Raw genomic sequence first — 115,343 nt, 5'->3', positions numbered from 1 at the left:
CTGGCAATTAAAGATGGCCGCATTATTGAACAGGGTACCCATGATGCCTTGCTTACGAAAGAAGGCTTTTATGCCCAGCTCTATTACAGTCAGTTTCGTTCAGGGATAGCCCTTTAAAAAAATAGGCAGGCCACCGGCCTGCCTATTTTTCTCGAAAAGGAATAAGACTGTTGATCAAAAATTCCACCAGGGCACAGGCCATCACCAGCGTCCATTCCCTTAGACCCAAGCCGACTGTTTTAAATACCTTAGATAAAAAAGGATGGTATATAACCACAAAGGTTAATAAAAAGGAAGAAAGGGTTGCTCCTAATAAATAAGGGTTTTTTAAGAAGCCTACCTTAAAGACATGGGTATGTTCTGACCTGCATTCAAAGGAATAGAGGATTTCTGCCACAATCAACGTTGCAAAGGCTGTGGTTCTGGCCATTGCCAAATCTCCGTTGGTTTGGTAGAGTACCAACGAAAAGGACAGCAGGGAACTGGCACCAATTAAAGCTCCTGAAATAAAAATGTTCGTCCCCAGCCCCCCAGAAAAAATACTCTCATTTTGCCTTCGAGGAGGCCGCTTCATGATGTTTGCTTCGGGGGGATCAACCCCTAAAGCCAATGCCGGCAATCCATCGGTAACCAAGTTTAACCATAGGATTTGAATCGGCACCAGGGGCAATGGCATTCCTAAAAAGGCCGCTACACCCATCATTAATATTTCCCCTAAATTACAGGCCAACAGATACCGAATGAACTTTCTAATGTTATCGAAAATCATTCTGCCTTCCTCTATGGCGGCTACAATGGTGGCAAAATTGTCATCCAGTAATACCATAGAAGCTGCCTCCTTGGCCACATCTGTTCCACCTTTGCCCATGGCCACTCCAATATCAGCCTCCTTCAGGGCCGGGGCATCATTAACCCCATCTCCTGTCATGGCAACGATATTTCCTTTTCTTTTAAAGGCCTGTACAATTCGTAGCTTATGGGCAGGGGTTACTCTGGCAAAAACTGCAGTTTTTTCTATCCTCTCATCAAGGGCTGCATTACTAAGGCCTTCTATTTCATCCCCTGTCAAAACCCCAGCCGATGTGGTGTTCATACCTAATTCCCTTGCAATGGCCAAGGCTGTAGCCCTGTGGTCACCGGTAATCATGACAGGGCGAATACCCGCTTCAATACAGCTTTTCACTGCTTTTACCGCCTCAGGCCTGGGGGGATCGATCATGCCCTCCAATCCAACAAATATCATGTTTTGCTCTAGCTCATGATCATTGCTTCTTGGTAGCTGCTCCAGCCTTCGATAGGCAAAGGCCAGCACCCGAAGGGCCCTTGAAGCCATTTGATCATTAATATTCAACAACCTTTCCCTGCTTGCAGCTGTCATCAGATTCAAGCCTTTTTGGGTCATCTCTTGGTTTGAGCGACTTATAATTTTATCTGGCGCTCCCTTGGTAAATAAATAATATTCTCCCTTTTCATTTTGACAGATCACGCTCATTAGCTTTCTTTCGGAGTCAAAGGGCAGCTCCATCAAACGCCGGTAACCTGCTGGTCCACCTTGTTTAATGCCTCCCTTCAAAGAAGCAATTAAAATGGCCACCTCTGTGGGATCTCCCTGGAGATCCTTTCCGGTATACACCGCATTATTACACAGACTTCCTATGGTCAGCAGTTGCTTAAGGGGGTGATTCGACATTGGATCAACTGAACTGCCCGCTGATGTGAATTTGCCTTCAAGCCCCCGACCATGTCCTGATACTTCAATTTGTTTGTTATCTAGATAAATTTCCTTTACCGTCATTCGATTCTCTGTCAGTGTACCGGTTTTGTCTGAACAAATAATATTAACGCTTCCCAGGGTCTCTACAGCCGGTAATCTTCTGATCAGAGCCTGTCTTTTCAACATTCGCTGTACGCCAATGGCTAGGGAAACCGTCACAATGGCAGGCAATCCTTCAGGAATGGCCGCCACTGCCAGGCTAATTCCAGATAATAACATATTATATACTGACTCACCATGATAAAGCCCGGCTCCGATAATTAGCAAGCAGATTACCAGACTGATCAGCACCAGCTCTTTGCCAATTTTATTCAGCCTTTTTTTCAAGGGGGTTTCATCAGACTCAACGGTCTGAATCATATGGGCAATTTTTCCCATTTCTGTTGCCATACCGGTTTGAGTCACGATGGCCTTCCCCCGCCCCATGGTGAGGGTTGTCCCCATAAAAAGCATTTCTTTACTATTTAATTTCGTGCCCCCCTGATAGGTCATGGCAGCGGATTTGTCTACAGGGCTTGATTCTCCCGTTAAAATTGATTCATCGGCCTGTAAATTAATGCTTTCAATTAGTCTGCAATCTGCCGCCACCCGATCTCCTGCCTCCAATAACAAGACATCCCCAGGAACCACCTCTCTGGCGGCAATATCTTTTTCCATCCCATCCCGTAAAACCCGGGCATGGGGAGCAGAAAGCTCCTTCAGGGCCTCAAGGGACCGCTCTGTACGGTACTCCTGAATAAAGCCTAAAAGGGCGTTCATCCCTATAATAATCAGGATTGTAAGGGCATCGGCCGTTTCCCCCAGAAACCAGGAGGCTCCGATGGCGGCTATCAATACCCAGGTTATAAAGTCTTTAAATTGACCAAAGAACAATTCAAAAATTGATATTTTTACACTGGTGTCCAGCTCATTGCTGCCATATTCCTTAATTCTGGCCTCAGCCTCAGCCTGTGTTAATCCCCCTTGCACTCTACTGTATTCATATTCCTCCTTCTTTTGTGCCACTGACATACAGAACCCTCCTTATCAACTTGGTGCTAATCTTATATATATTAGAGCCTGTCTTAAAATATGACTCCTTTAATAGGTTCCTTACATAAGCTCCCCATTGATTGCGAAGGTTTTAGATATATGTTAAAATATCAGAAGAATTATCTGTTTCGTTTTTTAGCTTTCTGTATATTAGGCTTTTGGAATTTGACTGAAGTAATATTTTCTACTCAGAATTTGAAGGAGAATAAAAATGGAAAAACTAACTTACGCCATGGAAAATTACCTGGAAGCCATCTATGAGCTTTCTGGGGCAGAAAAAGGGGCAAGAGTAACGGATATTGCCAATAAAATGGGTGTTACCAAGGCCAGTACCAGCAGTGCCATGTCTGTTCTTTCAGAAAAGGGGTTAATAATCAGTAAAAAGTATCAAGAGGTATTTCTTACTCCCAAGGGGCTTAAAATTGCCCAGCAAACCTCTAAAAAGCATCAGCTTATTCTTCATTTTTTTACTGAGGTTTTAAATATCGATTTTGACATTGCTGATGCTGATGCCTGTGCCATAGAGCACGTTATTAGTAAGGAGTCTATTCAGGCCATGGAACAGTTTTTGATCAATTATAATGAAAAAGCTGGTCATAAAAAATAGAGGAGGCTTAAAACTTAAGGCCTCCTCTATTTTTATTATTTTTTCCTGCTCAATATTAAAGTTAAGTAATCATCATTTTCCATAAGTCCTTTAATTCCATCCCTATGAACAATTGCCTCAGGAAAGCCGCACCGTTGAACCAGGAGTGCGTCCTTTTCCATCTGATGCTGCTTTAAATGATTAATTAGACGTTCTTCCCGTTTATACAGCTTCATAAACGCAAAGGCATCTCCAGCTGCCAGGGCTTGATCAATTTTATCATCCTCGGCGTTCATGGGGATAATTGACAATATTTCATTTTTTTCTACCAGGGGTCTGTTGGCCATGGCAGCAGCAGCACAAAAAGAGGTGATTCCTGGAATTGTCTCTACCTCAACGGCCTGATCCAGGGCCTTGAGTATATAGCCATAGGTACTGTAAACAGAGGGATCGCCTAAGGTAACAAAGGCTACATTTTTACCCTGAGCAACCTGGTCTTCTATTATCTGAGCAGCCTTTTTTCCGGCGACTTCAAAGCTCTTCTCCTCAGAAACCATTGGAAAATCTGAATAAACCAATTCTATTTCATCCTTTAAAAAGGATTCAATAATTCGATGGGCAACACCCTTTTTCTCCCGTTTAGTCTGGGGAATCAGTAAGACATCAATACTTTTTAAAATTCTAACGGCCTTGAGGGTCAATAGCTCTGGATCCCCGGGACCTACACCAATACCATAAAATTTAGCCATGTGCTCTTTCCTTTCTAAATTAAATTTATCTAGTTCAATGCATCATTTACGTGCTCTACATAAAGTCTTTGAAATGCAGGATTTTCTCCTATTCCCTTTTCATATGCTTCAACGGAAAAGCCCTGGGATTCCAGTTGATTTTTCCATGCCTCGGGATCATCTCCCAGGAGGTCATTTATGACATGATCCCCCGCTACCACCATAAAGGGCATCAAGATAACACTTTTATAATTGCCTTGCTTCAGTCCATTAATTGAAGCAGTTAATCCCTCTTCAATGGTACCGACAATAATGGGTAAATTTCGTGCCTGTAGATGTTTTTGAAGTATTTGATAGGATTCATTGGCCCCATGATCACTACCGTGACCTACCAATAGTACGCCTTGATCTTCTTGAAGGGCAGGCAATTGAGTTTGGAGTGCATCCACAACCCTTTGGTAGTCAATGTCATCATATAAAAGGGGTTTTCCGAGTCGAAGCTCTACTCCAGGTCTATGTTTAGCTGCCAAGGCCCTTTGAATTTTTTCATATTCAAAGCCTGCCAATAGGTGTAAAGGCTGAACGATAATTCTTTGAAAGCCTTTGTTGATAAGCTTTTCTATGGCTTCCTCCGGGGTATCAATGTGAATTCCCTGGGTTTCCCTCAGCTTTCTGATAATAATATTGGATGTGAAGGCTCTGGCTACATGGTAGTTTTTAAACGTTTCCTCAATGAGCGTCTCTATCGGCTCGATGGCTCTTTTTCTGGCCTTTTCATAACTGCTTCCAAAGCTGACCACTAATATTGCTTCCTTTTTCTCCATGTTTAACCTCTTTTCTTTAGGTATTTCCTCTGGTTAATAACTCAAATTTAAAGCTTGCACTAATTTGTATTATAGCTTAGTTTCATATAAAATTCCAGGCTTAAATTCCCTAAATGGAAGCATTGATACTTCTCAGAGTTAAAAATAAAATCTTCATCCTAACTTAACTGGTTAACAATTGGCATCAATTTTTCATAATATAAACGAAGGAAATTCTAAAGCTTGATATAGGGAGTGATTAACTTTGTGCAAGGTTTCAATTATCATGACAAGCTATAATAAGCCCGCCTTTGTGGGTAAGGCAATTGAAGGAGTCTTAAATCAGACCTTTCCCGATTTTGAGCTCTTAATCATGGATGATAATTCAAATAAAGAAACCCAAAAAGTAATAAAAGGTTATCTTAAAGATCCCCGTATTCAATATTTTCGCAGTAATGTCTCGTCTCTTAAGGAACGAGCTGAAAAAATCAGATATGCCGTCTTAATTAATTATGCCTTAACTAAAATTAAAGGTGAATATGTTTCCTATGCAACCGATGACAATATCTACTGCCCCGATCGTCTGGCCAAGATGGTTCAATTTCTTGATAAAAACCCGGGCATCATGATTGTCTATTCAGGCTCAAAGGTTCAATACATTGACGAGGAAAATGTACTTATTGATACCATTGAGCGTCCAGCCAAGTCAAAAACATGGGTTGCTCCCTGTCAGGTGGATCACTGTTCTATTATGCACAGAAAAAGTATATTACCGATTATATATGAAAAATGGGGTAGCTATTGGGACGAGGACCCAGGATTTTATTTAAGAGGTGATGCAAGATTTTTTTGGCGGCTTAATCATTTTTGGCCCTTTTATCATATCAATGAAGTTTTGGATGAAAATTATATTACTGCTACGTCTCTCCACACTCAAATGTTTTCTGAAGAAAAAAGCGAATTTGCAAAAATGCTGCCTGAACAAAGAACCTGCAATGAATTGAGAGATAGTCTTAGAAAAATAAGGAGTGGTAAATAAAATGAAAAGAAATGAATACCTAGCCAATTATTGGCTGTTATTTTTAGATTTCCTTAAGGTATTTGGAGGGATACGATACAAGCAAATTCCACTGGCCCTTTTAACCAACTTCTATCAACTATTAGATGATTCAGCCAGAAGAGAAATGTCTAAAAAAAGCTTTAAGGATAATTTTTCTATTAAACTGGAAAACAGTCAAATTCAACCCAGCTTTGAGCAATGGATCAGCCCCCTTAAGCAGCCGCCGAAAAAGAAAGCCCTTAAAGGAAAGGTGCTTCTAAATTTCGATTATTTACGCTTTACGGAGGACAATTACCATCGAAATTTTAATAAAGATCAAACCATGATTTTTGCCCGCTGGGAGCAAAAGGAATTTTTAGGCATACCAGTACACTCTATTAAGCATTATCAGGTTGATGTCAACAATGCCGTCAACAAGCTGCTGAAGAAGGCTGATAAAATTTTTAAAACCCTTAAGACCCATCCCATATATGGCAATCAATTTTTTTATGATTACTTTATGAAGCTAATTCCCCAGATGGTGGATATCATAGCTGCTGTTTCAAATTTTTATGAAAGAACCCAGGTCTCTTGCCTGATTGTGGGTACAACAGAGGATTTAATCAGCCGTGTTCTAACCATTATGGCGGGTAGGAGGGGGATTCCCAGTATTTGCATGCAGCATGGTCTGTTAGGAGGAGATGAGGCCTACTTGCCTGTCTTTACCACCAAGGTGGCCATCTATGGGGAATATGAAAAAAAATGGTACCTTGACCGGGGATTAGAGAAAAATCGAATGCTTACCATTGGTCATCCTCAATTTGATGACATATTTACTCAAAAACATATGACCAGGGCAGCTTTTCAAGAAAAATATAAGCTCAACCCCAATAAGACCATTCTTTTATTTGCTACTCAGCCCAATTATGTTAACATGTGGAATGAGTTAATGGATCAGTTGGCCCCCCTGCCTCAGTTTGAAATTATCATTAAACCTCACCCCTGGGAGCTTTCACAAAAAGAAAGGGCCAGAAAGCTTGTGGAAAACTACCAGAACTATGAACGTAAATATAAATCTGTAAAATTTATTACCGATAAAAGGATGAAGCTTTTTGATATTTTGCCCAATGTTGATTTTGTAGTCATTAATTTATCCACTGTAGGAATTGAAGCCATGTTATTTGATAAGCCCTTGTGTATATTAAGTGATAAACCCTTTGCCTACTATGAAAAAATGAGTGATTATCTATACAATTCACCTCAAGAGCTGGCAAAGTTTATCCTGGAATTTTTACAGAATCCTGGGATTCAGGAGCAAGCAAGAAAAAAGAGAAAGGAATTTTTAAACTATGCTTACCCTGCACGAATTTCAGGAATGCTTTTAAAGGATGAAATCTCCAGGCTAATTAAGGAAGTCAATTCGGGCCTGATTGCACCTTGAAAAAACTAAAATCAATGGATATGGAAGGAAGTATTAAAAATGAGTGCTGAAAAATTAGCCATAAATGGTGGCAAGCCCATAAGGAAGGATTTTTTACCCTATGGCAGACAATGGCTGGATGACGAGGATATTTATGCAGTGGTAAATATATTGAAGGGGGATTATTTAACCACCGGGCCAACCATTGAAGCATTTGAAAAGGCCGTTGCCGATTATGTGGGGGCCAGCTATGCTGTGGCCTTTAGCAATGGAACTGCCGCCCTTCATGGGGCTTGCTTTGCTGCCGGCATCAATAAAGGTGATGAAGTGATTACTACCCCCCTGACCTTCGCAGCCAGTGCCAATTGTATTCTTTATCAAGGGGGAGTACCTGTTTTTTCAGATGTAGACCCAATTTCCTATAATATTGACCCGAAGTGTATTGAAGCGAATATCACTGAAAAAACCAAGGCCATTATTCCCGTTGACTACACCGGATTACCTGCGGCCCTTGACCAGATTCAGGATTTGGCCAAAAAACATAATCTGATTGTGATAGAGGACGCCGCCCACGGCCTGGGGGCTCAATTTAAAGGGAAGCCCGTTGGAGCCCTAAGTGATATGACCATGTTCAGCTTTCACCCTGTCAAGCATATTACCACCGGGGAAGGCGGTATCATCACGACAAATAATGAAGGGTATTTTCATCTGCTGAAACAATTTAGAAGTCACGGGATCTGCAAGGAAACCCACCGGCTTAGCCAGAATCCCGGCCCCTGGTATCACGAAATGCAAATATTGGGCTACAACTATAGAATGACAGATATTCAAGCCGCCCTGGGAATGAGTCAATTGAAAAAGCTGGATCGTTTTTTACAAATCAGACGCAAATATGCTCACCTTTATAACGAAGCCTTTTCTGGAATAGAGGGTCTTAAGCTTCCAGTCCACACTGACGAGGCTTTGTCTAGCTGGCATTTATATATTTTACGCCTGGATTTAAAACAGTTTAAGGCTTCCCGCAGGGAAATTTATGAAGCACTGCTGAAGGAGAATATCGGTGTAAATGTTCATTATATTCCTGTATATTATCATCCCTATTACCAGCAGCTAGGTTATTGTAAAGGCCTGTGTCCAAGGGCTGAGGCTTTATACGAAGAAATGATTACCCTTCCCCTCTTCCCTGCCATGACCCTTCGGGATGTAAGGGACGTAATTCAAGGCGTGGAAAAGGTAATTTCCTATTATCATGAAAAGTAAGGTGATTTTCTTTGATTCCAGAAGCCCGACAGCATTTTTTGTTTCGTACAGATGCCTCTAGCGAAATTGGAATAGGCCATTTTATGCGCTCCCTGGCCATGGCCCAGGCCTTTATGGATCTGGGCCATGAAATTACTTTTCTTTGCCTTTCGTTACCCCTTCATCTAAGAAGCCTGCTGAAGGCCGAGGACATCTCCTTTATTTCCCCAGAGCATATAGCCGTGGGCAGCCACCTTGATGCCCAGCTGACCGCCCAGTACGCTGACTGGCTGGAAGCCGACTGGATTATTGCTGATGGGTATCAATTTGACGCATCCTACCAAAATATTATAAAAACCCAGGGTCACCGATTAATGCTATTGGATGATTATGGTCACTCAGCCTATTACTTTGCCGATATCCTTCTAAATACTGGCCTGGGAGCCAGCCAAAGTCTGTACAAAAATCGAGAACCCTCCACATTACTTCTTTTAGGCCCAGAATATATGCCTATACGTCGTGAATTTTTAATTGGTCGTCATACAAAAAAAATACGCCCGCTAGGCAAAAACCTATTGGTTACCATGGGCGGCTCTGACCCTACAAATATGACAGCTAAAATTTTAAAGAGCTTAGCCCAATTCAATATACCCTATCACATTAGGGTAATCATTGGTCCGGCCTATTCAAATATAAAGGAGCTCTTAGAGTTTATTCAAGGCACCCAAGGAATCACACTTTTTTATAATGTGAAAAATATGCTGACCCACATGCTATGGGCTGATTTAGCCATTTCAGCAGGAGGAGGTACCCTGGCGGAAATGGCCTATATAGGACTGCCCAGCCTTATTATCAAAACTGCAGCCAATCAAAGGTTCTGTCATCTATACGATGAAAGATATGGTGCTTCCCTTTTTCTTGGAAATGCTGATGAAATAACTGAAAATACCATTGGTCTAAAGGTTACACAATTAATGAACGATTTTGGCCTGCGTCGTCAAATGAGTCTGAATGGCCAAAAATTAATAGATGGTTTGGGAGCCAAAAGGGTTCTTAATAGACTGATATCTTTTCAGTAGGCCGTATAAAGGAAATTAAACCCAGAGTCCTATTCAGCACCCTGGGTTTTCAATTTAAAAAGATGTGTGGTATCAGCTTTTCTCTAATAAAAACCAGGTAATATCATCTAAAGGGAAATTGGGATCGTATCGATAAACAAAGCCGTATTTGATTAATCTTAAATCTTTATATTTTTTCAGCATTTCCCCTGCAAAGTCCCGTTTAAACAATTTGTTTTCATGTCCTCGATAGGCTACAGAAACCGGTGTGGGGTTATAATATTCTGCAATACAAATATACTTTTTACTGCTTTGATACAGCAATTCATAGACTTGATCCAAATACTGGGGATTGATATGGATTAATACACCCTTTGTCAATACAAAATCTCTTTGATAATCGGGCTTAAAATCTAAAATGGATTGATGGTATACCTTAATATTGCCCAGCTCCTTTAATTGATTGGCTGCCTGCTCATTTATTTCTATAGCTGACAAAGACATTTTGGGCTTAATTAATCTGATTGCCTGAAGATTAAGACCTATATTGGCCCCAAATTCTAAAACAGAATTAACCCCTCTGGTATAGGATAGGATTTCTGCTATAAGAGAGATGTTATTGGTAAAATCATTGTTCCGTTCAATATATTGATTTCCAAATTCACCAGCCCCAAAAGGCTTCCTGTTCCAATGTAAATCGACTCATTGACAAAGCACTCCTTTATATATATGTGATCCGAAGATTATGGCCTTCTTCATTATATGAAGAGCGCCAATAAAAGGGTGCCGAGATGCAGTGGCATATTTTGTATCAAATCATAAAATACAGTATGATCACATTACATTAATATGGAGGATTGAAGAATGGAAAGAACTAAAATCATTGCCGAAATTGCCAACGCCCACCAGGGAGATGCCAATATACTGATGGGTTTGATTAAGGCGGCGGCTGCCGCCAGGGCCGATGCAGTAAAATTTCAGTGGTTTAAATATAATTACCTGGCAACAAAGGATTATTCCTTTTATGAGGCCTATCAACAGCTCTTTTTCCCCCAGGCCATATGGAAAAAAGCTTTAAAATATGCCAAAGAGCTGGGAATGGAGATATGGGTAGATGTATTTGATCAATGGGGATTAAACCTGGTTTATGAATTTCATTCCCTGATTGACGGCTTTAAAATTCCACCTACCATTATACAGTCCGACGATATGATCAGAGAGCTACTCACCTTTAACAAGTCGGTTCTTTTGGGGGTTGGTGGCTGGTATGACAGTGAAATTGACAGCTTTATCGATTTGGTTCGCCAACATAAAGGCACCCAAAAACTAACTTTAATCCATGGCTTTCAGGGCTACCCCACCAAAACAACCGATGCCAATCTAAGGCGAATTCAGTACCTAAGGAATCGCTACCAGCTTCCAGTTGGCTTTGCTGACCATGAGGATGCCTCAAAGCCCCTTGCCCAAGCCCTACCTGTATATGCCATCTTTGCAGGGGCGGTCTTAATTGAAAAGCACATAACCCTTAATCGTAATAAAAAGGGGTACGATTATTTTTCCGCCCTGGAACCCCATGAATTTGAAGCTATGGTCAATCAGCTTCGAATAGCAGAGCCGGCCCTGGGCAGCATCCAGGTAAATGAAGCTGAGCGAGGCTATTTAAAGGATTCCCTTCGGGTAGTGGCTAAAACCCCCCTGGAGCCTGGGGAAATTGTAACCCTTGACAAGGTAGCTTTCAAGCGCTGTGCCGCTGAAAATGCTTTGATGCCTAAAGCCTTGAAGGAAAAGCTGCCCCTGGTGGTTCAATCAGAGAAAAAAATTCTTCAAGACCAGCCAATTTTAATGGAGCAGCTGGAAAAGCCTAAAATCACCATTGGAGTAATTTGCAGACTTAAATCCACCCGATTGGCTCAAAAGGCCTTACTTCCCATTTATGGGATTCCTTCGGTGGAGCGCTGTTTAATCAATTGCCTGGCAGTGCCTGAGGTAGACCAAGTGGTACTGGCGACCTCTCATTTGTCGGAGGATGATCCCCTTGAGGAATTTACCCTGGGGGGTAAGGTTAAGGTTTTACGTGGCGATCCAGATAATGTGGCCGGGCGTTTATTACAGGCTGCCCAGGAAACAAACGCCAATATTATTCTCCGGGTTACAGGAGATTGCCCTGCCGTTTCACCGGAAATATTGAGCCTGCTAATTGAAGCCCACTTAAGGACAGGAAGTGATTTAACCCTGCCCAGGGCCGAGCATGCACCTGGAACAGCAGGAGACGTCTATACCGTAGAGGCCTTAAAACGTCTACTGAATCAATCTAAGCCCCTGACCCATACCGAATATCTTTCCTTTTATTATCTCAACAATCCTGATATTTTCTCTGTTCATCGCCTTGAGCTGCCGGCGGAGCTGCAATATCCCCAATGGCGCCTAACTTTGGATGAACAGAAGGACCTGGAGGTCTTTGAGCATATTTATCGAGATTTGGATATTCAGCACAGGCCCCTGTTTTTTCATCAAATAAGAAATTACCTGCTTACCCACCCCCATGTGACTAAAATTAATGCCGATGTACGATTAAAGTGGAAGGTGGATAAAAAGCTAATTAAGGAATTGCTGGAGGCAACAAAGCTAAATCATCATAGTCATTAGGAGGGTTGTTTATGATCGAAATAAGTCATTGTGATTTAGTTGATTTGCAGGAAAACCACAGAGATTTACTCTTCAAGTGGCGTAACCAGAAGCATATACGGATCAATATGTATCACGACCAGATCATCAGCCCTCAGGCCCACAATCTTTGGTTTGACAGAGCCCTGGCCTCCAACGGTATCATTGGCAAGATCATGGTGTGGAAGGACACTCCCTTGGGTTTTGTCAACTTTACCAATTTTGATCCCGTTAATAACCGGTGTGAATGGGGCTTTTACATTGGCGAGCCCAAGGCACCAAAGGGAGCTGGAAAGATCATGGGAATACTGGCCTTAGATTATATATTTCACGTTCAGCATATTAGAAAGTTATGTGCAGAAGTATTGTCTGTTAATCATAAAAGTCTTCAATATCACCAACGACTGGGCTTTGTAGAGGAAGGCAGGCTCAAGGAACATCTGCTAAGGAATAACGGCTATATCGACGTGATCGTTTATGCACTCTTCCCTAAAAAATGGAACGAAACCCGAGGGCAGCTTTTAAAAGAATGGAGGAAACAATTATGATTACCCCCGTGTATCTGGGTAAAAGAGCCATTGGCCCTGGTTATCCACCCTTTATTATTGCTGAAATGTCAGGCAACCATAACCAATCTCTGGAACGGGCCTTAAAAATCGTAGAAGCCGCAGCCAAGGCAGGTGTTCACGCTCTAAAGCTTCAAACCTATACAGCCGATACCATGACCCTGGATATAAACGATGATCACTTCACGATCAACGAAGAAAAAAGCCTATGGAAGGGCTATTCCCTCTACCAGCTTTACCAGGAGGCCTATACCCCCTGGGAATGGCATAAACCCATTTTTGATCGGTGCAGGGAGCTGGGAATCATTGCCTTTAGCAGCCCCTTTGATGAGAGTGCCGTTGATTTTCTTGAGGAGCTGAATGTCCCCTGTTATAAGGTGGCTTCCTTTGAGAATACTGATTTACCCTTAATTAAAAAAATTGCTGCCACTGGAAAGCCCATGATTATATCTACCGGGATGGCCACCATTGCCGAGTTGGATGAAACCGTCAGAACCGCCAGGGAGACTGGGTGCCAAGATTTAATACTGTTAAAATGCACCAGTACCTACCCTGCCTCCCCCGAAAACACCAATTTGGTTACTATCCCCCATATGCAAGAGCTATTTCAGTGCCATACAGGTTTATCTGACCATACCATGGGGGTGGGGGCCGCTGTGGCTAGTATCGCCCTGGGGGCAACAGTAATTGAAAAGCATTTTACCCTTTCCCGGGCCGAAGGAGGGGTTGATGCCGCCTTTTCCTTAGAGCCTGAAGAGATGGCACAGCTGGTTATAGAAGCCCAACGGGCCTGGCAGGCTCTGGGCCGTATTTCCTATGGTGCCACCAAGGCAGAAAAATCCTCTGTGGGCCTGAGAAGATCATTATATATTACAAAGGACATGAAAGCCGGCGAAGCTTTAAGCAGAGAGAATCTGAGGGCCATCAGACCCGGTTTGGGGCTGCCCCCCAGGTATTATGAGCTGCTCCTTGGCAGAGTCGTAAAACAGGATATAAAAAGGGGTACACCCTTATCCTGGGATTTAATATAAAACGAAAGGTCAGCAATCCTTGAAAAGGGATTTTGAGCTGACCTTTACACAGTTATAATCCGTATTATTTTTTTAACTTTTTGATTTGATTCTGAATATAGTCTAAATTCTCTAATTCATCGGGATCAAAATCCTTTTTCCCGTTAATGATTATGGCTTTATCGTCCAATCGCTGTTTAATCATAAAATATTTCTTTTCTTCAACTTCGTTGACAGTCTCCTGATTTGGTTCCCAGGGCTCATAGGCTTCATATTTCCATTGCCTCCCCTGCTGATATATAATAAAGCTTTTTTCACCTTCCTTCAGGGGCTGCTGAAGCTGTTCGGCCAGTTCCTTTAGTCGCAAAGTCTGTTCCTCCTTTAAATGGCTTGTTTATACAATTATAAAGAATTCTGGCTATTGAAACAAGGTATTTTTTTCTCGATTTATCTGCTGCAAACAAGATTGCATTGACGATTGATATTACAGGAGGTGTTACGATGAATAAGATAAAAACCCTCACTACAGTAGATGAAATAAAGGCCTTCACTAACCCCTATTGTTTAGAAATATTTTCAACCCTTCAACAGCTAAAAAAGCCTGCCACTGTGAAACAAATTGCAGTTAAAATGGGGGAGCTACCTACCAAGGTGTATTATTATCTCAAAAACATGGAAAAGACAGGTCTGATTAATGTTGCCTTTATTGAAGAAATTGATGGAATTATTGAAAAATACTACGAACCCACCGCTGAATGCTTTAAAATTGAAAAGAAAAAATTACGTCCTGAGCTTATAAATGAAATTGTTAAGGAGGAAAGATTGGCCTTTGCTGCCATATATGAAAGAAATAAAGAGCTTTTCCTAAAGCATGTCGAGAACAAAACCGGTCAAGGTACCCTTTCCAGTGGCATAGTCTACTTAACTGACCAGGAGGCCGAAGTGATTTCAAAAAAACTTAAAACCCTTCAGGAGGAATATGGGGAAAGAAAGCGCTCTGATCAGAGGGCCTATAGCCTCTTTAGCAGCTTTATTAAAACTGAAGCCGATTAACAAAGGAAATCCCTTAAGGTCATTTATTTATTGACCTTAAGGGGCTTTTTATTAATGCTATTCTGCTGCTTTAAAATTATAGATGGGCCGCAGGGTATGAACAATATCTACGGTGTCTTTGATATGGCTTATGATTTCCTCCATGGGCTTATAGGCCATGGGGGCTTCGTCAAGGGTTTCTTTCCTAACAGAGGTGGTATAAATTCCCTTCATGGTCTTTTTGAACTCCGAAAGGGTTAGGCTGTTTTTTGCCTGAATCCGGCTCATAAGCCGCCCTGCTCCATGGGGGGCAGAATAGTTCCAATCAGGATTACCTTTACCTACACAAATCAGGCTGCCATCCCTCATGTTGATGGGAATCAACAGCTTTTCCCCAGCCTGGGCCGATACGGCCCCCTTTCGTAGAATCATGCGGTCGGTATCGATATAATTGTGAATAGTGGTAAATTGCTCAACAACATCCAGCTTCATGGCCTTAACAATTTCCCTCAGAATTGCCTTGCGATTGATGGCAGCAAACTGCTGTACAATTTTCATATCATGAATATACTGATGAAACAAATCTCCTGATGCATAGGCCAGGGCCTTGGGTATTGCTGTTTTATTTAATCTTTTAAAGGCCTCCTGCTGGTAAAGCTCTGCCACCTGTCTGCCTAAATGCCGGCTGCCGGAATGAACCACCAGGTATAACTGTCCCTTTTCATCTCGGTTGGCCTCGATGAAATGATTTCCGCCTCCAAGGGTGCCAATGCTCCTTTGAGCCCTGTTTAAATTAACATCCCCCTTACAATGAAGCGCTTCTAAATCGATTTCTTCGTTATAGGGATGGGCCTTATCTCGTATCCCAAAGCCACTGGGAATTTTTTCATAGATTATCTTGTCCAGCCTTTGAAGCTCTATATTTTTATTGCCCAATCGAATTACTTCCATGCCGCAGCCGATATCGACTCCTACTAAATTGGGAACAACTTTATCATAAATCGTCATGGTGGTTCCAATGGTACAGCCTGCTCCTGCATGGACATCGGGCATAATTCGAATGGTACTATTTTGGGTAAATTCCTGACAGCAGAGGGTTTCAATCTGCTTTACTGCCGTATCGTCAATCCGATCGGTATAGACAATGGCCTGGTTATGTGTTCCTATTATGGTTTTCATTTATTAATCCCCCTGTTAAAGCGATTTTTTGAAGGCATCTGCCGTTTATTCTACTATATTTTAACATCAATAACAATAGCAATAGCATTTATCTCTTTAAAGGCTGTCTCTAAAGGTCAGCTGCTGATTTTTCCCGAAGATTGGTGATAAAGGTTTCTATATCGTTAAATTTATCTATTTTTAAAATTGTCTTATTGTTTAAATCCTTTATTTCCTTTTCTATGATTTGCTTAAAATCAATTCTGGCCTTTTCATTATCTATTCCTTGCTGTAAAGGTGCAAGATTCTGGGCTTCCCTAATAAAGGCCGCCACTGCCCTTTTAGACAGCCTGGCATATCTCCGTTTTAATACAATGCCATCATTGGCAATATAAAAAACCTTATAGCCTTCCTTCAGCCTTTCCCCCAATATGAGCTCCCCAGGCTCCTGACCGCTGTTCACCCCTGTTAAGGGATTGCTCTTCAAATATTTTAAATAATCCATCATATTTTTATAGTATAGGGCCTGTTCATAGTGTAACTTTACAGCTGCCTTTTTCATTTTTGCTTCAATAACCTTTAAAAATATCTCCATGGCCTGTTCTGCTGAAAATATTTCAAGCAGGCAGCTGCGATTTTTTTCAAAGCCTGCCGTATCCATCATTTGGGGTAAGAAATGATATGTAAAGTCATAGCCCTGCGGCCCCCTTGTTATGGGATAAATATTTCGAAAAAAATCTGCTACATCTCCCAAAATATGCTTGCTTCGGAAGGGCCCTATACAATGGTCATCCTCTCTTTCAGTCACAATGGCAAGGGGGTGGTTTCCCGGATTCCTTTCAATTTTTAGATACTGGTACCCCCTATCATTTTTAAATTGACTGTTATAGGGGGGCTTAAGCTCCTTAATTAAGCTACATTCCAATAGTTGTGCCTCGAGGTGGGTATCCGTCACGATATATTCTATCTCATAAATATGAAAGACCATTCGTTTAATCTTGTTCCATTGATGTTCTGTATAAAAATAAGATCGAACCCTCGACTTTAACGACTTGCTTTTTCCTATATAGATAATGTTTCCCTGGCGATCCTTCATAAAATAAACCCCAGGTGCTGGTGGAATCGAGCTTAATTGCTCCTTTAAGGTCTGAGATATTTCCATGGTCTTATCCCCCCTTTAATCCATTTTCTAGTGACAGTATACAACAGTTTTATCTGGCTGCCTATCCCTTTATACAATACAATGAAAAACAGAAGATTTTTACTTTACTTTTAGCTTCACATCTGGTTCAGCATCTCAATCAATTTTCTATTGGCTATTCCCTTCTTTTAGGTCTTTTTTTGCTATTTTGCTTTTATGTGTTCTATAGCTTTTTTCATCAACGGCATCAATAAACAGCCAGGTCAACCAACGGCTATATACGAAATATCGTCTACAAGAGTCGATTGACCTGACTTTACCTTTTTTACAAAATTATTTATGATTCATTATGATGAATAAACTCAGCAATATCATCCATTACTTGATTATCTACCTTTGATTTCACCGCATATTCAGAAAGATCCCGTTTATTTTGGGTTGGCATCATCAGATGATTTAGCCCCGGATAAAGGTGCAGTGTTGCATTGTTCCTGTTTGACAGCTTTTCCTGCCAAAGCACATAGTCAACCTCCGGATAAACCTGAAAGTCGGCATCTCCTTGTAATACAAGAATTGGCAGACTCACCCGGTCAATATATCGCTCCCCTGAATATTGTATAATAGAACGCCAATATTTGACAGGCAAATCCAGCAACTTGGTGTTATCAGAAAGATCTTCCGGCAGATTTCTAAGGGTCTTTATATCTGCTTCAACCTGCTTTAGCTGCTGTTCCAACAATTCCTTATCTTGATCCGAAAGGGTCGGTCTTATTGCTTCCGCCGCCTCTAAAACCTGGTCATAGGAAACCTCATAGAGGGGCCTGAGGGTACCTGCCATGGAAATGATGCCAGCCAGTTCAGGATATCGGTCGGCTATGGCAGGTGCCAGGGAGCCTCCCAGACTATGGCCCAAAACATATATTTCCTTGGAATTAATTCTTTCATCTGCCTTGGCCAGTTCTATGGCAGTATAGACATCCTCCAGCACTTCATCCTCCAGGGTAATGGCATTTCCTAGCTTTTCTGCCGCCTCCGGATACTGGTAATATCGCTTATTGTAGCGAATTGTGGCTATCCCCCTGTCTGCTAGGCCCTGGGCAATGTCCTTGAAGGGGGTGTTGCCTGAAATTGCTTCATCCATATCAGAGGCCCCTGACCCATGAACTAAAATAACCACCGGAGGATTATCAACCCCGTCGGGTAGGGTCAGCTTTCCTTTCAAAGGAAGACCTGGGTCACCGGCAATAGTTACATCCGATTCCAGGAGGCTATTGGCACCTTCAGCCTCTTTAATTTCTTCGTAGGTGGTTCTAAGGCCGGTTACCTGGCCCTTGGTATTAAATACTGTGGTCACCAAAACACCATTGCCTTCATACTCCAAAAGAACCTTCACAGTGAGCTGCTGGTTATTCGTGGTACTGGTGGTGGAAACCCGCCGGATATAACTGCCAAGGGGTTCAATGGTGGTATCCCACCCCTCCTTTAATACCTCTTCCGTTAATATGTCCGCTACTTCCCGACTGAAGTCAGCTCTGGCCTCCTTAAAATCTCCCCTGATCATGTTTTCTACAAGGGCCTCTGCCCGGGACTCTAATTCAGCCGTATCAAACTCCTTTTGCTGGCTGCACCCAACCATTCCTCCTACGATCAATACAACTAAGATAAGAACAACTACTTTCTTCATATCTGCACCTTCCTTTCGGCTTAGAAGCCTTCCTTGACCATTTCCATTTTTCTTATTGAAGGATATAAGTTTATTTTAATTTTATTCCTTTTCTGCCCGAAGTCAAGGCTGCATAAGAATTTATTAAATATCTTTGCTAATTTTATGGGTAATATTAAATCTATAATAGTATATTTTCCCACGAAAAAGGCCCTCAAGATTTCAACAACCTCTGGGCCTTTTTTCTTCCCTTATAATTCACTGCTGAAGGCGTTTATCCGCACAATACCTCCAGCAGCTCCTCCTTATTTATTCCTCCAAAATATTGTTTAATGGGAACCTTCCCCAGGGCTTCTCTTAAAAGCTCCTTCTGATAGGGCTTCCCCTGTAAATAAGCCTCCAAAGGCTCTACGTCTGCCACACCTAAATAATCACCTAAAAAGCGGCAGTTTTTAATTTTTCCTTCCATTACATCCAGCAACACCTGGATTTTTCCCCCTGGAAACCTTCTTTCATTCATTACGTTACACGCTGGCGATTCTCCATAGTTCCAGTCCCAGGTGGCATATTGGTTCATGGCCAAGGCTTGAATTTTTTCCATATCATCCCTGGTAAGTTTCATTTCTTCTGATTGATAATTGTTTGAAAGGGCCCTCTCTATTCGATGATAAAATTCAATGACGTTCATTTCCTCTTGCAGATAATCCTTAATGTTGGCCACTCGACTTCGGACCGATTCAATACCCTTTGATTGTATTTTATCGACACTGACCCTGAGGGAGCCGGCCAGATCCTCTAAATTTACATCAAACATCAGGGTACCATGGTGCATTAAACGATCCTGGTGGATTCGCTGGGCATTGCCTGAAACCTTCTTCCCCTCCACTGTAATATCATTTCGTCCCGACAGCTCCGCCGGAATTCCCATTTCCTGAAGCACCTTAATAATGGGGGCCACATATTTTTTAAAATCCACCTGATCGATATCCTGAACCTTTGATATAAAGGTGAAATTTAGATTTCCCAGATCATGATAAACTGCTCCGCCACCGGAAATTCTTCTTACCACGTAGGTTTTTCTCTGATCTACAAAGGTTGAATTAATTTCCTGCAGAGTGTTTTGATTTTTTCCAATGATGATGGAGGGTTTATTTTGCCACAGTATAAAATAATCCTCATCCAGCAACACATTTTTCAAGCAGTATTCCTCTAAAGCCAGATTAATATAGGGATTTTTTGAATGGTTCACAATATAACGCATGGTTTTCCTCCTGTCAATTACTTAGGCAGATGCAGGGCCGTACCATGGACGGCATGGGCCGCTTCATGGAGTGCTTCTCCCACAGTGGGATGACCATGGATGGTGGATATAATTTCATCAATGGTGGCCTCTAGTCTAAGGGCCAGGGCCCCCTCCACAATTAAATCTGTTGCCCTGGGCCCTGCCATATGGAGTCCCAGGATTTCGTCGGTGGCAGCGTCCACTACAAATTTCACTAGACCATTGCCCTCACCCATAATGAGGGATTTCCCATTGGCATAGAGAGGAAAAATTCCTGTTCTAACCTGGTAGCCTTGTTTTTGGGCCTCTGCTTCAGTTAAACCTACACTGGCCAGCTCAGGCTTTGTATAGACCCCCGAAGGAATGGCCTTAAAGGTAATGGTGGGCCTGATTCCCATTATGCTTTCCGCTGCCAGTACCCCCTCTGCTGAGGCCACGTGGGCTAAAAGGGTTCCTCCATTACAATCGCCAATGGCATAGATGTTTTCTAGGCTGGTCTGCATTGTCCTGGGGTCTACCTTAATGGCTCCCCTATCAATTAATATGTCCACTTCCTCTAGCCCCAAATTCTTTATCACCGGGCTTCTGCCAATGGCCATTAATACCTTTTCGGCTTCTATCGTAATATTTCCCCTGGGGGTTTCAACCTGTACCGCAAGCTTGTTATCTGCCCTTTGAATCGCCTGCACCTTACTATCAACATGGATTTTGGCACCTGATTCCAGTATTTGATTTTGAAAAACCTCCACAATATCCTGATCCAGGGCGGCCATTAATCGTGGCATCGCCTCTACAATGGTGACCTGGGCACCAAAGGCATTGTAGATTCCTGCAAATTCGCAGCCAATGACACCGCCCCCAATAATACAAATGCTCTCTGGCACTTTATTTAAGGAAAGGGCTTCAGTACTGGTAATAACCCCCTCTTGATTTACTCCTGGAATCGGGACGATTTTAGGCTCTGAGCCGGTGGCAATGACCGCTTTGTCGAAATAGACCCTTTCAAGCTCCCCATGGGTCAGTTCCACTTGAATATGGTTTTGATCAATTAGCCTGCCGGTTCCCTTTAGGTGCCGAATTCCATTGGACTGAATTAACCCTTCTACTCCACCTACCAGCTGGTTGACAATTTGCTCCTTCCTGCCCTGGAGGGCTGCCCAATCTAATGCCAGCTTTGGAATATGAATTCCCAGCTCCTGCCCTTCCCGGTGAAGGGTTTCATAGATTTCTGCCGTATGGAGCAGTACCTTGGTGGGAATACAACCTACATTTAAACAGGTGCCTCCCAGTCTTTCCTTCTCTATCAGGGTGACCTCAGCCCCTAGCTGGGCTAAACGTATGGCACAAACATAGCCTCCGGGACCGCCACCTAATACAGCTACCTTCATTGTTCCACCTCCTATAACAGCAATAAGCCGGGTTTTTCTATATATTGCTTCACACGATGAAGGAACTGGGCCGCCACAGCTCCATCGGCCACTCGATGGTCGGCAGTTAAAGAAAGCTTCATCATGGGTCTGCTGACAAGATTACCCTTATCCAAAACAGGAACCTCATTAATGGCATTGACCCCTAGTATAGCTACCTCCGGCTGATTGATAATTGGTGAAAAGGAATCAATTCCGTACATGCCCAGATTGGTTATGGTAAAGGTACCTCCTGTAAGCTGGTCGCCAGTAAGCTGGTTGGTCTTAGCCCTGTGGGCCAAGTCCCTCACCTGGCTTGAAATTTCCTTCAGACCCTTTTGGTCGGCATATTGTATGACCGGTACAATCAGGCCATTTTCAATGGCAACAGCTACACCCATATTAACATAATTTCTGGTAATGATCTCATCTCCCTCGATTGAAGAATTTAACAGCGGGAACTCCAGTAATGCCTGGGCCACAAGCTTTACAAGGAAATCTGTATAGGTTAGCCGCTGATATTCCTTCAGCTCCTCCTTAAGGCCCTTAAGCTGGGTCATATCAACGGTAATATCATAGGTTACAGCTGGTGAGACATGCCAGCTTTCCGTCATTCTTTCGGCAATAACCCTTCTCATCTGGCTCATTGGGGTTCTTATCTCTGTGGGGTTAACTACCCTGGCATATTGCTGATTGTGATGGTGTCGCAATACATCCTCCTTCATGATTCGCCCCTGGGAAAAGACCTCTGACAAATCGACTCCCAAAGCACCGGCGGTTTTGACGGCCATGGGTGACGCCTTTCTATCCAAGGGGCTGCCATTTTCAACATCTGCCAAAACAATTCTTCCCTTGGGGCCACTCCCCTGAATATGGGTTAAATCCACTCCCTTTTCCCGGGCCAGCCTTCTGGCAGCCGGCGAAGCAATGATCCTGCCGGTGCTTCTAGTTTCTTTTTCTTCAGGGACTGCCTCAGAGGCCCTGCCTTTAGGCGCCTCTGTCGGCGACTGGGGTTGGGCTTCACCTGCCTGGGGAATCAGACCGTCGATGTCTTCATCGGCCTCTGCTATAACGGCAATAGGCTTTAGGCAAGGAACGGAATCTCCCTCCTGGGCTAACAGCTTTCTCACAATGCCACTGCTGCTGGCTTCTATTTCATTGGTCAGCTTGTCGGTGGCCACCTCAAATAGCTTCTCTCCTGCTTGAATTGGCTCTCCCTCCTGCTTAAACCATTTTGTAATTTTTCCCTGCTTCATGGTCAGCCCCAGCTTGGGCATGACAACTAAATTCGCCATAATGATACCTCCTGTTCTTTTCTGCTATCCATGGAAAAAACCCTGTTCCTGGGCTGCCTCAAGGGCTTCCTTCACCTTTACCCGCAAGGGCCCCCTTCTGGTGATCTTGAAGGTAATGCGTTCCCCTGCCGCTATTTCAACCTCCCGCTCACCATCCAGAGCAATCATACCGGGATTGGGGGCTACACAGTTATATTCTCGGTTCAACTGCCAGATTTGGGGCTCCTGCATTTGAATTTTTTCCATCAATCCTGCTCCAATAGGGGCAATGAATGACTGACCTGTTTTCCCCAGGTCGACAGATATTCCAAAATCATCGCTTTCCCTCACCACCTGTCGGCAGCCTAATAGGGCAGAAAATCCAATACTGGCAGGATGACAGCGGGTAGCGATAACCTTTAAAATTTCTTCAGTGTGCCAGATGGCCCTGGCTCCTTGATATAGATTGGATGAAATAACGGCATCGACCAGGGCAATATCTACTAATTCTCCTGATTTATATACCTCTATCCGCTTATCGGGAGTTTTTTTGGTTGGAGCATAGCCCCGGGCAACAGCCGCCGCTGCCATACCCGCCACAGTACCCTCCAGCATTTCGGGGTAAACGTTGTTGGTTCCTGTAGAAAGGGGTAAAATAGGTACCCCTTTAACGGTCTTTGCAACGGCTCGGCTGGTGCCGTCGCCTCCCAAAATCACCAGACATTTGACTCCCAGCTCCTCCATTAGTGCTGCGGCATGGCTGCTGTCGCTTTGATTACCCTTGACATTCATTGGAAGGATTTTAGCTTCGATATGAATTTGGCCCGCCAGCTTCAAGTCCTCTATGGCCCGCAGACCAATTTGATAGGTATCCGGCATGATCAGAATTTCCTTAACCCCACAGGCCTGGGCAGCCAAAATAATTCGCTTTACAATATTAACCTTCTCTTGATTATCCACAACAGTGGCATAGGTAACCAGTCTTCTTATATCCTTACCCGAGGCAGGATTGGCAATAATGCCGATCAAAGCTTCTCCTCCTTTGGTCAGCCCCATTGGGGCCTGTTTATTTATAGCAGTTCCTTCACTGCCTTCAAGATATCAGCTTGATTGGGAATGACATAATCCTCAAGGACCGGTGAAAAGGGTATTGGTGAATTGAGGGCCCCTACCCTGACCACGGGAGCGTCTAGCTCATCAAAAATCTCCTCTGATATAATGGCCGATAGCGTACCGCCGAAGCCTCCCTTTTTATGCTCCTCGGTGGCAATGACTACCCGATGGGTTTTTTTAATAGATTCAAAAATAGTCTTTCTATCTAAGGGAAACAGGGTTCTGGGGTCAATGACTTCAATACTGATTCCTTCAGCTTCTGAGGCTTCAGCCGCTGCCAGGGCTTCGTGAACCATTTTTCCAGTGGCCACTATGGTCAGATCCTTACCTTCCCTTTTGATGTCGGCCACCCCCAAAGGAATCGGCTTTATTGTATCAGCCACTTCGCCTGCCATGGCATACAGCGCCTTATGCTCTACATACATCACCGGATTATCATCCTCTATAGCGCTAAGCATTAATCCCAGGGCATCCTGAGGGGTAGAAGGATAAACCACCTTTAGGCCTGGTATATTGGTGAGCCAGCCCTCCAGAGATTGGGAATGCTGGGCTGCTGCCTGGACTCCTGCCCCGCCGGGAAGCCTGACCACCATGGGAACATTAATTTTCCCGCCAAACATATAGCGCATCTTGGCAGCCTGGTTCACCAATTGATCCATTCCCACCGTAAGAAAATCTATGAACATCAGCTCTGGGATGGGCCTTAGACCCGTGGCGGCGGCCCCTACTGCACAGCCGATAATAACCCCTTCTGAAATGGGGGTATCCCGTACTCGTTCTTCTCCAAAGGCTTCATATAGACCTGCTGTCACACCAAAGCATCCCCCAAAGGCTCCTACGTCTTCTCCCAGGATCACTACATTGGGGTCCTGCTCCATTTTGATTCTCATTCCTTCTCGAATGGCCTCTGCGTAGGTCATGGTTTTCATCTTACCCTTACCTCCTCTACAATATCTGAATATATATCCTCTACTGCTGATTCCAGCTCAGGATAGGGGCTATTGTTGGCAAAATCAATGGCTTCCTTAATTTCACTGGCAACGCCCTCTTGAAGGGCTGCCAGCTCTTCCTTTGTGACAATTTTCTTTTCCAGCATATAGCTTTCCATCCTTGGAATGGGGTCCTTCTCCATCCATTCTTTTTGCTCCTCCGTTGGCTTGTAGGCAGCGGCATCTCCTTCAAAATGGCCTCGGTGTCGATAGGTTTTACATTCCAGCAGAGTGGGTCCCTGACCGCTTCGAGCCCGTTTTACCGCCTCCTGAGCCGCTTCATATACCGCAAAGATATCGTTTCCATCAACTGTGATTCCAGGGATGTTATAGGCTGCTCCCCGATCTGCCACGTCCTTAATGGCCTGGTGCCGGCTTTGGCTCATAGAAATACCATACAGATTGTTTTCGCAGACAAAGACAATGGGCAGCTTCCATATGCTGGCCAGGTTTAAGGATTCATGAAAGGTTCCCTGATTGGTGGAGGCATCGCCAAAGAAGCAGACGCATACCTGTTGGGTACCTTTGTATTTTGCCGTCAGCCCTGCTCCGGTGGCGATATTATGGCCTGCTCCGACAATACCGTTGGCCCCTAAAATTCCCCTGGTGGCGTCGGCTATATGCATGGACCCGCCCTTGCCTTTGCAGTAGCCCGTTGCCTTTCCGTAAAGCTCTGCCATCATATATTTTAAATCGCCACCCTTAGCGATAATGTGCCCATGGCCCCGATGGGTACTGGTAATATAATCGTTCTCCTTCAGGTTGGCACAAACCCCTGTGGCAACTGCCTCCTCTCCTATATACAGATGCACAAAGCCCGGAATACTGCCTTCTGCAAAAAGGTTTTGTGCCTTGGTTTCAAATTCTCTGATCCGCTTCATGCTTTGATACATCTCAATGATCTTGCTCTTTTCAAGACTCACGTAAATCCCTCCCATAATTATTAATACCTACTTCAACAGAGGCCAAAGCCACCTCAATGCTGTCATTTCTGTCTCCAAAATCTGAAAGCATCAGACCCGATACCCTTAAGCCACCTTTTACTGCCTCAACCTTGACCTGACCAATGGGAAAACAGGCTTTAATTTTCTCCTCCTGAACTTCTTCTGGCCTTGTTACGGCCAGCGTAACCTTGATATCAACCTCTTTTTTCAGGTCCTTCAGCTGGAGCACCTCCTTCAGGCCGCTGAGGCAGCTTCTGGATATAGCGTCATAGACTGCCTTTTCTGCAGCCCGGGTTACATCCTGCCCATGAAAATCAGCTCCCATGCCAAATTCAATGATGAATCGCTTCACTCATTCACCTCCTTTTTCCTTCAGCTATTATTAAAGCAAGGTCTATGCCAAAAATAATTGCTGTCCTGAAGGAATCAATTTTACTTAATAATGATGTTGAAAAGCTTTTCATTAATGCGTCTACTAAATTAAAAAAATCCTGTCATTGCTGGAGGCCGGCTCCATTTTGACAGGATTTTTTTCTCACTATTGAGAATTTCCTTCTCAACCTTGAGAATCGTCTCAACCTTGAGAAAGGTATCTTAGCTTAGCTGATTTTTAAGACTGCTTAAAGAAATATTATATTTTTTAACCTTTCGATAGAGGGAGGCCCTGCTCATGTTAAGCTGACGGGCGGCTGACAGCATATCACCTCGGCACTCCCTGATGGCGGCTTCAATGTTGTGCTTCATAATGCCCTCTACAGAGATCAGCTCCATTTTTTCCTGAACCCGATGGCTAAGGGGTGTTCCATATAAGCTGAGGAAGCATTCTGCTGGAATTTCCTTTTCTTCACACAGATAATAGGCTCTTTCGATACAATTTTGCAGCTCCCGCAGGTTTCCCGGCCAGGAATGGCTGTAGAGTCGGTTAATAAAACCCTGGCTAAAGCGTTTTTGATCCTGGAGATGCTCCCGGTTTAAACGGTCTAAGAAGGCCTGGGCACAATATTCTATATCCTTTGTCCGCTTTCTGAGGGGCGGAATATTCAGCTTAAAAACATTTAATCTGAAGTATAAATCCTCCCGAAAGTTCTTATTTTTCACCTCTTCCAGAAGGTCTCGATTGGTGGCGGCAATAATGCGGATATCCAGCATCTTTTCATAGCTTCCTCCGATTCGCCTCACCTTCAGGTTTTCTACTACCCTGAGAAGCTTTGCCTGAAGCTCAAGGGGCAGCTCGCCTATTTCATCCAGAAAGAGGGTTCCACCGTCGGCCAGCTCAAATTTACCAGGGTTCCCCTCCTTCAGGGCCCCTGTAAAGGCCCCCTTTTCATAGCCAAAGAGCTCACTTTCAATCAAATCCCTTGGAAGGGAGGCACAGTTAACTGCCACAAAGGGTCCCTTGGCTCTGGGGCTTTCATTATGCAGGGCATGGGCAAAAAGCTCCTTTCCTGTTCCACTCTCTCCTTCAATCAATATGCAGCCTTTATGCCGAGCCATTCGCTTACCTAAATAGATCAGTTCCTTCATGGCTCCATCGGCTGTTATAATGCTTTTAAAGGTATAGGTGGCTACATTTCCGGTTAGTTTATTAGCAGCCCGGTGAAGATATTTACTTTCCTTGAAGCCTAGAGAAAAGCCTGTAATTTCGTTATCCATCATAATGGGCACCAAATTGGCACTGCATGAAATCCGTCGGCCATCATAATACAGGTTCAAATCTGTAAAATAGGTGGCTTCTCCTTTATTCAACAGCTCCTCCAGGCTTTCCTGATTTAACTCCCTAAACAAACTATAAAAGTTTATATTCTGAATATGTTGTTTTTTAATACCTAAAATTTTTAAAGCTCCATCATTTAATTTCTTCATATGAAGCTGCCGATCAAAAATGATAATTCCGTCGGAGGTGCTTTCAAAGGTGGCCTCCACCAGCTCATAGGAGTGCAGCAGAGCAAGCTGCTTTTCAATACTAAAGGCCGCTGCTACCACAATGCCCAGGGTATGGGAATAGGCCTCTTGATAGTGGCCTGACATGTTTAAACAGCCGATGATGGCTCCATCTACATCATGAATTGGTGCAGCGGAGCAGGTCCATAGATGATGGGAGGTACAATAATGCTCTGCCCCGACCACTTGTATGGGCTGGTCAATTGCCAGGGCTGTACCAATGGCGTTTGTACCCACCGCCTCTTCTGTCCAGAGGCTTCCAGGAATAAACCTAATATTGTCAGCCCGGTCCCGAACGATATTATCTCCGTAGGCCTCCAATATATGACCATTAGAATCTGTTAATACCAGGGAAAAGTGTGATTCGATCACAATACTTAATAGGTTTTTCATAATGGGTCTGGCAATTTCAAGTAATACCTTGTTTTTTTCCATTAGCTGGGTCAGCAAGCGGGAGTCACATTGCTTGCCTGTCCCATCAGCATAATTTACCCCCAGTTCCCGGCATCTTTTCCAGGATTCAGCGATAGGATAGGAAACAGTGGAGTCAATTTCTCCTCTTTCCACAAACCGTTGCCAGGCTTGAAGCCTCATCTCATCCTTTTCACCCATAACGCTCCTCCTTACTTATCAGTAGCTTATTGACTGAAATGAAAACGTTTGTGATATTTAATTCATTTTATTATTGTTTTCTGAATTCGTCAAGCCTTACTGACCTTCTGGGAATTATGAATAATCAAGGCTGAAAGCAGTTATCCTACATCATCATAATGTACTTTCCCCTGAATAAAGCCGGTGCTACGGGAATAAGGGTTAAAGAAGATAGCCGTTTTCCTTATTGGCCCATTCCATGGTTCTCAGTTCATAGGTTTTATAGCCTTCTTTAATAAATGGATCGCTTTGGGCAATGCTGTGGGCTTCCTCCAGGGAATCAGCCCTAAAGATAACTATACCTCCCGGAAAGTCGGAAAAGGGCCCGCATAGCATCAATCTTCCGGTTAATTCAAGGGTCTTCAAATGATCTACATGTTTTTCCACAATTTCAGCTTTTAATTTATTGTGATTGGTCATTAGCATGACATAAAGATATTTTCCCATTTTTAGAAGAGCCTCCTCTTTAATCTTTAGTAAAATATTTATAAAGGGTTTTTTCATATTATTCTTCAAAGTTCATATACCATATAGACCATAAGCCTACTTTCCTTTTATCCATGGAATCAACACTTCGTCATAATTTATATTAAAAATGGTTTTGTATAAGCTGATGGGCGTGGCCAAGGAATTCCTTCAGGACCGAAAGTTCCTTATTTGAAAGATCATCTAAAAAATCAAACATGGCCTGATCTTGGCTTTGATGATATTCATGATGCAATCGATAGGCCTCCTGCCCCTTTTCAGTCAGAAATAGTTTTAAACGTTTTTTATCGTGGGGATCCTCTTCTTTAGTTAGCATTCCCCTTTTCGCCAGTTTCCCAACGGTCTTTGCCACAACCGCTCTAGTAATATTAAAGCTGCGAGCCATTTCAGATATATAAATTCCTGGTTGATCTCCCACCAGCTTTAGCATGTGAATTTCCCCCCGGTAGAAGATCATTTCCTCGCCTAACTCCAGTACATTGGTTTTACCATTGGCAATTTTTTCTGTCAATTGAATGAAGCTGTTGATTACTTCATTGGCTTCCCTCTTCATGCTTTTCACCTCCAACAGGTTTATAATAGAAACACCCTTGAAGCCCTTTAAAGATACCAGTCAGCTCCTTCTCCCTTCTCTCTTTGAAGCCAGCCACCTCCAGGGCTTCTTCAATGGTCTTGTTGGTAAGGAGTAAATCAAGGCCTTCTAAATGACTTGATAGCCAGCCCAATATGGCTTGGGGCGGACTTTGATAATCCTCACTGACCCGATGGGAAACTACATACAAGTATCCGCCAGGGTTTAAGCCCTGGTATAGCTTTTTCATCAGCTGCTCTAAATGACCCTTAGCAAAATCAAATATTCCAGAGGCTATGATAAGATCATAACCCTGGCCAACCTCATCGGTAATGAAATCACCTTCTTTAATTTCAATTCGATCTGTAAGCCCTTTCTCTATCATCAGCCTACGGGGGAGCCGAGCTACGCTGGGATGCTCAAAAATCACACCGAAGCTTCCTGGATAGGCCAAGACCAATTCCATTGCCATAATTCCTGGCCCACCACCTAAATCTAGTATTTTTTTTGGCTTTTCTAAAAAAATCTCCTCTACGGCAAGCAGCAGGGCCTGTACTCGGCCAGTATACATTTCTGGTACCGTGACCCTGGCTCCTTCGTAAAAATCATAAACCTCAACCCCTTTATTGCTTTTGACAATTTCTTTTCTGGGCCCTTGTTTAACCAGCTCATCCAATGCTTCCAGGGACATCATCTTTTCTCGATATATAAGATATTCCCCTAAATATACCGGACTATCTTTGATGAGAAATTCATTACTGGCAGCTGTATTTTGAAAGGCGTTCCCTTGTTTTTCCAAAAATCCTGTGCTGGCCAGGGCATTTAGATACAAGCCTAGACTTCTTTCATGATAGCCGCTTTTTTCTGCCACCTGCTGAGGGGTAGCCCATTCGGTCAAATAGGAAAATATATTCAGCCTTAGGGCTGATAATAGCAGCTCTGCTACCCGTTTTTGATGAAGCAATTCATTGTATATACCGGGATTTTCTTTGGGGTCATACATTTCGATTCCTCCTTATCATATAATTATATTTGTATGCCTAGTATACAACCAAAGGAATTGTATGTCAAGCACACAATTCCTTTGGTTTTCATTTGATATAATAATAGCCCTTTTTACTGACGTTCCAAGGGTTAATCACCAATCTTTGGAACGCCCCTTTAAAAAAGGCTCTTCATAGTTTTATTACAATTTCTTTTTTAGATAGGTCATATCGACACATTGTATACCATTTTCAAAAATAGGCTCTGGATAATGGTCAACAAAAAAATTTTTGATTCGATGGGAATAAAGGAAGCCTTGTTTGGAATAAAAGCCTATCATGGCTTCTGAGGTACCTACCTGCATGAATGAATACGCTTTTTTATAAATATCAAAAAGGTAATTTAGCATTCCTGTTGCATAGCCTCGATACTGAAATGCTTCAGCAGTGGCGATATTTTTCAGCTCACACAGATCTGAAGAAAGGCTTAAGACCACTGCTACGCAAACAGGCTGTTCACCCGCAAACATTACATAGAGATCACCCTGCTGAAGATATCTGTCAATCATCCTTTCGTCGGGATCAGCCAGCAGAAGTAGTTCCATGTAGCCTTTTTTACCCGATGTCACCTTCTTAATAATCGTCAATAATCTTCCTCCTGCATTTACTTTTGTTAAGCCGGCTGGCTTCTATTCTTCCAAGACTTCAGGATATTTTGCTGAATAAAGTACCTCTTCTGTAGCTTCATCTTGAACAGTAATAGTGGTATTGTATTCTTCTCCGGTATATACCTGAAACATGCCTACAGATATTCCTACAATAAAGGGCGTTAAATCAAAGGTCCCTTCATAGGCTGCCTTTTCTACGATGATCTTGATCTCTTTAAAGTCTTCGGTATATTCTATATCTTTAATGTAGTTTGTTGTCTCTGAATTTTTTAAATCTGAAAGGGTATCCAGTAATTGCTGCTTCATCTCTTCCACTAATTCCATATGCTTTGCCTTGGTCATGGTCAGGGTCAGGGTACCATCTTCATTGATTTTGGCCCCTTCGACTCCTTCATGTTCGTTTATATAGGCTGCTTCGTCAAAATCATTTAAATCACCAATAAGATCAGTCGGCACGGTAATATCCACCATTTGTAAATCATCATCAACAGCAACGTTTTCAGATATCTTTTCCTCTTCTCCCGGCCCTTGCTTAACCTCCCGGTTGTCTGATTCCTTTCCACAGCCGGTTAATATTAGGCTGATTGTCATCATCAATACCAGGCACAATGAAATTATTCTCTTCATGTCAAAACTCCTTTGCTATTTTTAGTTAGGTATTTTACTGCTCTGTAATGATTCGCCAATTTTTCTAAAAATCCTATTTACAAAATTTTATTTTTGTTCGACTTTATTCGACCATCCCAGGCTTTTTTATTTTCTATTGCTTTAAAAGCTGATTTTCTCGATTCGGCCGTTGACGGCGCTGATTAAATTTTGCGGCTCAAGCTCAATTTGCTGTCCAATTTTACCGGCACTTACTATAATTGTATCTTGCTCTTTACAGGAGCTATCAATAATTGTTTGATAGCGCTTTTTCATGCCTACAGGAGAACAGCCGCCTCGAATGTAGCCCGTTATCTTTAAAATATCGCTTACCTTAATCATTTCAACTGACTTTTCTCCCACTGATTTGGCGGCAGCCTTCAAATTTAATTCCTGCGAAACAGGAATAACAAAAACATAATATTCCTTACTGGTGCCTTGAGTTACCAGGGTTTTATAGACCTGCTCCACTGGTTTATTGATTTTTTTTGCAACAGAAACACCATCTATTGTACCGTCATTATACTCATAATGGTGGGTTTCGTATTTTATGCCCAAGCTATCTAAAATTCTCATTGCGTTTGTTTTAGTTTGCGCCATTGTTGATCGCCTCTTTCTACCCCTATAATAAAATTGTAACCTGGCAGTCTAATTCCTTAGTAATGGAGAAAACTGCTTCTTGTTTTATTTCTATCATTACTATTAAAAATGCCTGGATTAGACACAGGCAAATGATCACTTTTTATTGATATTATATTTGCATGTTCTAAATTTCCCCTCTATCCAAAATGTAGCTTCCTTTGTTTGAAACCTAAGTACATAGCATTTAGGGTCCTCTATTCCATTTTTAAAGAACCTTCTATCACAATATCCTTCAAAGTCTCTTTTTTGGTTCGTGTCCGTAACAATCTCCACTTCTCCAATCAGGGTAACACTATCATTACCAAGATGAAAGCATACGCTGGCCTTGCTATTATTTTCAAAATGGGTTGCCTTGCCATTAATATGGGAGCGTTTTGATGTCATAAAGTAAATTTCTGAAAAGCCCTTGCTCATAATTTTTTGTATAGCGCAAACCCGAGGATAGCCCTTCTCATTGACTGAAGCCAAGGTGACAACATCACACTTTTCTAATAGCGCCGCTGCCTTTTCCTCAATATCCTTAATCCGTTCTTTTTGAATTTCATGAGCTGTTCTTTCCATTGCCTTCCGACCTTTCTATATTATTTTTGATTTATATATTTGAACAAAGTCTTCCTTTTGAAAGCCTCTATAAGCTCCAATAATCCCTCTGAACAGCCCTTTTAAATATTTTTTTAAAGATATCTTTCGATCGGAAAATATCTATTATTATACCATATTCATGTAAAAAGGGTAATTAAGCAAATTGTATTTGATAAGGCATTTTAGAAATAAAAGCATATAATATTTAAAGGTTGTACTCTATTACGTTGTACTCTATTACAAGGTAATCCAATATCTTTGTTTTACTATGCCATCATCCAAAACCTCATTTTCTAAAATACCACCATTATTAATAATTGTTTTTGCTGAAGCAAGGTTATCTTTATCGCATGTAATAAGCAATTTTTCTATTCCCAGTGCTTTAGCATAGGGCAATGCCATCTTCAGCATTTTGCCGGCATAACCCTTCTTTCTTTCAGAAGGTCTGATTCCATAGCCAATATGCCCACCTATCTTTAATAGATTTTCATTTAGTTCATGTCTAATTTGTATGGCACCATAAATTCTTTCTTGATTATCTACTAGAAAAAATAAGGTGGCAGGTACAAAGCCTGTTTCATAGGCCTTAGGGGTTGTCATTTCCCTCCAATAGTCTACCGTATCGGCAAAGGGTTTTCCCTGGCTCTTTGAACCATAAGGAACAATTTTTTCACTGGCATTTTCCCACTCTGAAATATAACCTCTATATGCAATTTCCATATGTATAGTCGGTTCAATTAATTTTAAACCATTCACCTATTATCCCTCCAAAAGATTTAATTGAATCTATTTTTCGATATGTTTTAAAGTCTTTTAGTCATACTTACCATGTTGGGAATATAGCCAAGTTTTTGGTTTAAGGCTATCATTTTATGATTATCATAATATGCCGTGGTTTGAATGGTAGTAATGCCTTCCTGCCGGCACCATTCTTCTAATAGATTATTCAAATGAGATGCTAGACCTTTACCTCGAAAGCTATCTGATATATATAATGATAAAATCATAACACTATTTTGGGGTTTTTCTTGTTTATATGCCCAAATAAAGCCTTGAATCTGACCCTGGTGGTCTTCGGCAATGGTAATAAATAGATCTTCATTTTTTGTATTTCTAATTTTTTGTACTGTTTCCTCTATATCTTTTGCTGAAGCTTCATTGTCTGCACTCAAAGTTCCAGGTAATTGATTATAATATTCTGCAATTTGATATAAAATTGGTTCCAGACCTTTGTTACTATTACCCGGTTTAGGACGAATTCTTCTATAATTCATAAGCAAGCCCTCCACATAATATTTTTAAAAAAGACATACCTTTCCTTTAAAACACTTTATTTATACTTAAGTTCTTTTGTTTTGGAAGCTGCTCTGGATACCCTACAGGAACCAAGAAGCACTTAGTTTATTTTTTCGCTTTAATAAATAATCCTGGCGTATCAATCACTAATTGCTTTGAGGTTAGCTGTATGATCAACTCTTCAACTGCCGATATACTGGCCATGATACAAACCGTAAATAATAGTTGTTTTACAGGTAAATATGGAAAAAGTAATGGAAATATAAAAATAGTCAGGCCAGTAATTTTATTCCCATAGGTGTGAAGGCTTGCAAAGGTCTTATATTTCTTCAGTGCTATTGAAATTGATGCTAGTCTTATGAAAGCAATTAAAACAATCCAAATTACAAGTTGTTTTGATGGATTAATGATAGGAAAGAAAACAAGCAATAATACAGCTGCCATAATTATATCCGCCAAGGAATCAAGCTTGGCCCCGAATGTACTGTTATTTTTTGTTCTTCTGGCAATAAAACCGTCTAAAATATCACTCATTCCACAAATGATATAAACGATCGTAAATAGGAGACTTAATGGTTTAAGGAAAAGCAAGCTACAGGAGAGAATTATTCTGCTAATTGTAATGGCATTTACGGTCCACTTCATTTCAACACCTCGATTAAAAATACCCTTTTTCCGCTACCTACCCACTGATTTTGATTGATTCTTCTTAACTTAAAAATTCCTTTATTCAGGTATTGATATTTAATATTATTTTTATTTGCTTGCCTGTACCATCCTCTATCTATTTATATTCTCTTGTTTATTTTTATTTCCTTTAAATAAGTCCTGTGAATTTACTTTAAAGCTGTAAAAAAATGAGTTAATGAGAAAGTCCATGGCTGTCTTGCGACTCCATGGACTTTGAATTAACTTGATTACAAGGATTCTTAAGTTTAGTTCTTTAAAGCAGAGGTGGCCGCTTCGGTTCCACCAATTTTACCGGAATTAAAGCCCCAGCCTAATGCCATTCCATAAAGGTTAGGATAGGCAACGCCATCCATGATGACACCAATAGCATCCATCCCAACTGCATATAATCCCGGAATTACGCTGCCATCAGCATCTAAAACCTGCATGTTTTCATCAATTCTAACGCCCCCAAGGCTGCTATATGCCAGAGGAACTGCTTTCACTGCGTAATAAGGTCCCGTTTCTCCTAAATGGTTCATATATTGCGCCGGCTTATTAAAGTAGCTGTCTTTTCCTTCTTCGCACAGCTGGTTGTATCTTTCTACATTTCTCACAAGGGTGACTGGATCCATCCCTGCATTTTCAGCCAGCTCTTCCAGCGTTTCCCCTTTATAAACCAGCCCGATTTTTTCCGCTTCTTCAAAAACTGCCTCTATATTTTCCATTTTGTAGTTTGGTTCTAAGGGCTGCAGGAAGAAATGGGCACCTGCTGGAATCGTATCCATCCCTGTTCCCGCCAGGCCTTCTGCTTTAAGGGCTTCCAGCTGCTTCTGAGAAACAATAGTATAGTTATAGCCGCCATTGGCAAAGGCAAAGTTCGTGCTGATGGTCATCGAATCTGCCTTGGCACTTTCATCCATAAAACGCTCGCCTCTGGGATTAACCTTGAGCAAGGTTGGGGTAATGGAAAGGGTATAGGGAATGGAAGTGTCGTAAATGTTAAAGCCCTCCACACGACCAGCCACATCAGTTAAATGACCACATACTCCACCGGCATTCCATTCAATTGCACCTGCCTCTAAGGCCATCTCAAAGCCTTCACCGACATTTTGTGCCAGACCGAAAACTTGATAGGTATTGCCATTATTATACTTTTTCATCAATTCCATATTTCCGAGAAATCCGCCGGTAGCAATGACCACAGACTTCGCTCGAACTGTCACCTGAGTTCCATCGTATTTTTCAGCCAGTACACCGACGACAGCCCCATTCTCATCCTGAATCAAAGACTTTGCTGTTGTTTCATAAAGAACTTCATCCACATTGGAAACTAGCTTTTCAAAGGATTCTGCCACCCCCATACTGTTGAGAGAATCATCAGCATAATCTACCAGGTTCTCGACACCAGGTGTTAAAGTCCAGTTAAAGCCCTTATCTGCCAGCCAATCCACGGTAGTTCCGGTAGCCTTCATGAATTTTCTAAGGATGGTACCATTTACATACCAATGGGTTTGGGCCAGCCATTCTTGAAAGATTTCGTCTTCTCCGCTGGGGACTCCGTTTTCCTTCTGAATCGTAGAATTGAAGGTCATCGGCTGACTGGATAGGGAACCCGTTCCACCCACACGGCCTGATTTTTCAATTAATACCACAGTCGCACCTTGATCCTTTGCAGCGGCTGCCGCCGTTGCTCCAGAGGTACCACCTCCTATCACAACGACATCCGCCTCATAAACCTCTTTTGCTGTGGATTTTTCAATGGGTCGATTCAACGCTGCCGGATCACCTCCTGCCTGAATAATGGCATCCTTTACGGCATTAATTACTCCATTACTTGAAGCAGTCGCCCCTGTAATGCCGTCTACTGCCAGAGATTGGGCTGCAACAATTCGCTCAGGTAATCGATCTGTGACGGTTTTTAAAATCTGAGGAGTATCAGAGAGCATTGCAATAGAATATTTAGAAGCCCAGAACTCTCTGTCAATCATTTCATTTTCCTGAGGGATGTTATCAGTTACCTCAATTGAAAGTATTTCATTTTCTGAAACTTCAACCTTTACCTCTAAAGTACCCGCATAGCCCATTGCTGTTCCTATGTAGGTTCCGGGGGTCATCACTAACTCCGGTAAGGCTTTACTGGCCTCTCCCTTAGATTGGGCAATAGCTGACTTGGCTGCCTCAATAATGGCATCACTGGTAACCGTGGCACCAGTAATCGTTTCCACCTCTGCCGAATTGGATTTCAAAATTTCATCTGGAAGCTCTTCAATTGCCTTGGAGCCAATTCCTTCTGTTTCCTTTTCGCCCTTAGCCGTTACGGCAATCATTTGATCTCCCTGGAAAGTGATTGTTACTTCTACATCGCCACCAAATCCCTTTGCTACTCCGGTAAAAGTAACATCAGATGATGCCCCAGGCTCTTTTTCTTTTCCACTTAATAGCTGAGTACATCCGCTTAAAAGGGATAAACAAAATAAAAAAATCATAAGAATTGCGATATGCCTTTTAGTTCTTTTCAATTTCTACTTCCTCCTTAATAATATTTAATTTTATTGACCATCGTTCATTGACCGTTGGTCGTTAATAAAATAATAACTTTTCTTTTTCCTCCTGTCAAGCATCAACAAATTTAGACACTGGAAAAATTCAAAAGGATCTTCTGAAAATCAGTTAACTATTGATACTATAGGAAATGATAAAGTGATTGGCCAACCTTTTGGAGAGAACTGAACTAAAAAGGCTTAGAAATAAAAAAAGCCGCTGTCAATGATTGCAAACACGGCGAATAGGGTAAGTTTGATTTTTGTGACTTTAGCTTACATAAGCTAGGATATGAGCCAATGCATTATAGCCTTCTTTGGTTAATTCATAATGCTTTTGTTCTATAGCCCACATGGTAAGCACTCCCAATACGGTGGTTCTCCATAGTCTATAAAACTCTTCATTATCTATATCTTTTTTGAATTCCCCTGTTCCTTTACCTCGATCCAATAAATAATAGATATACTCCTTTTGAATATCAAGGCCAGTTTCATCACCAGACATGGATTCTGAAATTAGCATGAGCAAATAGTTTTTAGTAAAATTGTATCCATCCTCCTTTACCTGTTTCATATAGGCTTCTATATACTTTAAGTATAGGGCCCTGGCCGATTGATGTTCATCGTATATAAACATAGTAGCCATTTTTTCATTCAATTGAATGGCTAGTTGATAGAAAATATCTTTTTTACTGTCAAAATAGGTATAGAAGGTTCCTTTAGCACAGCCACAGGCTTCGCAGATTTGACTAATGGTTACTTTATGATATCCATGCTTTTTAACCAGCTCTAAAGACACGTTTAACAGTTTATCAAAGGTTTCCTGAGCTTGGATGTCTCTTTTGGTCTGTTTTTTCTTCATTGATTCAACCCCTTTTCCATAATCCGGTATTTGATCCTGCTAATTTTAAAGGTATTTTGGTACTTCTAGTCAAACTTCTTTTGTAGCAGAAACATTAAGGTTAATATAGGCAATAATGGTAATAGCAAAAAATCAGTAACAGTTGTGAGGTTCGTCGATTCTTTTGTTTTGCTATTTCTAAGACTTCCATTGATTAAATTTCTCTTTACGAATCTCTTTGAGTACTCAAGAAAATTATTTTTCATATTTCTCCTCCTATAAAACTTAGTTCAAAGTTGAAAAAATCATTACCCTTCGTTGAGCTATGTTTTAGCAACGAAATACTTTACCTGCCAAAAGGTAAAAGTCCATATGTCAAGATTGTATCAATTGAATACACTAAGTTCAACAATTTATTTAACACGATGACAAGGCTAGCTTTAGTTTCTGGAAGCCAGCAGTCCCATAGCTTGGTAAGTGAGCAGTTATCTTCACCCACATTTTTATATATTTTATCTTTTAGTCAACCAAATCACACTTATATATTCTCGAACTTTCTCCCCATGGATGGTAGCCTTGGCCAATATAATTAAATCCATACCTTTCATAATATCCGATATGATCAGTACATAAATATAAATGAGAAAATCCTCCCAACTTTGCATCCTCCTTAGCCTTCTCTAATAGTAGTAAACCATAGGAATTTCCACGATGTTTTTCATCAATATATACTGCACACACCCATGGGTACAAATCCATTCTACTTATAAAATCATTTGTAATAAGGCCTGCACAACCTATAACTTCTTCTAAATCATCTAATAACAGATACCAGTGTGGTAGAGGATTTGGTGTAGTAATACTATTTGTGATACAATCTTCATATATAATCTTAGTATTTTCATTGGCCCACATTTTTTGAAAGTATTTTATTGCTATATCTTTAAATTCTGGATTTTCCCTTATAGAAATAATCCTCATTTATACCACCTCATAAATATAATATTACTCTATTACTTTTCTATTTCAATAACCATTCAGAATATGCTAACCCTCTGGTAAGATTTCAGACGAATCTATTTCGGTTCAGTGATTAAGATTGATAGGCTTATTACAACCGACTTTATAGACAGGTATTTACTCATTTTCAATAAAAATAAATTATCCAATTCAAACTCATCAGTCACGTTCTAAAAGCAAGCTATATTCTAATTGACAGTCATAAGGCTCTTTAGCAACTAACGATTCATTATATTCTATCGCTTCTACACAGCCCATCTTATTTTAAACATTCTATTAGATACTCATATTCTTCTAGACTCCACTGCTCAGTAAAGAGAATATCCTTTAATATCCATTTTTCATTTTCTTTGCGCCAACATTTTTTAACCTCTTGATAACGATTGAAGCTTGAAAATAATAATAATCCTATTTCATTTTTGGCTAATTCTCTATAGGTTATTGTCTCCAATGTTAGATCCTCCAATATAATATTTACACTACATATTTCTATCACGATACATCATCAGAGTAATTGAATTTAATATGATGGTGATGATGAGAAGAACTGCTGCTGCGAATGTCACAGTACCCATTGTATCCATAAGAGCAGACCAATCCGCAATTTTAACTAGATGATAGTTATAGAAAATCTGAAAGCATAGTGAAATAGCGCAAGTACTAATACTGATAATGGAAAGAGTGGCCCAATTCCTATGGTCATGTTTATTATATAGCATAATATTAACTATAGGAAGTATCCAGGCAACTAGGCCAAGCACAAAACTACCAAGATTAAGCAAACCAATCATAACATACCCCTCTCATAAAAATTCATATAGTATCCCCGACAAAATTATTACTTATCTTATAGCCTAATTAAAGTAAAGATGTTGAACTACATTGCCTTTTAGAATCAAAAAAGTAGCTGATGAATTCAACTACTTTGCTAGTTTTATATATGTTTTAATATCAAAAATTTTTCTTCATTTTGATGTAATTTATGTTTAATAAAGCTAACATCTTTACTGATTTCGCTTAAATATTTATTTGTAGATGTTCTAAATTCTGTTAAATCAGCAGTGTGGTCATATATAGCATCAAGCTTCTTTTCAATGCGTGTTTGACCAGATTCAATATTAGTAATTTTATCATCAAGCGAATTAAGCTTACCGATTATTTGTTTTGATAATTCTTCCATAGGAATACCTCCTATAAATTATTATACCTCAAAAGATGTTCTCAGAAAACAATACATGTAAAAATATTTTTAATAAATTGTAGGCATAAAGAAAAATTAATACGTAGAAATACTAAAATGACTATAAGGATAGCCAGAAGCCCAGAACATCCTTACAAGCCTCCGAATCACTCCTATCACGTTGTAAAGGGCTTTCTGGCCTGTATCTGTCTCTGTTTTTACCGATGGGTACATGGCATCTACAAATACAAAGGGGTAGCACCTTTTAAGGGCTCTATTACGAAATTCTTTGATAAGAGGAATGATTTTGTCGGTACGTTTTAACGCCTAAACTTACATGCAAAAAGCTAGTCCACAAGTTATCATACTAACCTGTGTTTGGTAACTCTTCAGTTATAGTTCATTGAAACCAAAACCATTTTGTATGAAATTGTCAAGGTTCATTTCTCCGTTCATTAATTAATAACGAGAAAATTTAATCTATTAACCTAAGACCACATGATGGACATTCTACCGCAATTAAAGAAACTTCTTTTCCGCATGCCGGGCAGTTATCTTTCTCAGAATCACTAAGTTGATCTATTGATAAATCAGAATCTACATAAGGTTTTAATACTTCTTTAATTTTAATTCCATTAACTTCTATTACTTCAATTTCTGATGTTTGAATCCAGTTAATCACGCCCTGATCATCGCATACAGCGCACATAGTTTCTCCTTCTTCTTCATGGGGAAGGAGTACACCTCCAAAAAAACTCGGTCTTGAGTCTTTAAAAAATGAGTATCCTGTACCAAGCAGTACGTAATATTTGCCAGAATCTTTATGTAAAACTATTATTGCCAAATCTTTTCCTCCTCTCCCATGAATACCTCCACAACCTCACATGACCTAGTTATAACGTATAACGGTCACGTGTTTGCGACGTCCCTGAAGCGAACCCACTTAACCTTTCCCCTTGGTGGACTGTGCTCCCGGTAAAGGGATGTAGCGAGCCCATCTTCAAGAGTATACTCCAGCGACCTACTTCATGCATATATTCTCGAGCCCTGGTGTGAAGCTATTGATATGTATAGTCACGCACCTCACAGAGCCAGAGTAGCCAATCTTAATATAAGTGCAAACCATTATGTTTAAATATATCGTCTCACATTATTCATGTAATCTCTGTATTCACTTCCAAACTTCTCTAAACACCATCTCTCTTCTGAAAGTATAATCCAATGAGCAGATATTTGAAAAATCACTAATACAATAAATAGGGTCCATGAATAAGTAATTATTGCGCAACCTAAGAAATAAATGAAATACCCAATATACATAGGATTGCGAGACACCTGGTACAAGCCTTTTAAATTAATTCCGCTTATTTTGGGCTTAGCGAAATTAACTATAGATATAATGTAAATAATGCTTCCTGCTATGAGTATAATCAAGCCAACATAAAACCACTTAGTTTGAACCCTTACCTTGAGAAAGAACAAGTTTAGTAGTGTAAGAACTGTTGTAATCTGATAAACTCCAAACGCTACTTTCTCTGCTCCTACTAATGGGGCAAAATAACTGGCACGCTTTAACGCTTCCTTGCTCAGAACACCTAATAGACCATATCTTATTAAGACAATTGGGATTGCTATCCAAAATGCATTCATAAAAACCCCCCTATACTAATGCTTATTTTCTAATTTGATTTAAGCGTTCTTTAAAGTATATTCTTTACAGGGACATAAAGCGCTAGTGCAGTAATTAATACTACAGCCCTTAATACATAAGAATATATTTCCCCTGTAATGTATATTTCTGTTGGACCATCTGCACCTCCTATTATACCAATATTTGAAGCTTCATTAGGACTGCTATTAACAGTTACAATAAATAACCAAATCACAACACAAAAATTTATCTTAATTATTCTTTTTATTCCATTTTATTCTTTTATATGATGCCAGTCAAATATTGTCTTCTTCAATACAACATAATCAGATTGTATGTTATACTTTAGCCCTTTACATAATGCATTGATCAATAAGGTAAAAAAGTTATATTAAGTACACATGAACCTAATTCAGCCTTGCTGGTTGTCAGGGGCCCAACAAAAAAACAAAAGCCGCATGTTCATGCGACCTCCATTATTTAAATTCAACCATAAAATAAGGTTAAAATGCTTCAAGATTAATCTCAGAGGGGTATTCCTTTCCTTCCATTAACATTGTACACCTCCACGAGATAGGCCACTGGATTATTGATTAGTAACACCATTAAGTAACCCCACAATCGTAGTTGTTGCCAAGGACTTCATTTTTTCCAGTTCCTCATCGGTAATGTTATGCTGAATGTAATCGTGGCAAAGCTGTTCAACGATACCATAGCTAATTCTGATTTTCTCAAGGAGGCAATTATTTGAAAAGCCTGCGGCCATGAGCTTCTCCCGTAGCCTTTCAAGTATTGTATTCTCAAACTGGCCGAAGAGGATCGGAATATCCCTTTCGAGAAGTGACAGCGCTAAAAACTCGTTGTGGGCATCCACATTCATCGTATGAGACGCAATGGACGCATCTATAAATTGGGGCGGTCAGTTTACAAGCTGGGGTAATGCATTAGGGTGGCAGCGCGAGATTGCACTGTGGAATATTGGCATTATCTCTGCAATTATAGTCGCTCTAGTTAAAAAGAATATAGAAGTAATGAAGGTGCTTACAATCCAATCGACAATACTATGTTGGGTACTAGGAATCAACCATCTGGTCTCGCTTCTGATGAATTTCTCAACGGCATATATGATACACATTCTGGGTATCTTTGAGGTCATGCTTTTGGGCGGCATTTGGGGGCTGATATTGCTGACTAAGTCTAAAGGAAAAAGTACTCTTTAACGGAGTACTTGGCCTTTCATGGGTAGCAATATGGTAAAGGGTTTCGTTAAAAATCCCTATTATTTTATGCGTTTCAAATTGTGGACCTTTGAATAATCTACAATCCATCTTTATAATACTATGAAGAATATGAGCCAACTCTACTATACATTATTCTTTATGAAGTCACTTATTTCATAATTTACATCATCAGGGTTATCTGCGTTAGAGAAGTGTGCTGCCCCCTTAATAATATGTAATGGATAACCTTCTTTTTTCGCCCATGCTTCAGAATATTGTCTTACTTTCCCTGTTCTGTCATATTGCCCAAGTAAGATAAGTACAGGAAAATTAAACTTAACATTTCTGTTTTCCTTAAGAAAGTTTCCATAAGCAATATCCATTTGTTCGACAATATCTGTTTTACTTAAGGGCTCAAGCATCTTAAGCATTAAATCATAAGCATATTGTGTTTTTGAAACAGATTTTGCCATACTCTTTCGCAGTATTTTGTCAGGAAGCCATTTAGCCATCGCTCCAGCTTGTTTAAGCCACCATTGGTCGGAGCGTGAATAGTAATCCAAACCGAAAGGAGTGGTATCCAAGGCGATGAATGCCAATACCCTATCAGGATATTGTATAGCAAATTCTTGACTTGGATAACCACCCATTGACATTCCAACTAATATAACCTTATCGATATTCTCGGTCTCAAGTATCTTTTTTAATTCTGCTGCAGCATTTTTATATGAAAAATTTCTATAGGGGCGAGATTCTCCATGCAAGGGAACGTCCCACGTTATGACAGTATACTCTTCCGAAAAGTAGTCGATTTGCTTTTCAAACATCATATGGTTTGCCGTTAAACCATGAGTAAAAACAATACATCTTGCGCTTTCATCATACTTTCTATTTATCCAATAGTGTACTATACCTCGTTCTGATTTTATAAATTTATGTTTCACGATTCATCCTCCTGAAAAATGCTTATAGTAGCCCTCAGTTTACATTACCATACAAGCACTCCACTAGACGTTACTCCCATGTAAATATGTTATATGATGCAGTTATTTACCTTCAAATTACCCTGAATAAATTATTGATTCTATCTCTGTCATAGTCTAAAATCCAAGAATTATATTTGATATATAGTTTTTCTAATGAAGCTTTATTATTAGATATTAAATCTAGTCCCCTGTCGTCATATAAATGATATATTATGTTCAAAATTCTCTGGGTTAATAAAAAAGACTGGAAAAACTTCATTTTCATTTGTCATCTCAGATTCAGAATCAAAACTTCGATGAGCATTAACAACTAATAATATATTATCCTCTTTGGAAAAAACCTCTTTAAATAATTGTAAGGAACGTGAATAAACACTTTCAATATATTGTTCATCATTGGAATCTACTTCTGAACATCCTATTTCAAATCTAATTCCAATCTCAGAGTTATAAAATAACGGCTTACAGAGTTTCAAATTAGGAAAATAATTTTCTAAATATTTATTAAGCTTTTCAATATTTTTCATAATGACCTCCATTATTACTGGGGTATAACTATTTCATATGCCAATTCCATATTCAACCTTTATGCTAATATGCTTTGTTCCCCTTGGGGGTGCTTGCATACAGTGAGAAGGTATGGTACCCTGACCGTTCTCCTAAAAGCGTGCTTCTGGCACCCTTGTGAAAACATATTGTTATCTAATCGTGCGATTAAACTTACTGCACCAATGGAGCAATGTGTTGACCATCCTACTCTTTGATAGGGGGATATAAGAATGTACATATGCTTGAGTGCTTTCTTTCCCATTACTACAATTATAAACTACACCAATGCCCGTTTCATTTCTCAGTATTTTCATTTTGTATTCTAAGATATGTGCATATTCAGCAATATACAATCCTGGAAATTCAATTGGTATGGTAATTTCAAGCAATAAATCTCCCACATAATTTCTCATTAGCTCAAAACCAAGATCACCATAGTACTTATTTGTAATGAGCCATCTGGGAAGTGGCTCTGTCATATAACGGTCTGAGTTTTGCCACCCCCTGTAGTGACTCTTACTTGTTACTCTACTATAACTTCCTCTGTTGAGGGCATATTATTCCATACATACCCGTCGGAACGGTAATACTTTCTTATAACAGAACCATCTGTTTTTGTATAGTCTATAACAAAAACCTGCCCTGTTTCTATCAGCATTGGATAATTGTTGTATGGTAATACATCCTGTGTTTTAGGTCTATCCACAAAGTCATCATATGCTTTTTCTAAACGCCAAAATTCCCTACATACATAATCTTCGAATCCTGCCAAGCTCTGTTCCCCGAAATACGATGCTTCATATTCTTTTCCATCAACTTGTATTGTATCTACTCTGTACGGTTCAATGTCCTTCGCCAAACTAGATAAATCTTCCGAACTGATGCTATCACCATAACGCTTCTTTAGTTGATTTGCCATAGAGGGAACAGAGTTAGTATGGTCCATCTCCTCTAACCCGATGTGCGCCGTACCATAAAAACCCATGATGCTTTCACCGCTTAGTTTGTCAAATTCGCGAATAAAGTTTTCTACCATCATGTTTTCGCGATACACATGGTCAGAGTTTCCGTAAAAATACTTACCCTGCTCTATCACTTCCTTCGTTATAAAATAGTTCTCGGAGTCCTCTAAGTTTTTACTTCGAAGATATTCCAAAAATCGCTCTCCTGTAGTACTATACTGGTGTCCGATATCTGTCCCGTAGAAGATCGTTTCTGGACACTGGTTTTTTATCTTTTTGAAAAATTCTTTATAACTAGGCTTGTGCATAGCAGTGCCAGTCCAATCATTATATAGTATATCGAGTATATCATCGCTATCTGATTGCATCCATATGTTCAAAAACTCTGCGGTATAGTACGGGAGTTCAACAAATAAATGTCTCATGCTTTGGTTATGGTAGTATTCATACCACAATTCAAATTCTTTATCTATAATTTTATCTATACCATGTACTTCCCCGTATAGGTAAATCTGTCCAGCGGATTGTGGTGGTTCTACGGATGTATCACTTTGCTTTATACTATTTGAACAAGCTGACAGCACCAATATCATAATCATTGCTATAGCAAACGTAAAAATATTTTTGCTTTTCATCACCTATCACCTCACTAAATATAAATTGATTTTCACTAACCTAATATCTTGTTAACATTATTTTTGGTCTATCATTATCCTCTAATATAGCTCTTGATATCCACGCATGATTAAATTCTTTAATTACTTCTACCAATTGCCGATTTTAAATGACTCATCTCTGCATAAACTTTTCATCAATTATGCTCACTTGACAATATCACTGGGTAAATATAAATTCCTCTGTAATACTTATCACCTTATCGTCTTTAACTTCAATAAAGAAGGGAACTTTCCCAGCCGGCGGCTCATCAGAATATGATATATTTAAATGCTGAATAAAATTTTCTTTACTTGTTGTTGTATAGAGTCTATCACCGTCTGGATTTTCTACAAAAAGAAGGTGATAATCAGTAAAGGTGTATGTTGTTTCATCAGTTAACTCATAAGCTGTTGTTTCTGTACTTGAATTATAGATATAATAGCCATTAGGCATATCCACATCTTTTAAATTAAGTTCAGCAATCCTATCTTTATCTTCTGTGGTAATCACTTCAACTTCATCTAAATATAATGTATTTCCTTCCAAGACAATATAACCCACTAATGATTCAGGTTTATATGCAGAAGTGCATGCAGAAAAAGTAAGCCCTAAAAATAAAATACTAATTACTAATAACCAAGGTTTCCCTTTATCCATGTTTAAATAAATTTGCGTTTTCATATCTCCTTACCTCCATATAAATTTGAATGTGTACCATCTGTAATAATGACATTTCCATAATAATGTACTATTCTCCGCACATTTTCCATTCCCCTCTAAGAATGGGGTATTTTTCCAATGATATAATTTATCAAAAAAACCGTATCAAGTCAATTGCTCAATACCGTCTACGGGTTTCACTGGTGGAGGCAAAGCGTGGTATGCAAAATCCACGATTATATTCGACACTCTTTGATCCCTTCCCCTTTATCAAAGATTCGCTTCCAGTGAAGGGATGTGGGCTGAATAAACCCGTAAAAAAAGTGCTTTTGGCACCTTTATACAAATGCATTGTTTTTCGATACCATACGACCAGTGACTCAGAAGGCGACAGGATCTTAACCTGTATACAATTAATATGATGTATTATTAAATTTATACTGTTAACTCTAATCTGTTTCCATCAGGGTCTAATATGCAACTTTCATAGTAACCATCTCCTGTATAACGTGGCTCACTGACCACCGTATAACCTGCATTCCTTAATTCATCTGTTAGGCTGTTAACCTTCTCAATGCTCCCCACTGAAATAGCCATATGCGTTAATCCGATATATTGCTTAACCGTATCATTTAAATTTAAAGGAATTGTTGACATCTGCATAAGTTCAAGCCTTGCACCTGAATTAAATTTAATGAAGTATGATTCAAAGGATTTCTTGGGATTTATATATTTTTCTCCAGCAATTCCACCAAAGTAATTTGTATAAAACCTCTTTAATCTTTCAATATTTCTGGTCCATATAGCAACATGCTCGATTCTCACGGTTAATACATCCTTTCTAATAAGTAGTTATTAATAGGTTCATTATCATGTAAATGTGAGTTAAGAAGCTCTAAAGGTTAAACAATCTGCAACAGGACTGAAGCCAAAGGAAATACCTCGTAGTAGAGCTTGCCTTCAATGAGAAGCGTATTATGTTTAAAATATTGAAATGCATTTCATTATACTCTCTAAATACCAGTAATAAATTCTACCCCAAAAGAGGAGTGCTCTTGTAATAGAAAATGTTTTCATTCTTTAAATCAAATATGACTGTCATTTGAAATGCTGTGAAGGGTTTTTTAGGTCTTGCCATATACTTCTTACTCTTCTAGTTCTCTTCTATAAAGGTTTCATTTATTCGTAATTTTGCCAGTATTTTATTCGGGTACCAGAAGCTAAACCATAGTAACATCAATGTTATCGGTGTTCCAAGTGTCCAATTAACCCCATATAGTATTTCAAATGATAAAGTGCCTAATCCAATAAGATTCGTTACTGTTTTAAGTAAAAATAATACGAACCATATACCCGATATTTTTCTGTATACAGGCTTTAACAATTCAAAAGTTCCTTCATTTGAAATCATTGACCGAGCTATAATAGAGATTAAATCCTTATTAATAAGAATTGAAATTCCAAATGCTAAACTATAAATACTATTGCTAATGATTGGATAAACAAAATACATATTTTCATTTTCTGCTATTAAACTAATTGCAGTTTGTATAATTAGCCCTACAAACCCTAATTTATTGATTGAACTTAAGCTTTTCCTAGTAATATATTTATGTATAAACAATACTATTCCGATTCCAAACCCTGTAATAACAGCAATTTTAAAAGTGTAATTCCTGTACACTAAAATAAAAATTATTGCTGGTATACAACTAATAAATATATCATTATACTTAGACTTCAAAAATCTTCCCCCATTTCTTTCATATATTGTTGATCATTCAGAGAAGTCATCGTGTTTAGGATACCTTCTATCGGAATCCTCTTGACTTTGCCCCCTGGCGGTACTCGCACCCAGTAAGAAGTGTGTAACGTGACCAGCGCCCTTGCGAAAACACCCTGTTATATGCATCACACTTATAATATCGTGCAGGAAATATTACAACAAGTTTTTTACTCCCACCAGAATGAAAAAGCAACCTGTTGCAAAGCTCAACACCCCAGGATGATTTTATAGTTATATTAGAACTATTAATCAATGGAATCACCCCCTGATTATTTCAATTTGTCTTACTATTATTAAGAATCACTTTCCATGAAAACGAATTGCGTATAACATTCCGCCACACAAAACGTCCACGAATCTTAGTGGCGACCGCTGACTTAGGTTCTTGGGATAGGGGCAAGCCTGCTCCGTGAACAAAATGGATTGATGCTGGATACAAGGCAACATTAGTTCTTTCAATTATACTACTTAATAAGTCCATCTATTACTACAATTAAATAGCCTTAAGCATTACAGATAGCTCAAAGTATAAACAGACTATTCTTCAGATATTATAATAACAGAGTTTGTGATGAAGAAATAAAGGAATATATGCTACAAATTATTGAAACTGAAGGAGATTCCTATGGATATTAAGACAACAATAACTCTAAGGAGAAAATACTTTATTATTCTCCACACTTTTTCCATTCCCCTCTAAGAATCGAGAATTTTTTCCAATATGTATTTAATAAAAACGACCGTATCAAGTCAATTGACTCAATACGGTCGTTTTGAAATAAAATCGAAATAAATACCATTGTGACCTTTGATGGTGGAGGCGAGGGGAGTCGAACCCCTGTCCGAAGGCCCTTCACACTAAGCTTCTCCGAGCGCAGTTGCTATTTTAGATCTCGTCTCCTCTGGCGTCTAACAACAAACTCCAGATTCAACCAGCCTCAATCATACAACTTAAGGTCAAGGCACCCCTTAAGACGTTCCCTGCATAGTTGACGTTTCTATCCCAACGGCAGGAGGCTGGGTAGAAACGAGCAGCTATATTAAGCTGCTAAAGCGTAATTATCGTTTGCGTTTATATTTAGTGCTCAGTTTTTGACATGCTACCAAGCAAAACACGGCTCGCTACCTAATGCTCTAAACCCCCGTCGAAACCTGTACGCCCCCGGGAATTTTTTACTACATTACCTTCTGTCTGGCCCTTAGCTCCTTGTCAATTCTTCGTTGGGCATCCTTTTTGGCAATGTCTTGTCGCTTATCGTAATTCTTTTTACCAATGGCTACTCCAAGCTGTACTTTAATTAGACCCCGTTTCAGGTAGATACTCAATGGAACCAGGGTATAACCCTTTTGCTGAACATAGCCAATCAGCTTTCTTATTTCAGCCTTGTGAAGTAAAAGCTTCCTTGGTCGAAGGGGATCAACGTTAAAAATGTTTCCCTTCTCATAGGGGCTTATATGGGTATTATACAGAAAAACCTCACTATTTTCAACTCTTGCATAGCCGTCCTTGATGTTAATTCTCCCCATACGAATAGACTTAACCTCGGTACCTTTTAATTCGATACCAGCCTCAAAGGATTCTTCAATAAAGTAGTCATGTCTGGCTTTTTTGTTATTGGCTATAGTTTTAATAGGTTGATCAGCCATATCCCCCACCCCCTTACATTATATTTTAAGCGACTCTTGCTATAATACCACACTTTTTGAGATTCGTCAACATGATAAAACTGTCAAGACATTGAAATTTAAATGAAAAATCCAACAATATATACAATTTGAAGAAAAAGAGGGAATTAATTTCCCTCATCCTCTTCTAAAGTAAAATCAATCTCCCTTTGGAGCACATCTACCCTTGAAATTCTAATTTTTACAGCATCACCAATTCTAAAAACCCTTCTCCTGCGTTCCCCTGTTAGAGTATGGTTTTCACTGTCAAAGATATAGTAATCATCCTCCAGCGAGCTGACACGAATTAAGCCTTCAACGGTGTTATCAAGCTCAACGAACATACCGAAGGAAACAATACCGGAAATAACACCTTCAAAAACCTCTCCAACCTTTTCCAGCATATATTCGGCCTTCTTCAGATCAACGGTTTCCCGTTCAGCTTCATCGGCATTCCTTTCTTTAATGGAGGATTGTTCCCCGATGTAGCCCACTAAGCCCTTTGCCTTTTGAAGCCATCTGCTTTCGGCACCACCCTGTAGAAAAGCCTTTATAATTCGATGAATAGCCAGATCAGGGTATCTTCTAATGGGGGAAGTAAAGTGACAATAGTATTCTGCTGCCAGGCCGAAATGCCCCAGATTATCGGCCGCATACCTGGCCTTTTTCAATGATCTTAGCATTAAGGTGTTAATGACAACCTCTTCCTTCTTACCTTCAATCTGCTTAAGCAGGTCTTGCAGGAGCTTTGGATGTGTTTCTCCGTTACTGCCTTTTAAATGATAGCCAAAGTTATGAATAAATCTGTTAAACTCCTCTATTTTTTCAGGGTTAGGGTCTTCATGAACCCGATAAACAAAGGGAAGATTCAACCAATAAAAGTATTCGGCTACGGTTTCGTTACAAACCAGCATAAACTCTTCAATCATACGATTAGCAATTCTTCGTTCATACTTTTTAATCTCTACGGGTCTCCCCTTTTCATCCAATACTACCTTGGCCTCGGGAAAATCAAAATCAATGGCCCCACGGTCTTCTCTTCGCCTTCTCAGAATATGACAAAGCTCCTCCATTAACTTGAAATCCTCCACTAAGTCCTTGTATTTCTCCTTCAGGGCAGGATCATCCTTTTCCAATATATCAGAAACATCTTCATAGATCATACGCTCATTGGTTTTAATGACACTTTCGACCACCTGGTGATCATGAACCTTTCCCTTCTGATCAATATTCATAAACACAGAAAGGGCCAGTCGATTTACCTTTGGATTTAAGCTGCAAACGCCATTGGAAAGCTTCTTGGGAAGCATGGGAATTACTCGATCCACCAAATATACGCTGGTGGCCCGTTCCAGAGCTTCTTTATCCAAGGCGGTCTCTTCCCTTACATAATGGCTGACATCGGCAATGTGTACACCCAGACGATAATGCCCGCTAGGTAGTTTTTCAATTGAAACGGCGTCATCTAAATCCTTGGCATCGGCTCCGTCGATGGTGACCATTCTCAGATCCCTTAGATCCGTCCTTCGGTCGATTTCCTCCTGGGGTATTTCGTCAGGTATGGCCTTCGCCTCTTGTTCCACCTCTTGAGGAAATTCAGGATCTAAATTAAATTTTCTCATGATGGCCGCAATATTGGTGCTATTATCATTCTTATGGCCTAGCACTTCAATAATGGAGCCCTCTGGATTTCGCCGGGCCTCTGGCCATCGGGTAATCTTACAGACCACCTTATGACCATCCTTAACCTTTTTACTTTCTCCCTTTGGAATATAAATATCAACACTGATTCTTTTATCATCAGGAATGACAAAACCAAAGTTGCGGCTGTCTTCATAGGTTCCAACAACTTCATTATTGGCCCGATAAAGGATTCGGATAATTTCGCCCTCAGCCTTTTTCGTTTTTTGATTAACATGATTAATCCGGGCTACTACCCTGTCATTATGCATGGCCCCCTGCATTAGATTGGCCGGAATAAATACATCCTCTTCCTCTTCATTATCTGAAATGATGAAACCGAAGCCCTTGGCATTTCCCTGCAGCCTTCCTACAATCAGTCCCATTCTTTCTGGAAGCCCATATCTTTTTTTACGGGTTTTGATAATCAACCCTTCTTGCTCCATTTCTTCCAACAGCTTTGAGAATAGTTTATACTCACTTTTATCCAGTTCCAAGGCCCTTGCCAGTTCCTCCTCAAGCATTGGATTATAGGCTGATTCCCTCATAAACTCAACTATTTTCTCTTTTATCGTCAACGATATCCCTCCTCTTTTGAAGTATTTTTCTTTTATGTAGCATTGTATCTTTCTTTATTTTTACCCTTTTCCCGGGGAATAAACGGAATTTATTGATTGATTAGGGCTATGGCAAAAAAATGTGTTAGTTTATTTAGGCCGTACAGTAAGGGAACCCCTATATAAAACTTTCTTTTACTGGTTTTGTGCTTAAATATCACCATGGCCATCAATATACCCACGGCTCCACCAAGGGCTGCTAAAGCCATAAAGGTTGCTTCGGGTATCCTTTGCTGCTGTCTTTTAGCCCTTAGCTTGTCAAAGCCCATCATTAGAAAAGCTACAACACTTAATACAAAAATAGCAATTCCATAAAGTATGGCTCCCCAGTTATATTGACTGCTGATACTGCCGACAAGATCTATTTGCATAGATCCTCCCCCCTTCTATAAAAGAGCCCTTAATCCTTTAATGATTAAGGGCTCTTATTACCTATTTATTATTCAAAGAATTTAAGCAGTAATCCGCCATAAGAAAGGAATAGTGGAGCAAAAACCACAGCTACAATGGTCATTAGCTTAATTAAGATATTAATTGAAGGACCTGAGGTGTCTTTAAAGGGGTCACCCACAGTGTCTCCCACAACAGCTGCTTTATGGGGCTCACTGCCCTTTCCTCCATGGTTTCCTTCTTCAATATATTTTTTAGCATTATCCCATGCACCACCGGCATTTGCCATCATAATAGCCATTAATACACCAGAAACCAGCGCTCCAGCCAATAATCCCCCTACAGCCTCTGGGCCAAGGAATACACCAGTTAAGATAGGTGCAATAACAGCCAACAGACCAGGTATGATCATTTCCTTTAAGGCTGCGGCAGTACTAATGTCAACACAGGTTGCATACTCTGGTTTTACTTTTCCTTCCATAATGCCTGGAATTTCTCTAAATTGTCTTCTAACCTCCTCAATCATTTGGAAGGCTGCTTTACCAACGGCCTCCATGGTTAAGGCAGAGAATAAAAAGGGTAGCATACCTCCAATTAACATACCAGCAATAACTGTAGGTCGGGTAATGTCAATTGAGCTTAATTTTACTGCTTCAGTATAGGTTGCAAATAACGCCAGGGCTGTTAGAGCCGCTGAACCAATAGCAAACCCTTTACCCATGGCTGCGGTTGTATTTCCAACTGCATCCAGCTTGTCAGTAATTTTTCTTACATCCTTAGGCAGCTCACACATTTCAGCAATTCCACCGGCATTATCGGCAATGGGGCCATAGGCGTCTACTGCAACGGTCATACCGGCAGTGGCAAGCATTCCCACGGCAGCCAAGGCAATACCATAGAGCCCTGCTACACTAAAGGAAATTAGAATACCAACTGCAATCAATAAAATGGGCCAAGCGGTTGAAACCATTCCTACGGCTAAACCACTGATAATTGTGGTTGCAGGGCCGGTTTCAGATTGTTTGGCAATCTTTTTAACATGTTTAAAATCACCGGAGGTGTATATTTCCGTTAATTGACCAATAATAATTCCCACGATGAGACCCGTTACAACTGCTAAAAATCCTTTTAAGTCTTCGAGTAGGTACGTACTCAAGAAGTAGGCGGCAATAATCGTAATGATACCGCTTACATATGTACCGGATTTTAGAGACTTTTGCGGGTCTTTATTTTCATCACCCTTCACAAAGTAGGTACCAATAATTGAAGCTAAAATTCCTACAGCCGCCAAGGTTAATGGAAAAATCGCTCCGTTGACACCATAGGCAATTAAGCCTAAGGTAAGGGCAGAAATGATTGATCCCACATAGGATTCAAATAAGTCAGCGCCCATACCAGCAACGTCACCAACGTTATCACCTACATTATCGGCGATTACGGCAGGGTTTCTTGGATCATCCTCTGGAATACCCGCCTCTACTTTACCTACCAGGTCAGCCCCAACGTCTGCGGCTTTGGTATAGATCCCTCCGCCAACACGTCCAAACAGAGCAATAGAAGAAGCACCCAGGGCAAAGCCTGTAATGTATCTGGCAGCTTCTGCAGCTTCAGTCATGTTTGAAAGAATTAAATATAAACCACCAACACCAAGAAGGCCAAGGCCTACAACGGACATCCCCATGACGGCGCCTCCTGAGAAGGCAACGAAAAGTGCCTTGCTCATACCGCCTTCCTTAGCTCCATTAGCCGTTCTTACATTGGCCCTGGTTGCCACCTGCATACCAAAGAAACCGGCTAAACCAGAGAATAGTGCTCCTACTAAAAAACAAATTGCAGTGATTAAGTCTATTCCAAAGGACAATACGATAAATAGTATAGCGGTAAATATAATTAAATACCTGTATTCCCTGGTTAAAAAGGCCATGGCACCTTCGTGAATATAGGAAGAAATTTCCTTCATTCGCTCAGTGCCCACTTCTACTTTATTGATTTTAGCTGATAGAAAGTACGCAAAAATAAGCGCAACAATACCAACAGCCGGCGCTAAAACAATTAAGTTCATTTACTTTAATCCTCCTCTGTCTATTCAGTTTTATTGGATCATAACCAGCGCTAAGGCAATCACAATGAATAGGACTGCTGAAATCGTTGTTAGCTTACTTAGTAAACCTTCATAGCCTTTTCCTTGTTTTCCCCATAATTGCTGCGCACCACCTGCTATTGAACCGGAAAGGCCTGCACTCTTACCAGATTGAAGCATAATAGTCGCAATCAACAATAAGCTAGTTATTACCATACATATCATTAGAAATATCCTCATTTAAATTTACACCTCCTGTGCGTATGATTAACATACATATTTTAACACAGCCACCCTATAAAATCAACCAATTAAATACGATTCCTGATGCAGATGGCATTGTCTTCAATTAGCTTCGCAATTCAAAACACACTAAAGTGTACAAAATGATAATAAGGGTAATTAAATTACCCTTATTACTGATTATTATCATGCTCAGACCTTTTTATACTTGTTATACTCGACCCAAATTTCAAACCTTTAATGATTATTTAAGATTATAAAATACGCTTGTTCCTTTATATTGAGCAGTTTCACCCAATAAATCTTCGATTCTTAAAAGCTGATTATACTTTGCCACACGGTCAGTTCTGGCAGGTGCTCCAGTTTTAATTTGTCCTGCATTAACCGCAACAGCTACATCGGCAATAGTGGCATCTTCTGTTTCACCCGAACGGTGAGAAATAACAGTTGTAAACCCTGCTCTCTTGGCCATTTCAATAGCATCTAAGGTTTCGGTAATGGTTCCGATTTGATTTAGTTTAATCAAAATCGCATTTCCTGTGCTGTTCTTAATACCCTTTTCCAATCTGCTAGTATTGGTAACAAACAGGTCATCTCCAACAATTTGAAGTCTATTGCCTAATCTTTCCGTCATCAGCTTCCATCCATCCCAATCCTCTTCACTTAAACCGTCTTCAATTGAGATAATTGGATATTTATTCACTAGATTTTCATAGAAATCTACCATTTCAGCAGAAGTCTTTGTAATTCCTTCACCCGACAGATTATAAACCTTTTTCTCTTCATCATATAGCTCTGTGGCGGCAACGTCTAAGGCTAATTTCACATCAACGCCGGGCTTGTAACCGGCCTTTTCAATTGCCTCAATGATTACTTGAAGGGCTTCTTCATTGGAGGAAAGATTTGGTGCAAAGCCTCCTTCATCACCTACACCTGTAGCCAGTCCCTTACCCTTTAATACTGCCTTCAGATTATGATAGATTTCTACACCCATTCTTAAGCCCTCTTTATAGGAAGGCGCACCTACAGGCATAATCATAAACTCTTGAATATCTACGTTGTTGTCGGCATGGGCTCCACCATTTAAGATATTCATCATTGGAACGGGCAGTTCCTTGGCATTTACCCCGCCTAGATATTGGAACAGCGGTAATTCTAAAGCCTGTGCTGCCGCCTTAGCAACAGCCATTGAAACACCAAGAATGGCATTGGCACCCAATTTACCTTTATTAGGAGTTCCATCCAGGGCAATCATGGCCTTATCAATTCCAACCTGATCTGTGGCGTCGTAGCCAACAATGGCAGGAGCAATAATTTCATTCACATTTTTAACAGCCTGGGCTACACCTTTTCCCAGATATCGGCCTTTATCGCCATCTCTTAATTCAACGGCTTCAAATGCTCCAGTGGAGGCTCCTGAAGGAACAATGGCACTGGCCATAACGCCTCCTTCTAAATAGACCTCTACCTCTACTGTGGGATTTCCTCTTGAATCTAAGACTTCTCTGGCATAGATTTCGCTAATTACTGTCATACTTTTTCTCTCCTCTCGACATCAATGGTATTTATGTTATTTTAATATTAGGCTTCTTCCTGTCATTTCAGCAGGTTTTTCTAACCCAAGCAATTCCAGTAAAGTGGGGGCTATATCGCATAGCTTGCCATCCCTGGCCAGCCCGACATTTCCAGCACCAATTAAAACCAATGGTACCGGATTGGTTGTATGGGAAGTAATGGGATTGCCTGTGGTTTCATCAATTAAATCCTCAGAATTACCATGGTCTGAGGTAACAATGGCGCAGCCACCCTTTTCAACGATTTTATCAACGACTTTTCCTAAGCATTCATCAACTGTTTCAAGGGCCTTTACAACGGCTTCAAAGACCCCTGTGTGACCAACCATATCAGGATTAGCATAATTGACAACAATTAAATCATAATTATCCTGATCTATTCCCCTTAGAAGGTCCTCTGTAACCGCCGCGGCACTCATTTCAGGCTTTAGATCATAGGTAGCCACCTTAGGAGAAGGAATCAGCCTTCTATCTTCATTTTCGTAAGGAGTCTCAACACCCCCGTTGAAGAAATAGGTCACATGGGCATATTTTTCAGTTTCAGCAATTCTAAATTGCTTTAAGCCCTTTTTGCTGACATATTCCCCCAGGGTGTTATTCAGACTTTGAGGCTCATAGGCGACCTTTACATTTGGAATAGTGGCATCATATTGGGTCATGGTAACATAGTACAACGGAAAATGTCCCTTTTCCCTGGGAAAGCCGTCAAAGCTTTCATCCATCAGACTGCGGGTTAGTTGTCTTGCCCTGTCGGGTCTGAAATTAAAGAAGATAACTGAGTCTCCTGCATTCATTTCATGGCCCTTGCCCTTTTCTGCGATGACGCTAGGACTGACGAATTCATCAACCTCACCCTGCTGATAGGCTTCTTCTACCGCCTGAATAGGGCTTTCCATCATTCTTCCCTTTCCAAATACGATGGCATCATAGGCCAGCTTAACCCGTTCCCATCTTTGGTCTCGATCCATGGCATAATAGCGACCACCGATGGAAGCAATTTTCCCCACGCCAATTTCGGCTATTTTTTCTTCAAGCTCAGTAATATACTGCTTAGCACTTTGGGGCGGCGTGTCACGGCCATCTAAGAAGCAATGAATTAAGACATCCTTTAGGCCTTCCTTCTTTGCCAGATTCAAAAGTCCATACAAATGATTAATATGGCTGTGAACCCCGCCATCAGACACCAAGCCCATTAGATGCAACTGTTTTCCATTGGTCTTGGCATGATCAACAGCACCTTGCAATACTGGATTTTTTTCAAATTTACCCAGCTCGATTTCCCTTGAAATTCTGGTGAGCTCTTGATATACGATTCTTCCTGCTCCAATATTCAAATGTCCAACCTCTGAGTTACCCATTTGTCCCTGGGGCAGGCCTACCTCCAAGCCGCTGGCCATTATTTCAGTCTTTGGGTATTCATTGCTAATTCGCTTAAAGTTAGACAGATTGGCCGCCTTCACTGCATTTCCAACGGTTTTGTTTCCAATTCCAAACCCATCTAAAATAATTAGTGCAACAGGCTTTTTCATATTCATCTTCCTTTCTAGAAGTGAACAATTCCTAAAAATCCTTCTGCATCAAGGCTTGCTCCCCCTACCAGGGCGCCGTCAATATCGGCTTCGTTCATAATTTCAGAAGCATTGGAAGCCTTAACACTTCCGCCATATTGAATTCGTACGATTTCAGAAATTGTATCGTTAAATTGTGCTTGGATCACTTCTCTAATATAGGCAATTACAGCATTAGCCTCTTCCGCTGTGGCAGTCTTTCCTGTACCGATGGCCCAGATGGGTTCATAGGCAATGACTACCCTTTCTAAATCCCTTTCCTTTAAGCCCTTTAAGGCAGCCAGGGTCTGCCGCTTCACTACATCAAAGGTCTGATTGGCTTCCCTTTCCGCTAAGCTCTCTCCAACACATAAAATTGGTTTTAGATCCGCTTCAAGGGCCTTCAGTACCTTCTTATTAACAATTTCGTCTGTTTCATTGAAGTATTGCCTTCTTTCGGAGTGGCCTAAAATTACATATTCTACGCCAATCTCCTTAAGCATGTCGGCAGAAATTTCTCCGGTGTAGGCTCCGGATGATTCCCAATGCATATTTTGGGCTCCTAATTTCAGCCTTGAACCCTCCAATGCTTTTTTAACTTCCGCCAAGGCTGTAAAGGGACAGCATACAACCACTTCAACATCTGTTTCATTAACGCCCTTTTTTATTTCATTAACCAGTGTTACTGCTTCACTAATGGTTTTATGCATTTTCCAGTTTCCAGCTATAATTGGTCTGCGCATGATATTCTCCTTTCAGAGCTACTTGTTTTCAAGTACGTCGATTCCTGGTAGTAACTTACCTTCTAAAAATTCCAGGGAAGCGCCACCACCAGTGGAAATATGAGACATCTGATCAGCAAAGCCTAATTGTTCAACGGCTGCTGCACTGTCTCCACCGCCAATTATTGTTGTTCCTTTGCTTTCAGTTAAGGCTCTGGCAATTTCCTTGGTTCCTACAGCGAAGGCTGGCATTTCAAACACACCCATTGGTCCATTCCAAATGACTGTTTTTGCCTCTTTTACTTTCTCTCCATAGAGGGCAACTGTCTTGGGCCCAATATCTACACCCAGCCAATCGGCAGGTATTTCTTCGTTTGTAACGGTTTTATGCTCGGCATCGGCAGCAAATTCCTTTGCCACCACTGAGTCTACGGGTAAGAGCAGCTCAACACCCTTTTCCTTGGCCTTTTCAATCAGGTTTAGGGCTAAATCCATCTTGTCTGCCTCTAACAAGGACTTACCAATTTCGTAGCCTTGGGCCTTTAAAAAGGTATAGGCCATTCCGCCACCGATTAATAATACATCTACCTTTTCAATCAGATTTTCGATTACGCCAATCTTATCGGAAACCTTTGCTCCACCTAAAATTGCCACAAAGGGTCTTTCTGCATTTTCAACAGCCTTACCCATGAAATTAAGCTCTTTTTCAATCAAGAAGCCCATACCAGAGGGTAAAAAGGCCGCTACACCAGCAGTTGAGCTATGGGCCCTATGGGAAGTACCAAAGGCATCATTGATATAGATTTCTCCCAGATTAGCCAGCTCCTTTGAAAAGGCCTCATCATTCTTTTCTTCTTCCTTACGGTATCTAACATTTTGCAGCAGCATTACCTTGCCTCCAGCAAGATTCTTTGCTGTTTGAAGGGTCTTTTCACCTACAACAATATCATCATCCGCAAATACGACTTCCTGTTCCAGCAGAGCTGAAAGACGCTTTGCCACAGGCTCCAGGGAATACTTAGGATTCGCTTCTCCCTTTGGTCTGCCGAAATGAGACATTAAGATAACGGCAGCACCCTGCTCAATTAAATATGTAATGGTAGGCAACGCTCCTTTAATTCTCCTGTCATCGGTAATATTCCCTTCTTTATCCATCGGAACATTAAAGTCACATCTGACCAATACCCGCTTACCCTTTACATCAAAATCACGAACCGTTTTTTTATCAAGCATTGACAAGTTAAACCCTCCCTCGCTCTTTAAAGGCATGTTTTACATAAATACCTTTTGATTAGAACAACAATCTATTTGATTTTACCATATTTTTGTTTAACCAGAAATGTTTAAAAAGTTCAGTTCCATAGGCTCCCTACAAAACCGAACTTTTTAACATCCTGGGAGCTTTTGCCCGGATTTACATTAAAGCAATGGATTTATTCTACAGTCCTTTAGAAACAACAAAGGATACTAAGTCAACTACCCTTACTGAATAACCCCACTCATTGTCATACCATGCAATAATTTTAACCATATTGTCACCCATTACTGCTGTAGATAGGCCATCGATGATTGAGGAATGGGGATCTTGCTTGAAGTCCATAGATACTAAAGGCTCATCTGAGAAGTGTAAAATTCCCTTTAATTCACCCTCGGCCGCTGCCTTCAGGGCTGCATTAACCTCTTCCTTAGTCGTATTTTTTTCTGTTTCTACCACAAGGTCTACCACTGAAACAGTTGGAGTAGGAACTCTCATGGCCATTCCGCTGAGCTTACCCTTTAATTGTGGCAATACAAGGGAAACTGCCTCTGCTGCCCCTGTTGTAGTAGGAATAATTGATTGTGATGCAGCTCTGGCTCTTCTTAAATCATCATGGGGAAGATCTAAAATTCTTTGGTCATTGGTGAAGGCATGGATTGTTGTCATTAACCCCTTCTTAATACCAAATTTTTCGTCAATTACCTTGGCAAAGGGAGCCAGGCAGTTGGTTGTACAGGAAGCATTAGAAAGTACATGATGGTTTTGAGGATCATATTGATCTTCATTTACTCCCATAACAATTGTTAAATCTTCTTTTTTGGCTGGGGCACTGATAATAACCTTTTTTGCACCGGCATTGATGTGCTTCATGGCTTTATCTTTGCTTCTGAAAATTCCTGTTGATTCAATAACAATGTCAACACCTAGTTCCTTCCAAGGAAGATTTTCAGGGTCTCTTTCAGCAAAAATTTTGATTTCCTTGCCGTTTACAATGATGGCGTTTTCCTTTGCCTCTACTTCACCTGCAAAGCGGCCATATAAGCTGTCATATCTAAGTAAATGGGCCAAGGTCTTTGGATCAGTTAAATCATTGATTGCAACAATTTCCCAATCCCTTTCCTTTTCTACAGCCACTTTAAATGCATTTCTACCAATTCTACCAAAACCATTAATTGCAACTTTTACACTCATACAATTCCCTCCTGTTTAATAATAAATCATTTATTTTTTATAAAAAAATTAATTGCTCTTTAATATTTCCCTGGCGGCTCCTTCATCGGTAACCAAGATCATGTCCTGTTTAAGGCGACTGATGGCAACAATGGCCTCTGCCTTATGGGGGCCTCCTGCCACGCCGATGGTAACGGGAACTCTTTGAAAGTCCTCAAAGCTAATGCCAATGGTTTTCATTTCATAAATAATTTTACCCTCTTTATTGAAATAATAACCAAAGGCCTCGGCCACAGCCCCTCGATCCGTTAAGAGCTTCACCACTTCGTCAGACAATTCTCTTCTTCGAGCCATTTCATCGGCTCTACCAATTCCGAATATAACTAGATTAACCTTTTTTAAAATTTCCTTGATGCGTTTAATTTCGGGATCTTGTAAAATACTCTCCAGGGCTTCCTGACTTAAGGTGTCGGAGGCATGAAGCAAATGATAATTTCCCTTCAGCTTTGATGCCATGGTGGCAGCAATGGAATTGGCCTGGCTTTCAACCTTTTTACCCAGTCCACCCCGGGCAGGAACCACTAAAATATTCTTTTCCTTACCCTGCTGGGACAAATGCTTGACCACCGCGGCCATTGTTGTCCCACCTGTTACACCAATAGTACTATTTTCCTCAATAAAATCTTCTAATATTCGAGAAGTTCTATTGGAAATATCATTTAAAACATATTCATCAGCTTCTAAATTTCCTGGTACCACATAAACTTCTTTAATCTGTAGTCGCTTTTTTAATGCCTCCTGTAAATCATTTATTCCCCTTAGATCAAAAATAAATTCCTTCAGCTGATCAATAATTTTTTCACCTTGGCTGGTAATCATCATGCCCGCTGCATTAACGTCGATTAACCCTTGCTTTTTTAAAAACTCTACTTCACTTCTAACAATTCTTTCACCTATTTGAAGGCGATTTGCCAGGGCCCTTCTGCCAATTGGCTCGAGCATTCCGATATTTCGTAGTATTTCATAGCGTTCTTCCAGCATTGTAAAAGCTTCGGGAATAATTTTCTTTTGAACCTGAATAATCTCATTCATCCCTACTCCACTCCTCGTGGGGACTTTTTTTGTCCCGCATATGCAAAATATGTCCCTGTTAGAACAAAAAAATATGTACTTCTTTAAATTCATTATATAATAGATTTTTCTTGGAAGCAAGCAGCTTTGGGAAAAAATTCTTTAATCATTTTATTAAACGGGTCAAATTATGTCGTTTAATATAGTAGATAACCCCCCTGACAATATCGACCAGGAGGGTTCATATATATGGCTAGTTATAAATAATTAAAATGATTACAATGGCTTAAAATCTCTTTCTTTTTGATGAAGCCGGGATTTGTAAATCGTCCCGGTATTTTGCAACGGTTCTGCGAGAAATGGTCATTCCCTTTTTCGATAATATTTCACCAATTTTACTGTCGCTCAGGGGCTTTTTAGGGTTCTCCGCCTCGATGATTTCCTTAATAAAGCTCTTTACACTTTCGGCAGAAATCCCTTCGCCATCTTCACCTTCTATGCCGCTGGTAAAAAAGTATTTTAATTCAAAGGTTCCTACAGGAGTTTCCATATATTTTCCATTTGTAGCTCGACTAACGGTGGATTCATGAACCTCTATCTCATCTGCAATTTCCTTTAATGTCATGGGCTTTAAATATTTTTTCCCTGCATCAAAGAAGTCCCGTTGCTTTTCAAGTATTTTTTCCACGACCTTATAAATCGTTTGCCGGCGCTGTTCAATGCTTTTAATTAACCAGGTGGCAGCATTAAGCTTATCGTTAATGTACTTGACAGTTTCAGAATCGCCCTTATTTGCCAGTATTCTTCGATAATCCTCCCGAATCATTAATCTTGGCCCATAGTGCTCGTTAATAATGATTACGTATTCATTGCCAATCTTTTTCACCACTACATCGGGTACAATATAACTGTGATTGGCTGTAGAAAACTTTCTTCCCGGTTTGGGCTCAAGGGTTCGTATAAAGTCACATATTTTTTGAACTTCTTCCACAGGTATCCCAAGCTTTTTTGCTACCATGGGATATTTATTTTGGGCAATTTCTTCCAGATACTCCTCAACAATGCGACGGGTATATCGACAATGAACGCCCAGCTGTTCAATTTGAATCATAAGACATTCCCTAAGATTTCGTGCCCCCACCCCGGGTGGATCAAGGGATTGCACCAAACTCAGGACTCCCTCGACAATACTCATCTTAGTATTGAATTCTGTTGCAATCTCTGCTAACGGTATATTTAAATAACCGTTTTCATCCAAGCTATAGATAATGTATTCCCCAATATCTTTAAAAATTTTACTATTAGGGAGAATCAGCTGAAATTGAGACATCAGGTAATCCTGTAACGATAGCCTGGCCGATACAAAGCTCTCATAGGTGAAATCGTTTTCAGTTGAGCCTTGATAGCTATTGAAATCATCTCGAGTATTTCGATAGTCCTCTGAATACTCCTTCCAGTCAATTTCCTTTAACCGATTGTCTTCGGTTTGCCTTTCTTCGTCGCCTTCGCTGCCCTCACTGAATTCCAAGAATGGATTCGTCTCCATTTGTGCTTGTATAAATTGATCCAGCTCCAGTGAGTTTAGCTGTAAAATCTTGATCGCCTGTTGTAATTGCGGTGTCATGATTAATTTCTGAGATTGCTCCAATTGAAGATTATAGCCCATTCTCATTAATATCACCCTTACTTTTGGAATTTCTTAAGGCTATTATATCATTTCGAGAAAAAATAATAAAGTATTTATGTAAAAATTGACGATTCTGGCATAAAAATTGCATTGTTAAAAATTTCCTAATCATTTCCTTCAGCTTGTCTACTATCATTTTATTTTAGCCAGCTATTTTTAGACCAATAAAAAAGAAAGCCCTACCACCAGGTAAGGACCTTCAAAATAAGAGTTTTTCTATTCGTGGAATGTAGCTTCAATGTATTTTTCCGCCTGTACAGCAGCTATTGCCCCATCAGAGACGGCTGTTACCACCTGTCTTAGGGATTTCACACGGCAATCCCCCGCTGCAAAAATTCCTGGGACATTGGTTCTCATATCAGAGTCGGTTATTAAATAACCCCTTTCGTCCATATCCAGCAAGCCTTTAAAGATTTCTGTTTGGGGTTCATTTCCTACAAATACAAATACCCCCATGGTGCCATCCTCCTCACTTGCCTTATACTCCGTTAACTCGCCAGTCTTGGTATTCTTAAAAACTATAGCTTCTACAATACCTTCACCTTTTATCTCGGCCACAGTACTGTTCCACATAAAATGAATTTTATCGTGCTTGAAGGCCTTTTCCTGGATGGTTTTTGCCGCCGCCAGCTGATCCCTTCTATGGACAATCGTCACCTTTCTTGCAAATCTCGTAATAAACAGGGCCTCTTCCACCGCTGCATCTCCACCACCAATGACAAAAACCTCTAAATCCGTAAAAAAATCTGCATCGCAGGTAGCACAATAGGAGACACCTTTTCCGGTAAATTCTTGTTCCCCTGGAACACCCATTAGCTTTGGTTTTGAACCTGGGGCAACAATTATCGACCGGGCATAATAGGTATCTTTTTGACCCTTTAGCACCTTGATTTGATCCTCCTGCTTTACTTCCAGTATATGGTCCTGCTCCAGAACCGCACCGAAGTCCTTACATTGCTCCACCATTCTGGCAACCAGTGATGGGCCTGTGGGGTTCTCTATTGAACCTGGATAATTGGCTACTTCTTCGGTGGAGGAAACCTGCCCGCCCACCTTTGACTTTTCCAATATTAATGTAGTCATTTTAGCCCTTGCTGCATAAAGCCCCGCCGACAGGCCGGCGGGCCCAGAACCAATCACAACTACATCATAAATCTTTTCCATGTATTCCACTCCTTTAAATAAATAAAATTTCTATCAGTCACAGACTGCAAAACGACAAATGAATTGGGGAAGCAATACCCCTGGTTCTTAGATGCCCAGAAAGGATGTACATTATTCAGGAAATTTTTAAAAAAATTGAAATAAAAACAGAGTTATTTATGACAATGGCCATTGCCACAAATAATCTCTGCCTTTAATACCCTATGTAGCATACCTGAAATTTTCTTTTCTGTCTATTTTTTTTGATAGAAGATTGACAGCGTACCCGGCCCTGCGTGGGTTCCAATGGTACAGCCAATTTCAGTAACAATAATTTCCTTAGGATTAAGCTCCTCTATGATACGCTCCTTTAGCAAAGCAGCCTGTTCCGGATTGATGGCATGGGCTATGGCCAGGGATTTCTGCGAAAAGTCTCCGCCCCGTTCCTTAGCCAGCTCGATCATTTTTCCAATGACCTTTTTGCTGCCCCTTACCTTATCCAGAGGTTCCACCAAACCTTCATTAACCGTTAAAATGGGCTTTAAATTCAAAAGTCCCCCAATAATCGCCTTCATGGGGTTCAGCCTGCCTCCTCGCTTAAGGTATTCCATTGTATCAACAGTAAAAATGTGATCAACCTTTCCAAGCATTCCTTCCAGAACAGTAATAATTTCCTCGCAGGATTTTCCTTCCTTTGCCAGTTTGGCCGCCTCATAGACAAAGAAACCGGCACCAAAGCAGAGCCCCATGGTATCGAATACGTGAATATGGTTATTTTCCAGCTGATTTTTAGCCACCAGGGCAGACTGATGGGTTCCGCTGGCCCTTGAGGAGCCATTGATACACAAAACATCCTTCCCCATATCTAAATGCTTTTTAAAGGCTTCCTCGAAGGTGTAGGGTGTTACCTGGGAGGTTTTTGGCAATTCACCGGCGTCCATCAGCTTTCCGTAAAATTCTTCATGACTTAAATCTACTCCATCTCTATATTCTGACTCACCAAAGTGAACAGTCAAGGGAATTACTTCAATATCATAGGCTTCTATCAATTCTTTAGGCATATCTGTCATACTGTCTGTTATAATTTGTATGCTCCTCATTACCTTACCCCCTAATTCTATTAATAATAACGAAATTCAATAGAGAAAGCCATATTTCCTGCTTACGCCTCTGTAATTATTAAATATTTCTTAAATATTTCCATCTTATAGTCATTATAGTCATTTTAATGATAAAAGTAAATAAAAAGCTATCCTTCATGATTATTTTCACAAAGGATAGCCCCCTTTTTTCTAAATTATCCCCCCTCTTTCAGCCTACTTTTTATTATCTTTAAAAGGGCCCTTACTCTTCTTCCCTACCCCTAATTAATTTTGTTGATGACAATAGTTTCTTTCAACCGATTTATTTCGTATACGTCATGATATAGTTTTCCTTCCTTAACACTAACAGTAGCCGCTGCAATGGCCAGCTTCAGCATTTCTTCCATTGAATAACCCTCCATCAGGCCCACAGCAAAGGCTCCCACCATTGAATCGCCGGCACCCACTGTACCTTTAACCCTTGTGGGAATAGCCTCAGCCTCTAAAATCAAATCCTCTGAAACAAGTAATGCTCCTTTTTCTCCTAGGGAAACCACCACCAGCTTTACCCCTTTTTTTAGGAAATGCTTTGCACATTGTAGGATATCCTTCTGGTTTTTAATTTGAACCTTTAGGGAGCTTTCCAGTTCATGAATATTTGGTTTAATCATGTGGGGACCAGCCTTGATTCCATTAATTAATGCAGAACCCGCAGTGTCTAGTATGGTTTTACAACCATTTTTTTCGCTTATCTCAATCAATTTTTGATAGATATCCTCAGAAACCCCCTCAGGTAGACTTCCTGAAAGTACCATTACCTTGCTTAGCCTTGCCCAATAGGTTATTTTTTCAAATAAGTGCTCCAACGAATTATGCTCAACTTCGTATCCCCTGTCATTAATATCTGTATACTGATTGCTGACCAGGTCTACTATTTTTATATTTGTTCTAGTCTCCTGCTCTACCCATACAAAATCCGTTTCAATTCCCCGTTTCAAGAGTGATTCATTGATCCATTGACCATTTCTTCCTCCTATCAGACCCGTGGCCAGGGTTTTATGCCCCAGGGATGCAACCACCTTTGAAACATTAATCCCTTTTCCTCCTGGGTCCTGTCTGCCTTCTTCAATTCGATTGACTCTACCCAGTTGAAAATTCTCGATAAGAATTGTTTTATCCACCGCTGGATTCAAAGTAACCGTAGTAATCATATTTCCCCTCCTAAGCTACTTATTAACTTAATGTTATGGGATTCATACTGGGCGATAAGCTCCGGGCTGATCAGATGATCTGTAATAATCTGCTCAATTTTTTGAGGCTTCATAAATTGTGCAAAGGATATTTTTCCAAATTTGCTTCGATCGGCTACAATATAAACTGCCTTTGCCACTTGAATCATTTGTTTTTTTGTATTTGCCTCCTTCAAATTAGGCGTTGTGCACCCTTCTTTAAGGCTTATTCCATTGGTTCCGATAAAGGCCTTATCAACCCGAAGGCCCTGAATAAATTCATCAGCAGAGGAACCCACAATGGACATAGTCTCTTTTCTTAATTCCCCCCCTGTTAAAATAACCTCTGCCTCTTTATTTTTAGCAAGTTCCAGAGCAATCAAAATGGAGTTGGTCAGTACGATTACTCCTTGGGCCTTGATGGATTTTGCAATTTGCAGCGTAGTGGTTCCTGAATCCAGCAATATGGTATCCTTATCATTAATAAGGCTTGCTGCAATTTCACCGATTTCCTTCTTCTCCTCCAGATGATCCAGTTCTTTTTCGTCCATAGTCGGCTCACTGGAAGTGTTTTCTGCCTTTACGGCACCTCCATGGGTTCTTTTTAGAAGACCGCTCTGCTCTAAATCCTGTAAATCCCTTCTAATTGTAGATTCGGAGACCCCTAAAATCTCCACCAGATCGCTTACTTCGATTCGCTGGCTCTTCTCCAGTATTTCTAATATTTTAGTTTTTCTTTCTTCAGCAAACATATTGAATCCTCCCCGGGACGATGGTTTATGATTATTATTTAAACAAAACTCGATTGTTTATGATTGTTTGTGGTTGTTTTTGATTATATCACCTCTGTTTTTTGATGTCAATTCTGAATGTAAAGTTTCTGAAATTAACACTCACTTTTACTATGCCTATTATAAAACAGAGCAAAAAAATAAATAAGCGACCTTGATCGAATCAACGTCGCTAAGTAAATAATTCGGAAATTTTAAATCATTTGCGGAAAGCCCCATTGCCTTAATACCTCGTAGGCAACGATTGCCACTGAATTTGACAAGTTTAAGGACCGGGCCCTTTCTATATTCAGCATGGGAACCCTAATACAGGTCTCTTCATTTTGTTCTAATATATCTTCAGGAATTCCTGCTGTCTCTTTGCCAAACATAATATAACAATTTTGGGGAAAGGCTACATCTGAATATTTCTTTCTTGTCTTTGTGGTGGCATAGTAAATCGTATTAGAAGGATTTTTTTCACAAAACTCCTGATAGCTTTCATAGTATCTTAAATCCAACAGGTCCCAATAATCTAACCCCGCCCTTTTAAGATGCTTTTCGTCCATTGAAAATCCAGTAGGCCCTATAATATGCAAAATGGAATTGGTTACCACGCAGGTTCTTGCAATATTTCCTGTATTTTGAGGGATTTCCGGCTCCAATAATACAATGTTTAATGACATGATCTTCACCTCCAAAAATAATCATAGAGTGATTATATCATAAATTTTTAATTAAGCTACATATAACCCGCCTATGTATTGAACAAAAAAATAACGTCAGATTAATTCTTATTTTACATAACTATTGATATATTTTCTTCTTAGGTTTATAATTGAAAACGCAAGGAATAATAAGAACAATATAACTTCGTGCAAACGCACAGGAAAGGGAGGTCATACAGTAGACGATGGAAATAAAACCTGTAAAAAAATTAAAGCTTTATGGTTTCAACAACTTAACTAAGACCCTAAGTTTTAACATGTATGATATTTGTTATGCAAAAACCGTTGAGGACCGTAAAAATTATATAGAGTATATTGACGAGCAATATAATGCAGAGCGGCTTACAAATATATTAACCAATGTTGCCAATATTATCGGCGCCAACATTTTAAATATTGCCAAGCAGGACTACGACCCCCAGGGGGCTAGTGTTACCATGCTGGTATCGGAGGGCCTGGTGGCTTCCCCAGAAACCCATCCCGATGCTGATAGCGAGGCCCCTGGTCCTTTACCCGACGGCGTAGTAGCCCATCTTGATAAAAGCCATATTACTGTTCACACCTACCCGGAAAGTCATCCAGATGAGGGAATCAGTACCTTTCGGGCTGACATTGATGTTTCAACCTGTGGTCATATTTCACCTCTAAAGGCATTGAATTATTTAATTCACAGCTTTGATTCAGACATTATGTATATTGATTACCGTGTAAGGGGCTTTACTCGTGATGTTGCAGGTAAGAAATTCTTTATTGATCATAAGATCAACTCCATACAGAATTACATTTCCAGCGAAACCCGTAATCGCTACCAGATGGTTGATGTCAATGTGTATCAGGAAAATATATTCCACACAAAGATGATTTTAAAGGAATTTGACCTGGACAACTATCTTTTCGGCATCACCAAAAAAGAGCTTCAGCCCGGTGAAAAGAAAAAGATTAAGCAGCGGCTCAAAAAGGAAATGGCTGAAATTTTCTATGGCAGAAATATACCAAAGGTATAAGGATTAATAACACTTTAAAAATATGCCCTGGTTTAAAGGCGTAATACATACTGCCTTCATACCAGGGCTTTTAACTTATTGAAGAATGAAGCTATTAAAAAACTAGCTGTTAAAATACTCTTTTAAGGGGTAATTACAAAAATATAATTAATAAGGGGGTTTGTCAATGAAAAAAATCGAAGCTAAAATTCACCAACTTTATCATAGCAGCTACGCTGTAGAAACACCTAACTACTTTTTAATTTTTGACTACTATCAGGATGAACCCGATGCTTCATTGCCCCGTAGTCTGGAAAACGGCGTTATAACTGAAAAAGAACTGACAACCGATAAGCAGATCTTTGTTTTTGTCAGCCATGGACATAGCGATCATTATCACCCACTCATTTTTAAGTGGGAAGCCATTAATCCTAAAATCCAATATATATTGGGCTACGATATTACTGTTGATGGAAAGGAAAACTACTACTCGATGGCTCCCTACGAAACCCTTCAATTAAATGGTGTTGAAATTAAAAGCTATGGCAGTACCGATCGGGGTGTATCTTATTTTGTTCGTGTCGATGACCTAAGTATCTTCCATGCGGGTGATTTAAACTGGTGGCACTGGAAGAGCTTTACCAGGGAACAGCAGCTGAAGGAGGAATTGGACTATAAGGGGGAGATTGATAAAATCAAGGAGGAAATTGATATTGCTTTTTCACCTGTTGATCCCCGTTTAGAGGAATACTTTTATCTGGGGGGCCTTTACCTGGCCCAAACCCTTCATCCTAAACTATTAATTCCTATGCACTTTTCAGATCAATACACGATTACTCAGAGCTTTGCAGAAAAGCTAAAGGATTATCCCATTAACCCGGCTATTATTCAACACCGGGGGCAAATCATTAGCTTTTCAAAATACGTTAATCCAGATCAACCTTAGTCTTCAAGCAATTTAATTTTTTCCCAGGCCTTACTTTCCATTTAAGTGACGCAGAGTCTAAAATTTAAAAGGATACCACAGCTCTTTTGGGCCTTGGTATCCTTTTTCCTTTATTTATATTTGAAACAACAACTCCCCATAGGTAGGCATCGGCCATAGGGCCTCATCCACCAGTGTTTCAATTTGATCCCCAACGATTCTTAATGCTCCCATAGCTGTAAAAACTGACTCTCGATAAAAGGTTGCCTGAATCAAGGCATCTTCCTCTATTGAGGCGGCTTTTTCCGTTACAGCTTCCAGGGCCACCAATTTTTCTTTAAATGCAGCCAACAGGCTTGACACCTCAGCAAGTAAATCTGCTTGAACAGTCACATCTGCATTGACATCAGCAGCTTTAACGGTATTGACAGAAGCAGCCAAATTTGTTGCATATTTAATGGCAGCAGGCATCATTTGTCTTTTACCCATTTCGATCATGGTTCTTGCTTCAATATTAATTTGCTTTGAATATTCCTCTAAGAGTATTTCATATCTGGAGTGCAGTTCTACTTCACTAAAAACCCCATGCTTTGTAAATAGCTTGACGGATTTTTCAGAGGTTAGGGCTGGAATGGCGGCTATCGTTGAAGGAATATTCGGTAAACCTCGTTTAGCTGCCTCTTCTACCCATTCACTGGAATAGCCATTTCCGTTAAATATAATTCTGTCATGGTGCTTGACAATATCTTGAAGCAATTGTTGAACACCAGCATTGAAATCTGTTGCCCCCTCCAATTGATCTGCAATTTCCGATAAGACGTCAGCCACAATGGTATTAAGCACAACGTTGGGGCCAGAAATTGATGCAGAGGAAGGAACCATTCTAAATTCAAATTTATTACCGGTGAAGGCAAAGGGAGATGTTCTGTTCCGGTCAGTAGCATCCTTTGGTAGGGCCGGCAGGGTGGAAACACCTATTTTCATCAGGCCACCCTGTTTAGATGAGGTGGCAGGACCATTTTTAATCTGCTCCAATATATCGGTTAATTGTTCCCCCAGAAAGATAGAGATTATTGCCGGTGGTGCCTCGTTGGCGCCTAATCTGTGGTCGTTGCCCGCATTAGCTGCCGACAGACGAAGTAAATCGGCATGAACATCCACCGCCTTAATGATAGCTGCTAAAAATACTAAAAACTGTGCATTTTCATGGGGAGTAGTGCCTGGCTCCAATAGGTTAATTCCATCGTCGGTACTCATCGACCAGTTATTATGCTTTCCTGAACCATTGACCCCAGCAAAGGGCTTTTCATGCAACAGGCACACCAGGCCTTGACGATTGGCTACCTTTTTCATAGTATCCATAATAAGCTGATTATGGTCTGCTGCAATATTAGTTGAAGTAAAAATTGGTGCTAGCTCATGCTGTGCAGGTGCCACCTCGTTATGTCTTGTTTTAGCGGTTACACCAAGCTTCCATAATTCTGCATCCAGCTCCTTCATATAGGCTGCAATTCTTTCCTTAATGCTGCCAAAGTAGTGGTCCTCAAGCTCCTGCCCCTTTGGTGGCATGGCACCAAAGAGGGTTCTGCCGGTATATACTAAATCTTTCCGCTTTTTAAAGAATTCCTTTTCAATTAGAAAATACTCCTGCTCGGCCCCTACCGTCGTGATAACCTTTTTGGAGGTATTATTCCCGAATAATTTTAAGACACGAACCGCCTGCTTTGAAAGGGCTTCCATGGATCGCAGCAGGGGTGTTTTTTTATCCAGGGCCTCACCCGTATAGGAACAGAAGGCCGTTGGAATACAGAGGGTGTCTTCTTTAATAAAGGCCGGTGAGGTACAATCCCAGGCCGTATACCCTCTGGCTTCAAAGGTTGCTCGAATTCCACCGGAAGGAAAAGAGGAGGCGTCCGGCTCACCCTTAATTAATTCCTTGCCAGAAAACTCCATAATGACCTTCCCGTCTGCGGTAGGCGAAATAAAAGAATCATGCTTTTCAGCGGTGAAGCTGGTCATAGGCTGGAACCAATGGGTAAAATGGGTGGCTCCCTTTTCGATGGCCCAATCCTTCATGGCATTGGCGACAACCTCGGCAACGGCAGGGTCTAGTTCTTCACCAAGATCAATGGTTTTACGTAATGCCTTATAGATGTTTTTGGGTATTCGCTGCCTCATAACGGCATCATTAAACACATTGGCCCCAAAAATTTCGCTGATTGATTGTTTTTCACTGCTCATATCAAGTCCCCCTTGAATCATAATTTGTTTAAGCAAAAATATAAAAAGGCGTTCTCGAATAAAACTTGAGAACGCCTTTGCTCGCAAGACCAAATAGTCATTTTACCGACAGCGTAAGCTAATTTAACTGGACCCCATTGCCCTTATACACTGCCTGTCAGCTTATTAAATTTGAATTTCTGAATTTTCTATACCTATTTTACTACACATCTTTAAAATATGCAACCTTTTATTTATAAGTAAAATTAGAATATATATACAGATTGTACACCCACATTCATTAAAATACAAGTAAAAATTTATCAAAGGCTGGTTATCATCCTCCTATCTGCAATTTTTAGCAATTTTTTTCAAGTAATAGGGTGTGATAACAATTGAACCGGGTATATTAGTGCTGCAGTTACTAGTTCAAACTATTCATTTTTCATAGTCATATTATACTAAAAGTATTAAGTTGTTTATAAAAAGAGACGAATATAGTAATATATTGAAAGGAGCTGAAAATATGTTAAGCATGCAAGCAGTTAATGACTTAATGACAGTGGTTAATCAACTAGATGCAAGGATTGAAAGCCACAAGGAACAGATCAGTACAAGAGAATTAGAGTTTATGGCTTATCAACGTATCAAAATTTTGCAGCTAATTGATGATTTACATGCCAAGGAAAGCTATTTTAAGGATTAAAACCCCTGCTGTATTGTATACGATCAGCTGACCGCCATGGCTTTTTGAAAATGAAATAGATTGGAGAATTTTATGGAAGTTAAATATATTAATCCCTTTCTCGAGGCCTTCACTAAAACTTTGGAACAGTTAGGCATTATGAATATTAAAAGGGGGAATATGACTAAAAAAAGCAGTTTTTATGTTGATTCTGATCTTTCTACAATAATTGCCTTAAAGGGTGATCTAAAGGGCAACATAGCCCTATCCATGCCCCAGAATACTGCAAGTAATATAGCCTCAGCCATGATGATGGGGATGGCTCCCACAGAGGAAATGACTAAAAGTGCCATTGGAGAGCTATCAAGCATGATTGCAGGTATGGCTTCCACCATGCTGACATCTGCTGGATTAACACTGCAAATTAGTCCACCCGCCATTGTAATGAAGGCTGCCGATATTGATCCTCAAGAAGCCTTGACAATTGATTTTGAAACTCCGTCGGGGAAAATTGAACTTAATATTGGATTTAGTATATAGTATTACCTCAAAACCAATTTACTAAAGTAAAAGATTTTAAATTTTAATTCTTTCTTTATTTATCTACTCTCAAAATAGTAAAGACCGTCTTTTCAGGCGGTCATTACTTATTTTTAAGGATAAATATAATTTATCATCTAAGCATTTAATGGTATGGAATATTATGCATAAACATACCATAAATTTAACATCCTGAAAACTTAGACTCTTATAATTAGATAGATTCCCCCTTGAAATCCTTGAAATATTTATCAAACCTGGAGACAAAGAATAGGTGCCTTGGCATTATAATTGATGCCTTTCATTTCATACCTTTTTGGGGACTTTACCCCCTAAATATTGGTGTACTGTATTCATATCCTTATCTCCCCTGCCCGATAAATTCACTACAATAATCTCCTCTTGCTTGGTTTGAGGCGCCAGCTTCATTAAATGGGCAATGGCATGGGCACTTTCAAGGGCTGGAATAATCCCTTCCTTCTGAGTTAGATACTGTAGTGCCTCCATAGCTTCATCATCCGTCACACTTTCATAAATCCCCCTTTTTGTCTCATGGAAAAAGGCGTGCTCCGGCCCTACACCGGGGTAATCAAGCCCTGATGAAATAGAGTGAACTGGCATAACCTGACCCTGTTGATCCTGCAACAAATAGGTCATCATACCATGGATCACTCCTACCGAACCCTTGGTGAGGGTAGCTGCATGTTCACTGGTATTGATTCCCTTCCCTGCTGCCTCTACCCCGATCAGCTTAACTGCTAATTCTTCCTTAAAGGGGTAAAAAAGTCCCATTGCATTGCTTCCGCCCCCTACGCAGGCAATCAAATAATCCGGCAAGCGCCCTTCCTTTTCAAGGATTTGTACCCTCACTTCGTCCCCAATAATTCGCTGAAAATCCCTAACGATGGTGGGATAGGGATGAGGCCCCACCACTGACCCAAGGAGATAAAAGGTGTCCTCTGAATTGACAATCCAGTCTTGAATGGCCTCATCAACGGCATCATTCAGGGTGGCGGTTCCTGAGGATACACTGTTAACTTTGGCCCCCAACAGCTCCATTTTTAATACATTCAAAGACTGCCGCACCACGTCCTCCTTTCCCATGTAGATCTCACAGGGTAAATCAAACATGGCACAAATGGTGGCAGTCGCCACCCCATGCTGGCCTGCTCCGGTCTCGGCAATAATTCGCTTTTTCCCCATTCTTTTTGCCAATAGCACTTGGCCAATGACATTATTAATTTTGTGAGCTCCTGTGTGATTTAAATCCTCCCTTTTTAAATAGACTTTCCCACCCCCCAGGGCTTTGGTCAGGTTTTGGGCATAGTATAGCGGTGTAGGCCTGCCGGAGTATTCCCTGACATAATATTGATATTCCTTGATAAATTCTACATCCTCTCTGGCAGCTAGGAATTCCTGCTCCAGATCATTTAAAGCATCCATCAGAGTTTCAGGTACGTACTGGCCGCCAAATCTACCGAATCTTATGGGTAATGTCTTTTTCTTCATTTTCTTTTCCTCCCTTATTCTATTTCTTTTTCTTAACTTTACCGATCGTCCACTATCTGTTTACTAATGACTAAAGGGTACTTCTCATTTCCAAGAGCTGACCGTCATATTTAAGTCATTTTGCCAAATCCCCCCTTTCTATATAATAAAAAAAGAGCATGCCATCCCTAAAAAAGGGACGGAATACTCTTTACTCCGCGGTACCACCCAAATTAGACAGTTACACCCATCTTCCTAAGCTCTTTGATACAAAAAAATAAACATTTCATCCTAATTATAGGACGAAATGTTATCATTCCGCGTTGCCACCTAGCTTAGACAGATGTAATCTATCTCACTTTTCCAGGTACGGAAAACAAAGCCTTGTTTTCGATACCCTGCCTCTATAACGTGAGGCCTACGGCTTCATGATACTCTCCATAAGGATTTCCCACTGCTTCTCCTGGAGCCATTCCATAAGCACCTTTGCATCAGGCTTCCACCATCCCCGACTCGCTTGGCCATCGCTGCTTATCTACTCTTTCCAGTCATCGAATTTGAACTTATTTTGTATGATTATACAGTATTCATTTAGGGGTGTCAATGGTTATTAATTAAAAATTTTAGTCCCTAAAACCCATTTCATTCTGAAAGGATCTTAGGGACCTTCTTGATACCAGGTTCAGGCGAGAGCTAATACCTAGCCTCTAAATTAAGGGGCTATCGTAGTCAAATTCCCCAATAGTGGTACTAGTCTTCTTCCCTTAATATGTTGATGTTTTTCCCTGCCATTACCTTGTTCATATTCCTCATGGCACACATTTTACCACACATCGTGCAGGTATCTTCGTGCTCTGGGGTCGATTCTTCCCTGTATCTTCTAGCCTTTTCAGGGTCGATTGCCAGTTCAAACATAGTATTCCAATCAAGGGCTTGCCTTGCCCTGCTCATTTTGTTATCCCATTCCCTGGCTCCCTTTATATCCTTCGCAATATCAGCAGCATGAGCCGCAATTTTGGCAGCAATAATTCCCTCCCTCATATCTTCAAGATTAGGCAGCCGTAAATGCTCAGCCGGGGTTACATAACATAAAAAATCGGCTCCATTGGCGGCGGCAACAGCTCCTCCAATGGCGCTGGTAATATGGTCATAGCCTGGTGCAACATCCGTCACCAGGGGCCCCAGCACATAGAAGGGGGCTCCATGGCAAAGCCTTTTTTCCAGCAGCATATTAGCGGCAATTTCATTCAGCGCCATATGGCCTGGCCCTTCAATCATAACCTGTACATTTTTTTCCCAGGCTCTTTTGGTAAGCTCTCCCAGGGTAATAAGCTCTTTAATTTGACTGGCATCAGTGGCATCATGTATGCTACCGGGCCGGCAGGCATCCCCCAGACTGATGGTAACATCATATTTGGCACAAATATCCAATACCTGATCATAGTATTCATAAAAGGGATTCTCTTTGTTATTTAATTCCATCCAGGCGTACAGTAATGAACCACCCCTGGAAACAATATTGGTCAGCCGAGGATTTCGCTTAAATACCCGGGCGGCTTCTCGATTGATTCCAGCATGGATTGTCATAAAGTCAATTCCGTCAATTGCGTGCTTTTCCACCACCTTAAGAAATTCTTCCGCTGTTATATCCTTTAACTCCTTATCGTAAAACCCCACTGCATCGTAAATAGGTACCGTTCCAATCATGGCCGGTGACAGATCAATCAAGGCCCGTCTAAATGCTTCGGTCTTACCATAGGAGCTTAAATCCATGATAGCCTCGGCCTTCATATCAATGGCTGTTTTAACCTTTTCCATTTCCATGTCTATGTTGACACAGTCTTTAGAAATTCCCAGGTTGACGTTGATTTTTGTCCTGAGGCCCTGGCCAACTCCCTCGGGGCTAAGGCCATGGTGGTTTTTGTTGGCAGGAATAACAATTTTACCTTCTGCCATCAGCTCTCGAAGAATTTCCACCTCCATTTGCTCCTTTTCTGCTACAATTGTCATCTCCTTTGTAACGATTCCCTTACGGGCTGCATCCATTTGGGTTGTGTAATTCATTTTGCCACTTCCTTTCAAGTTCATCTTAATCCTAACAGTTATGTTTTACTGTATAAAAAAACACCAACCCATAGGATTGGTGTTTAAAACATAAGCATATCAATATTTCTTCAACAGCATTATGCCAATAAACAACTCCCTACGCTAGTATTATCTAGTTCAGGTAATTAGGGTCAAAGAAATACGGTTCTTAATCTCAGCTGGCCATTCCAGCCCCCCTGTGCTTTTTAGTAATTATTTAATTTTACTCTTTTATACTAGCATAGTTGACTCTTATTTGCAATTGGCTTTAGATAGTTCTGTTATTGAAAAATGTACTATTTTACTGGAATCCAGATTTCCATATAGGAATCGTTCTGGGTTGGATCCTCACTGATATAAACTTCGAAGGAATCGCCCCCTGTGTGTTCGTAGCCGTTTGATGGAAACCATTCTGAAAAGATTTGCTTCCAAGCCCTACTGATACTATCGGGAACTGGGCCCCTCACTTCAAATACCGCCCATTTGGAGGCAGGCTGCATTAATACTTCAAAATCCTCCCCAGGCTTTAGGGTAGATTCCACTGCGATCCAGTAATCCATTTTGTTTTCTTCTGTATTATAGTCTGCACTTAGGCCCATTACTCCTTTGATTTCTCCATTGTTTAACCTTACCAGTTGTTCCACTGTGCCGTCTTGATTAAGCTGGTTCCAAAACCTGCTAATGGCTTCACCCATATCATCAAAGGAAACCGTCTGCTTTCTACCCACTACCTCAAAGCTTTCTTTTTCAACAATACGATACTTCATTGGTTCCGCTCCTTTCAAGTTTACCTGAATACTCAGGCGATTATAGGATTCCAGCCTTCCCTTGCCCCTTCGTGCTTCAGTGGGAGTAATTCCATGATGCTTACGAAAGGCTTTGGAAAAGGCCTCAGGAGTGTCATATCCATATTTAAGGGCTAGGTCAATCACCTTACAGTCCGAGCTGATCAACTCTTGGGCGGCCAGGGTCAGCCTGCGCCTTCTTACATATTCAGCCACTGTCATATCGGTTAAGATCATAAACAGCCGCTGAAAGTGAAAGCTCGAAAGGTGGGCCTGTCTAGCAATCCCTTCAATTGTAATTTCATCCTGCAGGTGATTTTCTATATAATCTATTGCCCTTTGTAAAGCCTCTACCATTGTCATATGCCTCACTCCTTGATTCCATTTTACCAATGAGTATTGTTGATTACCTGTCTTTTTGTGCGGTCGTTGGACTGGATTTGTTAATGATTTGTTTGAGGTTTTTTGCTATTATCGCTTTCTTCCTGCACCGCCGCCCCTAGTTGAGCCGCCGCCTCCAAAGGATCTGCCTCCACCGAAGGACCTTCCCCCGCCAAAGGAAGAACGGCCTGAGGATGGTCTACTGCTCCTGCTGGATGAGCTTGAGCCTCCAAATAGACTAGAGGTAGAACGACCGGCACCGCCCCCACGGGTTGAGCCACCACCACCGCTGCTGCTACCCCAGAAGCCCCCAGATCTGGGCTTGGGCGTAGTATTTCTTTGATTTGAGGTGGAGCGTCCGGCACCACCTCCCAGGCCTGCGTTACTGCCACCATTGGTTCTTCCTGTGTTATTACCAAAGGTTCTTGGGGGTCTGGGGGTCGTATTCCATCGACCATTATACCAGTAGCCTCCCCCTGGCGGTGGCGGGCCATAATGCCCCCAATAGCCCCCAGGACCATAGCGTCTAATTCGACGACGACTAAAGGGGTTAAAGGGAATTCCATATCTTCTTCTGTAATAGGCTCCTCGGGTTTGCGTAACCAGGACAATTATGATAATTAAGAAGAAAATCATAACAATAAAGGTAATAAAGCCGCCCCCCGAGCTATTTCCTGTCTGCGAAGGCTGCGGTTGATTGGGCTGCCCTGGTGTAGCTAAATTTTTGAGATGATTGTCAAAGAATCCATACAGGGCATTGGCAGTTTCCCCTGCCCCCTGATCATAATTTTGTCTGGCAAAATAGGGCTCAAGATTTGAATCAAGAATGTTTTGTACTCTATTACTGGTTAAGCTTCCTTCAATATCCCTTCCGGTCACCATCCAGTAATCGTCATCGCCTATTGACATCAGCAGCAGTACATCCCTGGGCCCTGCCCCGATATCATCAAACATACGATAGGCATAATCCTGGATATGCTCATTTCCGGTGGTATTGACTGTCATGACATAAACACCAGCACCCTTTGTCCTTTGATAGGCTGTACTTTCCTGATTGATCGAATTACTTGTGTCGTTTCCTATCACCTCGGCATGGTCAAAAACATAGCTCCCAACCCCTTGGGCCTCACCAATATTATCACTCCATGTACCACCCAGCACATCAATAAAGGCAGCGTAGACCTCTAGGGCTCCCCGGTCATAGTTCCCTACTGCAAAGTCGGGCTCCAGGTATTCACCAAGGATTTGTGAAATCTTACCACTGCTTAGGGTAGCCTCAAGGCCCCGCCCCTGAACCGCCCAGTAATCATCGTCTCCAATTGACATCACAATAAGCAGGCCATTATTTTTTGCTGCGTCTCCGATTTCCCAGCGGTTAAACAGCTCTGTGGCATATTCCTCCATAGAGACTCCCCCGGTAAAATCCACCGTAACCATTACAATCTGGGCACCATTTATTTGATTCAAAAGATTTCCGTTATAGATCATCAGCTCCTCAGAGGCTTTGTCAATAACATTGGCAAAATCATTAACGTAAAACTCTGTAGTGGCCTCGGGAAAGGCACCTTGCCCAAAGGTAAACAGCGTTAAGCATAGAGCAAAGATAATCGTACAAACAATAGGTTTAATGGTTTTTTTAATCATACATCCTCCTTACTACTCATATAGCTCAAGGGGAGCTACAGAAGTAACGATTTTTAAAATATTGGCAGGAAAGGCCTTTAGTTTCTTATTATAGGCTATGGCATATTCATTATAGCTGCTTCTTTCAATAATTAGCTGTCGGGAATTTATCTCCGCCAGGAATCCATTACGATAGCCCTGATCCCGATCCGACAGGGGCAATGGCTCCAAAGCCCTGTATAGCTCCTCAGATGAGAAAATAAGCTCCTGGACGGCATCATACTTAGTATCTGGGGTCTTAGCCTGAGACAAGGCCTCTCTTTTATCCATTACGGCTTGAATCCGGGCATCATCCTTTTCCAAATAACGGCCCGCCACCACCGTCAAATTATAGCATTCTGCCATAATGGCCTCTAAATCCTGCTGAATGCCTACACCATTCTGTTCTTCACCTAAGTAAAATATGCTTTCTGCCTGGGTCCTCAATTTGCCCATAGAGCTTCGAAAGCCAATCAAAATGGTAAAGATAACAATAATAGTCGTCAGAATTTGGGCATTTTTTCGTCTTTGAAAAAATTCCATACTATCTTCTCCTATTCCTTTATCGTTCTTATTCTCTATTGTTTATTCCTAAGCTCGGCCCCAATTTGCCCCAGGGCCGCCTCTGCCTTAAGTTTTTCTTCAGTACAGCTTTGCTGAACAGTTAAAAGGCTGTCTAGGGTTTCAATTAGGCTTTCATTGGTTTCCTTCAGAGTGTCTAAATCAACCCCCTCTTTATCCTCATAGTGTGTATTTTTCAAAGCCCGGGTGTTTTCAGTGAGGATTTGCCTGGTGGCATTGGCCATATTCCTCTGGGTATTTAAGGCCTCTCTGGAATGGGCCAGCCCCAGGGCCATCATCATTTGATTTTTCCATAGAGGAATGGTGTTAACCAAAGAGGATTGAATCTTATCGACAATGGCACTGTCACTGTTTTGTAACAGTCTTAGCTGGGGGCCCATCTGCCTGCTTACAGCCCTTGAAAGCTCCAAATCGTATAGCTTTTTATCAAATTGTTCACAAAGGGCGGCCAGCTGATGGGCTTCGTTAATGTCCTCCTGGGCTTCAGTTTTTTGAGCCCTTTCCTGAATTAGCGGCAGCTCCTCTGTTAGAACCTGTCTAAGCCTTTCTCGACCCGCCAGAATGTACATTGTCAATTCCTTATAATAGTCAAGGTTTTTTTTCTGCATTTTATTAAAAAGGGTTATATCCTTCATTAGGCTAATTCGCTGGGCCTCCAATATTTCTGCTATTTCATCTATATTCCTTTCCACCTCTCGATAACGATTCATTAAATCAAGCTTCTGCCTTTTAGTCCGATTAAACCAGCTAAAGACTCCCTTTGGACCCTGGTAGGCTGAAAAATCCTTCAAGGCTTCCAACAGCCTGGTAATCAGTTCTTCTACCCTGACCATAGCCTTGTTATGAACATGATCAAGGGCATTATCAGAGAAATCGGCAATTCTGCGCTGGACCCCACTACCATACTGTAAAATTTGTACTGAATCAGTAAAATCAATTTTCTGAACGTACTCCTTCACCATTGACTGTTCCTGGGATGTCAGCTCCTTAAATTCCTGATCCTGTTCTAAAGCGTTAAGAGGTGTTATTTTAGATTGGAAATAATTTTGATTATGATCCACTCCGCTCCCCCCTCATCTATTGTCTGTTTTGGAAGGGGTTCATCTCTAGTCCCTCCTGTTGAATCATTTTTTCCAATACTTCTATTTCTATCGTGGCATCCATGGCCTTATCTGAGTAAAGGTCATCCAGCATTCTATTAAAGGCCTCAGTGACCTTATCAAGAATTCCCGATATTTTTTCCATGGCATCGGCTACATGGCCCCCGCCGGCGGTCTGCTTTTCAAATTCAATATAATTTTTAATCAGCTTAATAGTTGTTGGCAGATAATAGTTAATTAGCTGTCTTACCTGTCGAACCTTGTTGGGGTGCTTTTCTATAAAGGTTAGTATTTTTCCTGATACCCCTTCTATTCCTTGTATTTTTTGTTTCATATCACTGTTTACAATTGATTGCTGTAAGCCCCTTAGCTCTTTAATATATTCTTTCCCGGCCGTCAGGGCCTCATCTAATTCCTGATTCCCTGTATCAATTGGCTCCTCAACCATTGTCACCTTAGGCGGAATTAATTTTGAGAAAATAGCATATACCAGAGCCGACATGATGGCTGCAACTACAAAATCAAACCATCGATACAAGGGAAATATCAGTATGTACAAAAGCCAGGCGGCTCCGATACTGTAGATAGGTATTACCGATTTTACTTTAACCTCACGCATTAATAAGCTCCTTCCCTCCCAGAAATTTTCATTGGCGTCTATAATCATAATATGCATAGGTCACTAGGATTCTACACCTGCTTACAGACCTTCCTATATGGGCCTTCCAAATTATTGTACAAAGCTAGTTTAGCAAGATTATTACCTTTAGTCAATTAATTCAGGTTTTTCTCAGGTTACTTATGATTGCCAGAACTAAGTTTCAATTTGTTCTTTCCCGATAATGATTAAATTTATATTTGCATTTTATTAGTATGCTATGTTAAAATCTATATTAATAAAATTTCATCAAGCCGGATGAAGATAGTGGGATAAAAACCGTTATTGGACGAGCCTCTGGAGAGACTCAAAGGAGCACCGAAGGGGAAAGCCAGCCACGCTGGTGAAACTCTCAGGTAAAAGGACAGGGGATTTTTATTGATTCATGATGGATTTTTTGACTGTATTTTTATGCAGTTAAAATTCTTCCTTTCATGTAAAATATAAATTCACTTCTCCAGAGACTACAATCGCTTAGTCTCTTTTTTTATTACTATTATTAACCCAGGAGAGGAGTATGATTAATGAAGGCATTTATTACTGTAATCGGAAAGGACAAAATTGGCATCATTTATCGAGTAACATCGGTTTTGGAGGAAAGTCAGGTGAATATTTTAGATATTAACCAGACCCTGCTGCAGGACTACTTCACCATGATAATGTTGGTGGATTTAACCTTAATGGATATAAATTTTCAAAAACTGAAGGAAAGGCTGGATAAAGCTGCTGAGGAAATCGGAGTTTCTATTAAAATTCAACATGAGGACATATTTCATTCCATGCACAAAATCTAGTCGACGGGGGGCATTATCTAATGATCAATTCGCAAAACATAATGGAAACCATTAATATGATTGAAAGGGAAAAATTAGACATTCGGACCATTACCATGGGTATATCCCTTTTAGATTGCGCCAGCAGTAATGGCCAAGAGGCCCGTACTAAAATCTATGACAAAATAACCCGCCATGCCGAAAATCTGGTGCGGGTCGGTGAGGCCATTGAAACTGAATATGGTATTCCCATTATCAACAAAAGAATTTCAGTAACCCCTATGGCCATTGTGGCTCAAAGCAGCGAGGATACAGGGTATGTTGAATTTGCCAGAACTTTAGACAAGGCTGCCAGTACCGTTGGTGTTAACTTTATCGGCGGATTTTCAGCCCTTGTCCATAAGGGCTATACCAAGGGTGACGAAATTTTGATTCGATCAATACCTGAAGCCCTGGCTGCCACCGAACGGGTTTGTTCTTCTGTTAATATTGGTTGTAGCAAGTCTGGTATTAATATGAAAGCCGTTCAGGATATGGGGGAAATTATTAAGGAAACGGCTTATCTGACCAGGGAAGCGGACAGCATCGGCTGTGCCAAGCTGGTGGTCTTTGCCAATGCCGTAGAGGATAACCCCTTTATGGCCGGCGCCTTTCATGGGGTGGGGGAGGCAGAATGTGTGATCAATGTTGGGGTCAGCGGCCCTGGCGTCATTAAATCTGCCTTGGTCAATTTAAAGGATGCTCCCTTCGATGCAGTGGCAGAAACCATTAAGAAAACCGCCTTTAAAATTACAAGGGTAGGCCAATTGGTAGCCAATGAAGCCTCTAGCCGTTTAGGGGTACCCTTTGGTATTGTAGATCTTTCCCTGGCTCCAACGCCCCAGGTGGGAGACAGTGTTGCCAGAATTTTAGAGGAGCTTGGCCTGGAAAGCTGCGGCTGCCATGGTACCACAGCAGCCCTGGCGATGCTGAATGATGCAGTAAAAAAAGGGGGAATCATGGCTTCTTCCCATGTGGGTGGACTGAGCGGTGCTTTTATACCCGTCAGCGAAGATGAGGGAATGATCAATGCTGTAAATACAGGCTCTTTAAATTTGGAAAAGCTTGAGGCCATGACCTGTGTTTGCTCCGTTGGCCTTGACATGATTGCCATTCCAGGCGATACTCCTGCTTCAACCATTTCAGCCATTATTGCCGATGAAGCCGCCATTGGAGTAATTAACCAAAAAACCACCGCAGTCAGGCTAATTCCTGTTTACGGAAAGGGCCTCGGCCAGCAGGCCGTATTTGGAGGATTATTGGGCAGGGCCCCCATCATGGCTGTAAGCCCCTTCTCCAGTAAAGCCTTTATTAGCCGAGGGGGCAGAATTCCTGCCCCTATCCATAGCTTTAAAAATTAATGATTACCGCCCAGGGTAACATAGCTCAATTTATGAGCCATTGGAATCGCCCTGGGTTTTCCCTTCATGGGAATCGATTAAATCCATAATTTTATCTACTGTCAGAATTTCGTTAGTAATATACCTGCCATTATAAAACAGACTGTAGGTGGTAACCCCACAGGGAGCATTTTGGGCCTCTTCATAGCTTCGATACTGGTGACTATAGGCCTTCACTCCCCTTGATTCGGCAGCCCTGATGGCATCAGCCACATAATCTGCACTGTAAGGACATTGGTGGGTGTAGTATATGGCAAGGCCCTGTTGATTGGCAATGCTGGCAGCCTTGGCCCCTTCTTTAAATTTGGGCTTGATCCCTCCTTCTTTAAATTCAAGGTATAGAAGCTGAAAATAGGGCGGTGCTTCATCACATACCTGAAAGCCATGCTTTACGAAAAATGGTTTGTCAGAAAGAAAGGGTCTTTTTTTATTTGATGAAATGGCCACCAGCCCTTTCTTGCCCTGGGCCCTGGCATCTGCTTCACATTGGGCCAGCAACGCTTTTCCATAGCCTTTGCCCTTAAACCGGCCAGATACCCAAAAACAATTAATGTACATGTAGTCTGCTGCATCAATGGGGCTCCAGGCCCTTTCGGCAGGAACATATTCGATGAAGGCCTTTCCCCTGACGTCGACCTTTAAAAAGACAAGGCCATCATCAAAGCACTGTTTTAACCATTCTTTTTTAGTAGCTACACCCTGTCGCCCCTTTTTATCAGCCAAGGAACAGCAGATATGTTCCTGTTCAATATTTTCTTTGTTAAGTTTGATAAGCTTCTCCATTTTTATCCCTCCAATAGATTACCTTGCCCTTAATTTAATGATATATTACCATATACGACAGGTATATGTCTTATTTAACTATTTAATTGGTTTTTCTTTTCCCCCATAAGTGACCATATTCTATTAATATTACAAAAAATTTACATATTTTATCTTAATATATTCTTAATTGTAATGCTATTGGATTAATTGCTATAATAGCTGTAGAGTATTTGACCAGGGGGTGTCGAAAATTATTGCCCGTCAAGAAAAAAGAAGCTATTATAATCGAATCACCATTTATTTTATAATCTACTTTCTTATGTTTCAACTTGTCATTGTTCTGACCAATCCTGAAAAAATTATTTATCAGGATCGAATGAATTATGATTTGGTCAAGAACCGTACAGCCAATATCGAGGCTGTTTTTAAAGAGGTCAAGCACATTATAGAGGAGGAGCATTTAGAAAATTATGTTGTAATTCTGGGAGATTCCGTGGCCTATAGCAGCCCTGGCCCTGCCAACACCTCTATTGGACATTATCTTAATGCCAAGGCCCAAAGGGAGGGCTTACAGCTTAGGGTATTCAATTTATCCATGCCCTCCATGGAAATCGGTGATGTTTATACTATGATGCTAAAGATGGACGAATATGGTATTTCTCGAGATAATTTGGTTATCGATATCCTTTATTCCGGATTTTTAAATCGCAATAAAGCATCTCGAGTTTTTTGGTTGGCACCTCAGCTAAGGGAGCTTGATCCCTTGGTTTATGAAGAAGAAAATATGGATGCCGATTTGCCCGAGATGAAAACCAATTATTTGCAAAGGCTTTTGGAGCCGATAAAGGAAGCATTGTTCCAATTGCCTATTTTCATGTATAAGGATTATATACAGGCCTATGGTCTTGAAACCTTCAAGCATATACGTGGAAATATGATAGGGGCCAATAATCCGGTGCTGCCCTGGACTGAAAAGCCCTTTTTAAAGGACCTGCTTAAGGAATACCAGTATCGTATCATGTTCAGCAGTTCACCCTTTATAATGGATGAAAGTAATCCGCAAATACGTTATTTAAATCGAATTATCAAATTACAGGAGGGTAAAAACACCTTAATCTTTTTAGCCCCCGTTAATGAAGCGCTGGCAGAAGATTTAATCGAGCATGATAAATATTATGAAAACCTTGACCGAATAGACGCTTATTTCAAAGGATTGAAGGTCAGCTACCTCAATCTATATGGTGAAATGCCCGTCGAATACTTTTCCGATCATGTTCACTACACCAAGGAGGGCTATCAATATTTATCTGATCTACTGTGGAAGGAAATCGAAAAATGGAACCTTCAATAATTATCTTGCATAGGAGGAAAATCAATGCTCTTTCACAGCTTTGAATTTATATTTTTGCTTGTGGTAACCTTTATATTATATTATCTATTTCCTAAGGGTAGATTATGGCTGTTGGCCATTGCCAACCTGGTATTTTATAGTGTGTCGGGATGGGGTTACCTGTTGATTTTCCTTGGGGTATCGGCTGTTACCTATTATTGTTCCACCAGGCTGGAGGGGCCCCATGGAAAGCTATATTACTATTTTGGACTACTGGTTAATCTCTTAAATCTGGCTTTTTTTAAGTATACAGGATTCATCCTTAAAAATCTGGAAACAGCCCTTGGTCTTCATTTTCCCTGGCAGGATTCCCTTTTGGCTAAAATTGTTTTACCTATCGGGATTTCCTTTTACACCTTTCAGCTGATAGCCTATTTAGTAGATGTTAAACGGAAAGAAATTGCACCCTGTGAGTCTTTTGTGAAATTTTGGGTTTTCATTTCCTTCTTTGCCCAGCTAATTGCAGGCCCCATCATGCGGGGTAAAGAGTTTTTACCACAAATTTCATCTTTAAAGAAAATCAACTATCAGACTGAGTATATACGTGACGGACTTTATTATATTGCCATGGGAATGGGCAAAAAATTAATCTTTGCCGATTTATTAGCATCCAAGGTGGATTATTATTTTTTACAGGCCAGCCACCTGGGAACATTGGAATCTTGGTTTGCCTCGTATTTATTTGCCTTTCAGATCTATTTCGATTTTTCCTCCTACAGTGAAATTGCTGTGGGGGTGGGCAAGCTCTTTGGCTTTGACATGGCCATTAACTTTAAAACCCCCTATTTAAGCGGCAATCCGTCGGAATTCTGGAAGCGCTGGCATATTACGCTATCCTCCTGGATTAAGGACTACCTTTATATCCCCATGGGCGGATCAAAAAAGGGGTTTACCCTTCAATGCGTATTTCTGCTGATTGCCATGACCCTTTCAGGTCTATGGCACGGGGCCGCCTGGAGCTTTATTGTTTGGGGATTGTACCACGGTCTTTTAAGTGTACTCCATAAAATATACAGGCGATGGCAGCAGACCCACCACCCAGCCTGGATTCAATCGAAATGGTACAGCGCATTGAGTATATTTGTCTTCTTTCAGTTAACCACCATTGGTTGGGTATTTTTTAGGGCAGCGACTCTGCAAGAGGCCCTTCATATGATTCAGGGGATGCTGAGTCTTAATCAAATTCGTATTAGCCCAATCCATTTATTTTATTTTGGCTTTATTGCCCTTCTATGGCTTTTACACTATATTGAATATCTGGTACGGAAAAATGCCCCTGTTCTGATCGGTCACTGGCAGACGAGGGTTCCCGAGTTTGTACGGGCTGCGGCCTATGTAATGGTTTTGTTAATCCTAATACTATTTACCCAAGGAGAGCAAAGCACCTTTATCTACTTTCAATTTTAAACCAAGCCGCCCCATTTTTGGTAGGGCGGCTTAGTTTATGGCATATATTCCTTTATTCTTTTCAGTACAACATTAAGAATTTCTTCAGCCGCTAAAATCCCTTTATTGGCTGTAAAGTGAATCGGTTCTCCTCTTTCGACTTCAAGGGAACTGCTTTCTATAAGCTCACCATGAAAAGGGGCAATGGCGTAATCAGCCAGGTTCAGCATTGGTAAATCCAGGAGGGAATCTCCTGCTGCCACCAGGGTGTGAATACCCAATTGCTTTTTTAAAAAGGCCAGGGCTGCCCCTTTATTCAGGCACCGGGGAATAAAGTACAGCTTTCTTCCCTGTAACGAGCCTGCCCATTGATTTTCCCTTAGCCAGTTAAAGAATGGATTTAGGGCTTCCCGACGAACCTGGGCTGTATCCAGCGTAAAATATAAAAACATATTATCAGCCCGATAGGCTGATTTGACCCATTGGCTTTCTCTGGTCTCCAGAAAGCGTTTTTCCACTTGCTCCAAAGATAGGGTCGTCTTCTTTATCTGATCCTTTACTAGCTGCTGCCATTCCTTCATTGGTTCTCCATCTTTTAAAATATTGCCTCCATTGGTAACAATGGCATAGGAGGGCTTTATTTGTCCATGAAACAGCGTAATACGCCTATATTGATGGATGGTTCTGGTGGTCACAGGGACAAATAAAATCCTCTCATGAATCCTTTTTAGCATTTCTATTACATTTCCAGTGGTATAGGAAATCTCCTGACCTTTAATGCTCTCAACCAGCTGTAGGGAAGCCTGCAGGGGCTCCTGGAGCCTGTCCAGGTACCGCCTGCTGAAAATCAGGGTGCCGTCTAAATCAGAGGCAAAAATCATTCGGCACCACCTCCCATAGGTTTAATAATACCGCAGCATCCGTAGGCCATGGAGGGGTATCGCTCTATAGGCACCTGCTTTTCCTGGGCCAGCAGAATAATGTGCCTTAAATTACGGTCATTTTCATTTTTAATTAATATTTTCCATGGTACCCTTCTTAATAACACCCTGGTGGTTTCTCCAATCCCCGGCTTAATCAAATTTATGTCGTCAATGTGGAAGTCACGCTGTATTTCCTCTATATCCCTAAGGCCCTTCCAGGTTGGTTCAGGTTCAGGTTCTTGCCACTGTAAAAGAGCTTCATCAATAGCTCTATAGGCCTCTGTAAAGTAGGCAGTAACCTGATCAATAAATAAATTGGAAAGGTCCTCTGCCGCCAGCTCCCGATAAAACTTAGCTCCATGAAAATCCTCTGGCTGGATTATATCAGTTCTATGGACGGTTCGACTAACCAGCCCTGATACCGTGGCATTGAGGCAGGCACTGGGAATAAGAAAATCCTCCCGAGAACCATAGATTTGGGTACAATGCCCGGGATCAGCCAACACCGCCAAGCCAGGGTCAAGATCGATATCATAATGCTCTCTTAGCTCATGGCAGGAATCCATCAATACCCTTGCGATTACCCCCTTACCTGTCCATCCGTCAATAAATTGCAGCTCCATACCAGGATGGTATTTTATGATATGCTTGATGGCATTGAGATCAATTCCCTTTTCTCTGATAATGGAAATACTGTAGTGGGGCAGAGCCATTTGGTACCTTTGCTGAATGTATCGTTTAATCAGAATTCCGATGGGGGTACCGGCACGGGCCAGGGAGACCAGCACAATATCCTTTCCCCGATTCCTTAATATCTTTTCAGCTACAATCCCTGCCGCCACTGCCAGCTTCAGGCCTGATTCCCCCAGGGATTGGTGAAATAAATCAACATATTCCCTAGAAGGCACATATTCCACCGGAAGCATCTCTGAATAATGAACCCCCGACTGAATGGCCCTTTCTCGATATTGGGTGTCCCTTTCCACCATTATATGGCTGATATCCTTCAGAAGAAAAATTACATCCTCCCTTGAATAACTGCCGATATCCGGCATTTCATTTTCTCCTGTAAAATAAACAACATTGATATGATCAGCTAGCTTTCCTAATATTAATAACAGCGATTGTAAAGCCCCAGGCTTCACCTGCCTTTCCAGAAATAGATAAATTTCGTCGTAGGTCCCCTGGGGAATATTGTACAGATAGTTTTTTAGCCCTGTATCCTCTGGACTCATGAATTCAAAGGCATTTTTTATCCCGTAATTCGCCTCATTACAGGGATAAATGGGGCTTCTGGTGGTGGAATGGTATTTAACCCCTTCCCCCATCCAGGCCGATATTACCATAGGCAGATAAATAAATTCACCGGTGCCTAAACAAAGGGTTCTTGATCCCTTTCTGGTCTTAGAAAGGGCCTCTCCCAGGGTCTTAAGGGTTTGATGGAGCTTTGGCCTGATATGAGCTGATATTCCAAACCTGCCTGTTTCCAATAGATAGGGATTCTGATTTTGCTGATCCACCTTCCCTGCCGAGGGATAAGCCAAGGATTCTTTAAAGTACTCATCTAATCTGTAATAATTGATTTTTACCGAAGAATTGATGTCAATAGCCATGGCCTGTTTACCGATTCTATCGGGCAATTCCCTTTGGACTGAGCCGGAAAGCCGGTAAGCTCCCTTCAATAGAGAGATTACCTCTATCGTTACACCCAGGGTTTTTTCCAATTCACAAAGGGCCTGATGATTTTCCTCAGAACGCCAATCAAGGATAGTCGCAACAATATATTTTTTTCTGGGAAATCGTTTTTGCATAGCTGTAATAATGTTAAGGGCTGTCTTTCCAGTGGTCAACTCGTCATCTACCAGCACAACGGTACGGTGGGGCGCAAATATTTCGGGTTTGGTAAGATAGATGTAATGCCGGCTGGCGTGGGAGTGTTCTTCACTAAAGATAATGCGATCCCTTAAATCAGGAAGCTCTTCCCGGGTAGTGTGAATAAAGGCACTGTCCCCTGCAAAGGAGTCAAACATACCATAGCCCAGGGCTGTGGCAGTTTCTGCAAATCCTATAAAGGTCATAGGCTCCGGCAAAGACAGCGATTGCTCTGAAAGATGGTACAAATCCTTTGTTTCTCCCCTTAGGGCCTGACTAACCATATCTATTTGGGCTGCTTCCTTCTGTTTATAGAGCTTATCAAGCATCCGAAGGCCCAGGGCTCTGCCTGCTAGCTGATGAATTTTAGGGTCAATGGGAATATGCTTCCCTAAAAGCTTGCTGACAAAGAGAAAGCTCCTTTTTAGATTTTGTCTGGTTGCCAGGGAAAACAATTTATCCAGAGGAATCTGATAGGGGTTCTCTCTAATGCTTAAGCTAATTTTCAGTCCATTGATTAATTGATATTCATAGGGGTTAAATTGATCATTATCTAAGTAGGTCAAGATAGCTTCTCCCTTCATGAAACACACCAAATAGCGCTGCTCTTTTTATGATTTTATTGGCCCAGCTTAGGTGGGGCTTTACCTCATTCATTTTGTTGCCATACTGACTTTTTACTACACCGTTGTCATTATTTTCAAGGGATTGAATACGCAGGGCATCTAAATAATCCTCATGGCTTACTACCTGTAGGGCTTGAACAGGTAAGATTTGACTTGGGTGAATGATGGTTTTTCCCCAAAGTCCGTTTTCTCTGTCAAGCTGTGCTTCTCTGATTAACCCTGCCAGGGGCGCTTTAGCAGGATCAAGGATTGAACCGGGAGGACTAAAATACTCCCATACTGAGCCCGAAATCACGTATTCATCGTCACACCGTGAAAAGACATTAACAATATCAGCGATACAATCCCTAAGGACCATAATATCATATAAAGTCGTTTCACTGCTTCGCCTTAGTCCAAATAGCCTGGAAAAATCAGTGGCACCGATTCGTATGTTTAAGACAAGGTCTTTGAAGGAATCAAGGAGCTCTTTTAATTCCAGCAGATTGGCTATTCGACTTTCTTTGTATATGATATTTTTGTCCTCCAGAATTGGCATTCCAAAAATCGGATTGGTTCTACCGTTATTATAATCCCTTAATGCATTAAAATAATCCCTTCCCTGTCTTATATTGAACTTTGGAAAGACAAAGCCTGTTAAAAGGGGATGATCCTCCAGGGCTAGCATTAATTTTTTCATTTGTTCTAGGCTTCTTACTCGAATAAATATCAGCGGTACTTCCTCTTGGTTGATTTCCTCACTTTGCTGGGCTGACTGGAGGCCCTTCATCTGATTAATAAGGTTTTCTTCACCTTGCTGCACCTGGGTATCTGGTATTGCGTCCTCTAAACAAATAACCAGAGAGATTAAACCCCTGAGTTTTTCCTTAATCAAATCCTTCAACAGCATTTCCCTGGTTGCAGGCATGTAAAGGGTAGGCCCTAGGCCATAGGCCAGCAGTTCTTTAGAGCTTGACCGCTTAAATGACTCAGGGGCCCTATAAAAAATTGTATTCTCTTCAGCTTTTATATTGTTAAAATATCGCATTGTTATCCACGTCTCCACTGGTTGACTTTTATTTTAAGATTTGAATTAGACTCGTACTGAAAATAGAAAATAGGCAGTAGAAGGCAAACACCTTCTACTAACCCATTCTTTATGCCACCCTATCTTCTGCATTTGACCGGGTTTCTTCCTTAATCTGGTAAGGAGCCAGTCGTTTTGGTTTAAAGAAGGTATTTCTAACTAGCTTACGGGCCAAATCTAACGGAATAATCAATATGGCAAGTAAGATTACATAGCCCCATTCCGATAGGACCATCCCGCTGGTTCTTAAAATATCTCCCCCCACATAGGTTAAGAGGATTTGAACCGCAAAAATCAGTGTAACGACCTTTAAAAAGCCCTTGTTTTCATAAATATGATCCAGCAGATTTAAATCTTCTGTTCTGGCATTGAAAATATTAAAGGCATTAATAAAGATGAAGAAGGAGAAGAAGCCGGTCAAAAGGTACATATCTTCTCGTCCTGCTCCGCCAACCCTGAAAACACTTTGTACCCAGGGTGATTTTAAGAAGAAAATACACATGGCTGCAATAAAACCACCATTCAATAAAATCGAGCTCCACATATCTTTGCTGATAATGGATTCATCCCTGCGCTTAGGTGGCTCCAGCATATATTTTTGAAGGGCAATTTCTCCACCAAGGGCCAGGGCTGCCAAGGTATCCATTACAAGATTCACCCAAAGCATTTGAGTCATGGACAGCGGCAGATCGACCCCGACAAAGGGCCCCAGGAAGGCAATTAAGATTGCCCCAACATTAACTGTAAGCTGATAAACAATGAACTTTCGTATACTATGATAGATGGTTCTTCCATATAAGACTGATTTAGAGATGGACAGGAAGTTATCGTCCAATACAACGATGTCTCCGGCCTCCTTGGCCACCTCGGTTCCGCTTCCCATGGCAAAGCCCACATCGGCCCTTTTTAATGCAGGGGCATCATTGACACCGTCACCCGTCATACCCACCACCAGATTGAGCTCTTGGGCAATTTTAACCAATCTGGATTTATCAGTTGGTAAAGCCCTGGCAATTACCTTAATATTGGGAAGCATCTCCTTTAATTCATCATCACTTAATTCTTGAATTTCCTGAGAGGTTAAAACAATATCTGATTCGTACTGCAGGAGTCCTGCATCCTTGGCAATGGCTACAGCAGTTTCCTTCCGGTCTCCGGTTATCATAACCACTTGGATTCCGGCCCCTTGAGCTTCTCGAATGGCAGCTACCGATTCACTTCTTAAGTCATCTCTTATTCCCATAATCCCTACGAAGGTCAGCTTCTTAAATTCAGGCTCATCTGCCAATGGCTCCTCTGAAGTAGCGATGGCAATTACCCGTATTGATTTAGATGCCAGCTTTTCTATGGTTTCTTCCATCGGCATCTTATTGATAAAGGGAACCTTTTCTCCCTTATCGTTATAGAAATAGCTGCATTGGCTTAAAATTATTTCTGGTGCGCCCTTGATTAGGGTTAGGTTGAATTGACCTTTTATTTGGGTGGCAGAATATTTTTTATCACTGGAAAAGGGAATTACCTTTACCTGCTCTATGGGGTAATCCTTAAGGTGGGCACAGGAAACAAATTGTAGTACGGCCCGTTCCGTCGCATTACCGCCAACCACTTGATAATCACAGGTTTCTCCCTCTTTAATAACGGCATTGGTATTCTGTCTTAAAGACAAATTCAGCAGTTCCCCCAGCTGTTCCGGAATTTCATTGAATTCTGAATAATCTTGATTATTCCCATCTACAAAGGTAACCGCCTCCAGCTGGCCCTTGGTAATGGTTCCAGTCTTATCAGAAAACAGTATATTCAAACTTCCAGCTGTCTCAATACCAATTAGTTTCCTCACAAGGATATTGTCTTTAAGGAGCTTTTTCATATTTAATGACAGTACCATGGCAATCATCATGGGCAACCCTTCCGGTACCGCCACCACGATAATAATAATGGCAAGGATAACGGCTGTTACAAAATCATTGACAGGATTTTGCCAATTGGAAAGATAGGCCATGATACTGGCTCCATCAAATCCATTATCTATGACGATCTTTTTGAACATAAAGGAAAGGGCAATTAGGGTACTGCCAATGTAGCCAAATTTACTGATTCCTTCTGCCAAGGCATTGAGCTTCACCTTAAGGGGTGATTCTCTGTCATCGGTTTGCATTTCCTGGGCTAATTTCCCATAGAAGGTTTTGTCCCCTACGGTTTCCACTAGCATGACGGCCTCACCGGAAACCACCAAGGTGCCACGATAAACATCATATTCGTTGCTCAGGTCTGTGTTGATTCCTTCCTGAACATAATCCTCTGGGATACTGATTTTTTTAACTTCCTTGGATTCACCAGTCAGGGAGGCCTGGTTAATATTTAAGGAACCATGTAAAAGCTTACCGTCGGCCGGTACCTTATCACCGGTTTGCAGCAAAATGAAGTCGCCCACTACAATGTCATCTATTAATAGCTCTTGAATCATACCATCTCGAAAGACCTTACACTTAATTTTTGAAGCATCATCCTGCAGCTTTTGAAAGGATTCCTCATTGCTATATTCTGACCAAGTGGCGATCATGGTGGCCAGGATAACTGCAATGGCGATCCCTAGAGATTCAAACCATTCCGTTTTTCCCATAAACATAAAGATAATGTTTATGACCAGAGCCACCATTAAAATTTTAATAATCGGATCATCAAAATTCCCCTTAAACTTATCCCAAAAACCTTCAATTTCCGGGGGAGTAAGGCGATTGGACCCGTGTTTCTCTCTGGATTGTTGTACCAGCGAAGCATCTAAGCCGTTAATATCGTATTTCATATACTCATCTCCTTGTATATAACAAACGAAGTATACCTAAAGACAAGGGTGTCTATGCACCCTTGTTCTTCTGGTAAATCATAAAAAAACATCTTTATCCAACCTGTAGCCCATAATTTTGGCAAAGGGCCGCTAAACCACCTTGAAAACCGCTTCCTACAGCAGCAAATCTCCATTCATTTTGATAACGATAGATTTCACATACTACCAGGGCGGTTTCTATTGAAAACTCCTCAGCCAAATCATATCTTAAAATTTCGGTATTGGTTTCTTCGTTCACAACCCTTACATAGGCATTGGAAACTTGTCCAAAATTTTGTGCCCGTTGAATGGCATCATGAATCGTTACAGTAAAGGCAATTTTACTTACATAGTCAGGAACCTTTGAAAAATCCACCTTAATTTGCTCATCGTCTCCGTCTCCGTCACCGGTTCGGTTATCACCGGTATGCAGAACAGAACCGCTGGCCCCCTGTAAATTATTATAAAATACAAAATCTGTTTCATTTAATGCCTTTCCATTTTCCCTTAGAATAAAGGCAGAAGCATCAAGGTCAAAATCGTATCCACCGGAATATTTATTAGTATCCCAGCCTAGGCCTACGATAATTTTGGTCAATCCCGGAGTATTTTTAGTTAAATCGATTTTTTGTCCCTTTGATAAATTAATAGTCATACTAGTGTCTCCTTTCAAATGGTTATTATTAATATCTTCTTATGATCTCACTGAGGGAAGCATCCTGGGTACCCTGCCCTATGGCCGCAAATTTCCATTCATTTTCGTGACGATAAATTTCTCCCACAAAAAGGGCAGTTTTACCTGAATAATCATCAGTTAGATTAAATCTTACCATTTCCTGTCGATTGCTTCTGTTAACCACACGGATATAGGCATTTTGAATCATGCCAAAGTGCTGTTTTCGACTGACACAATCATAAATATTCACAACAAAGACCAGCTTTTTAATATTGGAAGGTACCAGGGGGAGGTTAACAATAATTTCTTCATCATCCCCATCACCATCACCAGTTAAATTGTCACCTGTATGTCTAACGCTACCACAGCTACTTTGCAGATTTCCAAAGTAGATCAGGTTCTTTTTGCCAATCAACTTGTCATTGCCATCTAACATCAGCACAGAAGCATCACAGTCAATATTGGGAGGCGGGCTGCTGAACAGCTTTCCTAAAAAACCAGATGAACTGCTTTGGCTAACGGGATCCCACCCCAGACCTACTAAGATTTCTGTTAAGCCTGCATTTCCCTTTGTTAAATCAATCTTTTGTCCTTTTTGCAAATTAATTGCCATTTAATCACCTCTCCTACAGATTTGTTATTCCTTCCCGGCCGTTATTTCTGATTAGTCAGAAATTCGCCTTATTTAGATGGAATAAATTGCTGAATCCAAGAGCCAAAGCCCTTGGGATTTCTAGTTTGAATCAGAACTGTTCCTGGCCCTCTAAAACGGCAAACCAAGCCTTCTCCTGAGGTAAAGCTGGACACCCATCCCTTCGAGGCCTTTTCGATTTGATAGTGCATATAATCAGGCCATGCTACCAGATGACTGTTATCAATAATAATTTCTTCTCCTGATTCAAGATTTATAGGATGGATGGCCCCGTATGTATTAACAAAGACCGTTCCCCTACCTGTAATTTTAAGAATAAAAAGTCCTTCCCCAGAAAACATGCCCCGGGTAAGATTTTGCATTTGAGTAGATACCTCTATTTGCGAGGTGGCGGCTAAAAAACCGTCTTTCTGTACACATAGCCCGTAGGAACCGTCCAGTTCAACGTCTGTTATACCACCGGGAATTGAGGGAGCCAAAAGTACCTCTCCTGGTCCTCGGCTGGCAACAAGGGTTTGAAAAAAGAACTTTTCTCCCGCCAGCATTCTGCCAAAGCCCTTTAGTATGCCCCCCTCCAGCTTTCCGTCTACATCCACCGTAGGGGCCATGGCTACCATGGCATCGGACTCAGCCTTTAGGTTTTCTCCTTTTTGCAGGTTGATTTTAATTATTGGAAATGCTTGATCGTAAAGTATTTTATATTCCATTTTTGCTCCCCCTGTTTAGCCCTTATGCCAGATTTACCCCAAAATTAGTACAAAGAGCCGCCAGCCCTCCCTGGAAGCCACTGCCAATGGCATTAAATTTCCATTCATCACCATGGCGATAAAGCTCTCCCACCACCAGGGCTGTTTCTACACTAAAGTCTTCTCCCAGGTCATATCGTATTAGTTCTTCGCCGCTGTCTTCCTTCACAACACGAATGAATGCATTGGAAACCTGTCCAAAGTTTTGTGCTCGTTGTTGTGCTTCATGAATTGTAACGGTAAAGGCAATTCGATGTACGTTTTGTGGTACCTTACTTAATTCTAGCCTTATTTGTTCATCGTCTCCTTCTCCTTCACCAGTCAGATTGTCACCCAAATGCTGAATGGCTCCTGAGGAATGAGTTAAATTGTTGTAGAAAATAAAATCTGCATCGCTCAACACCTTGCCGGAATCCCCTAAAATAAAAGCAGCGGCATCGAGGTCAAAGGCAGCACTTCCGTCATATTTGTTGACATCCCACCCTAATCCAACAATTATTTTCGATAATCCAGGATTTCCCTTGGTCAAATCAACTTTTTGTCCCTTACTTAAACTAATCGCCATAATTTTCACACCTCTCCATTTTTATCAAATATTATTAACTATTTTTATAAAGAAACTACTACGAAGCAATTTTTACTGATTTTTCTCAAGTTTATTTTGCAGCTCAAGTAGCTTTTTACGACTTTCTTCACGGCTTTGCTTGTTTTCTATTTCAATCTGTCTTGTTTCTTCGATACCTCGCATAATTGTTTCAAAGGTTTTTTCCAGGGTCTCAATCTTGATACTGGAGCCTGAAGTCAATCGTGCAATATCTACGGATTGAGCAGCAATATTTTCGGCATTTCTTAATAGCATTTCATTGGTCTTTTCATCCAGGGCCCTCATGGCATCGGCTTGAATTTTTTGTCTCTTAATGGCAATAGCTTGAATTAAGCCTGACTTAAAGACCGGTAGCGTAATGACAAAGGCACTGCCGATTTTTCTTAATAAATTATAATTACCTCTTTGAATCAGTTTAATTTGTGGAGCAGTTTGCAGCGATACCATTTTGGCCATTTCCAGGTCATGAACTCTTTGTTCAACCATTTCTAAGGCCTGATGAGCATTTTGCAGATTGACACTATCCATTTGGTTCCCAGAGGTAGCAGCCTGCTGCTCCAGTTGAGGGATCACATTATTCTTCATATGGTCAATAACCAAAAATCCTGCCTGTATATATTTTTCAAGATTTTCGTAATACTGCAGATTTTTTTCAAACATTTCCTCCAGCATCAAGTTGGTTTTATTAATTTCACTTTCATATTGCTTAATTTCTACGTAAATCTTTGAAATTTCCTTATCCATGGTCTGGTATTTAGCCAGCAGCTTATTGATATCATCCCTTACCTTGTTAAAGATTTTCTGAAGCAAGCCCGGCTTGCCTTCGACGAAATCCTTTGGATCAAACTTTGACATAATGGCATTTAACTGCTGCAACATCTTGCCGCTGTCTTCAACAGAGGAATTGTTGATGGAGGCCAAAATTCTATCGCTGAATTTGGAAATTTCAACCGCTGTCTCCTGGCCAAAGGACATGATTGACTGGGCGTTTCTAATATCCAGCTCATTGGCAAGTTTTTGGAGCTCAGGTGATGACTTCACCTTATTCGACACCTCAGTAACCTTTTTCTCTAAATCAATTTCCTGAACTTCTAATATTTCACTCATATTAACCCTCCTTAAATTTCTAAAATTTATGATTGAAGAAACCAAAATAAACCTTTTTTGATAGGATTACGGTTTTCCTGAGGCTGCTGGGCCACATTGAGGTTGAAGCGCAGCTCTTCCAGCCGGTGTATATCATAATAGGCCCGATTAATTCCATTTTCAATATTGTTATAGCCTGTTGGGGTAAAGATAACAATATCAAAGCCAACAAAATGTAAAAAGGCTAAAATAATTAAGTCCTCTTTGGAAAAGGTTCTTTCATCTCGGTCATAGATAATAAGCTTTGGCAGCCCATAGGGATAATCGAAACGCTGAATCAAATCAAGATAACGCTTTTCTAACGATAAAATCGTATATAAAATCTTTGTTTTTAATTCTGCAGTAAGGGGAAAAGTAAATAGATCCTCTGTTACAATCAGTTCATTCATCTTATCTAGGATTAAATTTTGAACAGAGGTTTTTAAATAATGAAATCGGTATTCCTTCAACTGTCTTACCTTATCAAGATTCAAGCTGCCATCTATATTAAAAACACTTCGATTGATTAAATAATTTCTTTCAATAGTAAAGGGAATTTCTTCAATTAACAGGGTTGTCTCCTTACTGATAATTAATGAATTAAATTGCTGCCAATACTGGTTTAAGTCTGTCAAGGTTCCGCTAACTTTAGCAAAGATATTGGGAACATATACTCGCCCCTGGTCAACCTTAAAGCCTTCTCTGAACCTGGCATCCTCCTTCCAAAGAATAAACAGCTCATCGTAGGTGGTCTTTAATGAATTAACCTTCAGCTCATAATCTTCAAATTGCCAGGGCCTGTAGACACCGCTGTCTTCGGTATGAAGTACCTGATCAATTTCAACCGAAGCACGATAGGCCACCGTTTCCTGCCTTTTTTGAGTGGGGATGGTCGGAAAGCTCTTAATAGGTATACGCTGGGGATATTCCAAAAGATTAGAATAAATATCAATTCTTGGAATTTCTTCAAACCGCCCGCCATCAAAGGAATTAAAGTATAGCACATCGAAGCCCATAAAGGATAACAATAATAAAAAATAGGCCTCATCCCGTTGTATTTCTCCATAAAACAATACCTTCGGGTTCACACCGCCATATTGATAAGCAGTCAGTAAGGGAACTGCATACCTTTCAATCCAAAATAACAGCTTAATATAAAAGTTCTTAACAATATTAATATTTTTCTGGCTTGCCATAAAAACATCCAAAAGAAGTACCAGCTTATCTTGAATAAGCTTATTTTTTACAGGACTCATGGAGGTCAATATACCAGGCTTTATGGTTAATGATACGATGGCTTCGGCGGTAGGGTCGTTAATTCTGCCCACCTGATTCCAGTATTGATTCACCCTTTGGATAAAATCATTAGGTATAAATCGATCAAGGCTTTTATCATGCTTTTGATATAATTTATCTAAAGACATCAGCTTTTCGTGGAGGTCTAATATTTTCTCCTCATAGGCAGCTTCCTCTTCGACTCCGATAATTCTGTAAAAAAAGACAGGTGTCATCATAATTTGCTTATTGTAGGCAAATCCCCGTCGTTCTTTTGGTAGGATAAAAATTTCTTCATAAATATCTTTAGCTTTGCAATTTAATGTGTTGATGGCAAGGTTATGAAAATTAGCATCCCCCATGGATCACCTGTTCCTCCTTCTGTCATCCTAAAAAATACTACTTATAATGATGTACGTATTAAAATATAGAATGTTTATGTATTTCAGCAATTTTTTTCGACCAATTTTTGATGACCAACACCTTCTGCAGGATAAATAAAACCCCTAATCAATTCGACAAAATAATTCTAGCTTCCTTCAGAAAAGCCAAATATAATCATTACCTTTATTTCCCTATAGGTTATTAGTACCCAAAAACTATTATAACATATCTTTTTATCTTTAGGACTTCTATGGTAATTAAAGGAACATTAATTTTTGATTAAAAATGAAAAGGTGAAAATTTCCATCGTTCACCATTTAGGGTGTGTCTGAATACTCCGAAGGGTGCAGATTTTACTGAATTTTTGTCAAGCAAGGCGCTTTTTTGAAGGCATACCAGGAGTACGTCAAGGAAAAGCAACGCTGCGGGGGACAAAAAAGCGGTGAAAGATGCCCTTGAGTAGGTTTTCAGACACGCCCTAATATAAATATTCAATACTTTATTGTCGTAAATTAATTCCCCAATAAAATTAGGAGGCAGATCATATTTATGTCTACCTCCTGGTTTGAAAAAAACATTCATTTACTGATATTCATTTACTGAGAGTACACGACCAATATAAAGTTGGTCTATTATGACATTACCATATTTGCTTCCATCACCTTTGGGAATATTAAAATACTCTTCATTATAGCTGATTCCATTGGTAGAGCCCTGGCTGGACCAATATTTTAAGCCTACAATCTTTCCGTTATCCCGTATCCAATTGATAAAAATAACAGTGTGGCCCGTATGGTTCTCTCTGCTAAAGTCAATGATATCACCTGCTTTAACCTCTTCTAAATTGGTAACAACTTTACCTAACCCATATTTTTCAATTACACGGGCCGCATTGTTTTGAGCCTTATTGCCATTGGCTACAAACCACCCAAGGGCAAAATCATAAAGTTCATTCCATGTCATGCCGTTAAAATCATCCTTTGGCAAGCCTAATTTTTCATTTCGATTCATCATGGCCTTGAAGAATACCTCGAAGGTAATTCCCACACAATGGCTGGCTTTGCTGCCGTTGGGATGGGCCTTTAAAAGTAATTGATCCTGATAATACAGGTTGGTTGTCACCCCATTATAATTTGCATAGTCATTATTCAATAGATAAGGATAATTGCCAGAAGAATAGGTTTTAATAACATCTAATATGTAGGAATTTAAATCCTGTTTTAAGAGCTTATCCCTTTCTACCTCACCACGATTTACTGGCTCCACTGCTTTAGGCGGTATTTCCTTTTCAGGTGCTTTGTTTCCACTATCTGTTGACGGCGGTACCTGAATATCTTCCTTTCCCTGAAGATCTTTTTCAGAATCCTTCTTTTCTTCCTCCTCTTTATTTTCCTCAAGGTCTTCTTCCTCTTCCCCAAGGTCTGATGCTTCTTCTTCCTCTTGTTCAGGATTTTCTTCAGCAGTTTCAAATTTACCATTTTGAAATTGATTTTGTTCTATGTAGCCTACTTCATCCATCTCTAGTAGATAACTGGCCGCCATAGGCTTTTCCAGGAACTGATGGTGCATACCATAAACTGCTATAGCTGATCCCAGCAGTGTACCACATATCGGTATCATCCATTTAAGATGCTTATTGATATTCATTTTTCCATTCCTTTCACTGCTTTTTAATGGTTCCAATCAACAAATCCCTAGCCCTATTATACAAAATTCAGAGGATGGTTTACATAAGAAATAATTAGTAACCTTAGATATAATTACCACCAATGAATAAAAAGCATACAAATAAGATAACATAAGAATAATTTTATATATTTCCCTTGAATTTGGTATCATGATATGGTAAGCTATGTTAAATATAAAATATATGGCAATGAAGGGTTTTAGTAGTCCCCATGGTTACAAATTAGAGAGTAGATCGGCTGGTGAAAGATCTATAGCACATGAAGGGATGAATTACAGCCTGGAGCTTCGAGGTGAAAAGCCTCGACGGTTTCCCATCCGTTATGATGGGCTAGAGGCATTTATTTAAACAATGCGAATTAAGGTGGTACCACGGGTCTTTCTCGTCCTTTTTGGAGAGAAGGGCCCTTTTTTTATAATCTAGTTGGAAAGTGCTCCTTAAAATTAAAAGAGACTTTCCCCAAACGCTATAGGAGGTTGAGTCAATGGAAAATGTATTTGATATTTTAAAGGAAAGAGGCTTTATTCAGCAAACCACCCATGAGGAAGAAATCAAAGACCTTTTGGGAAAAGGGCCTGTCACCTTTTATATTGGCTTTGATCCCACTGCCGACAGCCTGCATGTAGGACATTTTCTTCAGGTAGTTGCCATGGCCCACTTACAAAGGGCAGGACATAAACCGATCTTTTTAATTGGCGGCGGTACAGCCATGGTGGGTGACCCGTCGGGCCGAACCGATATGAGAAAAATGCTAACCCCTGAAGAAATACAGCATAATGGGCAATGTTTTGTGGAGCAAACCAGTAACTTTTTGGACTTTTCAGAGGGTAAGGCGGTTTTAGCCAATAATGCTGATTGGCTGTCAGGCTTAAATTATGTTTCCTTTTTACGAGAAATTGGAAGGCACTTTTCCGTTAACCGTATGCTGACTGCTGAATGCTTTAAAAGCAGAATGGAAAAGGGGCTGTCCTTCCTGGAATTTAACTATATGATTATGCAGGCCTACGATTTCCTGGAGCTTCATAGAAGATACGGCTGCCGCCTGCAATTGGGCGGCGACGACCAATGGTCAAACATTATTGCGGGGGCTGACTTAATCAGGCGAGTAGAGGGTGAAGCTGCCTATGGTATGACCTTTACCCTTCTAACCACCAGTGAAGGCAAAAAAATGGGTAAAACCCAATCCGGGGCCATTTGGCTAAATCCAGAAAAAACATCGCCCTTTGAATTCTACCAATACTGGAGAAATGTAGACGACAGGGATGTTGAACGGTGTTTGGCCCTGTTGACCTTTATTCCAATGGACGAGGTTCGCCGCCTAAGTGCTTTGGAAGGGGCAGAAATTAATCAAGCCAAAGAAATTCTAGCCTTTGAGGTCACTAAACTGGTACACGGAGAAGAAGAAGCCACCAAGGCCCAGGAGGCAGCCAGAGGTTTATTTGGAAGGGGTTCTCTGGGAGGCTCTGTACCCACCACTGAAATTTCCTCCGCCGAATTTTCTGAAGGAATAGATATTTTAAACCTGTTAATCAAAACAGGTCTGGCCTCCTCCCGGGGAGAAGGCCGAAGGCTCATTCAGCAGGGTGGCCTCACCATAGATGATGAAAAGATAGATGATTTTAATTTGGTTTTAGGATTAAAGGACTTTAAGGATGGCTCAATAATGCTTAAAAAGGGGAAAAAGGGCTACCATCAGGTAAAGCTAGTCTAGATTTTATATTATAAAGAAACCACAGCAAAAAAGATATTCTGCTGTGGTTTTTTGTAAAAAAATTATTGATTCCCATGTATACCTTTTAATTGATTGTTTTTATCTATTGTAATTGCTTCCCCATAGGCCGCCACGGTGAAAATTCGCTCTGCTTCCTCAAGGGCTATACCCTTAATTTCCATTTTTTTTGGGTCTACCTCACCTTGAGCCTGCTGATACAGTTCGTAGAGGTAGTGAATGGCCTGGGGTAAAAATCCCATGAGCCTGGCCCCAATGGCATCTGCCGCCAGGGCATCGGTGGAGGCTATCACTAGACCATTGGTATTAACAGCCTTTCCCTCCGATGGTCCTGTACCAATCATGGCCTTATCTACACTAACTATGGCCAAATCTGCGGGGATTTTTTTAGTCATGGCAGCGATGAAGCCATGGAGGTCTTCATGGATTCCCAGTTGCTTTTTAGGAAAACCATGGACACTGGCAGGGGGCCAGGCCAGGGCAATATTTTTAATAGCAGCACTGATGGTTGCTTCCTCGTGCTGCTTTAATTGCGTAAAGCTAATCAGCACATCACATTCTGTTACTAATTGATGAATGGGTGTTTCCTGAATAATATGATGCTCCAGCTTAAGGGGCACAAAGGGGCCATAGTTTAAATCTACAAATTCCACAGCTTCTTCCTGTATTATCCGGTCATAGCCAACGCTTTTAAAAACATTTGAAGTTTCTTCTCCTCCTGAGCCCACCGCCACAGTAATTTTCTTTGGCTGCCGCTTCTTCACAAATTGAATCAGCTCCCGAAGGGTTTCCGGCCCCACCACAACCGCCTGTTGAGGGGCCATTGACTTAACCCAGTTGGGGGTAATGACCACTCGATCCCCCGGCTTAAAGATTTCTTCCAGGGGTAAAAGCTCAAGGGCCTCCCTTAGAGATTGCTGTTCCTCCTGGGCCTTTATGATACTCACCACTGGCCGATTTACACGTCTTGTTTTCATATGATTCCCTCCTCTTTTTATTAATATTTTCCAGGAAGAGGGCATACCATACACAAACCCCGGAAAAGTTCTTCCGGGGCCTGTAGACAATTGGCCTTTATTTGATTGGAATCAGGATTTCCTGACCGGGGAAAATTAAGTTTGGATTGGCCAATTGATTAATTTCCTGTAGTTCTTCCCAGGTTAAACCATATCGAGGGGCAATTTTTGATAGCCAGTCCCCCGGCTGTACGATATAAATAATCCTATCGTTTTTCTCCTCTAATTTCACCGGAAGGTTAATTTCTATTTCCTGGGAAACTGCCTTAATTCGTCCCTCTGTTTGGGGCGATACGACACCTTTTTTCTGAATATACTCAATCAAGGCTTCATCCATGGCCATATATTTTCTAACGGTAGGTGCTTTCGCCAGCCAGCTATAGCCATCGCCGCCGGCGGCCAGAAAATCATTAGTGGCCAATAAGTACTCCCGCTCAAGGTCGAGGGCCTCACCATTTACTTGGATATTTGTGATTCTGTCTCCGGCCGGCCTGCTCAAATCAATAATGAAGGTCATTCCTGCCACATGGGGAAAGGCTCCCTTTAACTCTGGGTAGGCATCGGTTCCATGCTCTAGCATTGCTTTAAGATCGGCACCCTTAACCCTTTTCGTTTCGATGGAATTTCCAAAGGGAAATACAGAGATAATGTCACCCCTTGTAATATCCCCCGCTGCAATGGAGCCCCTGATTCCGCCGCCATTGGTCAGGGCAATTTCTGCTCCTGTCACCTCTAAAAATACATCTGTCAACAGATTCCCTAAATTGGTTTCCCCCTTACGTACCAGCTCCCTTTCACCATCCAGGTGAAAACTGGCTTTTCCAATGATCTCTGACAGAATTTTTTCCTGCTCCGTTTCAATCTCACTGATTTTAGCCATCACTTCGGCTTTTTCTGCTACACCTGCTGCATCTTCCTTGGAAATTAATCTAGCCTGCCGATCAACGACTTTTCCATTTTCCACCGTTATATCTACTATGCCCAGGTATTTCCCATATTCTCCAGCACTGACAATTAGGCTGTTTCCTGTTTGAAGCCCCTTTTCCAAAATGGAATGGCTGTGGCCGTCTATAAACAGGTCAATTCCATCCACTGCCTCAAGTACCTTAATACTGGTATCAACACTTTCCTTATCAATTCCCAGGTGGCCCAGGGCAATAATAATGTCACTTTGATCCTTAAGGGTATCTACCATGGTCTTGGCCGTTTCCACCGGGTCTACAAAGGTTAAACCCTCTACTCCCTTTGGATGGGACTTCACTAAGGTTTCTGGGGTAGCCAGACCAAAGATTGCAATTTTAATACCCGCTATTTCTTTAATCGTGTAGGGTGGTAATAGATTTGATCCATCTGCCTTTAGTACATTGGCGGCCAAAATAGGAAACTGCGCCATTTGTTCCAGTTCAACCAGCCGCTCCTGTCCATAATTGAAATCATGATTTCCGGCAGTCATGGCATCATAGCCAATTAAATTCATTAATTGAAGGATGCTTTCCCCCTCTACCATGGTGGCGACGGGCAAGCCATGAACTGTATCACCGGCATCCAATAAAAGGGTGTTGGGATTGGCCTCTTTTAATTCGTCTACCAGGGCTGCAATTTTACCAAAGCCCATTCCGTCAAAATCTGCTTCCACCACACGACCGTGAAGGTCGTTAGTATGGACGATGGTAATATGGACGGTTTCTTCCCCAGCCCCAAAAACCATTACAGAACCAAGGCTTGTTAAAAGCAAAGTTAAAACTAAAAATACCGATAGTATCCCGAGCTTTGAATATTCTCTCCTCATGTTATTTCCTCCTCACCTATAAATTTTTGACACATAATACCTATTCTTTACAAGGGTCTACTATCCTGCCAAGTTTACAAAAATTTTACATGTCGTTAAAATATTAACTAACTAAAAAGAGCCTGGTATATTATTTAGTATTACCAGACTCTTTTACTGTTACTGTTGTTTTTATTCGGTAGCATTTAAAACATACTTTTCAATACCAAGGGCTACTCCATCCAGATCATTGTTAGCCGTTACATAGGTGGCCCTTTGTTTAATGGCTTCATCACTGTTTCCCATGGCCACAAAGGTACCAGCAAATTCTGCCATAGATAAATCGTTATAGTTATCGCCAAAGGCAATCACTTGATCAAGACCAATACCATAAATGTCAGCCATCTGTTTAAGGGCCTGTCCCTTTGAAACCCCTAGGTTCATAATTTCAAGGTTATTATACCAGGATTTATTCAGCTCGATGGTTTTAATCTGCTGAAACAAGGGTTTGAGGGCTTCAAGCCTTTCCTGACGATGATCAACAATTACGAACTTTAATACATCAATGGGATTTTCCTTTAAATACTCACCGGCATCTTTAATTTTTTCGAATTGCAGGGTACTATCTATTCTTTCTCGGCTCCCCCAATAGTATTCCTCAAGATAAGTGGCCCAGCCCTGTTCAACGTACAGCTTTTCTTGATCATAAAAATGAAAATAGACCTGTTCCTGTTGACAGATATTGATGACTTCAAGGGAATCCTTTAAATTAATGGTGTCTTGAAACAAGACCTCATTGGTTATATGATTACGGATTAAAGCCCCATTGCACGCTATAATAGGTGTTTCGATTCCCAATAGCTCTGCATAGACCCTGGCAGAGGTAAAAACCCGGCCAGTGGCAATTACAACCTTTACACCCTTTTCTATGGCCTGCTTTAGAGCCCTTTGATTCCTTTCACTTACTTCATTTTGGCTGTTAAGTAAGGTTCCATCCATGTCTACGGCAATTAATTGATATTTCATGAAACTCCTCCTTGTAAAATTGGATTTAAAAAATTATTTTAAATTTTTCTTTTCGGTATGGATTGACAATTTCTTAACATTGTCTTATAATGTAAACAGAATCGTAAATAATAATATTTATTTTTTAGGCGGTGAATAAATGGAGACCCTAGTTAGAGCATTAAAGGAAAACAACTGTAAGATTACCCCCCAACGATTAGCTGTTTACAATATTCTAAAAGATAGCTATGATCACCCTAACGCAGAAAGTATCTACAATAAGCTGGCGCCCACCTATCCCACCATTAGTTTGGCAACGGTGTACAAATCCTTAGAGCTTTTCGCCCAGCTTGGATTAATTCAAGTCATTAATATCGGAGAAAACAGCTTTCGTTATGATTACAATTCAACTAACCATCCCCATGTGGTGTGCGTAAAATGCCACAAGGTGGAAGATTTAGACAGCCAGCTTTTTCAGAATTTATCAACTAAGGTAGAAGATCTGGTTAATTATCAAATCACAAAGCAACAGCTTTGCTTCTATGGTGTATGTGCCGATTGCGCTACTGATTAAGACACTTGCACGTCAAGTGTTTTCTTTTCTATTATACCCCTTTAAGGGCTGCTTCTAAAGCATTAATTAAAATGTTATTCTGGGAGCTGTCTTTTATGGCGATTCTTACAAACTGAGAATTTAAGCCCTTAAAGGTATCGGCCTCCCGAATCAATAGTTTGTATTTTAACATTCTTTCCTTAAGAATTCTCCCATCTATATTTTTATCCAGCAGCTTTAACAATATAAAATTGACGGCAGGCTCATATACCTTAAGGCCTTCTATTCCTTTTAGTACCTTTGTAATACGGCCTTTTTCCTGCTGAAGCCACTGATAGGTTTTCAGCTCATAATTGGCTTCTCTGGCTAACACCCTGCCAAAGGCCCCTGCAAAATAATTAAGGCTCCAGGGGATTTTTATTTCCTCCAATCTTGCCTTAATCAATTGACTGCTGGTGGAGCCAAAGCCCAGCCTTAGACCCGGTACGCTGTAAAACTTTGTAAAGGAACGGGTAACCAGCAGGTTTGGAAACTCACTACATAGTGGCAGCATGCTAATAGAGTAATGGGGATCAAGGAAATCCATAAAGGCTTCATCAATCATTAAATAGATTTTTCTTTCGTAGCAGGCCTTTAGCAGCTTAATGAGATCTTCCCGTGGAAGGTAGGTACCGGTGGGATTGTTTGGATTACATAGCACTACCATTTCGACGGAAGAATCAAGGGCTCCAATGACCCCTTCCACATTTAGTCTAAAGTCTTTCTCCTCTGGCAGAAAATAATCAATTATTTTGGACCCCACAGCCCTTAAAGCCCTTTCATATTCAATAAAGGTAGGCTGCAATACCAATGCAGCAGCAGGTCTGACACATCGAATAAAATCAAAAATCACCTGGGCTCCCCCATTGCCCAGGTAAATATTTTCTACGCTTAAAGTATATTTTTGACTGATGGCATCCTTCAACTCAGAATAATGGATATCTGGATAAGTTGTCAAATGAGGGATTCCCTCCTGAATCATCTCTTTTAGGGTCTGGGGAATCCCTAGGGGATTTATATTGGCACTAAAATCAATTATTTCAGATTCAGTTAAATTATATTGTTGTGCAATTTCATATATATTGCCGCCATGCTTCATACAAAAAACCTCCCTAACCATTGAATAAAAGCAAAAAATATGACTGCCATCAGGGCTGTAGCATATAGCAGCCGTATCATTTTAAAAATATGGTTTCTAGACAGAACCTCTGTGCCTGTACCAATTATAGGCTTGACAACCGCTTGATTAAAGTAGTAGTTAGTGCCCCCCAATTGAATGGAAAGGGCGCCGGCGGCGGCGGCCTCCGGATACCCCGCATTGGGGCTATTATGCTTTCTGCCGTCCCTGAGGGCAGATTTCAGGGCTTCCATCGGCTTAAGGCCCAAAGGAATTGACGCCAAGGCGATCAAGACAGCAGTCAGCCTGGCAGGAATATAGTTTACCACATCGTCTAGTCGGGCAGCAGCCCTGCCAAAATATAAATATTGTTCGTTGCGATAGCCCACCATGGAATCAAGGGTGTTGATGGCTTTATAGGCCATGGCCATGGGCACTCCCCCTATGAAAAGGTAAAACAGAGGTGCAATTACTCCGTCTGAAATATTTTCCGCAATGGTTTCAAGGGTTCCCCTGACAATTTCCTTTTCATCCAGATTGGCCGTATCTCGGCTGACCAGATAGGAAAGCTCCCTTCGGGCCTTTTCTAAATCATTTTCCCTGAGGGCCTTCAATACCTTATTACTTTCTTGATGAAGGCTTTTCGTGGCTAAGACCGTATAGGCCAATATGACAGCAGCTGCTTTTCCTACCCAGGAATGGATAAAGGTTGCAGACCAAATCACACCCCTGGCAGCAAAAAAAGTAAGACTGACTACAATAAAGGTCATGACGGCACCCAGCAGTAATTTCACCCTGGGGGACTGGCGACGGTTTAATATTTTATCCAGGTGGGCAATCAGCCAGCCGATCCATCTTACAGGATGGGGAAAGCCCTGGGGGTCCCCCAGCAGCAGATCTAAAAGGAATGCTCCAAAAATCAACTTCATTCCTGCTCCTCCATTAATTGATAGATTTTCTCCATATTCACATGTCTTCTGAATATTTCAGCCAACTTTTCGTATTCCTGCTCCTTATAGGCCTCTAATGAGATTTGTTTCTGTACCTTAGCCGTAAGCCCCTTTTTCTGAAGTAGATATGTAATTAATTGCCCTGTAAACTCAGCCTCATCAAAAATACCATGAAGATATGTACCAAATACTTGCTGATTTTCATCGACTGCTCCCTCCTGATAATGAACAGGCCTTCCCAGGCTTTCCGTAATGGTTATAAAAGGTCTGGCGCCCTTACCTAAAGTAGTTCGGCCCATATGGATTTCATAGCCCTTTACAGAAATCGGTTGGCTTGCCTGACAGAAGGGGAGCCCCTGGGCTTCGATTTTTCCATTTACCTGGGTCGTTACCTTTTCAGGCTCAAAAATGGTTTCAATATCTAATAGACCCAGCCCATTGATTTTTTCAGTGCTTCCCTCCACTCCCAAGGGGTCATAAAGGGTTTTTCCTAACATTTGAAAGCCCCCACAAATTCCAAAAATTAGCTTACCTTCCCTGGAAGCCTTTAATATCTCTTGATCAAGACCACTCTTTCTCAAATAGGTTAAATCTGCAATCGTACTTTTGGAGCCTGGTAATATAATGATATCAGGATCAGCAAAGCCTTCTCCTTCCTTCACATACCGAAGGCTTACTTCTGGGTAGGCATCAAAAATATGAAAATCAGTAAAGTTTGAGATGTGGGGCAGGCGTACCACTTCTATTTTAACTTGACCTTCATGTCTGGTACCTCTGTTGAAGCGTTCTGTAACGCTGTCTTCATCCTCTAAATTAATGTGACTATAGGGAATAACCCCTAGAACCGGTATATCGATTAGCTCCTCCAGCATTTTTAAACCTGGCTCCAGTATTTTAATATCCCCTCTAAACTTATTGATGATTACTCCCTTAATACGTTTTCGCTGGGCCTCGGGCAGTAGCATAACGGTTCCATAAATCGAGGCAAAAACCCCTCCCCGGTCTATGTCCCCCACTAATATTACAGGGCAATCGGCTATTTCTGCCATACCCATATTGACTAGATCATGCTCCTGCAAATTAATCTCTGCCGGGCTGCCTGCCCCTTCAATGACGACAATATCATATTCTTGGCTAAATTCGTTGAATATATCCCCTACCCTTTCCTTTAGCTGGGGCTTTAATTTTTGGTAGTCGGCCGCCTTCATATGTTCCATGGCCTTACCCATAATGATTACCTGGGCTGCCTGGTCAGTGGAGGGCTTTAATAAAATGGGATTCATGGCGATTCTGGGTTTTATTTTGGCCGCCTCTGCCTGCATTACCTGGGCTCGACCCATCTCAAGCCCTTCCTCTGTAATAAAGGAATTTAAAGCCATGTTTTGAGATTTAAAGGGGGCAACTCTGTATCCATCCTGATACAATACTCTGCACAGGGCCGCAACTAGAAGACTCTTTCCCACCGAAGAAGCGGTTCCCTGGATCATGATGCTTTTTCCATTACCTGTCATTGATGATCAGCTCCTTTATGAGGGCTTCCATGGTGAGACATGATTTAAGCCCCATTTTTCTTAATTCTGCAAGTTTACTGTCTCCCTGACCCTGGGTATAATCGTATAGCTCCTTCTGATGATACTGATCCAAAAGATAAGCCCTTTTCCCCTGCTTCAACTGATCCTCCACAAGGGTTAAATTTTTTATATTACCCCAGCCAAGGGGAATACTGGTCATGACAATGACATCTTGGGCCTGGGCCAGGATCGCTGCCTGCTTCAAGGATTCCTGACTGATTTGAGAAAAGGGGGCCTCTGCCGCCATTTCAAGCCTTAGCTGTACGCCCAATTCCCAGTCACTGTCACCTTGATTAATGACCCCCATGGTAATATGGCTGCAATACTTCATTAAAACAGGCAGCAGCTCCCTTCCGCTGCCCCCTCCGCAAACCAGATGAACGCTGGGGCCCCTTTGGGAAAAATCCTTAGATTTAACACCTAAAGGGTAGATCATTAGCCTGTTGGTATAGGGATTTTTTTCAATCATCATCTCCATATTGTAGGCCAGCTGTAGGTTTTCAACGGTTAATACGGTCTCGGTCTTGCCCATGGTTATTTTTTGACCCCTATGAAGCAGCAATATTTGCTGACTATAGCGGGCCGCCAGATTTAGATCGTGCAGCACCGCAATAATGGTTACACCCTGCTCCTCATTAAGCTCCTTTAAAAGCTCCAGCACCTCAAGCTGATGATGTATATCTAAAGAGGCTGTGGGCTCGTCTAGTAAAATTACCTGGGGCTCCTGGGCAAGGGCCCTGGCCAAAATAACCCGCTGCCCTTCTCCCCCACTTAGCTCATTAACCCTTCGATCCCGAAGATGCCATGTATTGGTTCTTTCCATGGCCCCTCTAACAACCCGATGATCCTGTTGGGTTTCCCGCCTAAATCGGCTTTGGTGGGGATACCGGCCCATCAGTACAATCTCGTAGACACGAAAATCATAATCAATACCAGTATCCTGGGGCACCACAGCCATATCCTTTGATAGTGCTTTTTTCCCATAGCTCTTTAAATTTTCACCATTTAAATAAATTGTACCTTCTCTGGGGGAAATATTGGCTGCTAAAAGCTTTAGCAGGGTTGATTTTCCCGAACCATTGGGCCCAATGATTGTGACAAATTCCCCCTGATTAATTGATAGACTGAGGGAATCAATCACCGTTTTTTCATTATACTGGAAGGTAATTCCTTCAATGTCAATCGATTTACCCATCCTTTGGCCTCCTGTACTGAAATTTCTTTATATAACTTGCCTTTTGCTTTTTCTAAGCAAATGAATAAAAAAAGGTGCGCCCAAAAGGGCCGTTATAATTCCTACCGGAATTTCTGTTGGTGCAATGAGGGTTCGGGCAGCAGTATCGGCCAACATTAAAAAACTACCTCCTAGGATGCCGCTGACCGGCAACAATACCCGATGATCTGGCCCTATTAAAATTCTAACGATATGAGGAACGATTAAACCTATAAAGCCGATGATTCCGCTGACTGAGACGGCAAAGGCAGTCACCAGGGCACTTAAAACCAAAATAATTACCTTCAC

At 41.0% G+C, this 115,343-nt stretch carries 108 protein-coding genes, 1 other RNA gene, 1 pseudogene, 2 riboswitches and 1 other annotated feature (2 of these 113 cut by a window edge); of the genes and pseudogenes, 21 read left to right on the top strand and 89 right to left on the bottom strand.

Translation table 11 applies throughout. The features are described 5' to 3' along the window. Positions 1–117: the end of an ABC transporter ATP-binding protein gene (locus ACYQ1I_RS14510; protein ID WP_459766550.1), read on the top strand. 1,707 nt of this gene lie to the left of the window's left edge; only the last 117 of its 1,824 coding nucleotides appear in the window; its start codon lies off the left edge, out of view; it ends in the stop codon at positions 115–117. A gap of 25 nt (positions 118–142) precedes the next feature. Here ACYQ1I_RS14510 and ACYQ1I_RS14505 read toward each other — a convergent pair whose 3' ends face one another. Then, on the bottom strand, positions 143–2,785 hold the full coding sequence (locus ACYQ1I_RS14505) for a cation-translocating P-type ATPase (protein ID WP_459766548.1): 2,643 nt from the start codon (positions 2,783–2,785) through the stop codon (positions 143–145). Between the two features lie 232 nt (positions 2,786–3,017). Here ACYQ1I_RS14505 and ACYQ1I_RS14500 point away from each other — a divergent pair, with 232 nt between their 5' ends. Then, positions 3,018–3,413 (top strand): metal-dependent transcriptional regulator, encoded by a 396-nt coding sequence (locus ACYQ1I_RS14500; RefSeq protein WP_459766547.1) that lies wholly within the window; start codon positions 3,018–3,020, stop codon positions 3,411–3,413. Between the two features lie 35 nt (positions 3,414–3,448). Here the strand turns inward: ACYQ1I_RS14500 and cobI are convergent, their stop codons facing one another. After that, entirely contained in the window at positions 3,449–4,141 is a 693-nt protein-coding gene (gene cobI / locus ACYQ1I_RS14495; protein WP_459766546.1) for a precorrin-2 C(20)-methyltransferase, read from the bottom strand. A gap of 29 nt (positions 4,142–4,170) precedes the next feature. Further along, complete coding sequence (locus ACYQ1I_RS14490) at positions 4,171–4,944, bottom strand: sirohydrochlorin cobaltochelatase (protein ID WP_459766544.1); 774 nt, start codon at positions 4,942–4,944, stop codon at positions 4,171–4,173. A 265-nt stretch (positions 4,945–5,209) separates the two neighbouring features. Between ACYQ1I_RS14490 and ACYQ1I_RS14485 the strand changes: the two genes are divergently transcribed. From ACYQ1I_RS14485 to pseG, 4 genes are read left to right on the top strand one after another with little or no spacing between them, the layout of a single operon-like run. Continuing rightward, positions 5,210–5,962, top strand: a complete 753-nt coding sequence (locus ACYQ1I_RS14485) for a glycosyltransferase family 2 protein (protein WP_459766542.1) — start codon at positions 5,210–5,212, stop codon at positions 5,960–5,962. A 1-nt stretch (position 5,963) separates the two neighbouring features. After that, positions 5,964–7,403 carry a capsular polysaccharide export protein, LipB/KpsS family gene (locus ACYQ1I_RS14480; RefSeq protein ID WP_459766540.1) on the top strand — a complete coding sequence of 480 codons (1,440 nt, stop codon included), beginning with the start codon at positions 5,964–5,966 and terminating at the stop codon, positions 7,401–7,403. A gap of 39 nt (positions 7,404–7,442) precedes the next feature. Beyond that, positions 7,443–8,642, top strand: coding sequence for a UDP-4-amino-4,6-dideoxy-N-acetyl-beta-L-altrosamine transaminase (gene pseC / locus ACYQ1I_RS14475; RefSeq protein WP_459766538.1), 1,200 nt, complete (start codon positions 7,443–7,445; stop codon positions 8,640–8,642). An 11-nt stretch (positions 8,643–8,653) separates the two neighbouring features. Continuing rightward, on the top strand, positions 8,654–9,700 hold the full coding sequence (gene pseG, locus ACYQ1I_RS14470) for a UDP-2,4-diacetamido-2,4,6-trideoxy-beta-L-altropyranose hydrolase (RefSeq protein WP_459766536.1): 1,047 nt from the start codon (positions 8,654–8,656) through the stop codon (positions 9,698–9,700). 72 nt (positions 9,701–9,772) lie between these two features. On the opposite strand, the pseudogene ACYQ1I_RS14465 reads toward pseG, so the two are convergent. Further along, positions 9,773–10,345: pseudogene (locus ACYQ1I_RS14465) on the bottom strand (pseudaminic acid biosynthesis-associated methylase); the annotation flags it as partial. Positions 10,346–10,543: 198 nt separating this feature from the next. Between ACYQ1I_RS14465 and ACYQ1I_RS14460 the strand changes: the two are divergent. Genes ACYQ1I_RS14460 through pseI form a run of 3 tightly spaced genes read left to right on the top strand, consistent with a single transcriptional unit; the run spans position 10,544 to position 13,940 of the window. Continuing rightward, positions 10,544–12,325 carry an N-acetylneuraminate synthase family protein gene (locus ACYQ1I_RS14460; RefSeq protein WP_459766535.1) on the top strand — a complete coding sequence of 594 codons (1,782 nt, stop codon included), beginning with the start codon at positions 10,544–10,546 and terminating at the stop codon, positions 12,323–12,325. Positions 12,326–12,336: 11 nt separating this feature from the next. Then, positions 12,337–12,891, top strand: a complete 555-nt coding sequence (gene pseH, locus ACYQ1I_RS14455; protein WP_459766533.1) for a UDP-4-amino-4,6-dideoxy-N-acetyl-beta-L-altrosamine N-acetyltransferase — start codon at positions 12,337–12,339, stop codon at positions 12,889–12,891. Next, the gene (pseI, locus tag ACYQ1I_RS14450; protein ID WP_459766531.1) at positions 12,840–13,940 is read left to right on the top strand and encodes a pseudaminic acid synthase; all 1,101 of its coding nucleotides are present in this window, start codon (positions 12,840–12,842) and stop codon (positions 13,938–13,940) included. The genes pseH and pseI overlap by 52 nt, the downstream gene beginning before the upstream one ends. A 64-nt stretch (positions 13,941–14,004) precedes the next feature. On the opposite strand, the gene ACYQ1I_RS14445 is transcribed toward pseI, so the two are convergent. Continuing rightward, complete coding sequence (locus ACYQ1I_RS14445) at positions 14,005–14,286, bottom strand: hypothetical protein (protein WP_459766530.1); 282 nt, start codon at positions 14,284–14,286, stop codon at positions 14,005–14,007. Positions 14,287–14,420: 134 nt separating this feature from the next. Between ACYQ1I_RS14445 and ACYQ1I_RS14440 the strand changes: the two genes are divergently transcribed. Next, positions 14,421–14,972 (top strand): ArsR/SmtB family transcription factor, encoded by a 552-nt coding sequence (locus ACYQ1I_RS14440; RefSeq protein ID WP_459766529.1) that lies wholly within the window; start codon positions 14,421–14,423, stop codon positions 14,970–14,972. 57 nt (positions 14,973–15,029) lie between these two features. On the opposite strand, the gene ACYQ1I_RS14435 is transcribed toward ACYQ1I_RS14440, so the two are convergent. From ACYQ1I_RS14435 to ACYQ1I_RS14285, 31 genes are all read right to left on the bottom strand, one after another. Further along, positions 15,030–16,130 (bottom strand): RtcB family protein, encoded by a 1,101-nt coding sequence (locus tag ACYQ1I_RS14435; RefSeq protein WP_459766528.1) that lies wholly within the window; start codon positions 16,128–16,130, stop codon positions 15,030–15,032. Between the two features lie 109 nt (positions 16,131–16,239). Further along, positions 16,240–17,271: a GIY-YIG nuclease family protein gene (locus ACYQ1I_RS14430; RefSeq protein WP_459766526.1), complete on the bottom strand. Its 1,032-nt coding sequence runs from the start codon at positions 17,269–17,271 to the stop codon at positions 16,240–16,242. A 316-nt stretch (positions 17,272–17,587) separates the two neighbouring features. Continuing rightward, positions 17,588–18,934, bottom strand: coding sequence for an alpha/beta hydrolase (locus ACYQ1I_RS14425; RefSeq protein ID WP_459766524.1), 1,347 nt, complete (start codon positions 18,932–18,934; stop codon positions 17,588–17,590). A 253-nt stretch (positions 18,935–19,187) separates the two neighbouring features. Then, entirely contained in the window at positions 19,188–20,174 is a 987-nt protein-coding gene (gene lplA / locus ACYQ1I_RS14420) for a lipoate--protein ligase (protein WP_459766522.1), read from the bottom strand. Positions 20,175–20,191: 17 nt separating this feature from the next. After that, complete coding sequence (lpdA, locus tag ACYQ1I_RS14415; RefSeq protein WP_459766520.1) at positions 20,192–21,583, bottom strand: dihydrolipoyl dehydrogenase; 1,392 nt, start codon at positions 21,581–21,583, stop codon at positions 20,192–20,194. Positions 21,584–21,594: 11 nt separating this feature from the next. Continuing rightward, positions 21,595–22,896: a dihydrolipoamide acetyltransferase family protein gene (locus ACYQ1I_RS14410; protein ID WP_459766518.1), complete on the bottom strand. Its 1,302-nt coding sequence runs from the start codon at positions 22,894–22,896 to the stop codon at positions 21,595–21,597. 24 nt (positions 22,897–22,920) lie between these two features. Beyond that, positions 22,921–23,904 carry an NAD(+)/NADH kinase gene (locus tag ACYQ1I_RS14405; protein ID WP_459766516.1) on the bottom strand — a complete coding sequence of 328 codons (984 nt, stop codon included), beginning with the start codon at positions 23,902–23,904 and terminating at the stop codon, positions 22,921–22,923. A 41-nt stretch (positions 23,905–23,945) separates the two neighbouring features. After that, the gene (locus ACYQ1I_RS14400) at positions 23,946–24,917 is read right to left on the bottom strand and encodes an alpha-ketoacid dehydrogenase subunit beta (RefSeq protein WP_459766514.1); all 972 of its coding nucleotides are present in this window, start codon (positions 24,915–24,917) and stop codon (positions 23,946–23,948) included. Next, positions 24,914–25,900: a pyruvate dehydrogenase (acetyl-transferring) E1 component subunit alpha gene (gene pdhA / locus ACYQ1I_RS14395; RefSeq protein ID WP_459766512.1), complete on the bottom strand. Its 987-nt coding sequence runs from the start codon at positions 25,898–25,900 to the stop codon at positions 24,914–24,916. The genes ACYQ1I_RS14400 and pdhA overlap by 4 nt, the downstream gene beginning before the upstream one ends. Next, positions 25,890–26,273, bottom strand: coding sequence for a Lin0512 family protein (locus ACYQ1I_RS14390; RefSeq protein WP_459766510.1), 384 nt, complete (start codon positions 26,271–26,273; stop codon positions 25,890–25,892). Before ACYQ1I_RS14390 ends, pdhA begins: the two co-directional genes overlap by 11 nt. Positions 26,274–26,515: 242 nt before the next feature. Next, the gene (locus ACYQ1I_RS14385; RefSeq protein ID WP_459766508.1) at positions 26,516–28,474 is read right to left on the bottom strand and encodes a sigma-54-dependent Fis family transcriptional regulator; all 1,959 of its coding nucleotides are present in this window, start codon (positions 28,472–28,474) and stop codon (positions 26,516–26,518) included. A 201-nt stretch (positions 28,475–28,675) separates the two neighbouring features. Beyond that, positions 28,676–28,960, bottom strand: coding sequence for a YciI family protein (locus ACYQ1I_RS14380; protein WP_459766507.1), 285 nt, complete (start codon positions 28,958–28,960; stop codon positions 28,676–28,678). A gap of 142 nt (positions 28,961–29,102) precedes the next feature. Then, on the bottom strand, positions 29,103–29,552 hold the full coding sequence (locus tag ACYQ1I_RS14375) for a MarR family winged helix-turn-helix transcriptional regulator (protein WP_459766505.1): 450 nt from the start codon (positions 29,550–29,552) through the stop codon (positions 29,103–29,105). Continuing rightward, complete coding sequence (locus tag ACYQ1I_RS14370; RefSeq protein WP_459766503.1) at positions 29,533–30,573, bottom strand: methyltransferase; 1,041 nt, start codon at positions 30,571–30,573, stop codon at positions 29,533–29,535. Before ACYQ1I_RS14370 ends, ACYQ1I_RS14375 begins: the two co-directional genes overlap by 20 nt. Before the next feature lie 183 nt (positions 30,574–30,756). Then, on the bottom strand, positions 30,757–31,200 hold the full coding sequence (locus tag ACYQ1I_RS14365; protein WP_459766501.1) for a GNAT family N-acetyltransferase: 444 nt from the start codon (positions 31,198–31,200) through the stop codon (positions 30,757–30,759). Positions 31,201–31,242: 42 nt separating this feature from the next. Then, the gene (locus ACYQ1I_RS14360) at positions 31,243–31,848 is read right to left on the bottom strand and encodes a hypothetical protein (RefSeq protein WP_459766499.1); all 606 of its coding nucleotides are present in this window, start codon (positions 31,846–31,848) and stop codon (positions 31,243–31,245) included. A gap of 141 nt (positions 31,849–31,989) precedes the next feature. After that, on the bottom strand, positions 31,990–32,466 hold the full coding sequence (ybaK, locus tag ACYQ1I_RS14355; protein WP_459766497.1) for a Cys-tRNA(Pro) deacylase: 477 nt from the start codon (positions 32,464–32,466) through the stop codon (positions 31,990–31,992). 135 nt (positions 32,467–32,601) lie between these two features. Further along, positions 32,602–33,069 (bottom strand): pyridoxamine 5'-phosphate oxidase family protein, encoded by a 468-nt coding sequence (locus tag ACYQ1I_RS14350; protein WP_459766495.1) that lies wholly within the window; start codon positions 33,067–33,069, stop codon positions 32,602–32,604. A gap of 258 nt (positions 33,070–33,327) precedes the next feature. Further along, entirely contained in the window at positions 33,328–33,846 is a 519-nt protein-coding gene (locus tag ACYQ1I_RS14345; RefSeq protein ID WP_459766493.1) for a GNAT family N-acetyltransferase, read from the bottom strand. A gap of 47 nt (positions 33,847–33,893) precedes the next feature. Further along, positions 33,894–34,364 carry a GNAT family N-acetyltransferase gene (locus ACYQ1I_RS14340; protein WP_459766491.1) on the bottom strand — a complete coding sequence of 157 codons (471 nt, stop codon included), beginning with the start codon at positions 34,362–34,364 and terminating at the stop codon, positions 33,894–33,896. Between the two features lie 127 nt (positions 34,365–34,491). Further along, positions 34,492–35,031: a CDP-alcohol phosphatidyltransferase family protein gene (locus tag ACYQ1I_RS14335; RefSeq protein ID WP_459766489.1), complete on the bottom strand. Its 540-nt coding sequence runs from the start codon at positions 35,029–35,031 to the stop codon at positions 34,492–34,494. A gap of 290 nt (positions 35,032–35,321) precedes the next feature. After that, entirely contained in the window at positions 35,322–37,577 is a 2,256-nt protein-coding gene (locus tag ACYQ1I_RS14330; RefSeq protein WP_459766487.1) for an FAD-binding protein, read from the bottom strand. A gap of 292 nt (positions 37,578–37,869) precedes the next feature. After that, entirely contained in the window at positions 37,870–38,460 is a 591-nt protein-coding gene (locus ACYQ1I_RS14325) for a TetR/AcrR family transcriptional regulator (RefSeq protein WP_459766485.1), read from the bottom strand. A 498-nt stretch (positions 38,461–38,958) separates the two neighbouring features. Further along, positions 38,959–39,420 carry a GNAT family N-acetyltransferase gene (locus tag ACYQ1I_RS14320; RefSeq protein WP_459766483.1) on the bottom strand — a complete coding sequence of 154 codons (462 nt, stop codon included), beginning with the start codon at positions 39,418–39,420 and terminating at the stop codon, positions 38,959–38,961. A gap of 298 nt (positions 39,421–39,718) precedes the next feature. Continuing rightward, positions 39,719–39,910: a hypothetical protein gene (locus ACYQ1I_RS14315; protein WP_459766481.1), complete on the bottom strand. Its 192-nt coding sequence runs from the start codon at positions 39,908–39,910 to the stop codon at positions 39,719–39,721. A 483-nt stretch (positions 39,911–40,393) separates the two neighbouring features. Continuing rightward, positions 40,394–40,639: a hypothetical protein gene (locus tag ACYQ1I_RS14310; protein ID WP_459766479.1), complete on the bottom strand. Its 246-nt coding sequence runs from the start codon at positions 40,637–40,639 to the stop codon at positions 40,394–40,396. 96 nt (positions 40,640–40,735) lie between these two features. Next, the gene (locus ACYQ1I_RS14305; protein ID WP_459768179.1) at positions 40,736–40,942 is read right to left on the bottom strand and encodes a transposase; all 207 of its coding nucleotides are present in this window, start codon (positions 40,940–40,942) and stop codon (positions 40,736–40,738) included. 172 nt (positions 40,943–41,114) lie between these two features. Beyond that, the gene (locus tag ACYQ1I_RS14300; RefSeq protein ID WP_459766478.1) at positions 41,115–41,483 is read right to left on the bottom strand and encodes a hypothetical protein; all 369 of its coding nucleotides are present in this window, start codon (positions 41,481–41,483) and stop codon (positions 41,115–41,117) included. Positions 41,484–41,770: 287 nt separating this feature from the next. Continuing rightward, positions 41,771–42,289 (bottom strand): methyltransferase family protein, encoded by a 519-nt coding sequence (locus ACYQ1I_RS14295; protein ID WP_459766476.1) that lies wholly within the window; start codon positions 42,287–42,289, stop codon positions 41,771–41,773. 50 nt (positions 42,290–42,339) lie between these two features. Beyond that, the gene (locus ACYQ1I_RS14290) at positions 42,340–42,525 is read right to left on the bottom strand and encodes a sodium ion-translocating decarboxylase subunit beta (RefSeq protein ID WP_459766474.1); all 186 of its coding nucleotides are present in this window, start codon (positions 42,523–42,525) and stop codon (positions 42,340–42,342) included. 351 nt (positions 42,526–42,876) lie between these two features. Continuing rightward, the gene (locus ACYQ1I_RS14285; RefSeq protein WP_459766472.1) at positions 42,877–43,170 is read right to left on the bottom strand and encodes a hypothetical protein; all 294 of its coding nucleotides are present in this window, start codon (positions 43,168–43,170) and stop codon (positions 42,877–42,879) included. A gap of 13 nt (positions 43,171–43,183) precedes the next feature. Here ACYQ1I_RS14285 and ACYQ1I_RS14280 point away from each other — a divergent pair, with 13 nt between their 5' ends. Then, positions 43,184–43,510 (top strand): hypothetical protein, encoded by a 327-nt coding sequence (locus ACYQ1I_RS14280; RefSeq protein WP_459766470.1) that lies wholly within the window; start codon positions 43,184–43,186, stop codon positions 43,508–43,510. A gap of 143 nt (positions 43,511–43,653) precedes the next feature. Here the strand turns inward: ACYQ1I_RS14280 and ACYQ1I_RS14275 are convergent, their stop codons facing one another. From ACYQ1I_RS14275 to ACYQ1I_RS14155, 25 genes are all read right to left on the bottom strand, one after another. After that, on the bottom strand, positions 43,654–44,454 hold the full coding sequence (locus ACYQ1I_RS14275; protein ID WP_459766469.1) for an alpha/beta fold hydrolase: 801 nt from the start codon (positions 44,452–44,454) through the stop codon (positions 43,654–43,656). Positions 44,455–44,566: 112 nt separating this feature from the next. After that, the gene (locus tag ACYQ1I_RS14270) at positions 44,567–44,755 is read right to left on the bottom strand and encodes a DUF3885 domain-containing protein (RefSeq protein ID WP_459768177.1); all 189 of its coding nucleotides are present in this window, start codon (positions 44,753–44,755) and stop codon (positions 44,567–44,569) included. After that, positions 44,691–45,023, bottom strand: coding sequence for a DUF3885 domain-containing protein (locus ACYQ1I_RS14265; RefSeq protein ID WP_459766467.1), 333 nt, complete (start codon positions 45,021–45,023; stop codon positions 44,691–44,693). The genes ACYQ1I_RS14270 and ACYQ1I_RS14265 overlap by 65 nt, the downstream gene beginning before the upstream one ends. A 545-nt stretch (positions 45,024–45,568) precedes the next feature. Then, positions 45,569–46,642: a hypothetical protein gene (locus tag ACYQ1I_RS14260; protein ID WP_459766465.1), complete on the bottom strand. Its 1,074-nt coding sequence runs from the start codon at positions 46,640–46,642 to the stop codon at positions 45,569–45,571. A gap of 199 nt (positions 46,643–46,841) precedes the next feature. Beyond that, positions 46,842–47,345 carry a hypothetical protein gene (locus tag ACYQ1I_RS14255; RefSeq protein WP_459766463.1) on the bottom strand — a complete coding sequence of 168 codons (504 nt, stop codon included), beginning with the start codon at positions 47,343–47,345 and terminating at the stop codon, positions 46,842–46,844. Between the two features lie 414 nt (positions 47,346–47,759). Beyond that, positions 47,760–48,149, bottom strand: coding sequence for a VOC family protein (locus ACYQ1I_RS14250; protein ID WP_459766461.1), 390 nt, complete (start codon positions 48,147–48,149; stop codon positions 47,760–47,762). Positions 48,150–48,477: 328 nt separating this feature from the next. Continuing rightward, positions 48,478–49,068 (bottom strand): DUF3159 domain-containing protein, encoded by a 591-nt coding sequence (locus ACYQ1I_RS14245; RefSeq protein WP_459766460.1) that lies wholly within the window; start codon positions 49,066–49,068, stop codon positions 48,478–48,480. An 854-nt stretch (positions 49,069–49,922) separates the two neighbouring features. Continuing rightward, positions 49,923–50,274: a transfer-messenger RNA gene (ssrA, locus tag ACYQ1I_RS14240) on the bottom strand. A 12-nt stretch (positions 50,275–50,286) separates the two neighbouring features. Further along, on the bottom strand, positions 50,287–50,757 hold the full coding sequence (smpB, locus tag ACYQ1I_RS14235) for an SsrA-binding protein SmpB (RefSeq protein ID WP_459766458.1): 471 nt from the start codon (positions 50,755–50,757) through the stop codon (positions 50,287–50,289). 146 nt (positions 50,758–50,903) lie between these two features. Further along, a complete protein-coding gene (gene rnr / locus ACYQ1I_RS14230; RefSeq protein WP_459766456.1) occupies positions 50,904–53,033 on the bottom strand; it encodes a ribonuclease R in 2,130 nt (709 codons plus the stop codon). Positions 53,034–53,122: 89 nt separating this feature from the next. After that, positions 53,123–53,443 carry a DUF1294 domain-containing protein gene (locus ACYQ1I_RS14225; protein WP_459766454.1) on the bottom strand — a complete coding sequence of 107 codons (321 nt, stop codon included), beginning with the start codon at positions 53,441–53,443 and terminating at the stop codon, positions 53,123–53,125. 68 nt (positions 53,444–53,511) lie between these two features. After that, positions 53,512–55,524 (bottom strand): sodium-translocating pyrophosphatase, encoded by a 2,013-nt coding sequence (locus ACYQ1I_RS14220; RefSeq protein ID WP_459766452.1) that lies wholly within the window; start codon positions 55,522–55,524, stop codon positions 53,512–53,514. Between the two features lie 30 nt (positions 55,525–55,554). Continuing rightward, positions 55,555–55,782: a preprotein translocase subunit SecG gene (gene secG / locus ACYQ1I_RS14215; protein WP_459766450.1), complete on the bottom strand. Its 228-nt coding sequence runs from the start codon at positions 55,780–55,782 to the stop codon at positions 55,555–55,557. A gap of 247 nt (positions 55,783–56,029) precedes the next feature. Further along, entirely contained in the window at positions 56,030–57,319 is a 1,290-nt protein-coding gene (eno, locus tag ACYQ1I_RS14210) for a phosphopyruvate hydratase (RefSeq protein ID WP_459766448.1), read from the bottom strand. Between the two features lie 36 nt (positions 57,320–57,355). Beyond that, positions 57,356–58,888 carry a 2,3-bisphosphoglycerate-independent phosphoglycerate mutase gene (gpmI, locus tag ACYQ1I_RS14205; RefSeq protein WP_459766446.1) on the bottom strand — a complete coding sequence of 511 codons (1,533 nt, stop codon included), beginning with the start codon at positions 58,886–58,888 and terminating at the stop codon, positions 57,356–57,358. A 14-nt stretch (positions 58,889–58,902) separates the two neighbouring features. Further along, a complete protein-coding gene (gene tpiA, locus ACYQ1I_RS14200) occupies positions 58,903–59,649 on the bottom strand; it encodes a triose-phosphate isomerase (protein WP_459766445.1) in 747 nt (248 codons plus the stop codon). 18 nt (positions 59,650–59,667) lie between these two features. Next, positions 59,668–60,867: a phosphoglycerate kinase gene (locus tag ACYQ1I_RS14195; RefSeq protein ID WP_459766443.1), complete on the bottom strand. Its 1,200-nt coding sequence runs from the start codon at positions 60,865–60,867 to the stop codon at positions 59,668–59,670. A 199-nt stretch (positions 60,868–61,066) separates the two neighbouring features. Continuing rightward, positions 61,067–62,077 carry a type I glyceraldehyde-3-phosphate dehydrogenase gene (gap, locus tag ACYQ1I_RS14190; protein WP_459766441.1) on the bottom strand — a complete coding sequence of 337 codons (1,011 nt, stop codon included), beginning with the start codon at positions 62,075–62,077 and terminating at the stop codon, positions 61,067–61,069. A gap of 48 nt (positions 62,078–62,125) precedes the next feature. Beyond that, positions 62,126–63,148: a sugar-binding transcriptional regulator gene (locus tag ACYQ1I_RS14185; protein WP_459766439.1), complete on the bottom strand. Its 1,023-nt coding sequence runs from the start codon at positions 63,146–63,148 to the stop codon at positions 62,126–62,128. 265 nt (positions 63,149–63,413) lie between these two features. After that, complete coding sequence (gene rpoN, locus ACYQ1I_RS14180) at positions 63,414–64,799, bottom strand: RNA polymerase factor sigma-54 (RefSeq protein ID WP_459766437.1); 1,386 nt, start codon at positions 64,797–64,799, stop codon at positions 63,414–63,416. Positions 64,800–65,030: 231 nt separating this feature from the next. Beyond that, positions 65,031–65,978: a thioredoxin-disulfide reductase gene (gene trxB / locus ACYQ1I_RS14175; protein WP_459766435.1), complete on the bottom strand. Its 948-nt coding sequence runs from the start codon at positions 65,976–65,978 to the stop codon at positions 65,031–65,033. A 233-nt stretch (positions 65,979–66,211) separates the two neighbouring features. Then, a complete protein-coding gene (locus ACYQ1I_RS14170; protein WP_459766433.1) occupies positions 66,212–67,057 on the bottom strand; it encodes a DegV family protein in 846 nt (281 codons plus the stop codon). Positions 67,058–67,320: 263 nt separating this feature from the next. Further along, positions 67,321–68,250, bottom strand: a complete 930-nt coding sequence (gene pfkB / locus ACYQ1I_RS14165) for a 1-phosphofructokinase (protein ID WP_459766431.1) — start codon at positions 68,248–68,250, stop codon at positions 67,321–67,323. Beyond that, positions 68,247–69,020, bottom strand: a complete 774-nt coding sequence (locus ACYQ1I_RS14160) for a DeoR/GlpR family DNA-binding transcription regulator (RefSeq protein WP_459766429.1) — start codon at positions 69,018–69,020, stop codon at positions 68,247–68,249. The genes pfkB and ACYQ1I_RS14160 overlap by 4 nt, the downstream gene beginning before the upstream one ends. A 233-nt stretch (positions 69,021–69,253) precedes the next feature. Continuing rightward, positions 69,254–69,724 (bottom strand): tRNA (cytidine(34)-2'-O)-methyltransferase, encoded by a 471-nt coding sequence (locus ACYQ1I_RS14155; RefSeq protein WP_459766427.1) that lies wholly within the window; start codon positions 69,722–69,724, stop codon positions 69,254–69,256. A 227-nt stretch (positions 69,725–69,951) separates the two neighbouring features. On the opposite strand from ACYQ1I_RS14155, the gene speD reads away from it, so the two are divergent. Both speD and ACYQ1I_RS14145 read left to right on the top strand, forming a co-directional pair. Continuing rightward, positions 69,952–70,770 (top strand): adenosylmethionine decarboxylase, encoded by an 819-nt coding sequence (gene speD, locus ACYQ1I_RS14150; RefSeq protein ID WP_459766426.1) that lies wholly within the window; start codon positions 69,952–69,954, stop codon positions 70,768–70,770. A 166-nt stretch (positions 70,771–70,936) separates the two neighbouring features. Next, a complete protein-coding gene (locus ACYQ1I_RS14145; protein WP_459766424.1) occupies positions 70,937–71,695 on the top strand; it encodes an MBL fold metallo-hydrolase in 759 nt (252 codons plus the stop codon). Positions 71,696–71,809: 114 nt separating this feature from the next. On the opposite strand, the gene ACYQ1I_RS14140 is transcribed toward ACYQ1I_RS14145, so the two are convergent. Continuing rightward, positions 71,810–73,915, bottom strand: a complete 2,106-nt coding sequence (locus ACYQ1I_RS14140; protein WP_459766422.1) for a glutamine synthetase III family protein — start codon at positions 73,913–73,915, stop codon at positions 71,810–71,812. Between the two features lie 505 nt (positions 73,916–74,420). On the opposite strand from ACYQ1I_RS14140, the gene ACYQ1I_RS14135 reads away from it, so the two are divergent. Both ACYQ1I_RS14135 and ACYQ1I_RS14130 read left to right on the top strand, forming a co-directional pair. After that, positions 74,421–74,600 (top strand): hypothetical protein, encoded by a 180-nt coding sequence (locus tag ACYQ1I_RS14135; protein ID WP_459766420.1) that lies wholly within the window; start codon positions 74,421–74,423, stop codon positions 74,598–74,600. Positions 74,601–74,672: 72 nt separating this feature from the next. Further along, positions 74,673–75,119, top strand: a complete 447-nt coding sequence (locus tag ACYQ1I_RS14130; protein WP_459766419.1) for a chemotaxis protein CheX — start codon at positions 74,673–74,675, stop codon at positions 75,117–75,119. 306 nt (positions 75,120–75,425) lie between these two features. Here the strand turns inward: ACYQ1I_RS14130 and trpB are convergent, their stop codons facing one another. From trpB to ACYQ1I_RS14095, 7 genes are all read right to left on the bottom strand, one after another. Continuing rightward, positions 75,426–76,628: a tryptophan synthase subunit beta gene (trpB, locus tag ACYQ1I_RS14125; RefSeq protein WP_459766417.1), complete on the bottom strand. Its 1,203-nt coding sequence runs from the start codon at positions 76,626–76,628 to the stop codon at positions 75,426–75,428. 729 nt (positions 76,629–77,357) lie between these two features. Beyond that, positions 77,358–78,671, bottom strand: coding sequence for a phosphomethylpyrimidine synthase ThiC (gene thiC / locus ACYQ1I_RS14120; protein WP_459766415.1), 1,314 nt, complete (start codon positions 78,669–78,671; stop codon positions 77,358–77,360). Positions 78,672–78,789: 118 nt separating this feature from the next. Further along, positions 78,790–78,901: riboswitch (TPP riboswitch) on the bottom strand. 87 nt (positions 78,902–78,988) lie between these two features. Continuing rightward, positions 78,989–79,840, bottom strand: coding sequence for a GyrI-like domain-containing protein (locus tag ACYQ1I_RS14115; RefSeq protein WP_459766413.1), 852 nt, complete (start codon positions 79,838–79,840; stop codon positions 78,989–78,991). Between the two features lie 108 nt (positions 79,841–79,948). After that, positions 79,949–81,502: a TPM domain-containing protein gene (locus tag ACYQ1I_RS14110; RefSeq protein WP_459766411.1), complete on the bottom strand. Its 1,554-nt coding sequence runs from the start codon at positions 81,500–81,502 to the stop codon at positions 79,949–79,951. A gap of 12 nt (positions 81,503–81,514) precedes the next feature. Continuing rightward, positions 81,515–82,063 carry a LemA family protein gene (locus ACYQ1I_RS14105; protein ID WP_459766409.1) on the bottom strand — a complete coding sequence of 183 codons (549 nt, stop codon included), beginning with the start codon at positions 82,061–82,063 and terminating at the stop codon, positions 81,515–81,517. 35 nt (positions 82,064–82,098) lie between these two features. Continuing rightward, positions 82,099–83,163 carry a toxic anion resistance protein gene (locus tag ACYQ1I_RS14100; protein WP_459766407.1) on the bottom strand — a complete coding sequence of 355 codons (1,065 nt, stop codon included), beginning with the start codon at positions 83,161–83,163 and terminating at the stop codon, positions 82,099–82,101. Between the two features lie 16 nt (positions 83,164–83,179). Next, positions 83,180–83,821, bottom strand: a complete 642-nt coding sequence (locus ACYQ1I_RS14095; protein WP_459766405.1) for a 5-bromo-4-chloroindolyl phosphate hydrolysis family protein — start codon at positions 83,819–83,821, stop codon at positions 83,180–83,182. Between the two features lie 326 nt (positions 83,822–84,147). After that, positions 84,148–84,238, top strand: a riboswitch (glycine riboswitch). 146 nt (positions 84,239–84,384) lie between these two features. Here ACYQ1I_RS14095 and ACYQ1I_RS14090 point away from each other — a divergent pair. Further along, positions 84,385–84,654 (top strand): ACT domain-containing protein, encoded by a 270-nt coding sequence (locus ACYQ1I_RS14090; RefSeq protein WP_459766403.1) that lies wholly within the window; start codon positions 84,385–84,387, stop codon positions 84,652–84,654. A gap of 20 nt (positions 84,655–84,674) precedes the next feature. Continuing rightward, a complete protein-coding gene (locus ACYQ1I_RS14085; RefSeq protein ID WP_459766401.1) occupies positions 84,675–86,033 on the top strand; it encodes a PFL family protein in 1,359 nt (452 codons plus the stop codon). 30 nt (positions 86,034–86,063) lie between these two features. Here the strand turns inward: ACYQ1I_RS14085 and ACYQ1I_RS14080 are convergent, their stop codons facing one another. Then, on the bottom strand, positions 86,064–86,855 hold the full coding sequence (locus tag ACYQ1I_RS14080; RefSeq protein WP_459766399.1) for a GNAT family N-acetyltransferase: 792 nt from the start codon (positions 86,853–86,855) through the stop codon (positions 86,064–86,066). Positions 86,856–87,078: 223 nt separating this feature from the next. Here ACYQ1I_RS14080 and ACYQ1I_RS14075 point away from each other — a divergent pair, with 223 nt between their 5' ends. Both ACYQ1I_RS14075 and ACYQ1I_RS14070 read left to right on the top strand, forming a co-directional pair. After that, positions 87,079–88,188 carry an SGNH/GDSL hydrolase family protein gene (locus ACYQ1I_RS14075; protein ID WP_459766397.1) on the top strand — a complete coding sequence of 370 codons (1,110 nt, stop codon included), beginning with the start codon at positions 87,079–87,081 and terminating at the stop codon, positions 88,186–88,188. 24 nt (positions 88,189–88,212) lie between these two features. Further along, positions 88,213–89,634 carry an MBOAT family O-acyltransferase gene (locus ACYQ1I_RS14070; RefSeq protein ID WP_459766395.1) on the top strand — a complete coding sequence of 474 codons (1,422 nt, stop codon included), beginning with the start codon at positions 88,213–88,215 and terminating at the stop codon, positions 89,632–89,634. A gap of 35 nt (positions 89,635–89,669) precedes the next feature. Here ACYQ1I_RS14070 and ACYQ1I_RS14065 read toward each other — a convergent pair whose 3' ends face one another. From ACYQ1I_RS14065 to ACYQ1I_RS14015, 11 genes are all read right to left on the bottom strand, one after another. Beyond that, entirely contained in the window at positions 89,670–90,494 is an 825-nt protein-coding gene (locus ACYQ1I_RS14065; RefSeq protein ID WP_459766393.1) for an HAD family hydrolase, read from the bottom strand. Then, entirely contained in the window at positions 90,491–92,974 is a 2,484-nt protein-coding gene (locus ACYQ1I_RS14060; protein WP_459766391.1) for a phosphoribosyltransferase, read from the bottom strand. Before ACYQ1I_RS14060 ends, ACYQ1I_RS14065 begins: the two co-directional genes overlap by 4 nt. Then, positions 92,958–94,061 (bottom strand): HpcH/HpaI aldolase/citrate lyase family protein, encoded by a 1,104-nt coding sequence (locus ACYQ1I_RS14055; RefSeq protein WP_459766389.1) that lies wholly within the window; start codon positions 94,059–94,061, stop codon positions 92,958–92,960. Before ACYQ1I_RS14055 ends, ACYQ1I_RS14060 begins: the two co-directional genes overlap by 17 nt. Positions 94,062–94,170: 109 nt before the next feature. Beyond that, entirely contained in the window at positions 94,171–96,903 is a 2,733-nt protein-coding gene (locus ACYQ1I_RS14050; protein WP_459766387.1) for a calcium-translocating P-type ATPase, PMCA-type, read from the bottom strand. A gap of 94 nt (positions 96,904–96,997) precedes the next feature. Further along, entirely contained in the window at positions 96,998–97,579 is a 582-nt protein-coding gene (locus ACYQ1I_RS14045) for a TerD family protein (RefSeq protein ID WP_459766385.1), read from the bottom strand. A 28-nt stretch (positions 97,580–97,607) separates the two neighbouring features. Further along, complete coding sequence (locus ACYQ1I_RS14040) at positions 97,608–98,213, bottom strand: TerD family protein (protein WP_459766383.1); 606 nt, start codon at positions 98,211–98,213, stop codon at positions 97,608–97,610. 68 nt (positions 98,214–98,281) lie between these two features. Then, on the bottom strand, positions 98,282–98,959 hold the full coding sequence (locus tag ACYQ1I_RS14035) for a TIGR00266 family protein (protein WP_459766381.1): 678 nt from the start codon (positions 98,957–98,959) through the stop codon (positions 98,282–98,284). 22 nt (positions 98,960–98,981) lie between these two features. Continuing rightward, positions 98,982–99,563, bottom strand: a complete 582-nt coding sequence (locus ACYQ1I_RS14030; protein ID WP_459766379.1) for a TerD family protein — start codon at positions 99,561–99,563, stop codon at positions 98,982–98,984. Between the two features lie 72 nt (positions 99,564–99,635). Next, positions 99,636–100,709 (bottom strand): toxic anion resistance protein, encoded by a 1,074-nt coding sequence (locus tag ACYQ1I_RS14025; protein ID WP_459766377.1) that lies wholly within the window; start codon positions 100,707–100,709, stop codon positions 99,636–99,638. A gap of 26 nt (positions 100,710–100,735) precedes the next feature. After that, a complete protein-coding gene (locus ACYQ1I_RS14020; protein WP_459766375.1) occupies positions 100,736–102,364 on the bottom strand; it encodes a YceG family protein in 1,629 nt (542 codons plus the stop codon). 604 nt (positions 102,365–102,968) lie between these two features. Then, positions 102,969–104,069: a hypothetical protein gene (locus tag ACYQ1I_RS14015; RefSeq protein WP_459766373.1), complete on the bottom strand. Its 1,101-nt coding sequence runs from the start codon at positions 104,067–104,069 to the stop codon at positions 102,969–102,971. A 184-nt stretch (positions 104,070–104,253) separates the two neighbouring features. Next, positions 104,254–104,466: a binding site (T-box leader), on the top strand. 91 nt (positions 104,467–104,557) lie between these two features. Here ACYQ1I_RS14015 and tyrS point away from each other — a divergent pair. After that, on the top strand, positions 104,558–105,784 hold the full coding sequence (gene tyrS / locus ACYQ1I_RS14010) for a tyrosine--tRNA ligase (protein WP_459766371.1): 1,227 nt from the start codon (positions 104,558–104,560) through the stop codon (positions 105,782–105,784). Between the two features lie 62 nt (positions 105,785–105,846). Here the strand turns inward: tyrS and ACYQ1I_RS14005 are convergent, their stop codons facing one another. The 3 genes from ACYQ1I_RS14005 to ACYQ1I_RS13995 form a co-directional block, all read right to left on the bottom strand. After that, positions 105,847–106,779 (bottom strand): DUF362 domain-containing protein, encoded by a 933-nt coding sequence (locus ACYQ1I_RS14005; protein WP_459766369.1) that lies wholly within the window; start codon positions 106,777–106,779, stop codon positions 105,847–105,849. A 97-nt stretch (positions 106,780–106,876) separates the two neighbouring features. Next, positions 106,877–108,607: a 5'-nucleotidase C-terminal domain-containing protein gene (locus ACYQ1I_RS14000; RefSeq protein ID WP_459766367.1), complete on the bottom strand. Its 1,731-nt coding sequence runs from the start codon at positions 108,605–108,607 to the stop codon at positions 106,877–106,879. Between the two features lie 171 nt (positions 108,608–108,778). Beyond that, the gene (locus tag ACYQ1I_RS13995) at positions 108,779–109,612 is read right to left on the bottom strand and encodes a Cof-type HAD-IIB family hydrolase (RefSeq protein WP_459766365.1); all 834 of its coding nucleotides are present in this window, start codon (positions 109,610–109,612) and stop codon (positions 108,779–108,781) included. 139 nt (positions 109,613–109,751) lie between these two features. On the opposite strand from ACYQ1I_RS13995, the gene perR reads away from it, so the two are divergent. Continuing rightward, positions 109,752–110,165, top strand: coding sequence for a transcriptional regulator PerR (gene perR / locus ACYQ1I_RS13990; protein ID WP_459766363.1), 414 nt, complete (start codon positions 109,752–109,754; stop codon positions 110,163–110,165). Between the two features lie 31 nt (positions 110,166–110,196). On the opposite strand, the gene cobD is transcribed toward perR, so the two are convergent. The 5 genes in view from cobD to ACYQ1I_RS13965 are tightly spaced (at most 27 nt apart) and all read right to left on the bottom strand, a layout consistent with a single transcriptional unit that may run on beyond the window. Then, positions 110,197–111,282 carry a threonine-phosphate decarboxylase CobD gene (gene cobD / locus ACYQ1I_RS13985; protein WP_459766361.1) on the bottom strand — a complete coding sequence of 362 codons (1,086 nt, stop codon included), beginning with the start codon at positions 111,280–111,282 and terminating at the stop codon, positions 110,197–110,199. After that, the gene (cbiB, locus tag ACYQ1I_RS13980; RefSeq protein WP_459766359.1) at positions 111,279–112,229 is read right to left on the bottom strand and encodes an adenosylcobinamide-phosphate synthase CbiB; all 951 of its coding nucleotides are present in this window, start codon (positions 112,227–112,229) and stop codon (positions 111,279–111,281) included. Before cbiB ends, cobD begins: the two co-directional genes overlap by 4 nt. After that, positions 112,226–113,761 (bottom strand): cobyric acid synthase, encoded by a 1,536-nt coding sequence (locus ACYQ1I_RS13975; protein ID WP_459766357.1) that lies wholly within the window; start codon positions 113,759–113,761, stop codon positions 112,226–112,228. Before ACYQ1I_RS13975 ends, cbiB begins: the two co-directional genes overlap by 4 nt. Then, the gene (locus ACYQ1I_RS13970; RefSeq protein WP_459766355.1) at positions 113,751–115,016 is read right to left on the bottom strand and encodes a heme ABC transporter ATP-binding protein; all 1,266 of its coding nucleotides are present in this window, start codon (positions 115,014–115,016) and stop codon (positions 113,751–113,753) included. The genes ACYQ1I_RS13975 and ACYQ1I_RS13970 overlap by 11 nt, the downstream gene beginning before the upstream one ends. Before the next feature lie 27 nt (positions 115,017–115,043). After that, positions 115,044–115,343, bottom strand: partial view of a FecCD family ABC transporter permease gene (locus ACYQ1I_RS13965; RefSeq protein WP_459766353.1) — the end only. 741 nt of this gene lie beyond the right edge of the window; only the last 300 of its 1,041 coding nucleotides appear in the window; its start codon lies beyond the right edge, outside the window; the stop codon is at positions 115,044–115,046.

Source organism: Alkaliphilus crotonatoxidans (genome assembly GCF_054658015.1).
This window is presented reverse-complemented; position numbering and strand designations above follow the sequence as displayed.

What these genes read in the sequence shown, in the direction of transcription:
- ACYQ1I_RS14505 (WP_459766548.1), bottom strand. Translation starts at nt 2,785, where the DNA reads ATGTCAGTGGCACAAAAGAAGGAGGAATATGAATACAGTAGAGTGCAA.
- ACYQ1I_RS14500 (WP_459766547.1), top strand. Translation starts at nt 3,018, where the DNA reads ATGGAAAAACTAACTTACGCCATGGAAAATTACCTGGAAGCCATCTAT.
- cobI (WP_459766546.1), bottom strand. Translation starts at nt 4,141, where the DNA reads ATGGCTAAATTTTATGGTATTGGTGTAGGTCCCGGGGATCCAGAGCTA.
- ACYQ1I_RS14490 (WP_459766544.1), bottom strand. Translation starts at nt 4,944, where the DNA reads ATGGAGAAAAAGGAAGCAATATTAGTGGTCAGCTTTGGAAGCAGTTAT.
- ACYQ1I_RS14485 (WP_459766542.1), top strand. Translation starts at nt 5,210, where the DNA reads ATGACAAGCTATAATAAGCCCGCCTTTGTGGGTAAGGCAATTGAAGGA.
- ACYQ1I_RS14480 (WP_459766540.1), top strand. Translation starts at nt 5,964, where the DNA reads ATGAAAAGAAATGAATACCTAGCCAATTATTGGCTGTTATTTTTAGAT.
- pseC (WP_459766538.1), top strand. Translation starts at nt 7,443, where the DNA reads ATGAGTGCTGAAAAATTAGCCATAAATGGTGGCAAGCCCATAAGGAAG.
- ACYQ1I_RS14460 (WP_459766535.1), top strand. Translation starts at nt 10,544, where the DNA reads ATGGAAAGAACTAAAATCATTGCCGAAATTGCCAACGCCCACCAGGGA.
- pseH (WP_459766533.1), top strand. Translation starts at nt 12,337, where the DNA reads ATGATCGAAATAAGTCATTGTGATTTAGTTGATTTGCAGGAAAACCAC.
- pseI (WP_459766531.1), top strand. Translation starts at nt 12,840, where the DNA reads ATGGAACGAAACCCGAGGGCAGCTTTTAAAAGAATGGAGGAAACAATT.
- ACYQ1I_RS14440 (WP_459766529.1), top strand. Translation starts at nt 14,421, where the DNA reads ATGAATAAGATAAAAACCCTCACTACAGTAGATGAAATAAAGGCCTTC.
- ACYQ1I_RS14435 (WP_459766528.1), bottom strand. Translation starts at nt 16,130, where the DNA reads ATGAAAACCATAATAGGAACACATAACCAGGCCATTGTCTATACCGAT.
- ACYQ1I_RS14430 (WP_459766526.1), bottom strand. Translation starts at nt 17,271, where the DNA reads ATGGAAATATCTCAGACCTTAAAGGAGCAATTAAGCTCGATTCCACCA.
- ACYQ1I_RS14425 (WP_459766524.1), bottom strand. Translation starts at nt 18,934, where the DNA reads ATGAAGAAAGTAGTTGTTCTTATCTTAGTTGTATTGATCGTAGGAGGA.
- lplA (WP_459766522.1), bottom strand. Translation starts at nt 20,174, where the DNA reads ATGCGTTATATTGTGAACCATTCAAAAAATCCCTATATTAATCTGGCT.
- lpdA (WP_459766520.1), bottom strand. Translation starts at nt 21,583, where the DNA reads ATGAAGGTAGCTGTATTAGGTGGCGGTCCCGGAGGCTATGTTTGTGCC.
- ACYQ1I_RS14410 (WP_459766518.1), bottom strand. Translation starts at nt 22,896, where the DNA reads ATGGCGAATTTAGTTGTCATGCCCAAGCTGGGGCTGACCATGAAGCAG.
- ACYQ1I_RS14400 (WP_459766514.1), bottom strand. Translation starts at nt 24,917, where the DNA reads ATGAAAACCATGACCTACGCAGAGGCCATTCGAGAAGGAATGAGAATC.
- ACYQ1I_RS14385 (WP_459766508.1), bottom strand. Translation starts at nt 28,474, where the DNA reads ATGGGTGAAAAGGATGAGATGAGGCTTCAAGCCTGGCAACGGTTTGTG.
- ACYQ1I_RS14380 (WP_459766507.1), bottom strand. Translation starts at nt 28,960, where the DNA reads ATGGGAAAATATCTTTATGTCATGCTAATGACCAATCACAATAAATTA.
- ACYQ1I_RS14375 (WP_459766505.1), bottom strand. Translation starts at nt 29,552, where the DNA reads ATGAAGAGGGAAGCCAATGAAGTAATCAACAGCTTCATTCAATTGACA.
- ACYQ1I_RS14370 (WP_459766503.1), bottom strand. Translation starts at nt 30,573, where the DNA reads ATGTATGACCCCAAAGAAAATCCCGGTATATACAATGAATTGCTTCAT.
- ACYQ1I_RS14360 (WP_459766499.1), bottom strand. Translation starts at nt 31,848, where the DNA reads ATGAAGAGAATAATTTCATTGTGCCTGGTATTGATGATGACAATCAGC.
- ybaK (WP_459766497.1), bottom strand. Translation starts at nt 32,466, where the DNA reads ATGGCGCAAACTAAAACAAACGCAATGAGAATTTTAGATAGCTTGGGC.
- ACYQ1I_RS14350 (WP_459766495.1), bottom strand. Translation starts at nt 33,069, where the DNA reads ATGGAAAGAACAGCTCATGAAATTCAAAAAGAACGGATTAAGGATATT.
- ACYQ1I_RS14340 (WP_459766491.1), bottom strand. Translation starts at nt 34,364, where the DNA reads ATGAATTATAGAAGAATTCGTCCTAAACCGGGTAATAGTAACAAAGGT.
- ACYQ1I_RS14335 (WP_459766489.1), bottom strand. Translation starts at nt 35,031, where the DNA reads ATGAAGTGGACCGTAAATGCCATTACAATTAGCAGAATAATTCTCTCC.
- ACYQ1I_RS14325 (WP_459766485.1), bottom strand. Translation starts at nt 38,460, where the DNA reads ATGAAGAAAAAACAGACCAAAAGAGACATCCAAGCTCAGGAAACCTTT.
- ACYQ1I_RS14320 (WP_459766483.1), bottom strand. Translation starts at nt 39,420, where the DNA reads ATGAGGATTATTTCTATAAGGGAAAATCCAGAATTTAAAGATATAGCA.
- ACYQ1I_RS14310 (WP_459766479.1), bottom strand. Translation starts at nt 40,639, where the DNA reads ATGGAAGAATTATCAAAACAAATAATCGGTAAGCTTAATTCGCTTGAT.
- ACYQ1I_RS14295 (WP_459766476.1), bottom strand. Translation starts at nt 42,289, where the DNA reads ATGAATGCATTTTGGATAGCAATCCCAATTGTCTTAATAAGATATGGT.
- ACYQ1I_RS14285 (WP_459766472.1), bottom strand. Translation starts at nt 43,170, where the DNA reads ATGAATGTGGATGCCCACAACGAGTTTTTAGCGCTGTCACTTCTCGAA.
- ACYQ1I_RS14280 (WP_459766470.1), top strand. Translation starts at nt 43,184, where the DNA reads ATGGACGCATCTATAAATTGGGGCGGTCAGTTTACAAGCTGGGGTAAT.
- ACYQ1I_RS14270 (WP_459768177.1), bottom strand. Translation starts at nt 44,755, where the DNA reads ATGAAGTTTTTCCAGTCTTTTTTATTAACCCAGAGAATTTTGAACATA.
- ACYQ1I_RS14265 (WP_459766467.1), bottom strand. Translation starts at nt 45,023, where the DNA reads ATGAAAAATATTGAAAAGCTTAATAAATATTTAGAAAATTATTTTCCT.
- ACYQ1I_RS14260 (WP_459766465.1), bottom strand. Translation starts at nt 46,642, where the DNA reads ATGAAAAGCAAAAATATTTTTACGTTTGCTATAGCAATGATTATGATA.
- ACYQ1I_RS14255 (WP_459766463.1), bottom strand. Translation starts at nt 47,345, where the DNA reads ATGAAAACGCAAATTTATTTAAACATGGATAAAGGGAAACCTTGGTTA.
- smpB (WP_459766458.1), bottom strand. Translation starts at nt 50,757, where the DNA reads ATGGCTGATCAACCTATTAAAACTATAGCCAATAACAAAAAAGCCAGA.
- ACYQ1I_RS14225 (WP_459766454.1), bottom strand. Translation starts at nt 53,443, where the DNA reads ATGCAAATAGATCTTGTCGGCAGTATCAGCAGTCAATATAACTGGGGA.
- ACYQ1I_RS14220 (WP_459766452.1), bottom strand. Translation starts at nt 55,524, where the DNA reads ATGAACTTAATTGTTTTAGCGCCGGCTGTTGGTATTGTTGCGCTTATT.
- secG (WP_459766450.1), bottom strand. Translation starts at nt 55,782, where the DNA reads ATGAGGATATTTCTAATGATATGTATGGTAATAACTAGCTTATTGTTG.
- eno (WP_459766448.1), bottom strand. Translation starts at nt 57,319, where the DNA reads ATGACAGTAATTAGCGAAATCTATGCCAGAGAAGTCTTAGATTCAAGA.
- gpmI (WP_459766446.1), bottom strand. Translation starts at nt 58,888, where the DNA reads ATGAAAAAGCCTGTTGCACTAATTATTTTAGATGGGTTTGGAATTGGA.
- tpiA (WP_459766445.1), bottom strand. Translation starts at nt 59,649, where the DNA reads ATGCGCAGACCAATTATAGCTGGAAACTGGAAAATGCATAAAACCATT.
- gap (WP_459766441.1), bottom strand. Translation starts at nt 62,077, where the DNA reads ATGAGTGTAAAAGTTGCAATTAATGGTTTTGGTAGAATTGGTAGAAAT.
- ACYQ1I_RS14185 (WP_459766439.1), bottom strand. Translation starts at nt 63,148, where the DNA reads ATGAATGAGATTATTCAGGTTCAAAAGAAAATTATTCCCGAAGCTTTT.
- rpoN (WP_459766437.1), bottom strand. Translation starts at nt 64,799, where the DNA reads ATGAGAATGGGCTATAATCTTCAATTGGAGCAATCTCAGAAATTAATC.
- trxB (WP_459766435.1), bottom strand. Translation starts at nt 65,978, where the DNA reads ATGGAAAAGATTTATGATGTAGTTGTGATTGGTTCTGGGCCCGCCGGC.
- ACYQ1I_RS14170 (WP_459766433.1), bottom strand. Translation starts at nt 67,057, where the DNA reads ATGAGGAGCATACAAATTATAACAGACAGTATGACAGATATGCCTAAA.
- pfkB (WP_459766431.1), bottom strand. Translation starts at nt 68,250, where the DNA reads ATGATTACTACGGTTACTTTGAATCCAGCGGTGGATAAAACAATTCTT.
- ACYQ1I_RS14160 (WP_459766429.1), bottom strand. Translation starts at nt 69,020, where the DNA reads ATGTTTGCTGAAGAAAGAAAAACTAAAATATTAGAAATACTGGAGAAG.
- ACYQ1I_RS14155 (WP_459766427.1), bottom strand. Translation starts at nt 69,724, where the DNA reads ATGTCATTAAACATTGTATTATTGGAGCCGGAAATCCCTCAAAATACA.
- speD (WP_459766426.1), top strand. Translation starts at nt 69,952, where the DNA reads ATGGAAATAAAACCTGTAAAAAAATTAAAGCTTTATGGTTTCAACAAC.
- ACYQ1I_RS14145 (WP_459766424.1), top strand. Translation starts at nt 70,937, where the DNA reads ATGAAAAAAATCGAAGCTAAAATTCACCAACTTTATCATAGCAGCTAC.
- ACYQ1I_RS14140 (WP_459766422.1), bottom strand. Translation starts at nt 73,915, where the DNA reads ATGAGCAGTGAAAAACAATCAATCAGCGAAATTTTTGGGGCCAATGTG.
- ACYQ1I_RS14135 (WP_459766420.1), top strand. Translation starts at nt 74,421, where the DNA reads ATGTTAAGCATGCAAGCAGTTAATGACTTAATGACAGTGGTTAATCAA.
- ACYQ1I_RS14130 (WP_459766419.1), top strand. Translation starts at nt 74,673, where the DNA reads ATGGAAGTTAAATATATTAATCCCTTTCTCGAGGCCTTCACTAAAACT.
- trpB (WP_459766417.1), bottom strand. Translation starts at nt 76,628, where the DNA reads ATGAAGAAAAAGACATTACCCATAAGATTCGGTAGATTTGGCGGCCAG.
- thiC (WP_459766415.1), bottom strand. Translation starts at nt 78,671, where the DNA reads ATGAATTACACAACCCAAATGGATGCAGCCCGTAAGGGAATCGTTACA.
- ACYQ1I_RS14115 (WP_459766413.1), bottom strand. Translation starts at nt 79,840, where the DNA reads ATGACAATGGTAGAGGCTTTACAAAGGGCAATAGATTATATAGAAAAT.
- ACYQ1I_RS14110 (WP_459766411.1), bottom strand. Translation starts at nt 81,502, where the DNA reads ATGATTAAAAAAACCATTAAACCTATTGTTTGTACGATTATCTTTGCT.
- ACYQ1I_RS14105 (WP_459766409.1), bottom strand. Translation starts at nt 82,063, where the DNA reads ATGGAATTTTTTCAAAGACGAAAAAATGCCCAAATTCTGACGACTATT.
- ACYQ1I_RS14095 (WP_459766405.1), bottom strand. Translation starts at nt 83,821, where the DNA reads ATGCGTGAGGTTAAAGTAAAATCGGTAATACCTATCTACAGTATCGGA.
- ACYQ1I_RS14090 (WP_459766403.1), top strand. Translation starts at nt 84,385, where the DNA reads ATGAAGGCATTTATTACTGTAATCGGAAAGGACAAAATTGGCATCATT.
- ACYQ1I_RS14085 (WP_459766401.1), top strand. Translation starts at nt 84,675, where the DNA reads ATGATCAATTCGCAAAACATAATGGAAACCATTAATATGATTGAAAGG.
- ACYQ1I_RS14080 (WP_459766399.1), bottom strand. Translation starts at nt 86,855, where the DNA reads ATGGAGAAGCTTATCAAACTTAACAAAGAAAATATTGAACAGGAACAT.
- ACYQ1I_RS14070 (WP_459766395.1), top strand. Translation starts at nt 88,213, where the DNA reads ATGCTCTTTCACAGCTTTGAATTTATATTTTTGCTTGTGGTAACCTTT.
- ACYQ1I_RS14065 (WP_459766393.1), bottom strand. Translation starts at nt 90,494, where the DNA reads ATGATTTTTGCCTCTGATTTAGACGGCACCCTGATTTTCAGCAGGCGG.
- ACYQ1I_RS14055 (WP_459766389.1), bottom strand. Translation starts at nt 94,061, where the DNA reads ATGCGATATTTTAACAATATAAAAGCTGAAGAGAATACAATTTTTTAT.
- ACYQ1I_RS14050 (WP_459766387.1), bottom strand. Translation starts at nt 96,903, where the DNA reads ATGAAATACGATATTAACGGCTTAGATGCTTCGCTGGTACAACAATCC.
- ACYQ1I_RS14045 (WP_459766385.1), bottom strand. Translation starts at nt 97,579, where the DNA reads ATGACTATTAATTTATCAAAGGGACAAAAAATCGATTTAACTAAAAAT.
- ACYQ1I_RS14040 (WP_459766383.1), bottom strand. Translation starts at nt 98,213, where the DNA reads ATGGCAATTAATTTGCAAAAAGGACAAAAGATTGATTTAACAAAGGGA.
- ACYQ1I_RS14035 (WP_459766381.1), bottom strand. Translation starts at nt 98,959, where the DNA reads ATGGAATATAAAATACTTTACGATCAAGCATTTCCAATAATTAAAATC.
- ACYQ1I_RS14030 (WP_459766379.1), bottom strand. Translation starts at nt 99,563, where the DNA reads ATGGCGATTAGTTTAAGTAAGGGACAAAAAGTTGATTTGACCAAGGGA.
- ACYQ1I_RS14025 (WP_459766377.1), bottom strand. Translation starts at nt 100,709, where the DNA reads ATGAGTGAAATATTAGAAGTTCAGGAAATTGATTTAGAGAAAAAGGTT.
- ACYQ1I_RS14020 (WP_459766375.1), bottom strand. Translation starts at nt 102,364, where the DNA reads ATGGGGGATGCTAATTTTCATAACCTTGCCATCAACACATTAAATTGC.
- tyrS (WP_459766371.1), top strand. Translation starts at nt 104,558, where the DNA reads ATGGAAAATGTATTTGATATTTTAAAGGAAAGAGGCTTTATTCAGCAA.
- ACYQ1I_RS14005 (WP_459766369.1), bottom strand. Translation starts at nt 106,779, where the DNA reads ATGAAAACAAGACGTGTAAATCGGCCAGTGGTGAGTATCATAAAGGCC.
- ACYQ1I_RS14000 (WP_459766367.1), bottom strand. Translation starts at nt 108,607, where the DNA reads ATGAGGAGAGAATATTCAAAGCTCGGGATACTATCGGTATTTTTAGTT.
- ACYQ1I_RS13995 (WP_459766365.1), bottom strand. Translation starts at nt 109,612, where the DNA reads ATGAAATATCAATTAATTGCCGTAGACATGGATGGAACCTTACTTAAC.
- perR (WP_459766363.1), top strand. Translation starts at nt 109,752, where the DNA reads ATGGAGACCCTAGTTAGAGCATTAAAGGAAAACAACTGTAAGATTACC.
- cobD (WP_459766361.1), bottom strand. Translation starts at nt 111,282, where the DNA reads ATGAAGCATGGCGGCAATATATATGAAATTGCACAACAATATAATTTA.
- cbiB (WP_459766359.1), bottom strand. Translation starts at nt 112,229, where the DNA reads ATGAAGTTGATTTTTGGAGCATTCCTTTTAGATCTGCTGCTGGGGGAC.
- ACYQ1I_RS13975 (WP_459766357.1), bottom strand. Translation starts at nt 113,761, where the DNA reads ATGACAGGTAATGGAAAAAGCATCATGATCCAGGGAACCGCTTCTTCG.
- ACYQ1I_RS13970 (WP_459766355.1), bottom strand. Translation starts at nt 115,016, where the DNA reads ATGGGTAAATCGATTGACATTGAAGGAATTACCTTCCAGTATAATGAA.